The sequence below is a fragment of the Halorubrum salinarum genome, assembly GCF_013267195.1.
GTDB lineage: Archaea > Halobacteriota > Halobacteria > Halobacteriales > Haloferacaceae > Halorubrum > Halorubrum salinarum.
The window spans coordinates 2,718,559-2,829,048 of the sequence record NZ_CP053941.1 but is presented as its reverse complement, the minus strand read 5'-3'; the positions used below and the strand labels follow the sequence as shown (position 1 = coordinate 2,829,048).

The following is a 110,490-nucleotide window of genomic DNA, read 5'->3' as shown; positions in this document are numbered from 1 at the left end:
CCACGGCCGGGACCGACACGAGGAGGCCCAAGTCGAGCGTCGCGGCCGCGACGAGCGTCCCGTAGCCGACGACGCCCGCGCCCATCGTCACCATCGCCGTGGCGTCGCGTCCGATCCGGTCGGACACCGAGCCGGTCACCGGCTGGGTGCCGCCGTGGACGAGGAAGTACACGGAGAACAGAAGCGCCGACAGCGCGCTCGACAGGCCGGTCCCCACTTCGAGGAACGTCGGGAGGAAGGAAGCGGTCGCCTGCCACGTGAACGCCCCCATCGTCGCGAGCGCGGTCGTGTAGAGGATTCGCGGCCGCGAGAGCAGTTCGGCGAGCGGGCCGACGGCGAACCGCTCACCCATCGGCTGGTCCGGCCGCAGGGGTTCGGTCGGCCGGACCCGCCACGCGAACAGGACGAAGACGGGCACCGCGACCGCGGCGCCGAGGAGCACGCCGGCGCGCCAGCCGTACCGCGAGCCGACGAGCGCGGCGGCGGGCGGCGCGGCGAGCCCCGCGAGCGGGCCGCCGGCGACGTGGACGCCGATGGCGCGGCCGGTGTCGTCGAACTGCCGCGTGAGGAACGTCGTCGCGACCGAGTAGTGGAGCCCCGCGCCGACGCCGAGCGCGGCCGCGAACAGGCCGAAGGCGAGCATCGAGGGCGACGCGGCGAGGAGGACGGAGGCGACCGCGGTGGCGCCGACCGCGGCGAGGATGACGCGGCGCTCGCCGTAGCGGTCGCCGAGGACGCCGGAGGGGAACTGCGCCAGCGCGTAGGTGAGCCACATCCCGCTCAAGGCGAGCCCGACGGTGCCGTTCGTCACGCCGAACCGGGCCGTGATCTCCGGGACGAGCGGGCTGACGACCAGCCGCGCCACCATCGTCCCGGTGAACGCGAGCGTACAGAGCGCGAGCGCCGTGTGTTCGTACCGCCAGTTCACGGTCGCCGTACCGGGTACGGGTCAAAGCGGCTTCCGATCGCGGTCAGACGGGCCGGGTGTCGCGCGGCACCGCGCCGCCGACGGCGGTCCCGGGCGCCCCCCGGCGCCCCGCAGCGGTTCACTCGGCGACGAACTCGATCGGGTAGTCGGTGAGGTTCTCGTACCCGTCCTCGGTGACGACGACGAGGTCCTCGATCCGGACGCCGCCGACCGCGGGGTCGTAGAGCCCGGGCTCGACGGTGATCACGTGGCCCGGCTCCAGCTCCTCGCCGCCGCTCGCGAGCCGCGGCGACTCGTGGACGTCGAGGCCGATCCCGTGCCCGGTCGAGTGGATGAATCCGGTCTCCGTCTCGGGGTCCGTGCGGAACGTCGGCTCGCCCGCCTCTTCGTACACCTCGCAGGCGGCGGCATGGACCTCCTCGCCCGTGGCGCCCGGCTCGACCGCGTCCAGCGCGGCCTCCAGCGCGCGCTCGGTGAGGTCGTACCACTCGCGGAGCGCGTCGCTCGGCTCGCCGACGCAGAACGTCCGCGTCATGTCGGCGTTGTACTTCGTCGCCTTCGAGCGCGGGAAGATGTCGACGATGATCGCCTCATTCGCGCGGAGGGGCCCGGAGCCGCGGTCGTGGGGGTCGGCGGCCTGCGCGCCCCCGGCCACGATCGTCTCGTCGAGCGCGCAGCCGTGGCGCAGCAGCGTCACCTCTATCTCCTCGGTCACGCGCTCGCTGGTGAGCGGCTCGCCGTCGCGGAGCAGGACGCCCGCCTCCGCGTCGTCGTCCTCGCCCGCCACGTCGGCGCCGGCGATCAGCTCCTCGGCGGCCCGCATCGCGGCCTCGTTCGCCTCCTGCGCGTCGCGGATCGCGTCTATCTCCTCGTCGGTCTTCACCGCGCGGACCGCCTGGAGCCGGTCGTCCGCGTCGACCGCGACCTCGATCCCGCGCTCGCGGAGGGCGTCCGCGGTGCCGACCGGGCCGCGCGGCGGCATCGAGACGGACTCGACGCCCTTGTCGCGGACGAACTCCGCGTACATGTCGTTGCGCTCCTCGCGGCCGCCGTACTCGTAGTCGTAGTCCGCGTGGCGTTCGACGGTGTCGGCCGCCGCCTCCGTCGTCGCGCGGCCGTACTCCAGCCCGCTGACGAGGACGTGGACCTCGCCGTCGGCGTACAGGGTGAGGAACGGGTCGGGGCCGGTGAACCCGGAGAGGTACAGCTGGTTGGCGTCCTCCTGCGAGGCGTCGAGGAGGTAGCCGTCGGTGTCGAGGTCCGCGAGGCGGTCGTCGAGCCGCGTTCGGTTCATACGCGTGCTGCTCGCGCGACGCCCAAAGCGGTTGTCCTCGCGGAACCGATCGCCGTCCCGCACGCGGCCCGTGAGAAAGCATATCCCGCTCGCTCGGGAAGGCCGGGGCGAGATGGCGACCGACGGCCGAACGACGGTCGGATCGCTGGCCTCGCTCCCGCCGGGGTGGCTCCGCGTCGCCGTCGCCTCCGGGGCCGGCGCGGCGCTGCTCGGACTGGGGCTCACGCGGGTCGGACTCGCGCTCGCCGGCGTGCCTCCGGGGGACTCGGCAGTCGCTCGGTGGATGGTCGGCGGACCGATCTCGGCGGTCGAGGGGTCGATCTGGTTCCTCTTCGACGCCCATTGGATCCGGATGCGAACGGGACCGGGGCTGTCGAACCTCGTCGTCTTCGGGCACCCGCTGATACAGTCGGACGCGGCGCTGTGGCCGCTCCGTTTCGTCCCCCTCTGCTTCGGTCTCGGCGCCGCGACCGCCGTCCGGTACCTCGGTATCGACGATCCGCTCGCCGGCGCCGTGACCGGCGTGAGCGCGACGCTGGGGTACCTCCCGGCGATGCTCGCGCTGTGGTGGGTCTCTCGCGTGCCGCTCACTCGGCACGCGACCGACGGGACGGCACCGATCTCCGACGGCGACGGCGTACCGGTGTCGGAGGCGGCCGGCGTCACCGCGGGCCCCGACCTCGCTCTGACCCTCGCGCTGGTGACCGGACTGGGCGTGACCCTCGGCTACCTCGCCGGCGCGGCCGCGACAGTCGCGACCGGGGAGTGACCGGCGGGCCGGCCGCCTCGATGAGCGCCCTCGGCTCGCGAAACGCCTATATACTAACTTCCGTTCTCGCGCCGTCGAGATCCCTCTCTGCGTGGGTCGGTCTCCTCCGTCGAGAATTCCGAATTGTACAGGGTTCTACACGCTGTTTTCGGCCGTGTCTCCGCGACGCCAGACACGCGAACATTTAAGTGCGTCGGTCACTTACCCGAAGGTGAGGAAAACACCGAGACCCGTCTCTCGGTTTCGTTGTTCCCTCCACGCACCAAACCAATGAGCGAGAACCTTCGAACGTACACGACCGAGACCGTCGACGACGAGAGCCAGACCGAGTCGGCAACCGAGGACGAGGAGCTGCGGTGCCCCGAGTGCGGCGGGCAGTTAGCGACCGACACGGAACACGGCGAGACCGTCTGCGTCGACTGCGGGCTCGTCGTCGAGGAGGACGAGATCGACCGCGGGCCGGAGTGGCGCGCGTTCGACTCCAAAGAGAAGGACAACAAGTCGCGCGTCGGCGCCCCGACGACGAACATGATGCACGACAAGGGGCTCTCGACGAACATCGGCTGGCAGGACAAAGACGCCTACGGCAAGTCGCTGTCCAGCCGCCAGCGCGAGAAGATGCAGCGGCTGCGGACGTGGAACGAGCGCTTCCGCACCCGCGACTCCAAGGAGCGCAACCTCAAGCAGGCGCTCGGCGAGATCGACCGGATGGCGAGCGCGCTCGGGCTCCCGGACAACGTCCGCGAGACCGCGTCGGTCATCTACCGCCGCGCGCTCGACGAGGACCTGCTGCCCGGCCGCTCCATCGAGGGCGTCTCCACCGCCTCGCTGTACGCCGCCGCCCGGCAGGCGGGGACGCCGCGCAGCCTCGACGAGATCGCGGGCGTCTCCCGGGTCGAGAAGGACGAGATCGCCCGGACGTACCGCTACGTCGTCCGCGAGCTGAAGCTGGAGATCCAGCCGGCCGACCCCGAGAGCTACGTCCCGCGGTTCGCCTCGGACCTCGGCCTCTCCGACGAGGCCGAGCGCCGGGCCCGCAGCCTGCTCGACACGGCGAAGGAACAGGGGATCCACTCCGGGAAGTCGCCGGTCGGGCTCGCCGCGGCCGCCGTCTACGCCGCCTCGCTGCTCGTCAACGAGAAGGTGACCCAGAGCGAGGTCAGCGAGGTCGCGAACATCAGCGAGGTCACCATCCGGAACCGCTACCACGAGCTCCTCGAAGCCGAGGACTCCGTCGCGCTGAACTGACGCGCCGCGGCCGGTCGCCGCCGCGTTCGAAGGTCGCTCGCGGGGTCAACCGCTTTCTTCGCCGTCCCAGTACTCCACGTCGTCGGCGATCCGGTAGTACCCCGACAGCGACCGCTCGGCGTCGCAGCCGGGCGGCGCGCCGACGTACACGCCGAACTTCTCCGAGTCCGGGTACACGGTCACGTCGGGCTCGCGCATCGTCGAGACGACGAGGTAGCGGAGGACCTCGTCCCCGTCGTTGACGACCCGGTGCGCGCCCGGCTCGTCGGCGGGGAACGCGGCGTACTCGCCCGGGCGGAGCGGGTACGACTCGCCGTCGAGCCGCAGCGTCCCCTCGCCCCCGAGGACGTACAGCGCCTCCTCGTTGGCCGCGTGGTAGTGATACGGCCACGAGCGCTCCCCGGGCGGCAGCTCGTAGAGGCTACAGCCGAGGTCCGCGCCGCCCGCGGCCGCGCCCAGTTGCTTCCGTCGCCACGCGGCGTCGTCCGCGTCGGGCGTCGTCCACGACAGCTCGTCCGCGTTGATCGGTGGCATACCTCGCGGTCACGCCGGACTCCCAAAGGCGTTCGCGTCGCCGGAACGGGCGTCGGTCCCCGCCGGGAGCCGAAACCGCGAAGGCGACGCGCCGTCACCCGGGACCATGGAGACGACTCGCCACTTCACGGCGACGACCTACATCGTCAACGACGGGGCGACCGCCCTTCACGAGCACGAGCGACTGGGGATCACGCTGCCGCCCGGGGGGCACGTCGACCGCGACGAGCTGCCCCACGAGGCCGCGCGGCGCGAGGTCCGCGAGGAGACGGGGCTGACCCCCGAGCTGGTCGCGACGGAGTCCGCGATCACGGGCCCGAACACCCGGGGGCTCCCGGAGCCGGCCCACCTCATGCTCCACGACATCAACGTCCACGAGGACGGGTCCGTGGGGCACCAGCACGTCGACCACCTCTACTACGCCCGCGTCGACTCGCGGGAGATCGCCCCCGACGGCGACGACGAGGTCGACCCGGCGCGCTGGCGCTGGTACACCCCCGCGGAGCTGGCGGCGAGCGATCTCCCGGACGACGTGGTCGACCTCGGCCGCGAGGCGATCGCCGCCGTCGGCGCCGACTGATCAGGCCCGGCGTCGCGCCGGGTGGTCTCGCCCGCCGTCGAGCGGTTCGGACCGCCGCGCGCGGCGTCAGACGGCCGTCTCACGCTCCGGAAGGTATTTGAGTCGGTGCTGGCGACGTAAACGCAAGGATGGACGCACAGCGACGGGAAGCGATCGCCGAGTGGGACGACCGCTCGTTCTCCGACGGGTTCGCAGGGCTCCGGCGGATCGTCGACGACGGGTTCTCGGGGGCGGCGACCGACGGGGTCGGGTGGCTGTTCCTCGTCGACGGGCGCGTCGTCGGCGTCGTCGACGCGACGCTCGACGCCTTTGCCGACGCCTCCGGGACCGTCTACCGGGCCCCGGACGACGCGCTCCCCGTGCTCTTCGCCATGCAGGAGCTCGGCGGCGAGCCGCGGGCGAAGTACTACACCAAGGACACGCCGTTGGACGAGGCCGACCGCAAGCTCTCGCAGGGGGGATTCACCGGGTACATCGAGCTCTCGGAGAACGTCCTCTCCGGCGACTACTACGTCGCCTACACCGGCGGCGAGTCGATGGCGGCGGCGTACGTCGGCAACGCCCGGCGGCTGGAGACGGGCGACGACGCGTTCGACCTCGCCGCCGACGAGGTCGGGATCTACACGGTCTACGAGGTCGACCTCGACGTCCGGCCGCTCCCGGACGGCGACGACGCGGGCGATTCCGGCGCGGCCGCCGAGTCGACCGCGGCCGCCGGATCCGACCCGGCGAGCGACGCAGCGAGCGACGAGGCCGACGCAGCGAGCGACGAGCGGGCGGCCCCCGGGGCCGCTCCCGATGTCGAGACCGACGAGCCCGCCGACGGGCCCGAAACCCCGGGCGAGCCCGGCGACGGCGCCGGGCGGGAAGACGGGCCGTCCCCGGCGGACCGCTCGGACGAACCGGCCGGCGTCGACGTACGGGCCGCGGAGAGCGACCGCGACGACGCGGACCCGAGCGACGGGACCGACGAGACGGACGGGCCGGCGTCCGACGCCGTCCGGATCGGCGACGCTGACTCGGACGGTCGCGACGCCGACGGCGCGGCGGGCGCCGACCGGACGCGACGGACGCAGGCCGATTCCGACGGCGCGGCCGCGTCGGACGCGGGCGCCGCGGACGGCGACGCCCCGGACTCCGAGGACGTGTTCTCGGAGGAGGCCGAGTGGCGGGAACAGAAGTCGATCCCGGCGCTCGACCCCTCCGAGGCGGGCGGCGAGCCGCGAGCGGGTGGAGAGCGGCGCGGGGCGTCGGCGCAGCGCTCCCGCTCTGCTGACGACCGCGCCCGGACCGGGCGGAGCGGGTCGGACGCGAACGGCGGCTCGCCCTCGCCGCGCGCCACCGAGACGCCGTCGTCGACGCCGTCGGCGGTGTCGAAGCGCGAGGCGGCGACCGACGCCGACCCCGATCGGGTGCGGAAGCTCGAGGCGGCCTTAGAAGAGACCGAGGAGGAGCGGCAGTCGCTCGCCGACGAGCGCAACCGGCTGGCGGCCGAGCGCGACGAGATACAGTCGGAGCGCGACGAGTTGGCCGAGGCGGTCGACCGGCTCGAATCCGAGGTCGAAGACCTCCGGGAGGAGCGCGACCGGCTCCGCGACGAGCTGTCGAACGCCAGGGAGCGGCTCCCGGACGCGGAGCGGACGCTCACGCCGGGCGAGGCGCGCAACGGGACCAACCTGTTCATCAGGTACGACTCGAAGGAGGGCGCGACGCTCGCCGACGCCCACGAGGGCGCCGCCGACCGGGACGCGCTCCGCGAGAACCTCCGGGTCGAACACCACACGAGCTTCGAGACCGACGGCCTCGCGGTCGACGGCCGACCGTTCGAGGAGTTCCTCGAAGACACCATCGAGTACGGGTTCACCCGCTGGCTCGTCGAGGACCTCCCGTTCGAGGTCCGCGGAACCGGCAACGAGGGGACGCTCCGCGACCTCTACGACGCGCTCCCCGAGATCGACCGCGCCGAGATCGGCGGAACGGTGTCGATCGCGATCCGGGAGGGCGGCGAGGAGACCCGCGAGCAGCGGGCGTTCGACCTCGTGTTGCGCGACCGGATGGGCCACCCGCTGTTCGTCGCGGACCTGAACGACAGCCGGGACCCCACCGCGGAGGGGACGCTGGAGTCGCTCGTCGAGAACGGGCGCGACATCGCGGCGTCGAACGAGACGTTCGCGGGGGCGTTCGCGGTGACGGAGAGCTTCTTCGAGCCGGGGGCCTTAGAGACCGCGAGCGACGCGGTCGGCGGGGGCCTGTTCAGCCGGTCGAAGCGCGCGAGCTTCGTGAAGCTCTCGCGCAAGCAGGGGTACCACCTGTGTCTCGTGGAGGCGCGCGACGGCGGGTTCCACATGACGGTCCCCGACCTGTAGTCGCGGGGACCCTGTCTGGCTAGTTCGCGGAGAACGGAAACGCGGCAGGTGCGTCGGCGGGCGAAATCGAAGTTCCGATCAGTTCTCGAGTTCGGCGGCGTCGTCGATCCGCATGGAGCCGAGCTTGTCGACCGTCTCGTCGAGCTCGTCGACGAACTCGTGGGTGCGCTCCGTGGTGATGGCGCCCTGACTGGACGGCTCGATGAGGTTCTCCTCCTCGAGGACGCGAAGCGAGTACCGGACCTTGTGGTGCGGGTAGCCGGTCTCGTTCGACATCTTCACGATGCCGATCGGCTCGTTCTCGATGACCATCCGCAGGACCTGGAGGTGACGTTCCAGCATGTCTACCTCCTTCTCTAGTCGATCTATCATGGCACATGTTAACTCGTCATGCCCCCGTTTAAAAGTTGCTGTCGGCGGCCGGGGACGCCCGCTCAGATCGCACGCTTTCACGTGGGAGTAGTTAACGTGTTCGATCGCGGCGCGGCTGCGGAGGACACGCACGGTCCGGGCGCGAACGGCGACCCCGATCGCGGACGGAGCGAGAAGTGAATACACGAACGAGCGCATTCGATCTGACGAAGGGATTTTTCGATCCACGACCGTGGTGGTCTCGCGGTCGCAGACCGTAATCTGTTTTACCCCCCGAGGGGAATCGGCAGGTCGTATGACACTCACCATCGTCGGCTCCCAACTCGGCGACGAGGGCAAGGGCGCCCTCGTCGACCGGTGGGGAGGGGACGCGGACGTCGTAGTCCGTTATCAGGGCGGCGACAACGCCGGCCACACCGTCGTCGAAGGCGGCGCGGAGTACAAGCTCTCCTTGGTTCCCAGCGGCGCGGTCCGGGGAACGGTCGGAGTCTTGGGCAACGGCTGCGTCGTCAACCCGCGCACGCTGTTCACCGAGATCGACGACCTGCGCGAGCGGGGGCTCGACCCGGACGTGCGCGTGGCTCGCCGGGCGCACGTCATCATGCCGTACCACCGCGTGCTCGACGGCATCGAGGAGGAGGTGAAGGCCGACGACGACGCCGGCGACGAGGTCGGCACGACCGGGCGCGGCATCGGCCCGACCTACGAGGACAAGGCCGGCCGGCGCGGGATCCGGGTCGCGGACCTGCTCGACCCCGACGCGCTCCGACAGAAGCTCGACTACGTCGTGCCGCAGAAGCGCGCGCTCGTCGAGGACGTGTACGGGCTCGACCTCGACGACGACAACCGCGCCGAGGCCTTCGACGTCGACGCGCTCCACGAGGAGTTCGCCGCGATCGGCGAGCGCCTCGCCGACGAGGGGATGACCGTCAACTGCTCCGACTACCTCCACCGCCGCCGCGAGGCGGGTGACGCGATCGTCTTCGAGGGCGCGCAGGGGACCCACATCGACGTGGACCACGGGAACTACCCCTTCGTCACCTCCTCGAACCCGACCGCCGGCGCCGCCGCGGTCGGCTCCGGCGTGGGCGTCACGACGGTGGGCGACGGCGAGGTCGTCGGCATCGTCAAGGCGTACCTCTCGCGCGTCGGCGAGGGACCGCTGCCGACGGAGCTCGACGGCGACGCCGACGAGGAGGCCCTCGCCGACGAGATCAGGGAGAAGGGCGGCGAGTTCGGCACCGTCACCGGGCGCCCGCGCCGGATCGGCTGGCTCGACCTCCCGATGCTCCGCCACTCGGCGCGCGTCTCCGGGTTCACCGGCGTCGCCGTCAACCACGTCGACGTGCTCGCCGGGCTCGACGAGCTGAAGGTCTGTACGGGCTACGAGATCGACGGCGAGGAGACCGACACCGTGCCGACCACCACCGACCGGTGGGAGCGGTGCGAGCCGATCTACGAGACGCTCGACACGTGGGAGGAGTTCGACTCGGCCGCGGTCGCAGAGGCGGGCTACGACGCCCTCCCCGAGGCCGCCCGCGAGTACCTGGAGTTCGTCGCGGACGAGATCGACACCCCGGTCTACGCCGTCGGCGTCGGGCCGGACCGCGAGGAGACGGTCGAGCTGACGAACCCGTTCGACGAGTAGCCCGGCCGCCGTCTCCGTCGGCCCGCGCCGAAGCCGTTTTCAGTTCCCCGACGCCCAGTCGTCGGTATGTCGCAGCCCTCCAGCGGTCCCGCCGCCCCCGACCCGCCGGACACGCTCGTCGAGCGCGTCGCCTCGCGGCTCCCCCGGCTGCTCCCGCTCGCGCTGGTTCCGCTCGCGACGGCGCTGTTGCGCGCTTGGGACATCGTCGCGACGGGTCGGTCGACCGGATTCTCCCTGCGCGCGTCGTTCCCGGTGTACCGGTACGACCTCTGGAGCTTCGTCGACGCGCCCCGCGGCGGCGGGGTGACGGTGTCGCTCCCGTTCGGGTCGCTCGACCCGCTGCCGCTCCTCGTCCCCGTGCTCGGCGCGTACGTCGTCGTCTCCGGCGCGCTCAGCGCGGGCTACTTCGGGAGCGTCGCGGCCGCGATCACGACCGGCCGGTACGACTTCGCCGCGGCCGTCCGCCGGTTCGGCGTCCGGTTCGTCCTCCTCGAAGCGTTCGTCGTCGCCGCGCTCGGCGCCCTCTTCCTGCCGCTCCTCCTCTTCCCGCCGCTGTTCGTGGCCGCCGTCCTCGCCGCGCTCGTCGTCTCGTACCTGTACTTCCCGACCGTCTACGTCCTCGCGCTGGAGGACCGAGGCATCGCATCGGCGGCGCGGCGAGCCCGGGCGCTCGTCGACGACCACCGACCGCTCGGGTTCTTCCTCGCCGTCGCGGTCGTCACGGCCGTCTGTTCGGTCCCCGTGAGCCTCCTCGCGCACGCCGGTCCGGGCGGGGCGGTCGCGGCCGCGGTCGTCGCCGCGCCGCTCGGGCTCGCGTTCAACGTCGCGACCGCGCTGAAGGTCGCCGAAATGGCCGGGATCGAGACGGTCGAGTGAGCGACGGGGAGGGGGGTCGGCGCTTACTGCGGGTCGACGGCGTTCAGCGCCGCGCGGTCCTCGTCGGTCAGCGACAGGTCGGCGGCTCCGAGGTTCGATTCGAGGTGTTCGACGCTCGACGTGCCCGGGATCGGCAGCGTAACGTCGGAGTGGTCGAGCAGCCACGCGAGCGACACCTGCTGCGGGGTCGCGTCCCGCCGCTCGGCGACCTCGGCGAGCACGTCGCCGGCCTCGTCGTCGTCGACCGCGTACATCGGGCCCCACGGGATGAACCCGACGCCGTGGTCCTCGCAGGCGGCCAGCACGTCCTCGTCGTCGCGGTGCCCGACGTTGTAGCGGTTCTGGACGGTGGCGACGTCGACGATGTCCAGCGCCGTCTCGAGCTGCTCGACGGTGACGTTCGAGAGGCCGACGTGCGCGACCTGCCCCGCGTCCTTCATCTCGGCGAACGCGTGGACCGACTCCTCGAAGTCGGTGTCCGGGTCCGGCCGGTGGTACTGGTAGAGGTCGATCGTGTCGGTGCCCAGGCGGTCGAGGCTACACAGCACCTGGTTCTTCAGGAAGTCCGGGTCGCCGTGGGGGAGCCACTCGCCCTCGCGGTTGCGGAGCAGGCCGGCCTTCGAGGCGACCACCACGTCGTCGGGGTCGCCGAGCGCCTCGCCGATCAGCCGCTCGGAGACGCCCGGCCCGTAGGAGTCGGCGGTGTCGACGAAGTCGACGCCGCGGTCGACCGCCCGCCGGAGCACGTCCTTCGCCGCCTCCTCGTCGTCGGGGCGCCCGATGATGTCCTCGCCGGTGATCCGCATCGCGCCGAAGCCGAGCCGGTTGACCGTGAGCTCGCCGCCGATGTCGAACGTCTCGCTCCTGCCGGTGGTGTCTGAAGCCATGGACGGCGGTTCGCGTGCCACGCGGAAATCGGTGAGGGTGCCGGAAGCGGACGCGCCGTGACGGCGCCCGGAGCCGCCCCGGGGGCTCGCCCGTGTTGCGTCCGTCGCTACTCATAAACCGCCCCCGCGCGATCGTCGGGTATGGACGCCGAGCGCGAGGTACTCGACGTGTTGGCGCGGAACGCCCGCGAGGACATCGACGACATCGCGGCCCAGACGGGCCTCGACGCGGCGGCGGTAGCGGACGCGATCGACGCGCTGGAGGCGGACAACGTCGTCCACGGCTATCAGGCCGTGGTCGACTGGGACCGCGTCGAGGAGGGGAAGATCCGCGCCGTCGTCGAGATCAACGTCGAGCTCGACCGCGAGACGGGGTACGAGCAGGTGGCCGACCGGATCGCGAAGTTCCCCGCGGTCGACGCCTTACACCTCGTCTCCGGCGACTACGACTTCGCCGTCGAGGTGCTCGGCGAGACGATGCAAGACGTCTCCGAGTTCATCTCCGAGCAGGTCGCGCCGATGCCGGAGGTCACCCAGACGGTGACCCACTACATCATGGAGACGTACAAGGACGGCGGGATCCGGTTCGAGGACGGCGACGACGACGACCGCCTCTCCGTGTCGCCATGAGGCTGTCGGACCGCGCGCGCACCCTCCCGGAGTCGGGGATCCGGAAGTTCTTCGAGCTCGCGGAGGCGCGCGACGACGTCATCTCGCTGGGGGTCGGCGAGCCCGACTTCTCGGCGCCGTGGGCCGCCCGCACCGCCGCGATCGACTCGCTGGAGCGGGGGAAGACCTCCTACACCGCGAACCGCGGGATGGCCGCGCTCCGCGAGCGGATCGCCGCGCACCACGAGCGCTACGACCAGTCGTACGAGCCCGAGTCGGAGGTGCTCGTCACGACCGGCGCGAGCGAGGCGGTCGACCTCGCCTTCCGGGCGCTGGTCGACCCCGGCGACACCGTCGCGGTCCACGAGCCGACGTACATCTCCTACGGCCCGGGGATCGAGCTGGCGGGCGGCGAGCAGCTGACGGTCCCGACGCGCGCCGCGGACGACTTCGCGCTCACCCGGGAGTCGCTAGAGGCGGCGGGCGCCGCCGACGCCGACCTGCTCGTGCTCTGTTACCCGAACAACCCGACCGGCGCGACGATGACCGACGAACAGCTCGCCGAGGTGGCGGCGTTCTGTCGGGACAACGACCTCCGCGTCGTCGCCGACGAGATATACGCCGCGCTCACCTACGGGACCGACCACGCCTCGATCGCCACCCAGCCGGGGATGCGCGAGCGCACCGTCGTCGTCAACGGCTTCTCGAAGGCGTACGCGATGACGGGGCTCCGTCTCGGGTACGCGCTCGGTCCCGCGGAGGCGATCGACGCGATGAACCGGATCCACCAGTACACGATGCTCTCGGCGCCGACGACGCCGCAGTACGCCGCGATCGAGGCCTTGGACCGCTGCGACGACGAGGTGACGGAGATGGTCGAGGAGTACAACCGCCGGCGGCGGCTGGTCGTCTCGCGGTTCAACGAGATGGGCCTGGACACGTTCGAACCGGGCGGCGCCTTCTACGCGTTCCCCGAGTGCGGCGGCGACGACGAGGCCTTCGCCGAGGAGCTGCTCGACGCCCAGGGCGTCGCCGTCGTCCCGGGGTCCGTCTTCGGCGAGGGCGGAGAGGGGCACCTGCGCGTCTCGTACGCGACCTCGATGCGCGAGCTGAAGGAGGCGACGGACCGGATCGCCGCGTTCGTCGAGAGTCGATGACGGGGCTCCTCCGAGGGCGATGATCGACCGGATCTGGCACGGCTGGACGGCGCGGGCGGACGCGGACGAGTACGAGCGGCTGCTCCGCGAGGAGATCCTACCCGGCTTCGCCGACGCGGACAACGACGGCTACCGCGGCGCGCGCGTGCTCCGCCGCGAGGGCGACGGCGACGAGGTCGACGGCGACGAGGTCGAGTTCGTCACGGTTCTCCGATTCGACTCGATCGAGTCGGTGAAGCGGTTCGCCGGCGAGGAGTTCCGGGAGGCGCACGTCCCGCCGGCGGCCCGCGAGGTCCTCGCGCGCTGGGACGACCGCGCGCGCCACTACGAGGTGCGCGAGGAGCGCGAGTACTGAGCCGTCCCCCGCCGCCGCACCGCGAGCCGCGTAAACGAACAACTCCTCGCGGATTGTTCCACGTTCGCCAACGATTATCACGCTCGATCCTGATGGACCGCGTATGGAGTTCCAGCTAACCGACGAGCAGAAGCAGCTGCGCGAGGAGGTCCGGAAGTTCGCCGACGAGGAGATCCGACCGGTCGCGACCGAGTACGACGTCGAGGAGTCGTACCCGCACGAGATCATGGACAAGGCGGCCGACATGGGGCTGCTCGCGCCGCACGTCCCGGTCGAGTACGGCGGGATCGGCTACTCGTCGCTGGAGAACGCCATCCTCACCGAGGAGCTGTTCGCGGCCGACCCCGGCATCGGGCTCTGTATCTCCAGCGCCGGCTTCGGGGCGGAGGCGCTCATGGAGTTCGGCACGGAGGAACAGAAGGAACGTGTCCTCCCCGAGGTGACCGCGGGCGACGCGGTGATGGGCTCGGCCATCTCGGAGCCGCAGGCGGGCTCGGACGTGACCAGCGTCGCCACCCGTGCGGAGAAGGACGGCGACGAGTGGGTGATCAACGGCTCGAAGATGTGGATCACGAACGGCACCGTCGCGGACTACTTCGTCGTCGTCTGCGAGACGGACCCGGACATCGACGACCGCTACTCGGGCTACTCGCAGATCCTCGTCGAGGGCGACCGCGACGGGCTCACCCGCGACAAGATCACCGGCAAGCTCGGGATCCGCGCGAGCGACACCGCCGAGCTGCGCTTCGACGACGTGCGCGTCCCCGAGGAGAACCTCATCGGCCAGCGCGGGATGGGCTTTTTACAGCTCATGCAGTTCTTCGACGAGACCCGCACCGCGGTCGCCGCGCAGGGCGTCGGCATCGCCCGCGGCGCCGCCGAGCGGGCGCTGGAGTACGCCGAGGAGCGCGAGCAGTTCGGGCGCTCCATCTCCGACTTCCAGGCGATCAAACACAAGCTCGCGGAGATGCACACCAACACCGAGGCCGCGCGCTGGCTCACCTACCGCTCGGCGTGGGCGGTCGACAACGAGGCCGGCGACCTCACCGCGCTCGCGTCGATGGCCAAGGAGTTCGCCTCGCGGACCGCGGTCGAGGTCGCCGACGAGGCGGTCCAGGTCCACGGCGGCGCCGGCTTCGTCAACGACCACGACGTCGAGCGGCTCTACCGCGACGCGAAGATCACCCAGATCTACGAGGGCACCACGGAGATCCAGAAGAACATCGTCGCCCGCGAGCTACTCGACGAGGGGATGTAACCCATCGTCGGAGCGTACCCCTCCGGATCGGTATGTAAAAGCGACGAGGGTCCGTAGCGTCCGGTATGAGCGAGGAGGCGAACGCCGACGTGGACGGCGACGGGGCGGTCGAGGCCCCCCGCGATCAGGACCCGGAAGAGCGGCTCAAGCGCCAGCGCGACGACTTACAGCTGCTGAACCAGGTGATGCGCCACGACATCCGCAACGACCTCCAGCTCGTCGGGGCCTACGCCGAACTGCTCGACGACCACGTCGACGAGGAGGGCGAGAAGTACCTGGACGTGATCAAGCGGAACACCCAGAGCGCCGTCTCGCTCACGACGACGGTCCGGGACCTCGCGGAGGTGATGCTCCGCGAGGACGTCGAGCCGAGTCGCATCGCCCTCGACCGCGTCCTCTCACAGCAGGTCGAGGAGGTCCGCTCGGGGTACTCGGAGGCCGTCTTCACCGTCGAGGGGTCGTTCCCCGAGGTCGCGGTCGTCGGCGACGAGATGCTGAGCTCCGTGTTCCGCAACCTCCTGCGGAACGCGGTCCAACACAACGACAAGACGCCGCCGAAGGTGACGGTGTCCGCGTCCGTCGATGAGGCCGCGGGCGTCGCCGAGGTCCGAGTCGCCGACAACGGGCCGGGCGTCCCCGAGGACCAGCGCGACGAGATATTCGGCAAGGGGGAGAAGGGGCTCGACAGCCCGGGCGCGGGGATCGGGCTGTACCTCGTGCGCTCGCTCGTCGAGATCTACGACGGCGACGTGTGGGTCGAGGACAACGACCCGGAAGGCGCCGTCTTCGTCGTCAGGCTCCCGCTGTGTGAGTCCTGACGGCGACGCTGACGGCCGCGCCGGTCTCGCCTCCTCCCGCCCCGGCTACTCCTCGTCGTACTCCATCGCGACCGAGTTGATACAGAAGCGCTTCCCGGTCGGCTCCGGGCCGTCGTCGAACACGTGCCCGAGGTGGGAGTCGCAGTTCGCGCACCGGACTTCGGTGCGGCGCATCCCGTGGCTCGTGTCTATCGTCGTCGTCACTGAGTCCTCCTCGGCGGCGTAGAAGGCCGGCCACCCGCAGCCGGACTCGTACTTCGTCTCGGCGTCGAAGAGGACGGTGCCGCAGGCGCGACAGCGGTACTCCCCGTCGTCGGGGTGGTGGTCGACGTACTCGCCGGAGAACTTCGCCTCCGTGCCGCTCTCGCGGAGCACGCGGTACTCCTCGTCGGAGAGCCGCTCGCGCCACTCCTCGTCCGTCAGATCGCTCGGATCCCGCTCGTCGGTCTCGCTCATACCACCGATACGGACCCCACGGGCAAGGGGGTTGCGGCGGTCACAAGCCGTATTCGAGTGGGAGCCGAATCGCGACCATGGCGCGCGAAGTCACGCACGAGGAGCGGGGTCCGGAGATTCTCGACGACGACGACAAGGGCGACGACGGCCTCATCTACGTCTGTCGGTGCGGCCTGTCGGACTCGAAGTCGCTCTGTGACGGGTCCCACATGGCGACGGCGGACGAGGAAGACGGGGTCGTCTACAAGTACGCGAACGACGATTCGGACGGCGAGCGGCGCGCGATCGACGAGATCGGGTACGAGGACGAGTAGCGGGAGTCGCCGTCCGCGGTCGGGCCGGCGGTCGCGCCTACAGCACGCCCATCTCGCCGAGCCGCTCGGGGAGGTAGGTGTCCGTGACGAAGTCGAGCCCGCGGCTCGCGAGCGACTGCTGTTCGGACTTCTTGCCGATGTCGAGCTGGAGCTCGATCTGCTCCTCCCAGTAGTCCGTCTGGAAGCGCGGGTCCTCCAGCTCCGATTCGAGGGCGTTAACGTCCGAGTCCGAGAGCGGGTCCGAGGGGAGGTCGTACTCGACGATGTCCTCGGGCTGGATCCCGATGAACCGCGCCTCCGGCGTCGCGAGGTACTTCGAGAGGTGCGCGGACTTGATCGAGCCGTACGCGACGGAGCCGTAGATCCGGTACGACCACGGGTCGCCGTCGGTGAACACCACCACAGGGAGGTCGAGCTCGTCGTGGAAGCGCTTCGTCAGCCGCCGGGTCGCGCGCGCCGGCTGCCCGCCGAGGTGGACGACGAGGGCGTCGTGTTCCTCGTCGAACCCGTTCTCGACGAGCCGGTCGCGCATGCCGCCGGTCTCCACGCAGAGGACGAACTCGGCGTCGTTGTCAAGGAACTCGATGGTGTCCGGGTTGTTGGGGATCTGGTAGCCGCCCTGGCCCACGTCGAGCTGGCAGTGGATCTCGCGGTCGCCGCGGTTGGTCTGTTCGCGGATCTCCAGCGGCCCCATCACCTTCGCGCCCGACTCCTCCGGGCGCATGTGGAAGTCCTCGCGGGTGACGCCCGTGACAATCTCTAAGTCCTCCACGAGGTCGTTCGACTCGTCCTGCGAGGAGAACTGCGCCTCGTCGTTGTCCCATGACTCGGAGAGGTAGTACAGCTCACGCAGCGTCGACGAGCGGTCGTCGTCGAGCTGGTTCGCGAGGAACTCGATGGTGTAGGCGGCCTTCAACAGCTTGCGCGCCCCCCGCACCGAGTTGGCGCTGCGCGTCGAGGTGCGGTCGCCGTAGGTCCAGACGCCGCTCTCCTCGTCGTACTCGATGTTGCTCTTCGTCCGCGTGGGGAGCGTCATCTCCGGGATCGACCCCGACGCGAACTGGTCGTAGAAGTCCGCCGCCAGGTCGATCAGCTCGTCTCGTGCGTCGCTTTCTGTCGTCATTTAGGCGTTCACCGTCAGTTTCTCCGTCTCCACGCCGCCGACGCTGACCTCGAACTCCGCGTCGCCGTCGACCGCGTACGTCAGTTCCCGCTCGTCGCCCGAGGGCACCTCGGGCTTCCACTGGACGAACCACTCGCCGTCCATATCCACCACCGTCCCGTCCGAGAGGTCGGTCGGCTCGGTCGAGACGATGTCCGTGATCTCCAGCTGCTCGTTCACGTCGGAGTGGTTCTCGACGACGAGCGTCACCGTCTCGCCGTTCACCTCGCGCTCGACGCTCACGTTGTTCATGATCCGCGCCAGGGCCCCGTCGATGTCGGGGCGCGGTCGGCCCGTGACCTCCGAGACCTTGTCGGCCATCTCGGGGAGGATCCGACCCAGCACGTCCTGCTTCTCCCGGCGCTGTTGCATCGAGCGCCGCTTGCTGAGGTACGACTTCAGCTCGCGGGCGGCCTCCCGCACCGCGAGCTCTATCTCGTCTTCGATCTCCGGAACGTTCGCGAGCGCGTCCTTCGACTCGCTCGTGAACGGGACGTTGGTGGAGGCGACGTGAATGCTGATGACGGCCGGCCCGTTCGGCATCCCGGAGCCGCCGGGCTGGTCGAGCCCGTAGTTCCGCCACCCGATCCCCTTTATCACGTCCGTCGTCGCGCAGGCGCCGCGCTGGTAGACGAGCGGGACGCGGTTCGCGAACCGGAGCAGGTCGACCGACCCCTCGGACGGGATCGACCCGCCGTAGGCGATGCCGGCCTCGACGATGAACGGGTCGCCGCCGTGGACGTCGGCGTCGCGGGTCGCGGCCGCGTAGAAGTCGGCGTCGTACTCCTTGCGGAGCCCGGCCTCGACCAGCTCCGCCGTGATCGGCGCGAGGCAGTCGGTCGGGGGCGCGAGGATGTCCGTGGTCCGCATCGCTTCGAGCAGGTCGGCGGCGGCGTCGCGGTCGCCCGCGATCGCCTTCACCTTCGGCGGGTCGTCCGGCACCGTCCGCGCCCGCGACCAGAACGCCTCGACGACGTTCTCGCGCGCGGTCTCGCCGAACGTCGCGTCGCGCTGCTCGGCGACGAACGACGCCGCGTCCGCGACGAGCCGTTCGAGGTCGTCGCGGGTGATCCGGAACGCGTCGCCGTCGACGTTCTCGAACCGGCGCGCGAGCGCCTCCGCCATCGCCTGGACCGCCGCGTCGTCCTTCCGCGTCGACGTCGCCTCGTCGACGAGCGCGTACACGTCGGGGACGAGCGGCGACTCAGCGTCGCCGTCGTCGCCGTCCGACCCGCCCTCGTCCGCGTCGCCGCCGAGTCCGGTGACCGCTCGCCACGCGGCGTCGACCGCGTTCTCGCGGACGGTTCCGCCGAACGTCTTGCCCGTGTCGTCGGCGACTGTCTCGGCGGTGTTGTCGACGATCTCGGCGACCTCGGACCGGGCGATCCGGTCTTTGTTCCCCACCGTCTCGGCGACGCCCTCGGCGAAGGCGGTCGTCGCCGCCTCGCCCTTGTTCGCGACGGCCTCCGAGACCGCGGCCGCCACGTCCCGGTCGTCGTGGGCGCGCGGCGGTGACCAGGCGAGCTCGCGGCCGTAGTACACGTCGCGGAAGTTGCCGATCACGCTGTCGGCGGTCTTCTTGCCGACGCGCGTGAACTCCTCCTGGAGGAACCCGGAGACGGAGTACGACTCGGTCGCCTCCAGCATCTTGATCAGCGTCCCGAGCTCGACGCCGTGCGGATGGGGACGGATCTCGTTCGTCTCCGCCGGCAGCTCGTCGGTCGCGCGCTCGAACTTCATCGGCTCGTCGAGCCCCGGCTCGCGGAGTTCGAGCCGCGCGTGCGGGTTGACGACCGCGGTGTGTTTCACGTAGTCGTGGAGCTGCTGGCGGGCGCGCATGTTCGCCTCCATCTCCAGCTCGATCCGGGTGCCGTGCGGGCGGTCCCACGTCGTCTCCTCGTCGGCCTGGATCTCCGGCTCGTTCGTGTCGGTGTCGATGATGAGCTCGAAGTACTGCGCCCGCGACTGCCCCTTCGGGCGCGAAGTGATCTTCGCCGGCTGGCCGGAGGTGAGCTGCGAATAGAGCACGGCCGCCGAGATGCCGATCCCCTGCTGCCCGCGGGACTGCTCGCGCGCGTGGAACCGGCTGCCGTACAGGAGCTTCCCGAACACCTTCGGGAGCTGTTCCTTCGTGATCCCCGGCCCGTTGTCCTCTATGACGAGCCGGTAGTAGTCGCCCACCTCCTCTATCTCGATGTAGATGTCGGGGAGGACGCCGGCCTCCTCGGTCGCGTCGAGGGCGTTGTCGACCGCCTCCTTGACGGCGGTGACGAGCCCGCGGGCGCCCGAGTCGAACCCGAGCATGTGTTTGTTCTTCTCGAAGAACTCGGCGATGGAGATCTCGCGCTGGCCCTCGGCCAGCTCCTCCGCGATCCCCTCCTCGTCGCCGATCGTCGACTGGAAGGACGTCATTCGGTATCCCTCCCTTCCCCCGAGGCACCTAAAAACGCACCGGCGGCGCAGTGAAAGTGGAGTCCGGCGTCAGACGCCGTCTCGTCCGGCGTGTGGGTCGCTCTATCAGGGCGTCTCACCGCGCTACGGGACGGCTTCGTGGAGCCGGTTCGCCCGCCGACAGGTTTCTCACTGCGACGCCCCATTTCCGATCCATGACGGACTGGACGGCCGACGAGATGCCGCGACTGGACGGGAAGACGGTGGTCGTCACCGGCGCGAACAGCGGGCTCGGCTACGCGGGCACCCGGGAGTTCGCCGCGAAGGGCGCGACCGTCGTGATGGCGTGTCGGAGCGTCGAGCGCGCCGAGGACGCCGCCGACGAGATCCGGTCCGAGGTCCGGGGAAGCCTCGACGGCGACCTCGACGTCCGGGAGTGCGACCTCGCCTCGCTCGACTCGGTGAAGGCGTTCGCCGAGGGGCTGGCGGACGACTACGACGCCGTCGACGTCCTCTGTAACAACGCGGGCGTGATGGCCATCCCGCGGAGCGAGACCGAGGACGGGTTCGAGACGCAGTTCGGCGTCAACCACCTCGGCCACTTCGCGCTCACGGGGCGGCTGTTCGACCTCCTCGCCGCCGCCGAGGGGATCGGCGGCGACGCGCGCGTCGTCACCCAGTCGTCCGGCGCCCACGAGCAGGGAGAGATGGACTTCTCCGACCTCAACTGGGAGCGCTCCTACGGGAAGTGGCAGGCATATGGGCGCAGCAAGCTCGCGAACCTGCTGTTCGCCTACGAGCTCCAGCGCCGCCTCGACGCGGCGGACGGCGAGGGGGACGGTCCGGGGATCCGCAGCGTCGCCTGCCACCCGGGTTACACGGACACGAACCTCCAGATGCGCACCGCCGAGGAGAGCGGGAACCCCCTGATGAAGGTCGGGATGAAGGCCGCGAACGCGGTGCTGGGCCAGGACGCCGATATCGGCGTCGAGCCGATGCTGTACGCGGCGACGACCGACGTCGACGGCGGCGCCTACGTCGAGCCCGGCGGGCTGATGAACATGCGCGGGCACCCGACCGTGGGGCGCTCGAACGACGCCTCTTACGACCGCGACGACGCCCGGGAGCTCTGGGCGTACTCGACCGAGGCGACCGGCGTCGAGTACCCGGTGTAGGCAGTCGCCGCGCCTCGTGTCGCCGGCGGCCGTCCCCGCGCGCCGCTCAGTGGAGCGTCCCCTCCCGGACGTGCGCGTCGTGCGCGAACAGCGCGTACCCCACGTCGACCGCGCGGTGCCCGGTCTCGGCGGCGATGTCGCGGATGGGCTCGATCATCGTCACGTAATCGGCGGCGTCAAACGACTCCTTCCGCCCGTCGAGGTAGCCGAGCCGCTCCAAGGACGCCCAGACGCGCGTGTCCACGACGGCGTGCCGGTCGCCGTCGAGCGCGGCCAGCACGTACGAGGCGGTCGGCGCCTTGAACCCGGCGAGGCCGGTGATCAGGTGGATCGTCGAGAAGTCCCCGTCCGCGGCGCGGGCGTTCCGCGTCACCTCGCGGCACCGGGACTCGGGGTTCTTCTCGACGTGATAGGCGCTCCGGGTCGACGACTCGTAGGCGATCTCGTACAGCTGCTCGCGCGTGAGGTGTCCCTGCGACCGGTACGCCTTCCCGAACTCCGCTAAGCGTTCCGGGAGGACGCCCTGCGTCTCGGCGTAGCGGTCGAGGTTCTCGGCGACGAACGCGTCGAGCTCGGCGGGCTCCATGGCCGGGGGTTCAGGCCCGGCGACCAAAACGGCGGCGGCACGGCTCGCGGTGGTAATATACGGAGAACGCGTTTCGAGAGCTGTCCGAGTTCGTCGGTAGCGGATGCCGCGACCGAGCTACAGCCGAGTGAGGTTCGTCGCGCGCGGACCCTTGTCCGCCTCCTCGATCTCGAACTCTACCTCCTGTCCCTCCTCGAGGTCCGGGCCGCCGACGTCTTCCATGTGGAAGAACACGTCCTCGTCAGCGTCGTCAGTCTCGATGAATCCGTAGCCGCCGGTGTCGTTGAAGAAGTCGACCTTGCCTGTCGCCATCGCGTCCTAACTGTCTCCCGACGTGGTGATAAGTGTTGTGTGCCCCGCCGGATCGGCGCCACACGCGCTGTGTCAGGCGTATTCGGCCCATACGAAAGTCTCCGCCGCTCGATCGGCGGCGTTCGAGCGGCGAGGCCCCCGCGCTCTCACTCGCGGACCGCGACCTCGTCGCCGACGCCGATCGTCTCTCCCCGGTCGCGTTCCGGGATCCGCGCGATGGTCATCAGCGAGTAGTAGTGGTCGAACGCGTCCGCGTCGGCCCACTCGGGGAACGTCGCCTCGCGGCGCCGCACGAACCGCTCGCGGAACTCGGGGGTCGGCTCGCCGGTGTCGGGGTCGCGTTCGGGGACGACGCACCGCCCGCACGGCGTCACGCCCTCGACGCGGACGCCGGCTACCTCGAACGCCGGGGCGTCCTCGCCGACAAATCGGTCTTCCCAGAACGCCGGGACGCCCGAGACCTCCACGTTCGCCCGGAGCCGGCGCCGCGCGCTCTCGACGGTCATCCCGTCGAACCACGACGCGACCGCCTCCAGCGTCGCGGTGCTGACGACCGACGGGCCCATGTCCCGTCGATCGACGTACCCGAGCGACTCGTCCCGCCGGAGTCGGAGGTCCGCGTCGAAGAAGTCGCCGAACCACGCAGCCGCGCGGGCCGGCTCTGCCTCCAGGTCGAACCGCCGAACGGTCCCGTCGGGCGTTTCGACCCGCAGCGCGCCCAACTCGGGGTCGAAGTCGGTCGCGAGGTCGTGGACGCGGTCGGTCCGCTTCCCGTTGACGACGTCGCCGTCGGCGTCGAACAGCGCGAACTCGCGGTCGCGTTCCAGCGTCCCGCCGTCGAGGACCCGTGCCGCCTCGACGTCGACCCCGTCTAACCCCTTCACCGGAAACACCGTGAGTCGCTCCACGCGAGCCATACCTCGGGGAGGGGGCGCCGCGTCCAATAGCCTTCGGTCGACCGCGGTTTCGAAGTCTCGCTCTCCCGCGGAGGCAGAGCCGTCCCGCCCTCTTTCGGGGTCAGTAGATTCCGGTCGGGCCTCCCGGACTGGTCTCGCTTTCGATTCGAAGAAATCGGCCTCTCGAACCTTTGGTTTCGAAGTGGAAAACGCACTAAGGGTGTAGCCCGTAGTATTACCCAAGATGAGCACCAGGACCACCCACCTCGACATCACGGGGATGAGCTGCGCCAACTGCTCGGCGAGCGTGTCCGACGCCGTGGAGTCGCTCGACGGCGTCTCGCGGGCGGACGCGAACTACGCCACCGACGAGGCAACCGTCGAGTACGACCCCGAGGCGACCTCGCTCGGAGCGATCTACGACGCGATCGAGTCGGCGGGGTACGGCGCGGTCGCCGAGACGGCGACCGTGGCGATCACCGACATGACGTGCGCGAACTGCGCGGACGCCAACCGCGACGCCTTGGAGTCCGTGCCCGGCGTCGTCGAGGCCGACGTGAACTACGCGACCGACGAGGCGCAGGTGTGGTACAACCCCGCCGAGACCTCGCTGTCGGCGCTGTACGACGCCGTCGAGGATGCCGGCTACTCACCGGTCCGAGAGGGCGAGGGGGCCGACGGCGAGGGCGAGGGATCCGGCGAGAGCGCGCGGGACGCCGCGCGGAACGCCGAGATCCGCAAACAGCTCCGGCTGACGCTGTTCGGCGCCGCGCTGTCGGCGCCGCTGCTGTTCTTCCTCGTCGACAACCTGCTGCTCGGGGGCGCGATCGTGCCGGACCGGCTCTTCGGCGTCGGGATCCACTGGGTCGCGTTCGCGCTCGCGACGCCGGTCCAGGTCGTGCTCGGCCGGCCCTTCTACGTGAACTCCTACAAGGCGCTCGTCACGAACGGCCGCGCCAACATGGACGTGCTGATCGCCCTCGGGTCGACGACGGCGTACGTCTACTCCGTCGCCGTCCTCCTCGACCTGGTCGCCGGGGGCGTCTACTTCGACACGGCGGCGCTCATCCTCGTCTTCATCACCCTCGGCAACTACCTCGAAGCCCGCTCGAAGGGACAGGCCGGCGAGGCGCTCCGGAAGCTGCTGGAGATGGAGGCCGACACCGCCACCCTCGTCGACGAGGACGGGACCGAACGCGAGGTGCCGATCGAGGAGGTCGAAGTCGGCGACCGGATGAAGGTCCGCCCCGGCGAGCAGATCCCGACCGACGGCGTCGTGGTCGAGGGGCAGTCCGCGGTCGACGAGTCGATGGTGACCGGAGAGTCCGTCCCCGTCGAGAAGTCGGAGGGCGACGAGGTCGTCGGCTCCACCATCAACGAGAACGGGCTCCTCGTCGTCGAGGCGACGAAGGTCGGCGCGGACACCGCCCTCCAGCAGATCGTCCAGACCGTCAAGGAGGCGCAGTCCCGCCAGCCCGACATCCAGAACCTCGCGGACCGCATCTCCGCGTACTTCGTGCCCGCGGTGATCGCGAACGCACTGTTCTGGGGCGTCGTCTGGTTCCTCTTCCCCGAGGCGCTCGCCGGCTTCGTCGACCGGCTCCCGCTGTGGGGTCAGGTCGCGGGCGGGCCCGCACCGGCCGGCGGGACCGTCTCGGTGTTCGAGTTCGCTATCGTCGTCTTCGCCTCGTCGGTGCTGATCGCGTGCCCGTGCGCCCTGGGACTCGCGACGCCGGCCGCGACGATGGTCGGGACCACCATCGGCGCGCAACACGGCGTCCTGTTCAAGGGCGGCGACGTGCTCGAACGCGCGAAGGACGTCGACACCGTCGTGTTCGACAAGACGGGGACGCTCACGGAAGGCGAGATGGAGCTCACCGACGTGGTCGCCTTCGGTGACGACGGCGGGACGCTCCCCGACGGCGGGACGGTCGCCGAGCGCGGCGACTCGGCGGCGGACGAGGGCTCGGCGGTCGGCGACGGCGCCGAGGCCCGCGGGGACGAGGTCCTCCGGCTCGCCGCGAGCGCGGAGCGCGGCAGCGAACACCCGCTCGCCCGCGCCATCGTCGAGGGCGCCGAGTCGCGCGGTCTCGACCTCTCCGACCCCGAGGAGTTCGAGAACGTGCCCGGACACGGCGTGCGAGCGACCGTGGACGGGGACGAGGTCCTCGTCGGCAACCGGAAGCTGCTGCGCGACGCCGGCGTCGACGCCGCGGCCGCCGCGGAGACGATGGAGCGGCTCGAACGCGAGGGCAAGACGGCGATGCTCGTCGCCCGCGTGCCCGCCGGCGCCGACGAGGGGGAGCTCCTCGGCGTCGTCGCCGACGCGGACACGGTGAAGCCGAGCGCGGAGCGCGCGGTCGGCCAGCTCCGCGAGCGCGGCGTCGACGTGATGATGATCACCGGTGACAACGAGCGGACGGCTCGGGCGGTCGCGGAGCAGGTCGGGATCGACCCCGACAACGTCCGCGCCGGCGTCCTCCCCGAGGACAAGTCCGACGCCGTCGAGGCGATCCAGGCGGACGGCCGCCGGGCGATGATGGTCGGCGACGGCGTCAACGACGCGCCCGCGCTGGCGGTCGCGTACGTCGGCACCGCCATCGGCTCCGGGACCGACGTGGCCATCGAGGCCGCGGACGTGACGCTGATGCGCGACGACCCGCTCGACGTGGTGAAGGCGATCCGCGTCTCGGACGCGACGCTCCAGAAGATCAAACAGAACCTCGTGTGGGCGCTCGGCTACAACACCGCGATGATCCCGCTCGCGTCGCTCGGGCTGCTCCAGCCGGTCCTCGCGGCCGGGGCGATGGCGGTCTCGTCGGTGTCCGTCCTCACGAACAGCCTCCTGTTCCGCCGGTACGACCCCGAGGGCGACTACCGGCTCCTCGGATTCCTCCGGCGCTGACCGGCGCCGAACCGCGTTTTCCTCCCCCGCGCGGCGTCCCGAAGCCCCAAGGCGGGGCGGCGCGTACGCCGCGACATGGCCACCCTCCTCGTCGTCGGCGGCAGCGGCTTCATCGGGCGCGACGTCTGCCGGTTCGCGGTCCGCGACGGCCACGAGGTCCGCAGCGTCTCGCGGAGCGGCCGTCCCGACGTCGACGCCGAGTGGGCGGACGCCGTCTCGTGGACGAGCGCCGACCTGTTCCGCCCGAACGCCTGGCGCGACCGCCTCGACGGCGTCGACGCCGTGGTCCACTCGGTCGGCGCGCTCACGGAGTCGCCGAGCGACGGGGTCACCTTCGAACGGGTCAACGGCGACGCGGCCGTCCTGACGGCGCTGGAGGCGGAACGCGCCGGCGTCGACGCCTTCGTCTTCCTCTCCGCGGCGGCGAAGCCCCCCGGCGTGCGGAACGCCTACCTGACGGCCAAGCGCCGCGCCGAGTCGTCCATCGCGGACCTCGACCTGGACGTGGTGACGCTCCGCCCGGGCCCGGTGTACGGCGAGGGACAGCCGCACCTCCCGGGCGTCGCCGACCGCGTCCTCCGGTTCCTCGCGAGCGCGCGACCGATCGCCTCGCGGCTGGGCGAGGCGCGGCCGCTGGCCGTCGGCACGGTCGCCCGGGCGTCGTACCGCGCCGCGCTCGACCCGGGCGAGCGGCTGCTCGACGTGTCGGATATCCGCGAACTCGCCGGGTGACGCGACCCGAGCGTCGCCGAGCACCCCCGCTACCGGGCGCTGCGCTCCTTGGCTACCTCCAGCGAGATGAAGAAGCCGAAGTACGCCGGGATCCCCGCGAGCATGAACATGTACAGCACCCACCGCGGGGCCGTCGGGAAGGCGAAGTCGTACAGCAGCGACGCGAGTCCCACCCACGCGAGCGCGAACAGCAGGTCCTGCGCCATGCCGGTGCCCTTCTCGCTGAGCACCGTCCGGGCGCGGTCGGCGACGCTCGGGTCTGTCTCGTCGTCCGGCGTCTCCGCGGCGTCCGAGTCGGGCATGGATAGAGTGTGGGTGAAGGGGGTACGTCGATGTTGCGGAATCGCGCGGCGTCGTCCGCGCGACGAAGCGGTTCCCGGTCCGGGAGAGGCGGTCCCGGCGCGGCGACCTCAGTCCTCTTCGAGGTAGTCGACGACGAGGACGGGGACGTGCGTCGAGCGTAGGGTGCGCTCGGTGACGCTGCCGAGCAGCGCGCGGCGCACGCCGGCCCGGCCGTGACTCCCCATCACGATGAGGTCGATCCCGTGGTCCTCGGCGTAGTCGCCGATCACCTTGTGCGGGCGGCCGCCGGAGACGTGCTCGACGACGTCGACGCCGCGCTCGTCGGCGCGGTCGGCGACTGCGCCGGTCGCCTCGTCGGCCCGTTCCTTCAGTTCGCCCATCTCGTCGAACCGCCCCTGCTTGAGCCGGTCGACCTGCTCGGTGCCGAGGCTGAAGTTGACGGAGTCGATGTCGACCACGTACAGCGCGTGGACCTCCGCGTCGTACTTCTCCGCCAGGTCGAGCGCGTGGTCGACCGCGGCCTCCGCGACGTCGCTGCCGTCCGTGGGCACGAGGATGCGTTCGTACATCACCGCTCCCCCTCCGTGGTGTCGTCAGGGTCAGCGTCGTCCACTGCGCGGTCACCCTCGGCGGCCGCGTCGTCCACTGCGCGACCACCGTCGGCGGCCGCGTCGTCCACTGCGCGGCCGCCATCGGTCGCCACGTCCTCGCCGCCGTCCGCGGCGACGACGTCCTCCGCGGTCTCCTGTTGCCCCATCGGCTCGGGGCTGTGACACTGCCGGACGATCCGCTTCGTCTCGAGCGACGGCTCGTCGGTGGCCATCGAGACGACGATGGTGACGACGAACACGACCGGGAGCGTGATGAGCGCCGAGCCGATGGCGGGCATCCACGTCGCGAGCCCGGCCGACAGCGGCGCCTCCAGCGAGCCGATGTACGTCGGCACGATCTGGTTGATCATCGGGATCGCCCATAGCGTCAGCCCGGTCGTCATCCCGGCGAGCGCGCCCTGCCGGTTGGCGTTCTCCCACCACATGCCGAGGAAGAACATCGGGAACAGCACGGAGCCGGCGAGCGAGAACGCGTAGCCCACGAGCGCCGCGATCGACGAGGCGGGGTTGAGCGCCGCCAGCGTCGTCAGCGCGCCTAGGGCGACGATCGAGAGGCGGCCGACGAGGATCTGCTGGCGCTGCGTCGCGTCCTCGTTGATGATGTTCGTGTAGATATCGTGGCTGATCGCCGACGAGCCGGCGATGAACAGCCCCGCGACCGTCGCGATGGCCGCGGCGATACCGCCCGCCGCGACGATGCCGACGAACCACTCCGGCAGCCCGGACAGCTGCGCCGCCAGCACGACGATGACCTCGCTGGCCGCGCTCGTCATGCCGGGGTCGCCGTACGTGGCGCCGACGTTCTGCGAGTAGAGGTCGGTGCCGAACGCCGCGAACGCGGGCGCGCTCCAGTAGAGGATACAGATGAAGAACAGCCCCCAGACCGTCGACCAGCGGGCCGTCCGCTCGCTCTCGACCGTGTAGAACCGGACGAGCACGTGCGGGAGCCCGCACGTGCCGACGATGAGAGAGAACGTCGTCGCGACCCAGAGGTAGTAGCTCGACCCGGCGAACGGCTCTGAGAACTCGCTGCCGAGCTGGCTGATCAGCGCGCCGTACTCAAGCTGCGGCAGCACCGTGGAGTAGCCGTTCGTGTAGCCGACGACGAACAGCCCGACCACGAACGCGAGGATGAGGATGACGTACTGGACCGCCTGGTTCTTCGTGGCGCCCAGCATGCCGGACAGCGTCAGGTAGCCGACGGTGACGACCATCATCGCGACGACCATCACCTGGTACCCGTCGAGGCCCGGGATGAGCCCGCCGTAGTTACCGAAGATGTACAGGCCGACCAGCGCCATCCCCTTCGCCTGCCCGATGGCGTAGACGAAGCCGATGAGGAACGTCGTCACCGCCGCGATGGCGCGCGCGGTGTCGGAGTTGAACCGATCGCCGACGAAGTCCGGCGCCGTGTACTTCCCGAACCGGCGCAGCTGCGCCGCGAGGAAGATGAGGAGGATGAAGTAGCCCGTCGTCCAGCCGACGACGAACACCAGCCCGTAGAAGCCGGCCAGCGCGATCGACGCCGCCATCCCGAGGTACGACGCCGCGGACATCCAGTTCGCGCCGATCGCCATCCCGTTCTCGACGTTCCCGATGGACCGGCCGGCGACCCACATGTCGTCGGTGTCGGCCACGCGGAAGACGAACCCGATGGTGAGGAACAGCCCCAGCATCCCGATCACGAGCAGCGCCGGCCCGATCTTGAACGAGATGTCGAGCGCCTCGGGGAGTAGTTCGCTCTGAAGGAGCAGCGAGCCCGCCGTCATTCGTCGATCCCTCCGTCGGTCGCCGCGACGTCATCGTGCTCGATGCCGTACTTCTCGTCGAGCGCGTCCCGCTTTCGCGAGTACCAGAACGCCAGGACGAGGGCGCTGGTCGGCGCGCCGAACGCGACGAGGAAGTAGTGGAGCGGGAACTGCAAGATCGGCATCGTCTGCGTCATCACGCCGGGCGCGAGGTTCGTCAGGGTCACCGGCCCCCACACCGCGAGGACCCAGATCGCGAACCCCGTCCAGACGATGCGGAGGTGGTCTCGCATGTACGGCGTGCTCGGGTTCAGGATGTTCACTTCCGCCCCGAGGTAGTCGGTGTTGCTGTGCGCCTGTGCGGCACCCGACGTCGCGACGCCGCCGTCGGTGGCGGCGTCGCCGGTCGCGCCGCCGCCGTCGATGGCCGCGTCGTCTCCGTCGCGTGAGGTATTATCTGTCATGTTTTGGTCCGTTGTGAGCTTGTCTGTGTGGTTTTTTCGTGATGGTTTCCGTCGTGCGGTCCGCCGTGGTCGCGGACGGACCGAACGGAAAACGGTTCGCCGAGCGCTACTCGGCGTCGGCCTTCTTCTGGATCTCCTCGACGATCTCGGGGTTCCGAAGCGTGCTGGTGTTGCCGAGCTCCTCGCCGTCGGCGATGTTCTCCAGCAGGCGCCGCATGATCTTGCCGGACCGGGTCTTCGGCAGGTCCGGCGTGAACACGACCTGCTCGGGGCGGGCGATCGGCCCGATGGCGTCCTCCACGCCGGCGACGATCGCCTCGCGGAGCTCGTCGGTGCCCTCGTACCCGTCCTCCGTGGTCACGTAGGCGTACACCGCCTCGCCTTTGATGTCGTGGTCGCCGCCGACCACCGCGGCCTCGGCGACCCCCTCGACGCCGACGATCGCCGACTCGATCTCCATCGTCCCCAGCCGGTGGCCGGAGACGTTGAGCACGTCGTCGACGCGGCCGAGGACGGTGATGTAGCCGTCGTCGTCGATCTTCGCCCCGTCCTCCGGGAAGTACACCCAGTCGTCGGGGTCGTCGCTGTCGGTGTCGGAGTACTCCGCCCAGTACTCCTCGATGTAGCGCTCGTCGTTGTTGTACAGCGTCCGGAGCATACCGGGCCACGGCTTCTGTACCGTGAGGTAGCCGGCCTTCCCGGGCTCTACCTCGTCGCCGAGCGTGTCGAGGATCTGGACGTCGAGCCCCGGCAGCGGCGGCCCCGCGGCGCCGGGCTTCATGTCCTTGACGCCGGGCAGCGTCGTCACCATCATCCCGCCGGTCTCGGTCTGCCACCACGTGTCGACGACGGGGCACTCCTCGTCGCCGATGTGCTGGTAGTACCACTTCCACGCGCGCGGGTTAATCGGCTCGCCGACCGTGCCGAGCAGGCGCAGCGAGGAGAGGTCGTGGCGGTCCGGGTACTCAGCGCCCCACTTCATGAACGCGCGGATCGCGGTGGGCGCGGTGTACAGCTGGGTCGCCTCGTACTCTTCGACGATCTCCCAGAGCCGGTCGCGCTCCGGATGGTCGGGCGTGCCCTCGTACATCATCGTCGTCGTCCCGAGCGCTAACGGTCCGTAGACGATGTACGAGTGGCCGGTGATCCAGCCGATGTCGGCCGAACAGAAGTACGTGTCATCCGGCTTGATGTCGAGGACGGACTGCGAGGTCCACGACACCCACGAGAGGTAGCCGCCGGTCGTGTGTTTCACGCCCTTCGGCTTCCCCGTCGTGCCCGAGGTGTACATCAGGAACAGCATGTCCTCGGCGTCGCGGGTGACCGGCTCGACCTCGGCGCCCTCGTGGTCGGCCACGAGGTCGTCGTAGTCGACCTGGTCGTCGCCGAGGTCGTGGCCGAAGCCGTCGCCGTTCGGCCCCAGTCGGTCGACGACGACCGTGGTCGTGTCGTGCTCGACGGCCGCGAGCCCCTCGTTCGCCTTGTCGAGGTGGTCGAGCGGGTCGCCGCGGCGGTAGTAGCCGTCGCAGGTGACGAGGTACTCCGAGTCGGCGGCGTTCATCCGCGTCGCGAGCGCGTCGGCCGAGAACCCGGCGAACACGACGCTGTGGGGCGCGCCGATGCGCGCGCACGCCAGCATCGCGATCGGCAGCTCCGGGATCATCGGCATGTACATCGTGACCACGTCGTCCTCCTCGACGCCCTGCTCCCGAAGGGCGGCCGCGAACTCGTTGACCTCGCGGTGGAGTTCCTCGTACGTGTACGTGCGGTCGTCCTCGTCGACGGGCTCGCCGACCCACTCGATGGCGGCCTCGTCGCCGCGCTCGTCGAGGTGTCGGTCGAGGCAGTTCGCCGACGCGTTCAGCTCGCCGCCCGTGAACCACTCGTAGAAGGGCGGGTTGCTGTCGTCGAGCACCTGGTCGTAGTCGGTTTCCCATTCCAGCAGGTCGGCGGCCGTCTCCCAGCACTCGGGCCAGTTCTCCTCGAACTCCTCGTATATCTCCGGGTCGGACACGTTCGCCTGCTCGACGAACGACTCCGACGGCTCGAACACCTCTTGCTCCGCTAATCTCGCTTCCAGTTGGCCGTCTCCCTCTGTCATGGTACGGTCGTATCCAACCAATATCGGCATATAAACGCTGACGCTAAATACGAAAAATCGTGAGGGATTCCGCCCCGGAAGCGCGGGGCTCGCACCGTCGAACCCGCTCGCGACCCGGTCGCCGACCGCTCACTCGCCGGACGGGGTCGCCCGCCCGTCGTCCCTCCGGGTCGGCCGGTCGGCCTCGTCCTCGAAGACGCCGTCGAGGAGCGCCCGCTGGGCCTTCCGGAGGTGGTTGTGGAACGTCGGCGACGAGACGCCCATCGCGTCAGCCACCTCCTCGGCCGTGCTCCCGCGCGGCCAGTCGAAGTAGCCGCCGTGGTACGCCGCCGACAGCGCCGCCCACTGGCGGTCGGTGAAGCGGTCGGCGACCCCGTCCCGCAGCGCCGACTCCGTGCGCGGCGAGCGCGCGACCGACTCCTTGCTCGCGAGCCTGACGTCCGCGAACCGGTCGCGGAGCCCGTCCGCGACCGGGCGGACGTTCGTCCCCTCTGGGAAGTCCGCGACGACACGGACCCGCCCCTCGGCGGCGGACGCGTCGCGCACGGTCGCGCCGTGGTCGACGAGCGCCCTGACCAGCGACCCGTCCGCGAGCCGGAGCGACGCCGAACAGCCGTCCTCTCGGGTCTCGATCACCCGGAAGTCGGAGACGCCCGGCGACGCCTCGACCACCGTCGCGACGTCCTGCGGGCGGGCCCCCTCGACGGAGAGGTACGCGCGGGACACGTCCTCGTCGACGTCGACCGTCGAGGCCAGCTCGATCCGGCAGCCGAGGCGGTCGCTCGCCCGGGCGAGGAACGCCCCGTCGTCGCCGGTGTGGAACTCGACCTCGGTGACCGCGTCGGAGTGGAGCAGCTCCCGCCACCGCTCCGCGGTGATGGCGCGGCCGAGGCAGCCGCCGAGGGCGGCGAGCGCGCGGCGCTCCGACTCGTCGACCGCGTCGCCGTCGGCCGCGACGGCGCAGAGCGCGCCGTGAACCGCGCCCTCGAAGGCCGCCGGCACCGCGACCGCGGGCCGCCCGTCGGTCTCCTGGCGGCCGTCGGTCGTCGCCGGCGCCCCATCTGTGACGGCATCCAGCCACGGGCCGGCGGCCGCGACGCCGCGGTCCGCGAGCGCCTCGCGGTCGACGCCGGCCGCGTCGGTCACGTCCGCCCGCCCGCCGCCGACCGCGCGGCGGACGACCCACGCCTCGGCCCAGCGGTCGGCGTCGGCCAGCCCCTCGACGACGGCCGCGGCGGGGGCTGCCGACCCCGGATCTGCGAGCGCCTCGAACCCCGGGAGCGCGGTCGTTCCGCCCCGCTCCGCGGCCGCGTCGTCGGAACCCCCCTCGCCGGCCATGGCGGCCGCGAGCGCCTCCCCGTCGAGCGGGTCGAGGTACGGGTCGAGGGTGCCGAGCGACTCCCAGCCGCCGGCGTCGCGGACGGCCCGCGGGTCGACGCCGCGGTCGACGAGCTGGCGCCGGGCGAACGTCTTCCGGAGGGCGCTCGGGGTGACCCGCTCGTCGACCGCGCCGTCGGTTAGGCCGGCCGCCCGCGCCGCTGTCTCGCTCACGATCATCTGGACGCGCCGCGGCGAGACGTCGACGTACGGCTCGTCGTCGGCGAGCCCCTCGCTCGTCGCGTAGCGGTCGAGGTCGGCGGCCAGCGAGGCCGGGACCACGGTCTCGCGGTCGATCGGTTCGCCGTCGGACGCGGTCGACCCCCCGCTCGCGCCCTCGTCGCCGTCGGCCGCGGGCACCGCGAGGAGGCGCGCGCCGGCGACCGAGTCCGGCTCGCGCAGGTGTCGCGGGGCGACGCGGGTGATCTCTTCGGTCCGGAGGCCGGCCTCGCCCGCCAGCCTGACGACGAGCGCCGCGCGATACGTCTCCGCGGCGGTGACGAGCGCGTCGTAGGCGTCCGCGTCGAGACCGTCGACCATTCGTTTCGGAACTCAACAAGCAGCCGAAACAAAACTGTTCCGGATACCGAGCTCCAGAAGGTCGTTCGGTCCACTCAGTCGCGAGATCCGCTCTAGTCGCGTCGGGAACCCGACCGACCGTTTCGGCTCGCGCTCGATGACCGAAACGCCGCTCGCCGGTCAGCCCGACGGACCCACGCCCCACGCGATGTGGTCCCACAGGCGCTCGTAGCCGTAGTACGTGAGCGTCTTCACCGCGTTCGTCACGAAGCCGATGCTCGCCGCCTGACCGACGTCGCCGACGACGAGCCACGCGACCGCGACGGTGATCGTCACCATCAGCGCCCGGTAGCACAGCGTCTTGACCACCGCGCGGCGACGGGCGTGGATCGCGTCCGCCGCGAAGACGTTCGTTCCCATACCCTCGATACGGGACCCACCGCCAAGTAACCATGACACGCTTCACAGCGAGAAAAGAGAAATTGATATCAGTTTCTCGTTTCTCGGACGGTCGACTCGATCTCGCCGACGACCTCGGGATTGCGGAGCGCGCTCACGTCGCCGAACTCCTCGCCGCGGGCGATGTCCTCCAGCAGCCGCCGCATGATCTTCCCGGAGCGCGTCTTGGGAAGCTCCGGGGTGAACACGATCCGGTCGGGGCGGGCCACGTCGCCGACGGCGCTCGCCAGCCGGTCCGCGATGGCGTCGCGCAGGCGCTCGCCGGGCTCGACGCCGCTCTTCGTCGTCACGTACGCGACGATCCGGCCGTCGTCGTCGCCGACGACCGCCGCCTCGGTCACGCCCTCGGCGTCGACGATGGCGGCCTCGAGCTCGCCCGTGTTGAACCGCTGCGCCCGGACGTTGATCACGTCGTCGACGCGCCCGAGGATCGTGACGTAGCCGTCCTCGTCGACGGTCGCGCCGTCGCCGGTGCGGTAGCGCCAGCCGTCCTCGCCGTTCAGCCAGTACTCGCGCAGGTAGCGCTCGTCGCCCTCGCGGAGCCCGCGCAGCATGCCGGGCCACGGCGAGGCGATGGTGAGGTAGCCCGACTCGCCGGGGTCGACCGGGTCGCCGTCCTCGTCGACGACGCGGGCGTCGATCCCGGGCAGCGGCGGCCCGACCTTCCCCGGCTTCATGGGCGTGACCCCGGGCAGCGTGGCGAGCGCGATGGCGCCGGTCTCGGTCTGCCACCACGTGTCGACGACCGGCGCGTCCCCGCCGCCGACGTGCTCGCGGTACCAGCGCCACGCCTTCGGCGTGATCGACTCGCCGACCGTGCCGAGCAGGCGGATCGACGAGAGGTCGTGGGACTCGGGGTACTCCGCGCCCCACTTCATGAACGACCGGATCGCGGTCGGCGAGGTGTAGAAGACGCTCACCGCGTTGCGCTCGATCAGGTCCCAGACGCGGTCCCGGTCCGGGTAGTCGGGCGACCCCTCGTACAGCACGGTGGTCGTCCCGGTCGCGAGGGGGCCGTACACCCCGTAGGAGTGGCCCGTGATCCAGCCGATGTCGGCCGCGCACCAGTAGGTGTCGTCGGGCCGCACGTCCAGGACCGTCCGCGTCGTCCACGCGACGTGCGCGAGGTACCCGCCCGTCGCGTGCTCGACCCCCTTCGGCCGCCCGGTCGTGCCCGAGGTGTACATCACGAACAGCAGGTCGGTCGCGTCGCGGGCGACGGGCTCGACCGTCTCGCCGTCGTGAGCCGCCACCAGCGCGTCGTACTCGTGCTCGTCGTCGCCCAGCGAGACGGCGAGTTCGTCGCCGAGGCGGTCGACCACGACCGCGGCCGACAGCTCGCTCTCGGCGCGGATCCGGGCGTTGTCCGCCTTCGACTTCTGGTTGAAGGCGTCCTCGCGGCGGTAGTAGCCGTCGCAGGTGATCAGGTACTCGGAGTCGGCGGCGTCGATCCGCGTCCCGAGCGCCTCCGCGGACAGCCCCGCGAAGACGACGTTGTGCGGCGCGCCGATGCGCGCGCACGCCAGCATCGCGATCGGGAGCTCCGGGATCATCGGCAGGTACAGCGTGACCACGTCGTCCTCCTCGACGCCGAGGTCGCGGAGGCCGGCCGCGAGCGCGTTCACCTCGCGGTGGAGGTCGAGGTAGGTGTACGACCGCCGCTCGCCCCGCTTCCCGAACCAGCGGATCGCGAGCTGGTTCCGGCGGTCGTCGAGGTGGCGGTCGACGCAGTTCGCCGACGCGTTCAGCTTCCCGCCGGTGAACCACTCGTAGAAGGGCGGCTCGGAGTCGTCGAGGACGGCGTCGTACTCCCGGTCCCACGTCAGGAGGTCGGCCGCCTCGCGCCACGCCTCGGGGCCCTCTCGCTCGAACCGCTCGTACACCGAGGGGTCGCTCGCCGCGGCCCGATCGCGAAATTCCGCCGGCGGCTCGACGGCGTCGTCGTCAGCACCCCCGAACGCCCGCCACCCGTCGACTCCGACGTCGTCCATGCCAGTATTTCGCAATCCAAGGAATGTATACTTTGTCCGAATCCCCGCAGGCTGAGGGGGACCGAACCCCTGTCGGGCGAGGGGTATCGGACCCTTCTCGGATGGGGGCGACCGGACCCCCGCCGGGTGGAACGGTGGGGCACCGAGACGGATCGGTGGGCGGCGGGGTCTCGTTCGGCCCGCGGCTCCGAGAGATCGTCAACGATTGCCGTCTCCGTGGAGCAACGCCATGACTCGCCACTACGCGGTCGCTTACCTGTGGACCGGTCATTTGGGGCGTATGGACACCGAGTTTGCCTACTGGGTACCGAACGTCAGCGGCGGACTGGTCGTCTCCGACTGGGAGATGGACACCGACTGGACGTACGAGTACAACCTCGACCTGGCGCGGACGGCGGAGGACGTCGGCTTCGAGTACGCGCTCGCGCAGGCCCGTTTCTTCGGGAGCTACGGGGCCGACCGTCAGTTGGAGGCGCTGTCGACCGCGAACGCGCTGGCGGCCCAGACCGAAACCCTCCACGTCATCGGCGCCGTCCACCCCGGCCTCTGGGAGCCCGGCCCGCTGGCGAACTTCATCGCGACCGCCGACCGCATCAGCGACGGCCGCTTCTCGATCAACGTCGTGTCCGGCTGGTTCAAAGGCGAGTTCACCGGGTTCGGCCAGTCGTGGCTCGCTCACGACGAGCGGTACGCCCGCTCCGAGGAGTTCATCGAGGCGATGAAGGCGCTGTGGACGGAGGAGCGTGCCACGTACGACGGTCGGTTCTACACGATCGGCCGCGACATCGACGGCTTCGAGGGGGCGCCGCTCGAGCCGAAGCCGGTCCAGGAGCCCTACCCGCAGGTGTTCCAGGGCGGCAACTCGCAGGCGGCCCGGAAGATGGCCGCGCGCAACGCCGACGTGCTGTTCATCAACGGCGGGAGCCTTCAGGAGATCCGCGCCGTGATCGAGGACGTCGAGGAGTACGCCGCGGAGTTCGGCACGGAGCCGCCGCGGTTCGCGGCGAACGCCTTCGTCATCCAGCGCGACACCGAGGCCGCGGCGAAGGAGACGCTGGAGGGGATCATCGAGAACGCGACCGACGAGGCGGTCGAGGCGTTCAAAGAACAGGTGAAACAGGCCGGGCAGTCGTCCGCCGAGGGCGAGGGGATGTGGGCCGACTCCGACGTGGAGGACCTGGTCCAGTACAACGACGGATTCAAGACCGGGCTCATCGGGACCGACGACCAGATCGTCGAGCGGATCCGGAAGCTCGACGCGATCGGGATCGACATCGTGCTCGCCGGGTTCCTCCACTACGACGAGGAACTGGAGCGGTTCGGCGAGACGATCATCCCGCGGGTCGAGGAGGCCGAGCCGCTCGACGTCGACGATATCGACGGGGGCGACGAGGTCGAAGAGATCGCCGGGGCGCAGGTGGCGCGGTGACCGACGCGACCACCGTCCTCGGGATCGCGGGCAGCGTCTCGTCCGAGTCGAAGACCCGCAGCGCGGTGGAGACCGCGCTCGAAGCGGCCGAAGCGGCGGGCGACGCGGTCGAGACCGAGGTGCTCCACCTCGCGGAGTACGACCTCGTCACCGCGGACGGACGCGGGCTCGACGAGTACGGAGGGGACACCGCGGCCGCGCTCGAACGGATCGTCGCGGCCGACGCGTACGTCGTCGGCACGCCGGTCTACCGCGGTTCCTACTCCGGAGCGCTGAAGAACCTGCTCGACATGGTCCCGCGCGGCATGTGGCAGGCCGATGTCGCGCCGTTCGAAGACGCCGCGGTCGGGCTCGTCGCCACCGGCGCGACGGATCACCACTACCTCGCGGTCGATCAGGAGCTCCGACCCGTCTTCGCCTTCTTCGGCGCGCACGTCGTCGGCGGTGCGTACGCGAGCGACGACGACTTCGAGTCCCGCGAGGTGACGGACGAGGCCGTCCGCGCGCGGCTGGAGACCCTCGGGGCCGCGACCGTCGACCTCACGCGGGCGATAACTGAGAGCGACGCGCTCGGGTCGCTCGGCCCGCAGTTCTGAGCCGGAGCCGTCGCACCGCCTCGCCGCGAACCGCCCCCGGTCGCGTCTCCGAGGCGACCCCTTACGCCGATTCGGCGGGCGCGAGCTCGGCCGCCTTCGCCCGGGCGCGGGCGACGATCGACGGCTTCGCCTCGAATTCGACCGTCACCTGGTCGCCCGCGTACGTCTCCTCGGCGACGTACCCGTGGTCGTGGACCCACGAGACGAGGCTCATCGCGTCGTCGGAGACGGGGAGCACGAGCCGCTCGCGCTCCCAGTCCGGCAGTTCGTCCTCGACGCGGTCCCGCAGCTCGGCGACGCCGGCGCCCGTCTTCGCCGAGACGGCGATCGGGTCCGGCGCCACGCCCGAGAGCGCGGCGCGCTTCTCCGCCAGCTCGCCGGGCGCCAGCCGGTCGACCTTGTTGAACACGGTGACGACCGGCGCCTCGTTGCGCTCGTAGAGGGTGTCGTGGCTCGTGACGAGCTTCTCGCGCATCTCCGCGACCGGCTCGCTCGCGTCCACGACGAGCAGCACGAGGTCGGCCCGGTAGACGGAGTCGAGCGTCGACTCGAACGACTCGACCAGCCAGTGGGGGAGGTCCGAGATGAACCCGACCGTGTCGGTGAGGAGCACGTCGCGCTTCTCCATCTCGGCCCGGCGGGTCGTGGTGCCGAGCGTCGTGAACAGCATGTCCTGCGACTCGGCGGTGGTGTCGAGGTCGCGGTGTCGGTCGTCGTTCTCGTCGACCGCCAGCTCGTCGGCGAGCCGGCGCATCAGCGTCGACTTGCCCGCGTTGGTGTACCCGGCGAGCGCGACCAGCTCGAAGCCGGAGTCGCGGCGCTGCTCGCGGCGCGCCTCCTCCTTCTCCGCGATCGATTCGAGCTCGTCGCGGATCTCCGATATCTGCCGTTTAATATCGCGCTCGACGCTCTCGTCGTACTCGCCGAGCCCCATGAACCCGGGCCGCTCGTCGCGCTTCGCGAGGCTCGCCTTCGCCTCCGCGCGCGGCAGCTCGTAGCGGAGCTCCGCGAGCTCGACCTGGAGCTGCGCCTTCCGGGTGTTGGCGCGCTGGCCGAATATCTCCAGGATGAGCGTGAACCGGTCGACGACCTCGACGCCCTCGGGGAGCACTCCGCCGATGTTGAACGTCTGGTACGGCCCCACGTCGTTGTCGACGATGACCGCCTCGGCGTCGGTCCGGCGGACCAGGTCGCGAAGCTCGGCGACCTTCCCCTCGCCGAACATGAACGCGGCGTCCTCGGTGCGCGTCTGAGTGAGCTCGCCCGCCACCTCGTACCCCGCGGCGGCCGCGAGCTGCGATATCTCCGCGAGGTCGGCCTCGCCCGAGTCGACGCGCTTCGCGACGACCGCGCGGCGGCTGCCGGTCGGCGCCTCGGCCTCGCCGTCCGCGTTCCCGGCGCCCCCGCTCATCGGAGGAGGTCGCGCGCGGCGTACGCGGCGTGGTGTGCTGCCTGCACTGTCTCGCGTTCGCCTATGCTCTCGACGTATTTAAACTCGGGCTGGAAGCTCAGCCCGACGCGGTCCGCCGGCTCCTCGTAGAACTCGCCGCCTTCCGCGACGACCGGCCCCTCCGGCGGCGTCGGGAGGTCGCCGACCGCCTCCGCGGCGAGCGCGACGGTCGCCTCCAGCGTCGGCCCCTCGCGCGCCGCGGCGAAGCCCATCCCCTCGACCGACCGGATCCGCGAGGAGTCGATCCGCGCGTGGACCGCGGCCGCGACCATCAGGTACTCGCCGTCCTCCTCGTGGCGGCCGCTGATGTCCACGCCGACGACCTCAGGGGCGGGCGCCGTTCACCACGGTTCGACCGGCTCGGGTTCGCGGGGCGGCCCCTCGTGCGTCCATGATCCGCCGTAGGTCGCCCGCCGAATTGAACGTTTCCGTGCGGGCTCCGAACGGAGCCGGCGACCCGCGTCGGCGGAGGCGGCGGCCCGTTACGCCCGCAGCTCGTCGACGACGGCCGCGATCCGGTCGATCGCCTCGTCCACGTCCGCCTCGTCGACGTCGAGGTGGGTGGTGAACCGCGTCGCGTAGTCGTCGAACTCGACGCAGCCGACGCCCGCCTCCTTACAGGCCGCGTAGAGCGACTCGGCCGGGATCCCGGCCGCCTCCGTGTTCGCGACGACGATGTTGGTGTCGGGCGCGGGCGCGTCGACGCCGTCGAGCGCGTCCAGCCCGGCCGCGAGCCGCTCCGCGTTGGCGTGGTCCTCGGCGAGGCGGTCGACGTTCTCCAGCGCGCGGAGCGCGGGCGCGGCGATCATGCCCGCCTGGCGCATCCCGCCGCCGAACAGCTTGCGGACGCGGCGGGCGTCCTCGACGAACGCCTCGTCGCCGGCGAGGATCGACCCGACCGGCGCGCCGAGCCCCTTCGAGAGACAGAAGGTGACGCTGTCGACGGGGGCGACGACCTCGCTCGCGTCGACGCCGAGCGCGACCGCGGCGTTGAACACGCGCGCGCCGTCGAGGTGGACCGGCACGTCGACCTCGCGGGCGACCTCGGCCGCGTCTTCGATCCGCTCGACCGGGACCGCGACCCCGCCGCGGTAGTTGTGGGTGTTCTCCAGGGAGAGCAGGCCCGTTCCGGGGCGGTGGAGGTCCTCGTCGACGAGCCCCTCGCGGACCGCGTCCGGGGTCGGGACGCAGCGCTCGCCGGCGTCGATCGTCCGCGTCTGGACGCCGGAGAGCTTGGCGGCGCCGGCCAGCTCCCAGCGGTAGATGTGCGACTCGCGCTCCAAGAGGAGCTCCTGGCCCGGCTCCGTGTGGGCGTGGACCGCGATCTGGTTCGCCATCGTCCCGGAGGGGACGTACAGCGCGGCCTCGGTGCCGACCGCCTCGGCCGCGCGCCGTTCGAGCTCGTTGACCGTCGGGTCGTCGCGGTACACGTCGTCGCCGACCTCGGCGGTCGCGGCCGCCTCGCGCATCTCGGCCGAGGGCTTCGTGACGGTGTCGGACCGCAGGTCGATGAAGTCGTCGTCGGGCATCCGTTACCCGTCCTACCGCGGCGGCGGGCATATATCCCGCGCTCGGCGAACGCGCTCGACGAGAGGGAATTCCGGCGGCTCCGCGCGGCGAGCGAGGGGTTCCGAGTTCGGTCCCTTCTTAACGTGTGCGGCCGATCCGTGACGTATGGCAACGGAAGCCGCGCCAGACGACGCAGCGAACGCACCGGACGCCTACGACGCCCTCCTCGACCGCGTCGAGCGGTGGAACGCGGTCGGCAGCGCCTCCGGCGTCCTCGGCTGGGACCAGCAGGTGATGATGCCCGAGGGCGGCACGCCAGCGCGCTCGAAGCAGCTGTCGGCGCTCTCCTCCGTCCACCACGACATGGTCACCGACGACGAGACGGGCGAGCTGCTCGACGAGCTCGACGACGCCGACCTCACCGACGAGCAGGCGGCGGTCGTCCGCGAGGTCCGCCGCGAGTACGAGCGCGCCGACGCCGTCCCGGTCGAACTGGTCGAGGAGATATCCGAGACCGGCTCCGAGGCGCTCCAGGCGTGGGAGGAGGCGAAGGCCGAGGACGACTTCGATGAGTTCGCGCCGTACCTGGAGAAGCACGTCGAGCTGAAACGCGAGTACGCCGAGCACATCGACCCCGACCGCGACCCCTACGAGGTCCTCTTCGAGGAGTTCGAGCCGTGCCTCTCGATGGAGCGCGCCGAGTCGATCCTCACGGAGCTCCGCGAGGCGCTCGTCCCGATGATCGAGGACATCCGCGAGTCCGACGTGGAGCTCGCGGTCGACACCTTCGAGGGCATCTTCTCGGAGGACGAGCAGGAGGCGCTCTCCCGCGCCGCGCTCGAACTCGTCGGCTACGACTTCGACCGCGGCCGCCTCGACGTCTCCTCGCACCCGTTCACGTCGGGCAACCAGTTCGACTGCCGCGTGACGACCCGGTTCGACGAGGAGGACCCGCTCGGCGCGGTCGGCTCGACCATCCACGAGTTCGGCCACGCGCAGTACAACCTCGGGCTCCCGCAGGAGCACTTCGGCACGCCGCTGGGCGAGTCGCGCGACCTCTCGGTCCACGAGTCGCAGTCGCGCCTCTGGGAGAACCACGTCGGGCGCAGCGAGGCGTTCTGGGAGGAGTTCCTCCCGGTCTTCCAGGAGCACTTCCCGCAGACCGAGGAGGCCAGCGTTCGGGACGCGTACGAGGCGTTCAACCAAGTGTACGAGGACAACCTCATCCGCGTCGAGGCCGACGAGCTCACCTACCACCTCCACATCGTGATCCGGTTCGAGATCGAGCGCGACCTGATCCGCGGCGACCTCGACGTCGAGGACGTGCCCGAGGTCTGGAACGACAAGTATGAGGAGTACCTCGGCATCCGCCCCGACACCGACAGCGAGGGCTGCCTCCAGGACATCCACTGGAGCCACGGCAACTTCGGCTACTTCCCCACCTACTCGCTCGGCTCCGTGATGGCCGCCCAGCTCTTCGAGGCCGCCGAGGACGACATCGACGACCTCGACGCCAAGATCGCCGACGGCGAGTTCGGCGATCTCCACGACTGGCTCGGCGAGAACGTCCACCGACACGGCTCCCGCTACGAGACGAACGAGCTCGTGAAGCGCGCGACCGGCGACGACTTCTCGGCCGACGCCTTCCTCGACTACGTCGACGAGAAGTACGGCGAGCTGTACGGGATCTGAACCGGGAAGCAGGCCGCCCGCCCCGTTTTTACGAGAGCACCTGAACCAGCGACAGCGCCACGAGCGGCACGTGGAACGCCGCGTGCGCGACCATCGCCGCCTCGAGGCTGCGCCGCCAGTAGAGCCACCCGAACGCGACCCCGGCGACCGCGTTCAACAGCACCGTTCGCGCGACGAGCGCCGGCGTCAGCCCCACCGCCTGCGCCAGCGCCGGGAGGTGACCGACGCCGAACAGCACCGCCGAGACCCCGATCGCGGCCCACATGACTCTCGGTCCGGGCGCGTCGCCGCGGCGGCCGGCGAGGACCCACCCGCCGAGCGCGAGCGCGGACATGAGCCCGAACCGGAGCAGCAGTTCCTCCGTGACCCCGCCGTAGAGGAACCGGACCGGCGCGTACGCGAGCACGTCGACGACCGTCGGCTGCCCCGCGCCGATCGCCGACCTCGGCAGGTCGCGCGCGACGAGCGGCGCCAGCGCGACGTCGAGCGCGATCACGAGCAGGCTCCCGACGACGCCGACCGCGACGGCGAGCCCGGCCTCGCCGCGGACCCATCCGAGCGCCCGAGCGTCGCCGCCCGCGCGGTCGAGGAGGTGCGAGCGCAGGCCGACCCGCGGGGCCGCGTAGGCGCCGATCAGACACGCGACGACGAGCAGCAGGAGCGGGTTGACCGCGGTGAGGAGGGCGAGGAGCGGGCGGGACAGCCCCGGCGGGACGGCGGTCGGCGGGGTCGTGCGGTAGACGTACCACACGAGCGCGGCGACGCCGGGGAGGCCGGCCAGGAGCGCGACGCCGAACCGAGCGCGGAGGGAGAAGCGGGGTGTCGAGGCCATGCTCGGCTCGACGCCCGACGACGAGATAACGGTTCGGCCGCGTGTCAGCGCGTGCGACTGCGGGCGCGTCGGCCGCGCGGCGCTCCCGCTATCCGAGCCGGAAGCCGGTCATCAAGACGATCAGCGCGAGCATCACCGCGCCCTCGAAGAGCCCGACGACGAGGTTCTTCCTCTCGATCGATTCCAGTCGGTCGGCGTCCGGGTCGGGCGAGACCGTCTCGTAGTACGCGCTGAGGTGGAGCCGGTGGGGGACCGCGAGCCCGAACGCGAACAGCCCCCAGCCCAGCCCGAGCGCGAGCCCCGACCACGTCCCGCCGAAGCCGTACCCGAGCCCGACCTCGGGCGTCAACAGGACCGTCCCCGACAGCACCGTCGTCAGCGAGAAGCCGACGAGGAAGAACACCGCCTTCGGGATCAGCGTCCTGTTCACCGCGGCCGCGGCCGCCTCGTCGAGGCCGCCGAGCGTCGGGCCGATTATCGCGGGGAAGATCAGCGCGAACCCGAACCACACCGCGCCGGCCGCGACGTGCGTGTAGAAGAGCAGTTCGGTGCTTCCCAGCGCGAGGCTCGCGGCGAAGAAGGCCAGCGGCACGAGGAGGCTTCCGGCCGCGAACGCCGGGTTCGCGGCGTCCGCGAGGTGTTGAACCCGATCGATGAACCCCTGTTCGGCGACGCGACGGTTTCCTTCGTTAGCAACTGCCATGAGGTAAGATCACATGTCGACGGAAAATGATTTGTGGTCGATACGATCGCGGCCGCGGGACTCGACGGCTACTTCTCGATGATGCTCTCTTCGACAGCCTCGCCGAAGTGGCGCGCCACGTCCTCGTAGAAGACGAGCGCCTCGTCGCCAGGCTCCACCTCAGTGACCGCCTTCCGCCCCTCGCTCGTGGCGATCTTCACGGTCTCGGCGTTCTGGATGAGCGTCTCGATGCGGTCGGTGCCGTCGTCGGTCTCGACCTCCGCCTGGATCCGGAACATCGGGCGCTTCTCGATCTTCACCCGACCGACCACCGCCTCGCGGGTGTGCCCGTCGGTGTCGACGACCTGGACCTCGTCGCCGCTCGACAGCTCCGCGAGGTAGTTGGTGCCGCCCTCGGGGTTGCGGACGTACGCGTGGACCGCGCCCGCGTTCACGCGGAACGGGCGCGACTCGACGTACGGCGACTCCGCGGTCTCCGCGTGGACGAAGAAGAGCCCGCGCGACATCGAGCCGACGAGCATCCCCTCGCTGTCGTCCATCAGCGATCCGGTGTCGATGCAGACGCGGTCCGCCATCCCGGTCTGCTCGACCTCGGTCACCTCGGCGTGCCGGAGGTCGAGCGTCTCGCGGTCGGCCGCGTCGCGGGCCTCGATCGCGCCGCGGATCTCGTCGGGGGAGTCGGAATCCAGGAGGACGCCGTCGGCGCCGATCTCCAGCGTCTCGAAGGCGGTCCGGGCCTCCGCGGCGGTCGTCGCGCCCGCGACGAGGTGGGTCTCCTCGCCGACGCGGGCGATGAGGTTCTCCAGGGGGATGATCGACCAGTCCTCGCCGACGACCACGGTGAACTCGGCGTCGTCGGCCGCGGCCTCGGCGAACGCCTCGTACTCCGTGCCGAGGACGCGGACGTACGCGCCCTGCGCGCGGTCGTCGCGGCGGCGGAGCGTGGTCAGGTCGGCCGACCCGGAGAGGTCGTCGGGCATGTCGATCGTCCCGTCGCCCTCGCCGCCCTTCCCGACGAAGTACGCGTCCGCCTCCGCGTCGCTCTCGGCGTCGTCGATCACGTCGGCGTCCGACCGGAACGCCGCCACGTTCACGTCGCCGAGCTCCCGGACGCGCCCCACGTCGCCCTCGTCGACGAGGACCCAGTCCGCCCCGGCCTCGATGGCGGCCGTGACCCGTCGCTTGCGCGCCTCCCAGTCGCCGACCGCGCCGTCGGCTTTGACCCAGACCGTGCGTGTCATTACCGACACCTCACGGCGCGCCGGCTTGAAAACTGCGAAAGGAACAGTCGCGTGCGCCCGACCGCGGCCCCGCGATCGCGGGGGCGGACCTCAGGCCTCGACGAACCCGCCCGCCCGCAGCGCCTCCTCGACGGCGGCGTCGTCGTGGACCACCGCGGAGACCGCGCGGGCGATCCCCTCGGGGTCGTCGTGCTGGAAGATCGACCGCCCCATCGAGACGCCCGCTGCCTCGCCGTCCATCGCGCCGCGGACCATCTCGACCGTCTCGCGGTCGGTACCCTTCGAGCCGCCGGCGATGACCACCGGCAAGCGGGTCGACTCCGTGACGCGCTCGAAGGAATCGCCGTCGCCGGAGTAGCCGGTCTTCACCACGTCGGCGCCGAGTTCCTCGGCGAGCCGGACGGCGTGGCCGAGCGCCTCCGGATCGCTCTCGTCGACGCCGGGGCCGCGCGCGTACGCCATCGCGAGGACGGGGAGCCCGAGCCGCTCGGCGTCGGCGGTCAGCTCCGCGAGCTCCTCGATCTGGTCCGGCTCGTGGTCGGAGCCGACGTTGATGTGGAAGGAGACGGCGTCGGCGCCCGCGCGGACCGCGTCCTCCGCGGTACCGGTGACGCGCTTGTCGCTCTCGTCCGGCCCGATCGTCGTCGACCCGTTGAGGTGGACGATGTAGCCGGCGTCGTTCTTGTTCTCGTGGACGCGGGGCGCGATGCCGCGCTGCGTGAGCACGGCGTCCGCGCCGCCGCTCGTGACGCCGTCGATCGTCGACTCGATGTCGACGAGGCCCTGGACGGCGCCCATCGTGATCCCGTGGTCCATCGGGACGATGAGGTATCGGTCGTTCGTGGAGATGCGGTCGAGTCGTGCCGAGAGTCCTGCTGTCATTGTGAGGCGAGTGTTGTGTGAGGGTGTGGCAATCGGAGGTAAGTCGGTTTCGTTCGGGGAGGTATTAGTCCGTTTCTGGTCAGGCGGACTCGGCCGGCGTCGTCCACGAGCGGTAGCCGCGCTCGGCGCCCTCCGTCAGTTCGCGGGAGAGCGCCTCCAGCCGGTCGGCGACCTCGTCGGTCGACAGGTCCTCGGCGACGCCCTCGGCGACCACGTCGACGAGCGCCGAGCCGACGATGATCCCGTCGGCGCCGCCCGCGACGATGCGCTCCGCGTGCTCGCCCGTCGAGATGCCGAACCCGACCGCCTTCGGCACGTCGTACTCGCGGAGCCGGTCGAGGCTCTCGGTCGTCTGGTCGGAGACGTCGTCGCGGGCGCCGGTCGTCCCCAGCCGCGCCTGGACGTAGACGTACCCGGAGACGTTCTCCATCATGCGGTCGAGCCGGTCGCCGCGCGTCGTCGGCGCGACGATGAAGACGAGGTCGAGCCCGAACTCGTCGCACGCCTCGCGCAGCGGGTCCGCCTCCTCGGCCGGGAGGTCCGGGACGACGAGCCCCTCGATCCCCGCGGCCGCCGCCCGCTCGACGAACGGCCGGGGGCCGGTCTCGTCGCCGTACTGGTAGATGAGGTTGTAGTACGTCATACACACCAGGGCGGCGTCGACGTCGAGCTCCTCCGCGAACGCGAAGAAGCGCTCGGGCGTCATCCCCGCGTCGAGCGCGCGGACGAGCGCCTCCTGGATCGTCGACCCCTCGGCGATCGGCTCGGAGAACGGGAGGCCGAGCTCGATCACGTCGGCGCCCCCGCGGTCGAGCGCCTCGACGTACGCCTTCGAGGACTCGTAGTCGGGGTCGCCGACGACGAGGTACGGGACGTAGGCGGGGCCGTCCGCGAACGCGGCGGCGATGGCCTCGGAGTTGCCCATCTACATCCCCCCCGTGAACATCGACATGTCCGGCGCGTTCGGCACGTCGCGCTGGTCGGTCTCCTCGATGGCGGCGTCGAGGTCCTTGTCGCCGCGCCCGGAGACGTTGACGACGACCCGCTCGCCGAGGTCCTCGTGGTGCTCCTCCAGGTAGCCGAACGCGTGGGCGGTCTCCAAGGCGGGGATGATCCCCTCCGTGTTCGAGAGCCGGTGGAACCCCTCCAGCGCGGCGTCGTCGTCGACGGCGACCGGGTCCACGCGCCCCTCGTCGACGAGGTACGCGAGCTCCGGGCCGACGCCGGCGTAGTCGAGCCCGGAGGACACCGAGTGGCTCTCCATGATCTGCCCGTCGGAGTCCTGGAGCAGCTTCGTCCGCGCGCCGTGGAGGACGCCCTCCTCGCCGGCGAACAGCGACGCCGAGTTGGGCGCGACGCCCGCCTCCTCGTCGACTTCGAGCGTGGACCCCCCGGCCTCGACCGCGTGGAGCGCGACCGACTCGTCGTCGACGAAGTCGGCGAACGCCCCCATCGTGTTCGAGCCGCCGCCCGCGCAGGCGACCACGTCGGTCGGGAGTCCACCGGTCTTTTCGACGGTCTGCTCGCGGGCCTCCTCGGAGATGACCGCCTGGAAGTCGCGGACCATCACCGGGAAGGGGTGGGGGCCGACGATGGACCCGATCACGTAGTGGGTGTCCTCGACGGTGGCCGCCCAGTCGCGCATCGTCTCGGAGATGGCCTCCTTCAGCGTGCCGCGCCCGGTGGTGACGGGCTTGACCTCCGACCCGTTGAGCTTCATCCGGAACACGTTGGGGCGCTGGCGGTTGATGTCGCGCTCGCCCATGTAGATCGTACAGGGCATGTCGAGGTGCGCCGCCGCCATCGCGGTCGCGGTGCCGTGCTGGCCGGCGCCGGTCTCCGCGATGATGCGCTCCTTGCCCATGTACTTCGCGAGCAGCACCTGCCCGAGCGCGTTGTTCAGCTTGTGGGCGCCGCCGTGGAGCAGGTCCTCGCGCTTGAGGTACACCTCCGTGTCGTAGCGCTCCGAGAGCCGGTCGGCCCGCTGGAGCGGCGTCGGGCGCCCGCCGAAGTCCGCGAGGCGCTCGCGGAACTCGTCCATGAACCCGTCCTCGTTGTTCAGCACGTAGCGCTCGTAGGCGTCGGCCAGCTCCTCTATCGCCGGCATCAGCGCCTCGGGAACGTACTGGCCGCCGTAGCGGCCGAACTTCCCGTCCTCGCGGCCGCGCTCGCGGCCGGGGCGTCGCGAAAGCTCTCCAACCTCGCTCGTCGATGATTCGGTTTCGCTCATGTGGGTGTCTCCGTGGTGTCGGTCGCGTCGTGGGGTGTCGGGTCCGCGTCGTCGTCCGCCTCCGCCCGCGTCAGTTCGCGCGTGTTCGCTTCCACGTCGCCGTCCATGATCGCGCTGCCGACGAGCAGGGCGTCGGCGCCCGCCGCCCGCATCCGGCGGACATCCGCGGGCGAGCCGATCCCGCTTTCGGCGATCAGCGTCACGTCGTCCGGGACGTGGGGCGCCACGGACTCGAAGGTTCCGAGGTCGACGACCAGCTCCGCGAGGTCGCGGTTGTTGACGCCGACCGTCGTCGCGCCCGCGTCGAGCGCGCGCTCCAGCTCGTCGCGGTCGTGGACTTCCACGAGCACCTGAAAGCCGCGGTCGCGGGCGGCGGCGAGCAGGTCCGGCAGATCGTCCCCGACGAAGCGGGCGATCAGGAGGACCACGTCGCTCTCGACGGCGTCCAACTGCGCCTCCTCGACGACGAAGTCCTTGCGCAGCACCGGCACGTCGACGGCCTCGCGGACCCGCCGGAGCGTGTCGACGCTCCCGCCGAAGTGCTCCGGCTCGGTGAGCACGCTCAGCGCGGCCGCCCCGCCGGCGACCATCCCCTCGGCGAGCGCGACGGGGTCGTCCTCGCGGCTGCCCTCGGTCGTCGGGCTCGTCGGCTTCACCTCGGCGATCACCGGGACGCGTCCGTCGGCCTCGGCCCGCTCGAACGCGGCCGCGAGGTCGCGGGGCGTGACCGAGGCGGTGTCGCCCGCCCTCGCCGCCGCGTCAGCGCGCTCCCGTGCGGCGGACAGGATCGACCTGACCGCCGGCGCCAGCTCGTCTGGATCGTCCATTACTATACACTAATGTACGTATCTGTTCATAAGGCTTGCGGGGGCCGGGCCGACTCGCTCAGCCTCCGGGCGAGGGTACGACTCGGTCAGACGGGGGATGTTTTAAGTGATCGACCCGACCAATGAAGGGTATGAGTATGGCGGGCACCTCGGGCGTCTTCGCCCGGGAGTTCGACCGGATCGGCCGGACCGTTCAGGTCGGGTTCGCCGGCGGTCGCGTCATCTCGGTGTCGTTCCCCGCCGAACCGCCGGGAGACGCCGACGGCGACCACGACCTCCTCGACCGGATCGGCGCGTACCTCGGCGGCGAGCGCGACGAGTTCACCGAGGTGGCGCTCGGCCTCACAGTCCCGACCGACCAGCGCGAGGCGCTGGAGGCGCTGCGCAACGTCCCGTACGGCGAGGAGGTGTCGGTGAGCCGCCTCGCCCGGCTCGCCGGGTTCGACCCCGACGACGCCGACGACGTGGCGACCGTGCGGGGCGCGCTGAACGACAACCCCGTCCCCGTGTTCCTCCCGGACCACCGGGTGAGCGGCGGGCCGTACGCGACGCCCGGCGAGGTCCGGCGCGCGCTCCGCCGCGTCGAAGGCTTGTAGCCCGGACGACGACGCCGCGGACGGCCGATCAGATCTCGAAGTCGGGCGTGTCGAACGCGCCCTCGTCGGCGTCGACGTCGTAGCGTTCGATCCCGGTGAGCGCTACGTCCAGCGTGGCCTCGGCGTCCCACCGCCCCGTGTTGATCACTAGGTCGTAGATGGAGCGGTCGTTCAGGTCGATGTCGTAGTAGGACTTGTAGCGCTGCTCCTCGATGACCTCGCGAACCTGCATCTCGGAGGTCATCTCCTCGCGGTCGGCCGTGCGGTCCGCGCGGACCTCGTCGGGCGCGTCGAGCCAGATCCGGATGTCGGCCCGGTTGCCGGCGATCCAGCCCGCGAGCCGCGACTCCAGCACGAACGCCTTGTTCGCGGTCCCCCACTTCTCGGCGATCCGGCGGAGCCGGCGGTCGAGCGCACGGTCGATCTCCTCGGACTCGCCGGTCTCGGCGATGAGCTGGGAGAGGCTCATCTCCCGTTCGGCGGCGATCTCGCGGAACAGCTCGCCGCCGGAGACGTAGCCGCAGTCGAGCGACTCGGCGATGCCCTCGACGAGGGTCGTGGCCCCGCAGCCCGGCGGGCCGGAGACGGTGACGAACAGGTTCCGGTCGATCCGTCGGTCGGGCTCCGGCGAGGTGCCGCTCATACGTGTGGCGCCACGGAAGGCGGGCGGATAAACGGGTCGGTTCCGCGAATTTCCGCGGGCCCGACGGAGATAGGCTCGGGTCCGCGAATTTCCGCGGCGGCGACGGAGATAGGGTTCATTCCAGGAATTTTCACGGGCCCGACGCAACCGATTTCCCCCTCCGAGCCCTCGTAATCGCCGTGAGCGAGACCACGGACCGCGGCGACGAGGCGGCCGCGCGCGCCCTCCTCCGCGACGCGGTCGAGCGCGGTGCGATCGCGGACCCCGACTTCGACCCGGACGCGGTCCCGATCGCCGACGCCGACGTGCTCGCGCGGCTCTCACCGCTGGTCCGGCGCTGGTGGGTCGAGCGGTTCGGCGCGTACGTCGGCGAGAACGGCGGGTTCTTCACGCCGCCGCAGCGCGAGGCGATCCCCCGCGTTGACGACGGGGAGAATTGCCTCGTCGCGGCGCCGACGGGCAGCGGGAAGACGCTGGCCTCCTTTCTCGCGGTCCTCGACGACCTCTTCGCTCGGGACCGCGCCGACGACCTCGACAACGCCGTCTACTGCCTGTACGTCTCGCCGCTGAAGTCGCTCGCGAACGACATCGAGCGCAACCTGGAGACTCCCTTGGAGGGAATCGGGGAGGCGGTCGCCGCGGCCGAGGAGGACGACGGGACGGGCGACGACGAGGCGTACGATCCGGGCGTCAGGCAGGCGATCCGCCACGGCGACACCTCGAAGGCGGACCGGCAGGCGATGCTCTCCGAGACGCCCCACGTCCTCAACACCACGCCGGAGACGCTCGCGATCCTGCTCAACTCGCCGAAGTTCAAGGAGAAGCTCCGCACCGTCGAGTACGTGATCGTCGACGAGATCCACTCGCTTGCCGCGAACAAGCGCGGCACGCACCTCGCGGTGTCCTTAGAGCGGCTGACCGAGTTGACGCGGAACGGAGATAGAGGGAGCGAGGCCGAAATCACGCGGATCGGCTGTTCGGCGACCGTCGAACCGCTCGACGGGATCGCCTCGTTCCTCGTCGGGCGCGAGCGCGTCGCCGGCGAGGTCGGCGATCCCGACGGGTTCGAGACGCGGCCCTGTGAGGTGGTCGACGCCCGGTTCGCCCGCGAGTTCGACCTCGAACTCCGGACGCCGGCCGCCGACCTGATCCACACGCCGCGGTCGGCGGTGACCGACCGCTTCTACGAGTCGCTTCGCGAGCTGATCGAGTCCCACGAGAACACGCTGGTGTTCACGAACTCCCGATCTGGCGCCGAGCGCACCCTCCAAGAGCTCCGTCGTCGCTTCGACTACGACGAATCGGACTCCGGCTGCCACCACGGGAGCCTCGGCGAGGCCCAGCGCACTCGCGTCGAGGAGGGGCTGAAGTCGGGCGAACTGGACGTGGTCACGACCTCGACGAGCCTGGAGTTGGGCATCGACATGCCGCACCTCGATCTCGTCGTCCAGGTCGGGTCGCCGAAGTCCGTCGCCGCGCTGCTCCAGCGCGTCGGCCGCGCGGGCCACAGCCCGGGCGAGACCGTCGAGGGCCGGGTGTTCGCGCTGGACCGCGACGAGCTGATCGAGTGCGCCGCGCTGCTCGCGCGCGCCGAGGAGGGGTTCGTCGACCGCGTGTTCCCGCCCGAGGGCGCGTACGACGTGGCCGCACAGCACGTCTACGGGATGGCGATAAACCGGATCCGCCCCGACCGCGAGGTCCGCGAGGTACTGCGCCGGGCGCACCCGTACCGCGGCTTCGACGACGCCGCGTACGAGCGGCTGTTCCGGTACCTCACCGGCGACTACGACGGGCTGAAGGACAAGAACGTCTACCCGAAGGTGTGGCGCGACGCCAACGACCCGCCCGACGGGGAGCACCACTACCCCGAATATCCGGTGGGCGAGACGCTCGTCGGGAAGCGCGGGCGGCTCGCGCGGGTCATCTACATGACGAACGTCGGAACGATCCCCGACTCGTTCACCTGCGACGTGTTCACGCGCGACGACGAGTGGGTCGGCACCCTCGACGAATCGTACCTCGACACGCTGGAGTCCGGCGACGTGTTCGCGCTGGGCGGCGAGCGGTTCGCGTTCCGCTACCGGCGCGGCTCGAAGGTGTACGTCGACCGAACGAGCGAGCGCCCGACCGTGCCGTCGTGGTTCGCCGAGCGCCTGCCCCTCTCGGCGGACCTCGCCCGCGAGGTCCTCGACTTCCAGGCGGAGCTCCTCGACCGCCTGACGGGGGACGGCCCGAACGCCGGTCCGGCGGCGGTCCGGGCGTGGCTCCGGCAGTTCCCCCTCGACGGGAACGCGGTCCGCGCGCTCGCCCGCATGTACGACGAGCAGGTGCGGTACGCGGGCGCGGACTCGGTCTCGACGCCCGACCGCCTCGTCGTCGAGGAGGAGCTCGACCGGAACGAGTACAAGCGGCGCTTCTACGTCCACTCGACCTACGGCCGCCGGTTCAACGACGGGCTCTCGCGGCTCGTCGCGGCCGCGGTCGCGAACCGGACAGACGCCAACGTCGCGGTGGCGGTCGCCGACCGCGGCTTCTCGCTGGCGCTCCCGCTGAACCGGAAGGTCGACGTGGCGGGGATACTGGCCGACCTCGACCCGGAGACGGTCCGCGAGGACCTGCGCGAGGCGGTCCAGGGGACGGACCTGCTCCAGCGCTACTTCCGGATCAACGCCGGGCGCGCGCTCCTGATCCTGAAGCGGTACAAGGGGTACGAGAAGTCGGCCGCGGAACAGCAGGTCTCCGCCGAGATGCTGCTGTCGTTCGCGGCCGACTTAGAGGAGTTCGCCGTGTTAGAGGAGACGTACCGAGAGCTGCTGGAGGACCGGCTCGACGTCGACGGCATCCGCGAGGCGGTCGACCGAATCGCCGCCGGCGACCTCGCGGTCGAACACCGCGTCGTCGACTCGCCCAGCCCGCTCGCGTTCGGGCTCGCGACGCTGGTCGACTCCGACACCGTCATCGCCGACGACGAGTCCGCGGTCCTCCGCGAGTTCCACGCCCGCGTGATGGAGGAGATCGGGGAGACCCCGCGGAGCGCCGAGGCGGAAGCGGACGGCGAAGGCGACCCCGACGCCGGACCGCCCGCGGACGGGAGACCGGACTGAGATGCCGGCCCCCGATCCCTCCGCGGCCACGCCCGCTCGGCTCCGACGGCGGTTCGCCGGCTCCGTGGCGCTCGGCGCGCTCGGGCTGGCCGCGCTGTGGCGCCCGCTCGGGACGGCCTGGGTCCTCGCCGCGGTCGTTCCCGGCGCGTACCTCGCCGCGTACGCGCGGGCCAACCTCGCGGCGAACCGCGCGCCCGACGGAGAGGCCCCCGACCCGCGGCTCGGCCCGGCGAACGCGATCACGCTGTTCCGGGGCTGGCTCGCCGTCGTCCTCGCGGGCGCGGCGGTCGCGCCGGCGCCGGACCCGCGGCTCCCCGCGGCCCTCTTCGTCGGCGCGGTGGGCCTCGACGCGGTCGACGGCGCCGTCGCCCGCCGCACCCGCGAGACGGTCCTCGGCGCGCGCCTCGACGGGGCCACCGACGCGCTGGCCGTCCTCGTCGGCGCCGCGGTCGCCGTCGCGCTGGGCGCGCTCCCCCCGTGGTACCTCCTCGCCGGCGGGGTCTGGTACGCCTACGCCGGGTCGCTGTGGCGGCGACGACGCGCCGGGGCGCCGGTGTACGAGCTCCCGCCGAGCCGAGTCCGGCCGTTCGTGGGCACCGCGCAGTTCGCCGTCGTCGCGCTCGCGCTACTCCCGAACGTCGGCCGCGGGGGCGAGACGGTCCTCCTGACCGCGTTCGCGGCGGTCGCTCTGGCGGCACTGCTGGCGAGCTTCGCCCGCGACTGGGCGGCCGCGACGGGGCGACTCGGGCGCGACGATCCGCCGATCGCGGCCGGCCGAGGCGGCGAGTGAGGCGGTGAGCGAACGGTCCGAACCGGGCGGTGGCGGGACCGGTTCGCGGCGTCGAGGAGGGAACGGCGAGCCGCGGCCGGGCTTACGACTCTCTGGAGAGCAGGACCGCGAGGACGGCGATCAACGCGATCTGCGCGACCTTGTCGACGGCGCCGTACACCCCGATATCGCCCGGGAACGAGTACGTCCCGGTGACGAAGTTGATCACGTACCACAGGACGATCTGACCGCCGGTGAACGGGATCCCGACGGCGTAGATCAGCCGTCGACGGTAGCCGGCGACTATCGCCGTCACGCCCGCTCCGAAGCCAAGTGTCGCGACGAAGAAGGAGATCCCCAGCGCGCCCCCGACCTGAACCCCGAGGACGGCGTGGACGATCCCGGACACGGTCGCGGCGAGGATCCCGATCCAGTGGAGCGGGGTCAGCGATTCGACGTCGGCGCCCGCGTCGGAGTGTGCCATGGATACGCTACGCACGGCCTCCGCTGGCTTATGTTTACTCCCGACGGCAGCGACCGCGACCGCCGACGCCGCTCGGTCGGGTGGTCGCCGGCGGGGCTTTATGTTGGATCGGCCCGTGCGATCGGTAATGTCGACTCCTCTCGGTCGTCGGTCGCGGACGGGTGAGTCCGCGTGAGCGACGGCGCCGCCCACCGCGCGGTGGAGTTCACCGGGCCGGAACGCGTCGAGGTCGTCCCGGTCGACGACCCCGCCCCGGCCCCCGACGAGGTGGTCGTCTCCGCGTCCGTCTCGGCGGTGAGCGCGGGGTCCGAGCTGCTCGCGTACCGCGGGGAGCTCGACCCCGAGACCGTCGCGGACGAGGAGCTCTCCTCGCTCGACGGCGACCTCTCGTACCCGCTCCGCTACGGCTACGCGGTCGTCGGGCGGGTGACCGCGGTCGGCGAGGCGGTCGACCCGTCGTGGCGAGACCGGACCGTCTTCGCGTTTAACCCCCACGAGAGCCGGTTCGCCGTCTCCCCGGACGCGCTCATCCCGGTCCCGGACGGGATCGACCCGGAGACCGCGACGCTGTTCGCGAACGCGGAGACGGCGGTGACGCTGACGCTCGACGCGGCCCCCCGGCTCGGCGAGCGCGTCGCGGTGTTCGGGCAGGGCGTCGTGGGGCTGCTCACGACCGCGCTGCTGGCGCGGAGCGGCGCAGAGACCGTGGTCGCGGTCGAACCGAGGGACCGGCGGCGCGAGCTCGCGGCCGAGTTCGGCGCCGACGCCGTCGTCGACCCGACCCGATACGACGGGCGCGCCGGCGTCGTCGACGCCGTCCGCGACCGCACCGGGGGCGTCGACCTCGCGGTCGAGGTCTCGGGGCGCCCGGAGACGCTGGAGACGGCCGTCGAGACGACGCGGTTCGACGGCCGCGTCCTCGTGGGGTCGTGGTACGGCACCAAGCGCGCCGACCTCGGCTTCGGCGACCACTTCCACCGCGGGCGGGTCACCGTCCGGAGCAGCCAAGTCACGACCATCGCGCCGGAGCTGCGGGGTCGCTGGGACCGGGAGCGGCGCCGGGAGACCGCCTGGCGCCAGCTCCGGCGTCTCCACGGCGAACTGGATGTCACCGAGCGGCTCGTCACGGACCGCGTCCCGGTCGACCGCGCGCCGAGCGCGTACCGGCGCCTTGCCGACGAGGGCGAACCGACCCTTCAGCTCCTCTTCACCTACCCATGTACGAACTGACCGTCTCCGAGACGTTCGTCGCACAGCACTACCTCACCGTCCCGAACCCGCCGGCCGGCGAGGCGGAGCTCCACTCGCACACCTTCACCGCGGAGGCGACGTTCCGTGGCCCGGAGCTCGGCGAGTACGGCTACCTGCTCGACATCGACCTCGCGCTCGACGCCCTGGCCGACGCGGCCGACCGCTACCGGGACGAGACGCTCAACGAGCACTTGGAGGGCAACCCCAGCGCCGAGCGGCTGGCCCGGGCGCTGTTCGACGACCTCGCGGCGGTGGACGCCCCGGCCGCGACCCGGCTGACCGTGACCGTCCGCGAGGACGACGCCGCGAGCGTCTCCTACGCCGGCGAACTGCGGTGACGCCCCGATGCGCGTCGCCCTCGTGCTGGCCGGCGACATCGAGTCCGAGTCCGGCGGCTTCTACTACGACCGGCGGCTCCGCGACCGGCTCCGCGAGCGCGGCCACGGCGTCGAGGTGGTCTCGCTGCCCCGGGGATCCTACCGGGAACGCCTCGCGCCGAACCTCCGGGCGGGCCGGCTCGCCGCCCGCCTCGCCGAGTTCGACGTGGTCGTCGAGGACGGGTTGGCGCACCCGTCGGTGCTGTGCGCCAACCGCCGGCTCGACGCGCCGACCGTCGCGCTCGTCCACATGATCGCGTGGCGTGCGCGGGCGGCGCAGGGGACGCCGGACGGCGAACGGGGAGCCCTCGACCGCGCGCGCTCGGCGCTCGGGCGCCGCGGAGTGGCGGCCGTCGAGCGCCGGTTCCTCCGCGGCGTCGACGCCGCGGTGTACAACGCCGAGACGACCCGCCGGAACGCGGCCGTGCTCGGCGGCCCGGCCAGGAGCGCGGTCGCCCCGCCGGCCGGCGACCGGTTCGACCCGGTGACCTCCGCGTCAGCGATCCGAGAGCGCGCCCGGTCCGGCCCGCTGGAGGTGACCTTCCTCGGGAACGTCGTCCCGCGGAAGGGGCTCGACGCGCTCGTCGACGGCCTCGCCCGGCTGGACGGCCGCGACGTGGACTGGCGGCTGACGGTCGTCGGGGACCGGACGGTCGCGCCGGCCCACGCCGAGGCCGTCGCGGAGTCGGTCGCCGCGGCCGGGATCGGCGACCGCGTCCGCTTCGCCGGGCGCCTCGACGACGAGGCGGTCGCGGCGCGGCTCCGCGAGAGCCACGTCCTGGCGGTGCCGTCGCGGTACGAGCCGTTCGGCATGGTGTACCTGGAGGGGATGGGGTTCGGCTGCGTGCCGCTGGCGACGACCGCGGGCGGCGCGAGCGAGTTCGTCCGGGACGGCGAGTCGGGCGTCCTCGTGCCCCCGGGCGACCCGCGCGCCGTCGCCGCGGCACTCCGCGACCTCGACGACCGCGACCGGCTGGCGGCCATGGGGACCGCCGCGCGCCGCGACTACGAGGCGCGGCCGGGGTGGCCCGAGACGCTCGACCGCGTCGTCGACTTCCTGGAGGCCGAGGCCGGACGGCGGACGAGGGTCCCGGGCGCGGGAGGTGACGCCGCGTGACCGACCACGCGACGTACCTCGACGCGAAGCGCGCGCTCGACGACCGCTCGCTGAACCGGGCGGTCCTCGACCGCTTCGCCGCCGAGCTCCCGCCCGAGCCCGAGGTGCTCGAAGTCGGCGCGGGCACGGCGACGATGGTCGAGCGCCTCGTCGACTGGGGCGTGATCGACGCCGGCCGGTGGGTCGCGGTCGACGCCCACGAGGCGGCCCTGTCCGCGGGCGAAGCGCGGATCGGCGACGCGGTCGGGGACGTGGCCGTCGAGTTCCGCGTCGCGGACGCCTTCGACTTCGCGAGCGAGGCGGCGGCCGCCGGCGAGCGGTTCGACGCGGTCGTCGGCTGCGCGTTCTTCGACGTGGTCGACGCCGCCCCGGCGGTCGACGCCCTCGCCGAGGTCGCCCCCGTCGCGTACGCGCCGATAACCTACGACGGCGAGACGCGGTTCGCGCCCCCGGACCCGGACGACGAGGCAGTTCTCGACCGCTATCACCGCCACATGCGGGAGTTCCGCCCCGGCGGCCCCGACGGGGCGGCGGCGCTGGCCCGGGAGGCGACCGCGATCGCCGAGGGCCCCTCGCCGTGGGAGATCGAACCCCCCTACGAGCCGGGCGAGCGGACGGTCCTCGCGCACCTGCTTGACACGGTCGAGACGGCCGTCGGCGAGACCGGCTACGACGCGAGCGACTGGGCGGCTAGGCGCCGCCGGGCGCTCGACGACGGGCGCCTGCGCTACGAGGCCGCGAACCGCGACCTGCTGGTGCGGTTGGAGTGAGCGGCTCGGCGGTCCCGGTTCACGGCCCGAACGGCTCCCCCGGAACCGGGTCCGGGAGCCCCTCCAAGACCAGGGTCGTGTAGTGGAGGAACACCGCCAGCGCGGCGAGAGAGGGAGGAGCAGTAGGAACAGCAGGATCAGCCGCTCGTCGCTGCGGACGACCGCGGCGGTGTCCGCGAGGAACGTCCGGGCGCGACGACCGGTCATCGTCCGTCGTTGCGCTCGCGCGCGGTTAAAAGTAGCCGCCGGAGTTCGAGGTCGGCCGGCGCGTGCGGTCCTATCGCTCCGTCAGTCGTCCGACGGCGACGGGCGGGTGCGGCCGAGCGGCTCGCCGTCGACGGGCTCGTCCGGGTTCGCGTCCACGGCGGCCTCCGAGAGGCCGAGTTGCGCGTCGACGTCCACGTCCTCGCGCACGTGGACTGTCCCGCGGTGGACCGCGATGGCGTCCGCGAGGTGGAGCCGGACCGCGTCGAGCAGGACCTCGGCCTCGAGGGGCTGTCCGCGGCGCTTGATCTCGTCGACGTCGGCGCCCGGGGGCACGTCGAAGGCGCGCTGGGCGATGACCGGCCCCTGGTCGAGGTCGGTCGTGACGTAGTGGGCGGTGACGCCCGCGACCCGGACGCCGGCGTCCTTGGCCTGCCGGTACGCCTCCGCGCCGGGGAACGCCGGCAGCAGCGAGGGGTGGACGTTGACGATCCGCCCCTCGTACCGGAAGACGACCTCGGGCGAGAGGATGCGCATGTACCGCGCTAAGGCGATGAGGTCCACGTCGTACTCGGCCAGCAGGTCGAGAAGGCGCTCCTCGTCGGTGTTGCCGTTGCCGTCGCCCACGTCGTAGAACGGCTTGTCGTAGCGCTCCGCGAGCGACCGGAGGTCGCCGCGGTTGCCGATGACGACCGGGATCTCGGCCTCGCTGTCCTCGGCCAGCTCGCCGCGCGCCTCCGCCTCCAACAGCGCCTCGGGCGCGTGGGTCTCCTTGGTGACGAGCAGCGCGACGCGCCGCGCGTCGCGGTCGCTCGGGAACCGGACCTGGATGTCGACGTCGAGTTCGCGGCCGAGCTCGGCGAGCGCCCGGCGGAGCTCGCCGCGCGAGGTCTCCATCTCCGAGGTGTCGACGCGGGTCGTCATCCGGAAGACGCCCTCGCGGACCGCCTGATCGAGGTCCTCGATGTTGATCCCGCGCTCGAACAGCAGGGAGGTGACCCGCGCGATGAGTCCGGTCTTGTCTCCTCCGACGACCGTAATTTCGGTCAGTTCGCGGGTCATGCGACGATCACCTCCGCGGGTTCGAGCGGCTGCATACACCCTCCCCAACAGCCGGAGGGGTTTGCCCCTTTCGTTCCGCGCGGTCCCTGCCTCCCGCACGAACGACCGATATATATCCACGAACATGTGTATAAACGTCGTTCCAAAACGGTTTTTACACACGACTCCGCACCAACGGGTATGACCGCGTACACGGCGACGGTGACGGTCCGGCTGAAGCGGGGCGTCCTCGACCCGGAGGCCGAGACGACCCAGCAGGCCCTCGAACGGCTCGGGTTCGAGTTGTCCGACCTCCGCTCGGCGGACCGCTTCGAGGTCGACCTCGACGCCGCCGACGCCGACGAGGCGGCCGACCGCGCCGGCGAGATGGCCGAGCGGCTGCTCGCGAACCCCACGATCCACGACTACGACGTGGCGGTCGCGGAGCGATGACGGTCGCCGCCTCCGAGACGACGCCGACCGTCACCGGCGCGGCCGCCGGCGATGCGAGCGCCGCGGCCGCCCACGCGGGGTGGGCGGCGTGACGGTCGCCGTCGTCCAGTTCGGCGGCTCGAACTGCGACCGCGACGCCGTCCGCGCGCTCGACCACCTCGGCGTCGACGCCGAGCGCGTCTGGTACGACGACGGCCTCCCCGCCGACCCCGACGGGGTAGTCCTCCCCGGCGGGTTCTCCTACGGCGATTACCTCCGCGCCGGCGCGATGGCCGCCCGCGATCCGATCATGGAGGAGGTCCGCGACGCCGCCGACGCCGGCGTCCCCGTGATCGGCATCTGTAACGGTGCGCAGATCGGCTCGGAGTCGGGGCTGACGCCCGGCGCGTTCACCACGAACGCCTCCGCGCGGTTCCAGTGCGAGCCAGTCCACCTGCGCGTCGAGCGCGCCGATACCCCCTGGACCGCCGCCTACGAGGAGGGACAGGTCATCGAGGTCCCCATCGCGCACGGCGAGGGGCGCTTCGAGATAAGCGAGGCGACCCACGCCGACCTCGTCGCCGAGGACCGCGTCCTCTTCCGCTACTGCGACGCCGACGGGAACGTCACGGACGCCGCCAATCCGAACGGCTCGACCGACAACGTCGCCGGCGTCCTCGGCGAGCGCGAGACGGTCGCGGTGCTGATGCCCCACCCCGAGCGCGCCACGCTCCCGGACCTCGGCCGCAGCACCGACGGCGCCGGAATCCTGCGCGCGTTCGCCTGACCGGCCGCGACGACCGACCTTCTTCCCTCGACTTACCGCGCCCGCGCCGCCTCCCCGCTCGATTCGGTCTCGTGCGTCGGGCTCGACCCGGTCCCACCGGTCTCCTCCCACTCCAGTTCGCGCTCCAGCGCCCGCTCGAATTCCGCTTCCGTGAGATCGCCCTCCGCGTACCGTCGCTGAAGGCGCTCGACCGGATCCTCGTCGGGCTCGTTCTGCGTCGAGCCGTCGTCGGTCTCGTTCGCGAGCGCCCTGATTCCGACGACGCCCACGGCGAGCAGCGCCGCGACGGTGAGCAACGCGAGAAGCGGGAAGAGTAACATCCAGCCGCCCATCCCGCCCGCCATCCCGCCCATCAGCGGCGTGACGGCGACGACGTTCAAGCCAATCATGTGTGATACTTACATTTCTGTGGGTAAATACTCCGCGGCGGTTCGCGGGTCGCGGGACCGCGCTTCACCGTCGCATTCGCCGCGCTGCTGGCGTTCGAAGGCGAGCGTCGTGCCGCCCCCGCACGACTTTTGCGCCCGGCCGCCGAACCGGCCGTTGTGAACGCTCGACACATCGACCACGTCAACCTTCGGATTCCCGAAGACGGCGCCGACGAGGCCCGCGAGTTCTACGGCGAGCAGCTCGGGTTCGGCATCGAGGACGCGCTGTACGCGGCCGACGAGAAGCCGTTCTTCGACGTGCGGCTCTCGGCGACCGCCGTGATCCACCTCTGGCCCACCGAGGAGTTCGAGGCGCCGGCGAAGACGAACTACGACCACGTCGCGGTCGTCGTGGAGGAGTCGGCCGCGGAGATCGAAGCCGAGCTGGCGGACGCCGGCGTCGAGGTCGAGAAGAGCCTCGACTCGCCGCTCGGGGCGACCGGTGAAGCGGGCGCGGTGTACGTCAGGGACCCGTTCGGCTACCGGGTGGAACTGAAGTCGCGGGTGTGATAGCCCGGCGACGACGACCGATCGACCCCCGCCCCGAACCCGTTCGCCCCGCCGAGCAACCCTCGCCCCGACGCGGTCGTTTAAGACCCCCGAGCGACAGGGTCGCGTATGAGCGAACAGCAGCCGAGGTCAGACGACGACGAGCGCCGTCGTCGCCGGGCGGACGCGGACCGATTCGCCGGGAAGAAGGACGGAGACCTGCGGAGCCGCGAGGTGACCGAGGGGCCGGACAAGGCGCCGCACCGCGCGATGTTCCGCGCGATGGGATTCGACGACGAGGACCTCTCGTCGCCCATCGTCGGCGTGCCGAACCCCGCGGCCGACATCACGCCGTGTAACGTCCACCTCGACGACGTGGCCGACGCCGCGCTCGACGGCATCGACGCCGCGGGCGGGATGCCGATCGAGTTCGGAACGATCACCATTAGCGACGCCATCTCGATGGGGACGGAAGGGATGAAGGCGAGCCTGATATCGCGGGAGGTCATCGCCGACTCCGTCGAGCTGGTCTCCTTCGGCGAGCGCATGGACGCGCTCGTGACCGTCGCGGGCTGCGACAAGAACCTCCCCGGGATGATGATGGCCGCGATCCGGACGGACCTGCCGAGCGTCTTCCTCTACGGCGGCTCGATCATGCCCGGCCAGCACGACGGCCGCGACGTGACGATCGTCCAGGTGTTCGAGGGCGTCGGCACGTACGCGCAGGGCGACATGGACGCCGACGAGCTCGACGACCTGGAACGCCACGCCTGCCCCGGCGCGGGCTCGTGCGGCGGGATGTTCACCGCGAACACGATGGCGTCGCTCTCGGAGGCGCTGGGGCTGGCGCCGCTCGGGTCGGCCTCGCCGCCCGCCGAGGACGAGGCGCGCTACGCGGTCGCCGAGCGCGCCGGCGAGCTGGCGATGGACTGTATCGAGAACGACCGCCGCCCCTCCGACATCCTCTCGCGGGAGTCGTTCGAGAACGCGATCGCGGCCCAGACCGCGATGGGCGGCTCCACGAACGCCGTCCTCCACCTGCTCGCCTTGGCCGGCGAGGCCGACGTCGACCTCTCGATTGAGGACTTCGACGAAATCTCGCGGCGCACCCCGAAGATCGCGAACCTCCAGCCTGGGGGGAGCCGCGTGATGAACGACCTCCACGAGATCGGCGGCGTGCCGGTCGTGCTCCGCCGCCTGCTGGAGGCGGACCTGCTCCACGGCGACGCCATGACGGTGACGGGCAACACGCTCGCCGAGGAGATCGCGGCGCTGGAGGAGCGCGGCGAGCTCCCGGACGAGTCGGACATCGAGGCCGACTTCCTCTACCCCGTCGACGACCCGAAGGAGGAGGAGGGCGCGATCAAGATCCTCGACGGCAACCTCGCGCCGGACGGCTCGGTGCTGAAGGTGACCGGCGACGACGAGTTCTACCACGAGGGGCCGGCCCGCGTGTTCGAGAACGAGGAGGACGCGATGGAGTACGTCCAGTCCGGCGGGATCGAGTCCGGCGACGTGATCGTCATCCGCAACGAGGGCCCCCGCGGCGGCCCCGGGATGCGCGAGATGCTCGGCGTCACCGCCGCGGTCGTCGGCGCGGGCCACGAGGACGACGTGGCGCTGCTCACCGACGGCCGCTTCTCGGGCGGCACCCGCGGCCCGATGATCGGCCACGTCGCGCCCGAGGCCGCCGTCGGCGGCCCGATCGGCCTGATCGAGGACGGCGACCACGTCACCGTCGACATCCCCGAGCGGGACCTCACCGTCGACCTCTCCGACGAGGAGCTGGAGGCGCGCCGCGAGGAGTGGGAGGCGCCCGAGCCGCCATACGAGGGCGGCATCCTCGCGAAGTACGGCCGGGACTTCGCCTCCGCCGCGGACGGCGCGGTGACGAACCCGCGGCTCACGCGGGACTGATCGCGCCGCCGCCCACCGACCGCGCCGGGCCGTCCGTCAGCGGACGAGCACCACGGACACCGGAGCGCGCTTCGAGACGGTTTCGGCGACGTTACCGACGAGGAACCGGCGCGTCGCGCGCCCGCGGTCCGCGCCGTGGGCCCCGATTACGACCGTGTCGTACCCCTCCGACCGGTCGATGATGTTCCGCGCCGGGTGGCCGACGCCGACGACCGTGTCGACCTCGCGGCCGCGGTCGGTCGCCAGTGCGCGGGCGCGCTCAAAGACGCCCTCCGCGCGCTCCGCGGCCGCCGCCTCGAAGTCGTCCGCGAGCGCGAGCGACGCGGCCTCGCCCATCATCATCGACGGCGCGCCGACGACGTGAACCACGGTGACGTCCGCGTCCGGGAAGTTCTCCAAGGCGTATTCGAGGGCCCGCTCGGCGTGGTCCGAGTCGTCCATCGGCACGAGGATGCGGTCTATCATACCCGATCTACGCCGCGCATCCTCCTAACTGCTCCCGTCACCCCGGCGCCGTCAGGCGACTCCCGGCAGGAGGACGAAGAACCCGTACGCCAGCGCGGTCGACACCGACGGACCGATGATCCACATCGAGACGTACTTCAGGACCGCTCGGGGGTTGAAAAGGTCGCCCGCGTTCAACACCGCCGCCGGCTCCGCCTCCCCGATCGGCGACGACTGCCGCCCCTCGGTGTCGCTCACGGTGATCGCGCCGGTGACGATCTCGTTGTCGCCGGTGTTGCGCGTGACCGCCTGCCGGACCGTGACCGGGCGCGTCGCCCGCCCCCAGCCGATGCCGACGATCGTCATCACCGTGCCCATGACGAGGCTGATCGGGATGCCGATCCACGAGAGGACCGTCGTGATCGTTGAGGCCGTGGTCATCACGAACAGCGCGGCGAGGAGCGGGATGTCGCTGAGCTCGCCGCCGACCGACTCCATCGTGCGGCGGGCGATCGTGAACCCGCCGAGCCCGATTGCGAGCGTCGCGAGCAGGATCGCGGTGTCGTCGGGGAGGCCGCCGACGCCGCTGACGAGCGGCGCGGCGGCGTTCGGGACGTTGCTCGCACCGGCGCTGAACGCCATGTAACAGCCGATGACCAGGACGACGACCGTGCTGATCAGCTCCGAGTACGTCGTGTTGGGTCCGAGCGCGACCGTCGGCACGGCTCCGTCGCGGTCGAGTCTGAGCAGCGGCCCGGGCGACTTCTCGACGCGGACGCGCCGGTTCACGGCCGGGTAGACGTACCGACCGATGACGACGCCGATCCAGAAGCCGATGATCGGCGTCACGATCCACCAGGAGACGATCCGGGTGATCGTGGCGTAGTTGAGCGTGTCAGTCGCCAGCCCGAGCCCGGCGATGGCGCCCACGGTCGTCATCGAGGTCGGCACCGGGACGCCGAAGACGTTCGCGATGAGGATCCCGAACCCGATGAAAAACAGGACGGCGACGCCGGCCGACAGCGAGAGCTCGGTCGTGATGATCCCGCCGCTGAGCGTGTCCATCACGTTCCGTCCCACCGTCCACCCGCCGAGGAACACGAACACCGTCATCAGCGCGGCCGCGGTCGTCTTCTTCAGGATGCCGGCGCCCACCGGCGGCCCCCACGCGATGCCGGTCGAGGAGCCGCCGATGTTGAAGCCGACGAACACCGAGGCGACGATACCGACAGCGAGCAGCGTCTCGACCATCTCCTGCCCCTACCGGCATCGGTGGCAAATACCTGTCGTCATCGGGAAAGCGGACGGCCGTGAGGCGGACGGCGAACCGCGAAAGAGAGGGACGAAGCGGACCCGCGGGAACCGGACTACGGAGTCGACCGGCGCGCTCCCGACCGGTGACGGAGCGCGGAGGTTCGGCGTCGCTTACCGGCGCTCTCCCCCGTCGGTCCGGGCCGTCGTAACCGACTCGGCGCACCAGACGTTGCTCCGGCGACCCGCGCGGGACAGCTCCATCCGCACGACCGAGCCGACGGGCAGGTCCGCGACCCGCTCGCGGGCGTCCTCGTCGGCGTAGTCGACGATGTGGAACGTCTCGTTGCGGGGATGGGCACGTACCGTGGTACATTCGTGATCGTTCTGTGCGGAAATGACGGTGTACGCGTTCGATTGTGACATCTTATCCCGTTATTGCTGGACGCCTTACTTCAAGCCTCCGTATATTCACTACGGACGTGAGGGAAGTCGTAATATCCATATAAGGTCTTGAATTTCGACGGCGTTCGACGAAGGGTGTCGATGATTCGCGGACGATAGTTTCGATCACTTGATCACGATCGACTCGGGCGACGACGGACCGTCGCAGAGGACGACCGGCGAGTGACGGGGGCGGACCGCGAGCGCGCGGATCACCATACCTATCTCCGGCGACGGCGAAGGCCACCCATGGACCGAGGCGAGGGCCCGGAAGCCGAGACGACCGCCGAGGGCGTCGCGAGCGCGGCCGCCGAGACGGATCCGGACGCCGGCAGCGTGGCGCTGTTCGTCGACGGCCCGAACGTGCTGCGCGAGGAGTTTGACGTGGACTTAGACGACGTGCGGCGGGCGGGCGAGGCGGAGGGCCCGCTGGTGACGACCCGGCTGTACCTCGACGAGCACGCGACGCCGGGGCTGATACAGGCCGCGGAGGCGCGCGGCTTCGAGGTCATCGTCACGAGCGGCGACGTGGACGTGAAGCTCGCGGTCGACGCCGCGCGGTTCGCCGCGGAGGGCCGGATGGAGACGCTCGCGATCGCCTCCCGCGACACGGACTTCAAGCCGGTCGTCGAGACCGCGAACGGCTACGGGATCCGCACGCTCGCCATCGCGCCCGGGGAGTTCGGCCGGTCGGACGCCCTCCGCAACGCCGCGAACGGATCGGTGACTCTAGACGGCGACGAGGTCGACGCGACCGAGGCCGCGGACGATACGGGAAGCGAACCGACCTGGCACCGGTAGCGCCCGGGACTGATCGACGCCCGACTCACCGCCGCCGTTCCCACCGGATCCGACCGAGCAACAGCGCCCCGACGCCCCCCGCGATCCCCGCGATACCGACGAGGACGACGCCGGTCGCGACGCCGCCGTAGCGCGCGGCCGCCGCGTCGATCCCCACCCGAATCCAGCCAAGGTTCGGCACCGCGAACAGCGCCTTCCCGGCGATCCACTCGTCGGGGACGACGGGCGCGATGCCCGCGCTCTGGTCGTACAGCTCGTTCGCGTCGCCGTAGGTGACGTAGCCGTCGTACGGCGCCGGGCACGTCGCCAGCTCCGCGCAGTCAGCGGCGAGGAGCGCCGGGTCGGCCCGCTCCGTCCAGTCCTCGCCGGCGTCGACCGCGAACGCCAACCGGTGGAACACCGGTCTCCCGTCCGCCCCCGGGACGGTGTAGACGACGACATCGCCCGTCCCGCCGAGCCGCGCCGGCGCGTTCGGGTCGGCGGCGGTCGAGAGGTCGCCCCACGGCGCCCGGTCGGCCGCCGTCACGACGACGAGGTCCCCGCGCTCGACCCCGGGCGCCATGCTGCCGCTCTCGACCGCGACGAACGGCGGCCAGGTCCCGACGAGCGCGAACAGGAGGACCGCGGCGACGACCACGGCGACCGCGGGGGCGAGCGGACCGGGCCGGTCGGGGCGACGGCTGCTCACGCCGGAGTGAGGGGCCGGCGACCGCTTGAGGCTGTCGGCCGAGTCGACGACGGGCGCGACCGCGACGGGGGCCGCCGCCGACGCGGACCGCCGATGTCACAAAGCCTTAGGTTCGTCCCGGAGAGGTGCGGGTATGACCGATCGCCTCCCTCCGCTCCACGACGCCCACGACGAGCGCGGCGCCAAGTTCACCGACTTCGGCGGCTGGCAGATGCCCGTCGAGTTCGACTCGATCCGGACCGAACACGCCGCGGTCCGCGAGTCGGTCGGCGTCTTCGACGTGTCGCACATGGGCGAGATCGAGGTGTCCGGCCCGGACGCGACCGAGCTGCTGAACCGACTCACGACGAACGACGTGCGCGCGCTCGACCCCGGCGACTCGCAGTACGCCGCGATCACGGACGACGAGGGCGTGATGCTCGACGACACGGTCGTCTACCGGCTCCCCGACGGGACCGCCGCCGGCGAGGCGGCCGCGTCGCTCGCGGACCTCGACGCGGCCCACGACGGCGACCTCGACGCCCCGAGCGGCGACCCCGCGTACCTCTTCGTGCCGAACGCCGGCCACGACGGGCAGATGTACGACCGCTGGACCGCGCACCGCGACGAGTGGGGCCTCGACGCGACCGTCGCGAACGCCACCGACGACTGGGCGATGCTCGCCGTTCAGGGCCCCGACGCGGTCGACGCGCTCGACGAGGCGACGCCGCGGGACCGGGTCGTCGACCTCTCGAAGTTCGAGGCGACGGCCGCGGCGGTGGCCGGCACGGAGAGCTGGGTCGCGCGCACCGGCTACACCGGCGAGGACGGCTTCGAAGTGATGTGTCCGGCCGACGTCGCCGAGTCCGTCTGGGCGGCGTTCGTCGACGGCCCGCGGGAGGCGCAGCCCTGCGGGCTCGGCGCCCGCGACACGCTCCGCACCGAGATGGGCTACCTGCTGTCCGGACAGGACTTCGATCCGGAGAGCGAGCCCCGGACGCCGTACGAGGCCCGGATCGGCTTCGTCGTCAAGCTCGACACGGAGTTCGTCGGGCGCGACGCCTTGGAGGCGCAGAACGAGGAGGGCGTCGACGAGAAGTTCGTCGGGGTCCGCCTCCGCGAGCGCGGCGTCCCCCGGAACGGGTACGCGGTCACCGACGGCGACCTCACCCGCGTCGGGAAGCTCACCTCCGGGACGATGAGCCCGACGCTCGACGAGCCCATCGGCTTGGGCTACCTCCACGAGTCGTACGCCGACGCCGGCACCGAGGTGAGCGTCGTCGTGCGCGGCGACGAGAAGCGCGCCGAGGTCGTGATCCCGCCGTTCCTCGACCGCTGAGGGTTGTCACCAAGGCCCGAGCAACGCTCATACGAGCGGCCCGAGAAGCGCCGGTATGGCGCCCACCGATCCCGCGAGCGACGCGACTGGGGTACCGGAGTCGGACCTCGCCGTCGCGCGAGCGACCGATCCCCGGCCGATCGAGGAGGTCGCGGCCGACCTCGGGCTCTCCGCCGACGACGTCGAGCGGCGCGGCGACGGCGTCGCGAAGCTCACGCACGCGGCGGTCCGCGACGCCGTCAGCGACGGGCCGGACGCTTCCGGGGCAGCAGCGGACTCGGCCGGGACGACCGTCCTGGTGACGGGCATGTCGCCGACGCCGAAGGGCGAGGGGAAGACCGTCACCACCGTGGGGATCGGGCAGGGGCTCGCCGCGCTGGGCGAGCGGGCCGCGGTCGCGATCCGGGAGCCGTCGCTCGGCCCGGTCTTCGGGGTCAAGGGCGGCGCGGCCGGCGGGGGCCGGTCGCAGGTGCTCCCGATGGAGGCGATCAATCTCCACTTCACCGGCGACATCCACGCGCTGACCGCGGCGCACAACCTCCTCGCGGCCGCGCTCGACAACCACCTCCACCAGGGCAACGACGCGGAGATAGACGCGCGACGGGTCGACTGGCCGCGCGCGCTCGACGTCAACGACCGCGCGCTCCGCGAGACGGTCGTCGGCCTCGGCGGGACCGCGAGCGGGGTCCCCCGGGAAGAGGGGTTCGTGATCACCGCCGCCTCGGAGCTGACGGCCGTCCTCGGGCTCGCGACCGACCTGGAGGACCTGAAGGCGCGGATCGGTCGGATCGTGCTCGCGGCCGACGCCGACGGCGAGCCCGTCACGCCGGACGACCTCGGGGTGACCGGCGCCGCGGCCGCGCTGCTCCGGGACGCCTTCCGGCCGAACCTTGTCCAGACGGTTGAGGGCGTCCCAGCGTTTGTCCACGGCGGACCCTTCGCGAACATCGCGCACGGGACGAACACACTGGTCGCTGACCGGGTCGGCGCCGCGCTCGCCGACTACCTCGTCACGGAGGCCGGGTTCGGCGCCGACCTCGGCGCGGAGAAGTTCGGGAACATCGTCGCGCGGCAGGGCGTGGTCCCCGACGTAGCCGTCGTGGTCGCCACCGTCCGCGGCGCGAAGCGCCACGGCCTGGAGATGTGGCCGACCGACTTCGACGCCCTCGCGGAGCCGGCCCCCGAGGCGGTCCGGGCCGGCGTCGCCAACGTCGCGAAGCACGTCTCGATCGCCGAGTCGTTCGGGGTCCCGACGGTCGCCGCGATCAACGTGTTCGCGGACGACACCGAGGTCGAACTCGCCGCGCTGGAGGCCGGACTCGAAGAGCGCGGGATCCCGGTCGCGCGCTCGACGGCCCACCGCGACGGCGGCGCGGGCGCGACCGACCTGGCCGAACTGGTGCGCGAGCGCGCCGGGACGGGGTCGTTCGAACCCCTGTACGACGCCGACGCGCCGATCCGCGAGAAGATAGCCACGGTCGCGCGCGAGGTGTACGGCGTCGCGGGCGTCGAGTACGTCGACGGCGCGGCCGACGACGTCGAGCGCGTCGAGCGCTGGGGGTACGGCGACCTCCCGGTCTGCCTCTCGAAGACCCCGTACTCGCTGTCCGACGACCCCGCCCGGACCGGCGTGCCCGAGGGGTGGACGCTCACCGTCCGCGAGGTGACCCCCTCGGCGGGGGCCGGCTTCGTCGTGGCGAAGACCGCCGACGTGATGACGATGCCGGGGCTGCCCGCGGAGCCGGCCGCCGAGGACATCGACGTGGACGCCGACGGCGACGTGAGCGGGCTGTTCTGACCGGCGGCCGGGCTTCGGTGTGACGCCGCTCGCCGCCCACTCGCGGCTCACCCGCGACTCACCCGCGACTCACTCGCCGACCTGCTCCTTCCGCTTCTCGACGACCTCGACGTCCGAGATCCGCGTGTCGGGATACCCCCCGTCCGCGTCCTTCTCGGCGGCCTTCACCATGTCCCAGACGGTGTTGAGCCCTGTCGTGACGCCCTCCAACGCCTCCATCTCGCAGCCCGTCTTCCCGGTGGTCTCGACCGCGACGGTGAGTTCGATCCGGTCGTCGCCCACCGCGAACTCGGTGTCGACGTTCGTGATCGGGATCTGGTGGCACATCGGGATCGTCTCCCAGGTGTGTTTCACGGCTTGGACGGCGCCGATCCGCGCGGTCGCGAGCACGTCGCCCTTCTCGACCGCGTCGGCCTCGACCGCGTGGATCGTCTCCGGGGTCAGCCGGATCTCGCCGCGCGCGACCGCGCGTCGGCTGCTGTCGGGCTTCGCGCCCACGTCGACCATCTGGACGTCGCCCGCGTCGTCGGTGTGGGTCAGCGCGTCCGCGCCGGCGGGGTCCGCGCTCGCTCCGTCGCCCGCCGCGCCGTCGCCGGGTCCGTCGTCACTCATTACGCATCGCCTCCGGCAGCCGGTCGGGTAAGTCCGTCGCCACCAGGCCGGCCCCGTTCGCGTCGGCCGCTGCGTCCCCGGCGCGCCCGACGACGTACGCGCCGACCGCGGCCGCGCGGAACGGGTCCGTGACGGCCGCGAGCGCGCCGACCGTCCCCGCCAGCACGTCGCCGGTCCCGCCGACGGTCATGCCCGGGTTGCCGGTGCGGTTCAGCCGCACGCCGTCGGCGTCGGCGATCACGTCGACCGCGCCCTTCACGAGCAGGACGTGGCCGAGGTCGGCGGCGAACTCCCGGACCAGTTCTGCTCGCTCGTCCGGGTCCGCCGCCGTCTCGCCGCCCATGTCGACCAGTTCGCCCTGATGCGGGGTACAGATCAGGTCGGCGTCCGTGTCGACCTCGGGGACGACCCGGAGCGCGTCGGCGTCGACGACCGCCTGCCCGTCGTAGGCCGTCAGGAACTCGCGGACGAACTCGCGGGTCCCGTCGCCGTCTCCCAGTCCGGGACCGAGGACGACGACGTCGTTCTCGGCCGCGAGCGACGCGACTCGGGCCGCGTGCGACGAGCCGACCCGGTCGCCGGGGAGCGGCCGGACGATGAGGTTCGGTGAGAAGCCCTGGACCGCGTCCGCGACCGATTCCGGACACGCCACCCGGACGAGGTCCGCGCCCGCGCGGAGGGCGGCGAGCGCGGACAGCGTCGGCGCGCCGGTGTACGGGCCGCCGCCGACCACCAGCACCTCGCCGTTGTCGCCCTTGTGGGAGTCGGGGTCGCGGTCGAGGCCGAGGAGGTCCCCCGGGCCCGTGTACCGCTCCGCGGCGGCCGGGATCCCGATGTCGGCGACCGCGACCGCGGCGTCGAGCGCGGCCAGCCCGGGCTTCTCGTCGTGGAACGTCACCACGCGGTCGGCGTCGACGGCGACCGCGTCCGGGCCTCCCGTCGGATCGCCCGTGTCGGCGTCGATCCCGGAGGGCACGTCGACCGCGATCACCGTCGCGTCGCTCGCGTTGATCGCTGCGGCCGCGGTCCGCTCCGGTTCGCGGAGCCCGCCGGAGATTCCGGACCCGAGCATCGCGTCGACGATCACGTCGGGGTCGTCGCCGTCGGGGGCGGCGAGGTCGAGGTCGCGCGAGTCGGTGACGGTCTCGCGGGGAATCTCCGCCTTTCCGAGCGCCGCCCAGTTCTCCCGCGCGATGTCGGTCCGGACCGTCTCGGGGCGGCCGAGCAGGTGGACCCGGACGGCGTACTCGGTCAGGAACCGGGCCGCGACGAGGGCGTCGCCGCCGTTGTTCCCGCGGCCGCAGACGAGTGCGACGGTCGCGCCCGGGTCCGCGACGGCCCGCACCTCGCGGGCGACCGCGTTGCCGGACGACTCCATCAGCTGCTTGCGCGGCACGCCGAGCGCCGCCGCGTTGGCGTCGACGGCCGCCATGCGATCGGTCGGTATCATGGTCGGCGGTTCGGGCGCCCGGGGATTAAGCGGGCGGGGTCCGGCGGGCGGGCGCGGGGTGTTCGCCCGCGTCGCCCGCCCAGCCGAGTCGGCTCGGGAAATGAAAATGTTGAAGCGGTCCGGTAGTGAAGTCGGCGAATGACCGTGGTACTCGCAGTAGCCGTCGGCGCGGACGACGAGCCGAGCCCCGCCCCGACCGGCGCGTCCCCCGCCCGCCGACCCCTCCGCGGCGGTTCCGGCCGCCGGCAACCCCCCAACCGTCAGACGCGACCATGAACATCGGCTTCTTCACCGACAGCTACTTCCCCGGTATCGACGGCGTCACTTACACCATCCAGTCGTGGCGCGACCGGCTCGAATCCCGGGGGCACGACGTCTACGTGGTGTATCCGGAGAGCAGCCACGACCCGGACGACCACGAGATTCCGGTCCCCTCGCTGCCGAACCCCTTCTACCGTCAGTACCGCCTCCCCACGTTCCGCCGCCTGTCGACGCTCCCCGACCTGGACGTGGTCCACTGCCACGGCCCGGCGTCGACCGGGCTGATGGGCCTCCGGTACGCGAAGCGGTACGGCGCGACCTCCGTGTACACGCACCACACCCCCGTCGAGGACTACTTCGTCCAGGGGCTCAAGTCGGAGCGGCTCGCCTCCGTCGTCGGGCGGGCGTACGTCGCCTACGAGAACCGCTTCCTCAACGCGTTCGACTGCGTCACGGCCTCTACCTCGCGTATCCGGCGGGACGTGGAGCCGTACCGGCTCCCCGTCGGGATCGAGATGGACCGGTTCCGGCCGCAAGAGAACGCCCGCGTGACCGCGACGGCGACCGACGGCGGGCCGACGGCCGTCGACGCGCCGGTCGTCGGGTACAGCGGCCGGATGACCCGCAAGAAGAACGTCGACGAGATCCTCCGGCTCGCGGACCGGCTGCCCGAGGTGCGGTTCGAACTCGTCGGCGAGGGGCCGGTCCGCGGGGATCTGGAGGCCGACGCGCCGGGGAACGTCCGGTTCCACGACTTCCTGCCGCGCGAGGAGCTCCCCGACTTCTACGCCGCCCTTGACGTGTTCGTCACGGCGTCGACCTGCGACACCCTCGGGCTCTCGACGCTGGAGGCGAACGCCTGCGGCACGCCGGTCGCCGCCGCGGACGTGGCGCCGTTCGACGAGACGATCGGCCCCGAGAACGGGGCGCGCTTCGCGTTCGGCGACCTCGACGAGATGGAGCGCGCGGTCCGCGACTGCCTCGACGGCGACCGGGACACCCGCGGCGCGGTCGAGCGGTTCTCCGTGGAACAGACCGTCGACGAGCTCGAATCGATATACGGGGTGACGGCGTAGATGGGGGCGGACAACGTCGACGCCTTCCAGCGGTTCGTCTTCTCGGTGCCGCCCCTCCGGATTCAGGCGGCCGCGCTCGTCGCGCTCAGCGCCGTCTACGGGGTGGGCACGTTCGGCGGCATCTGGCTCTTCACGCCGTTCGCGCCGGACCCGTCTCGGATCGTCCCCGTCGCCGCCCTCATCTTCCTGATCCCGTTCGTCGTCGCGGCCGAGCTGTTCCCCCGCGTGCTCGACGGCTACCCGCGGTCGTGGAGCTACTTCCTCGCGCTCACCTCGCAGTTCGTCCTGTTCGTCTACGCCCTGGTGCTCTCCGGCGCGGACAACGTCGGGAACGCCTGGAGCATCATCTGGCTCAGCTTCATCACGCTGTACCTGATCAACATCCTGGTGCTCGTCGTCTCGACGGGCATCGACCGCTCCGACCGGATCCTGCTCGTCTCGCTCGCCGAGCCGGCGGCGCTCATCGCCGCATTCTACGCGCTGGGCGGGAGCGAGCTCGGCTTCTCGACGTACCGGCACGTGTTCGCGTTCGCCTCGCTGCTCATCGCGGCTGGCTTCCTCGTGCTGGTCCTCGTCGTCGTCGACTACCTGATCAAGAGCAACACCGACGTCTCCGCGTTCGCGCTCACCTCCGGCCTCCTCCGGAACGACCGCGAGTCGCTCGACCTGGGGGTCGAGGCACGCCCGGCCGTCGAGACGTTCGCCGTCGACAACGGGAGCCGGCTCACGGTGGCGGCCCCGTGGGTCCACCCCGGTCCGCTCGGCGGGTTCGGCGGCGGCCAGCTGAGCGGAAACCTGATCGAGGCGCTGAACGAGGGCCGCGGGGTCGACGGGACGGAGCGCGCCGCGGCCCCGGCCGCGACCGACGGCGGCGCCGCGTCCGAGGACGCGGCCGGCTTCTTCTTCCACGTCCCGTGTACGCACAAGGAGGACCTCTCGAACCCCGCGGACGCGGAGCGGATCCTCGACGCGGTCGCGGACCCGGACCGGACCGAGCGCGTCTCGCGGCTCGTGACCGAGTCGTACGGGGAGCGCGAGGGCTACGCGGACGTGCGGTTCCACGGCCGCCGGATCGGGGACAAGGAGGTGGTCGTCCTCCACGGCGAGGGGATCGACGACTACGACACGGGCGTGTTCATGCGCGACGTCGACCACGACGAGGTGCTGTTGATCGACCAGCACCGACACGACATCCAGAACGGCCCCGACGTCGAGATCCAGTACGGCTCCGCGACGGCCGACCGCCTGAAGCGCGCGTTCGACGACTTCCGCGACCGGCTCGCGGACGCCGACCTCGTCGAGGACTACGCCGCCGGGTTCTCCGTGACGCGGACCGGCCAGGACGCGCTGGCGATGGTCGAGCGCGTCGACGGACAGGAGGTCCTCTGGATCGGCGTCGACACCAACGGGCTCACCCCGGACGTGCGGGCGACCGCCGACGAGTACCGCGCGGAGTTCGACGCGGTGATCCCCTTCTCGACGGACACCCACGCGTCGATCCACGAGCTGGCGAACATGCGCGAGTCCGACATTGACGCCATCGAGGGCGCGGTCGACCGCGCCGTCGACGACGTCGCGCCCGCGACGGTCGGGTTCGAGAGCAACCGGACCGAGCCGGTGAAGCTCCTGAAGAACGACTACAACGGGCTCGTGTTCAGCGTCAACATCCTCATCCGCCTCACGCTCATCTCGCTGGTGATCCTGTACGCGCTGCTCGTGCTGTGGCTGTTCTTCTGAGCGGCACGGCTTTTCGGGGGTCGGCGTGACTCGCCGCGCCGGCGCAGCGCTCGCCGCCGCCTTCAGTTCACCTGCCCGGAGAGCTCGGCGCCGGCCTTGAACTTGACCTCGTTCTTCGCCGCGCTCTCGGTCCGCTTGCCGGTCTGCGGGTTCCGCCCCGTCCTGGCGCTCCGCTTCGAGATGCCGAACGAGCCGAACGCCTCGCTCACCACGACCGTTCCCCCGCCCTGAAGGCCGTTGGCCGTCACGGTGACGAGCGCGTCCAGCAGCCGCGCCGCCTCGCGCGCCGCGAGCCCCTGGTCGGAGCTGCGCCCGGTGTCGCTCGCGACGGACTCGGCGTCGATCCACACGTCGGCGTCGCGACACTTGGCGCTCGCCACGTCGCCGCGGCCGGGGTTGAGATCGAGCGCGGCCGCGAACGCCGGACACGGGTCGAACGTCACCGGCGAGTCGTCGCCGCCTCGGTCCGACCGCGGGTTTCGCCCGGTCCGAGCGCTACGCTTCGAGATACTGAACCGCCCGAAGTCCTCGACCTGGGCGCTGTCTCCCCGCCGTAACGCGGCGGTGACCGCGCCGGTGATCGCGTCGAGCCCGCGGGCCGCGTCCCGCGGCGAGAGGCCGCTCTCGACCGCGATCGCTTCGACCAACTCTGGTCGCTTCGACGCCGCCGCCCCGCCGCCGCCCGCCGCGACGCCGAGTCCGAGCGCGGCCGAGACGAGCGCCCCGCGCCGCAGGACGGTGCGCCGAGCGATCCCGTTTTCCGTCGCTTTGCCTCCGTTCATGCCCCTTATACGCGCTTTCAGGACATAATCGTATCTGAGGGATCGGCCGGATCGTATCTCCGACCCTACGTACGGCCGTAGCAACGTCTCTGCGAGCGAACGGCGGCGCGATACCCTCGGCAGCGCGGCGTACGCGCTCGGCTCGGAGTTGCGACGGAATGCGGACCGCTCCCGACGCGGCGCGCTACTCGAACGCCTTCACGCCCAGCGCTGACGCGGAGGCGCCGCCGATGACCATCGGCACCCAGTAGACGGCGCCGCGAAAGACGAGGACCGCGGCGGTGATCGCGGAGGCGGCGACGCCGGTCGTCGGGACGAGCAGGCCGACGAGCGCGGCCTCGATGCCGCCCAGCCCGCCGGGGAGCGGGGTCGCGCCCGCGACGTACGACAGCGGGACGACGAAGACCGGGATGACCGGCGAAATCGGGTGGCCGACCGCGGCGAACGCGGCGGTGAGCGCGGCCGCCTGGAAGATCCAGCCGGTCAGCGAGAGCGCGACGATCCCGAGGAGGCGCGTCCGGTCGGTGCCGACGCGCTCGATGTCGGCGAAGAAGTTGCCGAGGCGGTCGGCGAGGCCGGCCTCGATCGTCTCGGCGTCGAAGCGGTCGAAACGTCCGAGGAACGGGCCGACGGCGCCCGGGACGCGGTCGACGACCGCGACGCGGTAGCGCCAGACGAACGCGATGGCCGAGACGATGGCGGCGATCAGCGCGACCGCGCTCGCGACGGCGAAGCCGACGCGGTCGCCGACTGCCGTGGTGGCCGCGTACGACCCGACGCCGAGGAACACGAGCGAGACGGAGGGGACGACGTTGAGCACGTCGACGCTCGCGATACCGACGAGCCCCGTCTCGTACCGCGCCTCGCCCACCTTCGAGATGAGCGCCGCGGCGACCGGCTCGCCGCCCGCCTGGCCGAACGGGGTGACGTTGTTCGCGAAGGCGGCGCCGCTGTACACGAGGAACGCGGTCCGGACGGACATCTCGACATCGAGCGCGCCCAGCACGGCGCGGAGCATGAGGCTCCACGCCGCGAGCCAGCAGAGGCCGAGGCCGAGCGTCACGGCGACGAGGCCCGGGTCGGCGGCCGCGAGCGCGTCGACGATGCGGTCGACGCCGACGACGACGAAAAGCACCGCGAGGAGGAGGACGGCGCCGCCCGCACCGAGGATGAGCGCGCGCCGTTGTGGGCCGTCCATAGACTGGGTGGGGCGGTAGCGAACTTGAAACGTCTGCTTCGCGCCCGCCGGCGCGTGGCGTCTCTGAGCCCCGGCCACACTCGCGGACCGCCGGTCCGGGGGCGAGAATGAGAATACATACGTACCGGCGGGCCGACGGCCCACCTAATGGAAGATCAGCGGTTCCTCGAGTCGGAGTGGGATTACTGTCTGGTGCTCGACGCGTGCCGATACGACGTGTTCGCGGACGTGTACGACGAGTACCTCGACGGCACGCTCGAGAAGCGGCGCAGCGTCGGCTCGTCGACGCCCGAGTGGGCCTACCGCACGTTCACCGACGACCACGACATCGCGTACTTCTCCGGGAACCCCTTTATCAACGACCTGGGGATCCCGCTGAACGAGCTGAAGTGGGGCGCCAGCTGCGACTACGAGTGGACCGCCTCCGAGCACATCAGCGACATCCACGACGTGTGGAAGACCGACTGGGACGACGACCTCGGCACCGTCCCGCCGGAGGGGCTCGCGGACGCGTTCCACCGCAACCAAGACGCCGTCGAGCGCGCCGACCGCACCGTGCTCCACTACATGCAGCCGCACGCGCCCTACCTCTCGCGCGGGAAGGGACAGAAGCTCAAGCAGATCCAGAAGGGGATCAGAGAGCAGGGGGAAGCGGAGGAAAACGACGGGAGCGACGACGACGGCGGGCTGCTCTCCTCGCTCAGCGACTCCGTCCGGCCGAAGATCGAGAGCCGGCTCGACGACAGCGAGTTCGCCCAGAAGGCGGGCCTGTGGCTCGAACTCGACCCGAAGGACCTCGTCAAGGACGGCACGCGGGTGACCGCGCTGTCGATGTACGAGGAGAACCTCCGGATCGCCTTAGAGAGCGTCTCGGAGCTCGCCGACGAGCTCGACGGCGACGTGGTCGTCACCGCCGACCACGGCGAGGCGTTCGGCGAGGAGGGCGTCTGGGAGCACCACATCGAGACGTACATCCCCGCGCTGATGGAGGTCCCGTGGCTGGAAGTCGAGTGAGCGACCGCGGCGGGGCCCGAGACGCGACCGCCGCGCGGCCGCGACCGCCGATCCGCCGATGAAGGTCAGCCACTACTTCGAGTTCGCGGAGCACGTCACCGGCGGCGTGGCGGCCTCGGTCGACCACCAGCGCAAGATGTTCGACCGGGTCGGCATCGACTACACGACGGAGCCGACGCTCGACGCCGACGTGCTCCACCTCAACCTGATGGGCCCGCGCTCGGTCTGGTACGCGCGCCGCGCCCGGAAGGCGGGCGTCCCCGTCGTCGCGCACACCCACGTCACCGCGGAGGACTTCGGCGACAGCTTCCGGTTCACGAACGCGCTCGCGCGGCCGCTCAGGCCGTACCTCCGCCGCGCGTACGGGCTCGCCGACCGGCTGATCTGCCCCTCCGAGTACAACCGAGCGGTGATCGAGGAGTACACCGACGCGCCGACGACCGTCGTCTCCAACGGCGTCGACCGCGGGAAGCTCGACGGGTTCGAGTCGCTGGAGGCCGAGTACCGCGACCGCTACGACCTCGACCCGCCGACGGTGTTCATGGTCGGCCACGTGATCAAGCGGAAGGGGTTAGAGACGTTCGTCGAGACGGCCCACCGGATGCCGGACGTCGACTTCGTCTGGTTCGGCCCCATCGACCGGTCGCTGAAGGGCCGCCAGACGAAGCGGCTCGTCGACGAGGCGCCCAGGAACTGTACGTTCACGGGGTTCGTCGACGACATCCGCGGCGCGTACGCCGCGGGCGACGTGTTCTGTTTCCCGACCCACGAGGAGAACGAGGGGATCGCGCTGCTGGAGGCGATGGCCGCCGGCAAGCCGCTCGTCGTGCGCGACATCGAGACGTTCTCGTGGCTGGACGACGGCGAGGAGTGCCTGAAGGTCGGCGACGCGGGCGACGGGGCGCACGCCGCGGCCGACGCCGACGCTCGCGGGGACAACGTCGAGGGGTTCGTCGAGGCCATCGACGCGCTCCGCGACGCCGACCGCCAGGCGGAACTCGGCGCGCGGGCCGCCGAGCGGAGCGAGGCCTTCTCGCTCGACGCGATCGCCGACCGCTACCGATCGCTGTACGCGGATCTGGTGTAAGCGGCCGCGAGGGGAATGGAATCGACCGTTCCCGGAAAATTGCGAAAACCGCAGTTGGTATGTCCGCCCGACGATTCCGTAGGGCCAAATGACTCGAGTGAGCGTTATCGGCTGCGGGAACATGGGGGGTGCCCTGCTCAGGGGGCTCGCCCGCGTTGATGGGTACCACCTGACGGCGATCGACCTCGATCCCGAGGCGCTCGCCGCGATCGAGGACGCCGTCGACGAGACGACCGAGGACGTGGCGGCGGCGCGCGACGCAGACATCGTCGTCCTCGCGGTGAAGCCGGACGTGGCGCCCGCGGTCCTCGACGACCTCGACCTCCGCGGGGACCAGCAGCTGGTGACGCTGGCGGCGGGGCTCCCCCGCGAGTTCGTCGCGGCGCGCACCGACGCCTCCGTCGTCCGGATCATGCCCAACCTCGCGGCGGAGACGGGGAACATGGCCGCGGCCGCGACGCACGAGGGGCTCACCGACGAGGTCCGCGCGATGCTCGACGCGGTCGGCGAGTTCGTCGAGGTCGACGAGTCGCTGATGCACGTCTCGACGGCGGTCAACGGCAGCGGCCCCGCGTTTGCGTTCTACCTGATCGACGCGATGAAGCAGGGCGGGATCGACAGCGGGCTCGACCCCGAACAGGCGGAGACGCTGGCCGCTCAGACATTCAAGGGCGCGGCCGAGACGGTGCTGCGCGACGACCGCAGCGTCGACGAACTCATCGACGCGGTCTGCTCGCCGAACGGCACGACGATAGAGGGCATGGATGTGCTGTGGGACAGCGAGGCCGACGCGGCGGTCGAGGATGCGGTCGCGGCCGCCGAGCGCCGGTCCCGGGAGCTCGCCGAGGCGTTCGACGATGGCTGAGGACGCGAGCGTGGAGCGGGTCGGCGCGACCGACGCCGACCGCGTCGCGGCCGCGCGACGGGAGGCCGCCGCGGCCGACCGCGTGATCGTCAAGGCGGGGACGAACTCCCTGACCGACGACGACTCGCGGCTGGACCGGGTGAAGCTGGACAAGCTGGTCGCGGACGTGATGGACCTCCGCGAGCGCGGCACGGAGGTCGTGCTGGTCTCCTCCGGGGCGGTCGGCGCCGGGACGGGGCGGCTCGACACGGGGCCCGAGTCGCGGGACGGCGTCGAGTCCATCGCGGAGAGCCAGGCGCTCTCGACCGTGGGCCAGGGCCTGCTGATGCGTCACTACACGCAGAGCTTCGAGCGCTTCGACCAGGACGTGGCGCAGATCCTCGTGACCGGGACCGACCTCGACGCCCCGGAGCGGTTCGACAACTTCACGAACACCGTCGAGACGCTGCTGTCGTGGGGCGTCGTCCCCGTCGTCAACGAGAACGACGCGGTCGCGACCGACGAGCTCCGGATCGGCGACAACGACATGCTGTCGGCGTCGATCGCGATCGGGCTCGACGCCGACCTCCTCGTGACGCTCACCGACGTGGACGGCGTCTACACCGGGAACCCGAAGCGCGACGGCGACGCGGAGCTGATCGAGGCCGTCGACGACGGCTACGAGCGGCTGCGGGAGATCGTCGGCGACGGCACGGAGACCGACTTCGGCGGCATCCGCACGAAGGTGGAGGGCGCCCACGACGTGAGCCGCCACGGGATCCCCGCCATCATCGCCGGGTCGGCCGAGCGCGACGTGTTAGCGCGGATCGCAGCGGGTAAGCCGACGGGCACGCTATTCGTGCCGGAGACGGGTGACGACGATGAGTGAGAGCCACACCACCGACGTGGAAGCGGACACCGACGAACTGGCCCGGCGGGCCGAGCGCGCCGCGCTGCGGCTCGCGAACGCCGACGAGGCGACCCGCGACGAGGCGCTCCGGTCGATAGCCGACGCGATCCGCGAGCGCGAATCGGAGATACTGGAGGCGAACGCGGTCGACGTGGAGGCGGCCGAGGCGATGCTTGCGGACGGCGAGTACACGCAGGCGCTGGTCGACCGCCTGAAGCTCGACGCGACGAAGGTCGAGGAGATCGCGTCGATGGTCGAGTCGGTCGCCGAACAGGACGACCCGCTCGGCGAGACGCTCGCGGCGCGCGAGCTCGACGAGGACCTCGAACTGTACCGGGTCGCGGTGCCGATCGGAGTCGTCGCGACGGTGTTCGAGTCGCGGCCCGACGCTCTGGTTCAGATCGCCGCGCTCGCGTTGAAGTCCGGGAACGCGGTCGTCCTCAAGGGCGGCAGCGAGGCCAGCGAGTCGAACCGAATCCTCCACGAGACGATCGTCGAGGCCACCCCTGACCTCCCCGACGGGTGGGCGGCCCACGTCGAGGCCCACGAGGAGGTCGACCGCCTCCTCGAACTCGACGACCGCGTCGACCTCGTGATGCCGCGCGGCTCCTCGGAGTTCGTCTCGTACATCCAGGAGAACACGCAGATCCCCGTGCTCGGTCACACCGAGGGGGTCTGTCACGTCTACGTCGACGCCGACGCTGACCTGGAGATGGCGGAGGACGTTGCCTTCGACGCGAAGGTCCAGTACCCCGCCGTGTGTAACGCCGTCGAGACGCTGCTCGTACACGAGTCCGTCGCCGACGCGTTCCTGCCCGACCTCGTCGCGCGCTACGAGGACGCCGGCGTGGAACTGCGCGGCGACGAGCGGACCCGCGAGGTCGTCGACGTCGACCCCGTGACCGCCGACGACTGGGACACGGAGTACGGCGACCTCGAACTGTCGATCAAGGTCGTCGACGACGCCTACGACGCGATCGACCACGTCAACGACCACGGCTCGAAACACACCGAGTCGATCCTGACCGAGGACGCCGAGACGGCCGAGACGTTCATGACCGGCGTCGACGCCGCGAGCGTCTTCCACAACGCCTCGACCCGGTTCGCGGACGGCTACCGCTACGGCCTCGGCGCCGAGGTCGGGATCTCCACGGGGAAGATCCACGCCCGCGGCCCGGTCGGCCTCGAGGGGCTCACGACGTACAAGTACTACCTCGAAGGCGACGGACACCTCGTCGCGAGCTATAGCGGCGAGGACGCGGTCCCGTTCACGCACCGCGAACTCGACGGCGCCGAGTGGACCCCCGGTCGCCTGTCGACCGAGTGACTCGCGAGTCGCGCTGACTCGCCTTCTCGTTTCGACTCACCCCCGGTAGACCGCGTCTCGCTTCTATTTTCCCGGGTTTCGCGGATCGAACTCGCTCGCGCGGTGCGCGGCAATTTTGTATAGCGGTATGCGATTTATTTGTGGCGTCCGCGACAGAAATCCGTCGTTGCTGTTCCGACACAACTGTCCGCGATCCGGCGAACTCCGGAATCATTACCCCCGCCGCTTCCGCATCGCCGTCCATGGTCGACTCCGACTGGGGCGACTGGCTGCCGCGCGCGGTCGCGGACGCCGACCCCGACACGGTGGCGCTGTGGTACCTGGGCTGTAACGGCTTCGCGATCAAGGGGAGCGAGGGGACGGTCCTCTGGATCGACCCCTACGTCGGCACGGGCGACCCGCCGCGGACGATTCGGATGATTCCGGTCCCGTTCGACCCCGCCGACGTCGAGGTCGCTGACGCGGTGCTTGCGACCCACGAGCACACGGACCACGTTCACGGGCCCTCGCAGGCGCCGATCCTGGAGAACACCGACGCGGACCTCGTGGCGCCCGACGACTCGCTCGCGGTCGCGCGCGAGGAGGAGCGGTGGACCGAGGAGTACGACGTGAGCGAGGCGGCGTTCACCGAGGTCACCGAGGGCGACGAACTGCGCGTCGGCGAGTTCACCGTTCACGTCGTCGAAACGCACGACGCGGACGCCACGCACCCGGTCGGCTACGTGATCGAACACGACGCGGGGACGGTGTTCCACGCCGGCGACAGCAAGCCCTCGCCGTCGTTCACGGGGCTCGCGGAGCGGTTCGACATCGACCTCGGAATCCTGGCGTTCGGTTCCGAGGGCACGATACCCGACAAGGAGACGGGGGAGCCGGTTCGGACGAAGTGGTACAGCGACGAGAACGAGGTCGCGACGGCGGCGAACGACCTCGGCCTCGACCGCCTGGTGCCGACCCACTGGGACATGTGGAAGGGGCTGACCGCCGACCCGACCGCGCTCCACGACCACGTGCGGAGCTACGAGTCGCCGGACCGGCTGGAGATAGTCGAGATCGGCGACCGGATCGACCTGTAAACGGGAGTCGAGCGGCCGTTTTCTCGACGTTTCGGTTATCAACCACGAAACGCGGCCCGTGGAATTTAAGCCCTTGCTCCGGGACGTGCGGGTATGAGCGAACGGACGGCGGAGGCGGCCACGACCGTCGACGAGGACGGCATCCGCGTCGAGAAATCCTTCACTGACGACGCGTTCCCCGTGCCCGCGGTGATGTACACCCTCTCTTCGCACCGCGAGGACCCCGTACGGGTGCGCATCGTCGACCGGATCCCGGAGTCGTTCCCGATGGACCGAGTCGGGTTCCACCCGGAGTACGAAAGCGAGAACTGGACGGCGTACAAGGACCACCGCGTGGAGTTCGAACGGGTGATAGACCCGGACGAGACCGTCGAGACGGTGTTCGGGATCCGCGACGAGGACCCCGACCTCGACGGGTTCCTCGGCACGCCGGTGATCGAACACGTCCCCGTCGGCGAGGAGATAGAGGACGTTCTCGGCGCCGGCGACACGGACGCGGTCCGCGAGGTGCTCTCCGGCGACCGCGCGACGCTCCCGGGAATGGCGGAGGACGACGAGCTGCTCCCGGACGACCCGGCCGAACCCGCAGACGAGCCCGAATCCGAGGCCGAGGAGGACGACGCGGAGCCGACCGAGCCGCCGGAGGCAGACGCCGAACCGGAAGCCGACGCCGAGCCGGAAGCTGACGCGGCCGACGAAGCCCACGACGAGCCGGAGTCCGCGGCCCCCGAACCGCGGGCCATCGAAGCGGGGACGGCCGCCGTGACGGCGCACGAGGGAGAGCCCGTCGGCGCAGCGGTGGCAGAGAGCGAGTCTGCCCCGGACGAGGAAGCCGAGCCGGCGGCCGACGACGCGCCCGAGGAAGCGCCCGAGGCGGACGACACGGACGCTGAAGAGCCTCACGAGGACGAGACGGACGAGGAGGGAGCGGTCGAGGACGATGGCGAGGCGGCGAGGCTGCCGGGCGAGGGCGGCCTCGCGGCGGCGCTCGCGGCCGAGATCCGCACCGGCGCGGCAGACGAGGAGGACATCGCGACCATCGAGGAGGCGTTCGAGGCCGACGTGCCGCGCAGCGTCGACGTGCGGATCGCCCGCCTCCAGTCGAGCGTGGCCGACATCGAGGCGTACGCCGACGCGCTCGCGGAGTTCATCGACGGTGAGGGTACGGCGCGCGAGATCCTCGACGGGATCGACGACCGCGTCGACGCCGTCGAGGCGGAGGTCGACGCCCTCGACGACCGCCTGGACGATGCCGACGACGAGCGCGAAACGCTCGCCTCCGACGTCTCGCGCGTCGACGCCGAAGTCGACGCCGCCACGGACGCGGTCGACGAGGTGGAGGACCGCGTGGACGCGGTGGCGGACGACGTCGAGACGGTCGAGAGCGACGTTCGGGCGGTCGAGGACGACGTCGCGGCCGTCGACGACAGCGTCGAATCGGTCCGGGGCGTCGTCTCGGCCGTCGAGAGCGACGTCGACGACCTCGCCGCCGACGTGGACCGGGTCGAGGGAGAGGCCGACGCCGTCGCGGAGTCGGTCGACGACCTGGGAGACGACGTGGAAACCCTCTACGAGGAGGTCGACAGGGCGGCCGAGCGCGCCGAGAACGCCGAGGAGACGGCCGAGAGCGCGGAGGACCTCGCCACCGACGCGACGGAGCGCGTGGACGAGGTCGAGTCCGGGCTCGACCGCTTCGACGAGGAGTTCGACGACCTGTGGGACGACCTCGCGGAGGTCGACTCGCGGCTCACCGACATCGAGGACCGCCTCGGCGAGGACCTCGACGACGTGGCGGCCGAGATCGAGGAGATCAACGATCACCTCGACGAGCTCGACGAGTTCCGGACCAGGCTCAACGAGGCCTTCGGTCCGTAAGTCGGTCGCTGCCGACGCCGCGCCGGCTTTTTCGAAGGGCACGGCAGCGAGCCGTGGTCCCGGTTCAAAAACGCAACCCGTTTTACGCGCCCGACCGCAGATCGCTCAATGACAGATCCGGTTCCGGTCGCGGTCCCGCGCAAGGGACGCCCGCTCGAAGCGGTGTTAGAGCGGATCGCGGCCGTCGCGGACGGCGACCGCCTCGACCGGCTCGCGGACGGCGTGAGCAACACGCTCCGGTACGAGAAGGCGGTCACGAAGGGCTCCGTCGACGCCGACGCGGGCCCGTACGAGCGGCTCGCCGAGTACTCGGACCCGGCGGCCGCCGCCGAACCCGAGTTCACGCTGCTTCGCGACGACCGAAACGGGAAGCCGCGTCGGATCGTGTTCGACGCCGCGACGGTCGACCTGGGCGACGTGACGGTCAAACTCGTCGGCCGCGAGGAGCCGTTCCGCGCGCTCCGAACCCACGAGTTCGCGCTCGGATTCGACTCCGCGGACCTCGTCTTGGAGGAGGTGGTCGGCATCCGAGAGGGCGGCCTCGGCGACATCGCGGACATCAACGACCGCATCGACCCGGTCGACACCGACGTGCGCGTCGTGTCCGGCCTCGGAGACACCGTGTATCACACGCTGATGGGACGCGAGGACCGACGCGCGCCGAACACGACGTTCGACCGCGCGTACCTCGCCGACTACGAGGGCCTGCTGTGTATCTCGCCGCGGTACGAGCGCCTGGTCACCGCGGTGTTGGGCACCGACGCGCTCGACGGCGTGGAGTTCGTCTATCCCGACGCCGACGAGGAGGAGGAGGCGGCCATCGCTCGGGTGGGCCTCGGCGTCTACCTCACCGTCACCGGCTCGACGGCCCGCGAACACGGCCTCTCCGTCGGCGAGCACCTCTTCCCGAGCGAGACGGTCCTGATGCGTAACGCCGCCGAGACGGACGAATCGGTCTCTCGCGTGCTCGGGGCGTTCGAACGCGAACCGACCGACTCGGAGATACGGGTCTGAGTCCGGGTATCGTATAGCGGCATGAAATATACTCGTCGCGTCTGAACGGGGTCCGGCCACGTCGCGCTGGCCCCGGTCCGTGTTTTCGTACCGGCAGTGGCAGGAAATCCAGTCGATACGTCTCGGCGGTAACCCCTTGTCGACGAAGTCCGACCAGTTCGTGTCGTGTTCTCAAACACTCCGACGGAATCGGTTAGCCGACTCCCTGGGATGGCGTGTCCTAGGGCTCCCCGCATGGAAGCGATCATGGAAATTGTATATCCAGGAAAGTAGTACCACACACCTCAGATAGCAGCACTACAAAACAAGATACATTCTCAGAACTGGCGGATATAGGGGTCTACACACCGAGATAAAGTCACTTATCCGGAAATCTGGGATAGATTGAAGTTGAGAGCGCGAGAACGCTCGTTCCACAGATGGGAGGCGATCGACAGTCGGTGAAGACGTACGTGCCGACAGAACAAAAAGAGATCTGGCGCGAGCACGCCGACGAGTTGGACATGTCGCTGAGCGAGTTCGTCAGGACGATGGTACAGGCCGGACGCAGGGGCTTCGCGCCAAGCGAGTCGGCGACCGACGAGGAACCCGCTTCCGAGGGCTCCGACCCCAGGGGTCACGACCTCGAAAGGCGTGTTCGCGCGGCTCTCGAATCCGGACCCCGATCGTGGGACGAACTGGTCCAGGCCGTGGTCGGTGACGTGGAGGACGAACTAGAGGCGACGCTCGACGATCTCCAAGATCGAAACCGGGTTCGATACAGCGGGCGTGACGGGGGGTACGTGTTGACCGATGAGTAGCGCGCGCGGGGCCCCCGAGCCCGACGACCCGGTCGGATACTTCCTCGAAGACCTCACTTACCACGGCAAGACGGACCGGACCAGGGCGGCGTACGAGCGCGTCCTCCGCCGGTTCGAGGCGTTCCTCGACGGGACCGAACCGGCGTCGGCGACCCACCGCGACTGTATGGCGTTCGTCCACTCGCTGCGAGGCGACGTGGCCGACAGCACGGTCGCGACGTACGCCGCCTACCTCCACCGGTTTTACGGGTACATGACGGAGGTGGGCGCCTTCGACGGCAATCCGATGACGCTGGTGATGGAGGAGATGGACGAGACCGTCGACAAGGACCCTGCTCGGCGCGACGTCTCTATCCCGGCCATGCGGTCGTTCCTCGCCGGGATCCGCCACCCGCTCCATCGGGCGCTCGTGGTGACGCTTTTGAAGACCGGGATGCGGGTCGGCGAGCTCTGTAACCTCGACTTACGTGACTTCTCGGTCACGGATCCGGACTTGGAGGCCGCCTACGCGCTCGGCGACCGACCGGCGCTGTCGGGGCGCCCCGACTCGATATTCGTGACGGCCGACGCGACCGTCGGCGAGGAGTTGAACGGTGAGGTGCGCACGGCCGCGAACAAGCGGAAGCGGGGGACCGTGATCCCCGTCGACGACGAGCTACACCGTGCGCTGAAGGCGTGGCTCGCGGTTCGACCGGACTCGCCGTCGCCCGCGGAGCCGCTGTTCGTCGGCACCGCGGAGGGCTGGGGCGAGCGGCTGCGACCGCAGGCGGTCAGACACGTCGTCGAGCGGTACGCCCGCGAGGAAGGGTGGTATCGGACCGGCGGCGGCGCCGACGAGAACGTCACGCCCCACTACTTCAGACACTTCTTCACGACGCACCTCCGCGACAGGACCGGGGACCGCGGCGTGGTGAAGTACCTGCGCGGCGACGTCGCCGACGACGTGATCGATACCTACACTCACAACTGGGGCGATCAGGTGCGCGAGGTCTACGAGGCGAACGTCTACCGACTGCTCCCGTGACCGACTCGAATTCCGTCGGGTAAGAAGCGACACATTTTGTTCGAGAGCGAGTGAGTAAATCGTATGTCGCTATACCGAAATACCCCGGTCGATCTCGCTCAGGTCCAATGGACAAATCACCACTGTCGCGGCGGGTGATCACCAACGGAGCGGGAGGGGTAGCGGCGCTGGCGGCCGTTCCCTTTTCCTGCCGTACCGGCCTGCTCGGATATCGTGTCACTCATGTATCGTGAAGGCGGTGGGGAAACGACGATGGCGCTCCTCAGAGTGACCGCCCTCACCGGCCTCTCGGTTGCCGTCGGGTCGGCGGTCACAGCCCTCCTCTGTGTCGGGCCTCGACAGCTGTCTCGCACGACGAACGACCTCGGCCGCCGCGCTCGCGACATCGCGCCGTACCTCGCGGCGGCGCTGGGGTTACTCGCGGTCAAACAGCTCACCCAGGGGTACCGGATTCGGATCTCCCGCGCGCTCGACTGGCATATCACGGACAAGCTGTACGCTATCGAGGGAGAGTTCGTGGCCGCGCTCCAGCGCGCGACGCCGGACGCGACGCTCGAACTCTTCTCGGCGGCGTACATGCTCGGGTTCGCGGTCCTCCTCGTCGCCGGGCCGGCGGTGTACTTCCTCGCCGGGGACGGCGGACAGCGACACCTGAAGGAACTGCTCGTCGCCTACATGCTGAACTACGCGGTCGGGACGCTCTGTTACACGCTGTTCGTCGGCTACGGGCCGCGAAAGTACCTCGACTCGGTCGACGGGCTGCTGTACCAGTTCTACCCCGAGACCCAGGAGCTCACGGCCGCGGTCGCGTCGAACACGAACGTCTTCCCCTCGCTCCACGCCTCGCTCTCCGTGGCGGTGGCCGCCGTCGCGTGGCGCTCTCGGCGTCGGTTCCCGCGGTGGGCCTGGATCGCCGGCGCCCTCACCGCGACCGTCGTCTACTCGACGATGTACCTCGGGATCCACTGGGCGACCGACGTAATCGCCGGCGCCGTCCTCGGCGCGGGGTCGGCGGCCGTCGGGGCGCGGATCGTGACTCGCGTCGAACGGCGGGCAGCCGGCGAAGCGCCCGATCCGGTCGACGGGGCGGCGTCAGAGCCGGAGCCGAAGCCGGGCGACGACTGATCGAGTCGCGAGATCGAGCTTCGTCGACCCGGCGGAGCGACGGGCGCGTCCCCTGAGCCGCGGCTCGTGAGACGTAACGAGCCGGAAGGAACCGGCGGGGTCGGGTCGGCTGCCCGTTACTCCTCGTCGAGGAGGCTCTCGACGAGGTCCTCGGGGTCGAACAGCGTGATGTCGTCGTACCCCTGTCCGGTACCGAGGAAGAGGATGGGCTTGCCCGTGACGTACGCGACCGAGATGGCGGCGCCGCCCGAGGAGTCGGCGTCGGCCTTCGTCAGGATCGCGCCGTCGATCGCCGCGGCGTCGTCGAACTCCTTCGCGCGGTTCACCGCGTCCTGGCCCGCGACCGCCTCGTCGACGAACAGCGTCATGTCCGGGTCGACGACGCGGTCGATCTTCTCCAGTTGGGCCATCAGGTCGTCGCTCGTGTGGAGCCGGCCCGCCGTGTCGCCGAGCACGACGTCGACGCCGTTCGCCTCGGCGTACTCGACGCCGTCGTAGATGACGGCCGCCGGGTCGCCGCCCTGGTCGTGGCTGATCAGGTCGCGGTCGAGCCGGTCGGCGTGTTCGCGGATCTGCTCGTTCGCGCCCGCGCGGTAGGTGTCGCCGTTCGCGAGGACCGAGGAGTAGCCGCGGTCGGCGAGCCACTCGGAGAGCTTCGCGATGCTCGTCGTCTTGCCCACGCCGTTGACGCCGGTGAAGACGATGGTGACCGGCTTGTCGGCCTCGGCGATGCGCTGCTCGAAGTCGAACTGGCCGACGGCGATCACGTCGAGCAGGGCGTCGTGGAGCGCCTCCTCGACGAGCTCGCCGGTCGTCTCGACCTGCTTGCGCGACTCGCCGAGCATGCTCTCGCGGACGCTGTCGAGGATCTGTTCGGCGACGCTCATCTCCACGTCGCTCTCGAGTAAGGCCATCTCGAGGTTCCACAGCGGCTCCTCTAAGTCCTCCTCCTCGATGATGATCTGGCCCGTCGCGAACGCCTTCGCGCGCTGGAAGGTGCTCGGCTCGTCGTCGGAGGCGTCGGCGTCGTCCGTCTCGCTCGCGTCCGCTTCGGACGCGTCACCGACGGCCGCCGCTCGGGCCTCGTCCGCGTCGGCGTCGCTCTCGGCGGTCGCCGCCTCGTCGTCGGCGGGCGCTTCCTCGGCCTCGGTCGACTCCTCGACGTCCTCGCGGAAGCCGGAGAGCTTGTCTTTCAGTCCGTCGAACACGGTCGGATCCCCGTCTTACTCCCCGTCGTCTTCCTGCGCCTGCTGCATCTGCTGCATCTGCTGTTGCTGCATCTGCTGTTGCATCTGCTGGGCCTGCTGTTCGAGCTCGTCGCTCTCGGACTCCAGCTCAGCGACCTCGTCTTCGGTCTCCTCGATGCGGTCGTCGAGCGCCTCCTGCTTGCTGCGGAGGACGTCGATGGCGTCGTCCTGCTCCTGCTCCGCGGAGTAGTTACCGCCGAGCGAGACGATGACCTCGTCGATATCCTGGACCTCGGCGCGGAGGTAGGCGCCGCCGCCGAGCGGGACCTGGACCGTCGAGCCCGTGTCGAGCGTCTCGATGGCCTCGATCGCGTCGTCGATGTCCGCCTTCTCCTCGCGGTAGTCGGCGATCTCGGCCTCGAGCGCCTCGATCTCCTCGTCGAGCGCCTGGATCTCCTGCGAGAGCTGCTGAAGCTGCTGTTGTCCGCCGCCCATCATGCCTCGGACACCTCCTCGATCTCGATCTGGGTGCGCTTGCGGTTGTGCTGGCTCCCGACCGTGGTGTAGATGCGCTCGCGGGCGAGGTCCTCGTTCTCCGCTTCGACGTCCTTCGTGAACGGCTGGTCGCCGTCTCGGCTCTGGAACCGTCCACTCACCGTGTAGGTACTCATGTTCCTCGATCCGGCAGGGACAGGGAAGTATCTTCCTAAAAGGGGACAGGCGACCACGCCGGCGTTGACGGGCCGGAGCGGCCGCGAAACCCGGGTCTCACCCCGTCAGATCCGCGAGTCGGAACCGAACGGCGGCGAGCGCGACGAGGGCGGTCGTCGCCGCGAGCAGGACCGCGGCGCCCGTCAGGTCGTACTCGCCCAACACGAGGACCGCGGAGGGGTCGTAGTGGGCGGTCGGGCTGAGGTCGCCGACCTCCGCGTAATCGGTGCTCCCGACGACCGACTCGAACATGAACAGCGCGAACAGCGCGCCGAGCGCGACCCGTTGGGCGATCCCCGGCCGCGAGGCGAGCGTCGACACCGCAATGCCGAGCGCGACGCAGGTCAGGTGGTACGGGACCGCGAGCGCGTGGACTGCGACGAGCCGCTCGACCGCGATCGTCTCCCCGACGGCGAGGACGCCGACGTACGCGACCACCGGGATCACGAGGTTCAGGAGCGCGACGAGCGGGACCAGTCCGAGGAACCGCCCGATCACCACGTCGCGGCGCGCGACCGGCGCTGAGAGCGTGAGGTCCATCCGGCCGGAGGCGACGTCGTCGGCGATGGTCCCCCCGGCGAGGTACGCCAGGTAGAGGCCGACGAGGAGCAGCCACGCGAACTGGTAGAACTCCACGGCGAGGAACCCCTCGATGGAGGAGATGGCGATGATCCCGAACGCCTCCTGGAACGCCGGCGGGAACGCCTCGACGTACGCGTCGAGGTCGATGCCGGCGGTGGTCAGCGACGGGAAGAAGGCCAAGAAGAGAAGCATGAACGCGGAGAGGAGGCCGGCCACCACGAGCGATCCGCGGGCGCGGCCGGCGGCGTCGTACCGCGCGATGGCGAGCCACGGCGCGGGGCGACCGCTCATCGGGCGTCACCCCCCGACTCCGCGGCGACGCCGGTCGGCGCGCCGTCGCCCGGCGCTTCGCCCGCTCCGCCGCTCCCGGTCGGTCCCGGCGCTTCGCCGTCGTAGAAGGTCATGAACGCCTCTTCGAGCGGCGCGTCGACCACGTCGAGGTCCCGGACGGTGTACCGCGAGAGCAGGTCGATCAGCGCGTCGTACTCACCGGTCCAGGTGAACGATACCGCCTCGCCGACGCGGAGGTTCATGATCCCGCGGACCTCGAAGTCGCTCCGGTCGACGTCTTCCGCGACGCGGACGCGGACCTGTTTCCCGCCCCGTGAGCGGAGGTCCGAGACGGACTCGACCGCCACGAGGTGACCCTGCCGGAGGACGCCGACGCGGTCGCAGAGCGCGGCCACCTCGCCGAGGACGTGCGAGGAGAGGAGGACGCTCGCCCCGTCGTCGACGCGCTCGCGGACGAGGGCGGCGAACTCCTCCTGGAGGAGCGGGTCGAGCCCGGAGGTCGGCTCGTCGAGCAGCAGCAGGTCCGGGTCGTGCATGAACGCGGCCACCAGCGCCACCTTCTGCCGGTTCCCCCGAGAGAGGTCCCCGATCCGCCGCGACTCGTCGAGGCCGAACCGCTCGACGAGGCCCTCGCGGCTCGACTCCCCGCGGAGCGCCGCCTGGTGGTCGAGGAACGCCGCCGCGGTGCGGTCGCGGTCGAGCCCCGGGTCGCCCGGGAGGAACCCGATGCGCTCGCGGGCGCGGCGCGACTCGACCGGGTCGGTCGCGTCGTGACCGAGCAGCGTGGCGCCGCCGCTCGTCGGCGAGAGGAACCCCAGCATGGTGCGGATCGCGGTCGTCTTCCCGGCCCCGTTCGGGCCGAGGAAACCGAACACCTCGCCGTCCTCGACGGCGAAGGACACGTCTTCGATCCCCCGGACGTCGCCGTAGTACTTGGAGAGGCCGCGGCACTCGATAGCGGGCATACCGACCGCAACACGGCTGCGGCTCTTAAATGTGGGAGTGCGATCGGAACGGAGGAGAACGGAGCGCGGGTCGGCTCAGTCGATGAAGGCGAGGGTCTCCTCGATGCGGCCCAGCTCGGGGCCGGTGGTGTCCTCGCCGACGACGTACCCCTCGTCGGTGGCGACGAGGCCGGAGCCGACGAGCGGCGCGCCGTAGTTGACGGTGCCGAGGTCGGCGCGCACGTCGAGCGCCTCCTCGACCGCCTGAAGCTCCGACTCGGTCGACTGGGGGTGACAGAGCACGCCCGTGTTGTTGGCGACCGCCGCGGTCCCGACAGTTCGCACGTCGCCGAGGTCGCCCCGCGTCACCGGCACGTCGAGGGCGTCGGCGACCGTCCGGACCGCCTCGCGCGAGAGGTCCGGGTGGACGTACGCGCCGGAGTCGTTCGCGAGGACGACGTTCCCGGCGGCGTTGATCTCGCCCGGGAGCTCTCGGACCGGAACGCCGGCGGCGTCGGCGATCCGGTCCTTCTCGCGCTCGGTCGCCCGCGCAGAGACGAGGACGCCGTTCTCGTTGCCCGTCGCGAGCGCGCCGACCGTGTTCGACCCGCCGACTGTCGTCGGCAGCGGCTCGGCGCCGAGCTCTGCCGCGAGGTCCTCGGCGAGCCCCTCGTCGACGTCCGGCCGGACCAGCAGGAGGTCGTCGACGGCGCGGGCGAACACGCCCACGTACGACGAGCCGGTGAAGGTCGCCCGTAACACGTTACTCCGCGTGTTCCGCCTCGACGACCGGCTCGCCGTCCTCGACGAACCGAGCCGCGCGGACCCGCACCGAGCTGGGCGGGTTCTGTCGCCCGTTCGCCCAGACGGCCTCGTTGACGGAGCCGTCGATGATCACGTCGCCCTCGTCGACGGAGAAGTGCTTCGCGAGGTGCTGCCGCGTGATCTTCATGGCGTAGTCGGCGCGCTGCTGGACGGGCTTGTCTTTGGCGTCGCGGAGCGGGACGGTGACGACGCGCTCCTCGAAGTCGTTCGTCGACATTTACTCGTCCAGGTCGTTCCGGCGCCAGTTGCGCCGCTTGGGGTTTCGCGTCACGTTCATGTCAGTCTTCATCATGACCCACGCGGGGACGCGGGTGTTCTGGCGCTCCGCCTTCGCCAGACGCTTCTTTTGAGCCTTCGACTTGTCTCCCATAGTGGCGCACACTTTCCGCGGAGCGCATAAAACCCCTTCCATACGGGGCCGCGCGAGGCGGTCCGAACGCCGCCGCACGTCGTCCCTCGCGGCCGCGCTGGCGGCGGCTACGGCTCCCGCTCGGCGATGCCCGCGTAGATCCGGTAACAGCGGTCGAGGGCGTCGAGGCTCGCGCTCTCGGTGTCGGTGTGGGCCTCGCCGGGCTCGGAGGCGCCGCACACCAAGCACTCGGTGCCCGCCTCCGCGAGCCACCCCGCGTCGGTCGCGTGCGGCTTGGTGACGTGTTCGGGCGCGTCGAGGCCGAGGTCGTCGTGGACCTCGCGGGCGACGTCGAGCGCGGCGTCCGCGAACGCGGCGTCGCCGCAGGCCATCGGCGGGAGGTCCTGGTCGACGACGAGTTCGACGCCTGGCGTCGCGTCCGCCACGCCGGCGAGGTCGGCGCGGCCGCCCGGCACGGTGCGCTCGTCGACCGTCGCCTCGCAGCGCTCCGGGATCACGTTCCACGTCTCGCCGCCGTCGACGATCGTGACCGCGAGCGACCCCGACACGTCGTTGCCGAGGACCGTCGCCCGCGGGGCGTCGAGGTCGCGGACCGCGTCGATCGCGTCGCAGGCGCGGTAGATGGCGTTCTCCCCCGCCTCCGGCTCCGAGGCGTGGGCGGCCTCGCCGCGCGCGACGAGCCGCGAGCCGCGGCGCCCGCGGTGCGCGACGACCACGTCCGTGACGCCGGGCTTCGAGTAGTTCGTCGACCCCTCAGCGACGACCGCCCGGTCCGGCGCGAACCCGGCGTCGATGGCGTGTCTCGCGCCCTCGCCGCCGACCTCCTCCCCGACGAAGGAGGCGAATATCAGCTCTCGGCCCGCGGGCGGCGTCGCGTCCCGGAAAGCGCACATTGCGGCCGCGACCGACCCCTTCATGTCGGCGGTCCCGCGGCCGTAGATCCGGCCGCCGCGGCGCTCGACGACGTAGTCGCCGTCGAGTCCGTCGCCGGTCGTCTGCTCGGGCGCGGGCGGGACCACGTCGTGGTGGCCGACGAGCGCGAGCGAGTCGGCGTCCGGATTGTCGGTCGCGCCCGTGGACGCGAGGACGTTACCGGCGTCGTCGCGCTCGACGGTCGCGTCCGTCTCCGAGCGCAGCCACTCCTCGACGGCGTCGCCGGCGGCGGTCTCGTCCTCGTGCGACGGGATCGAGACGAGCCGCTCGGTCAGGTCCGCGAGTTCGTCCATGCCATCAGTGGCGGCCGTCGCCGCTTAAGCGCGTCCCTCGTGAGCGCTCCGGGCGCCGGGTCGCGGCCTCACGTCGTGAACAGCTCGGTGTCGTCGGGCACCGCGAACAGCCCGAGCCGCACCCCGGCGTCGAGCCAGCCGTAGCCGTACGAGTACGACGCGAGCGCGTTCACCGGGTCGCCGTCGGCGCGGAAGTGGCGCCCGTCGTCGAGGTACGACTCGGCCATCTCGGTCACGTCGGCGGCGGCCTCGCCGAGCGGCGTGTCGGCCGGGGGCCGGGGCTCCGCGACCGCCAGCGCGTCCGCGAGCATCCGCTCGTAGCGGTCGGTCTTCTCCTCTAGGTCGGCGGCCATACGCGAGTGTCCCGGCGGGCGGACAAAAGCGGCCGGGTCGGGCGGGGCGACGGCACGGACGTGTCGGGGTCGCCGGAGCGTTTACCTACCGCTCGTCCGTTGATCGATCCGAATGAACCCCCGCACTCGCCCTCCGGCGGGGAGCCGTTCGGCCCTCGCGCTCGTCGTCGCGACGAACCTGCTCCCGCTCGCCGGCGTGGTCGCCTTCGGCTGGCGCGTCGGCGAACTGCTCGCGGTGTACTGGATCGAGGTGGCCGTCCTCGTCCTCGCGCACGCCGCCGCCGCGATGTTCGCGGAGCGACCGATCGTCTTGGAGGACCGCTCGTTCTACATCACCGGGTACGACGAGGACGCCGAGCGCGACGAGGTGTGGGAGCGCGAGCCGGAGCCGACCCGCCTCGTCTCGTGGCTCCCGCCGATCTACCCGCGGAACTTCCGCGTCGTCCGCCGCTCGCTCGGGGTGTTCGCCTTCCTCCTGTTCCCGCTCGTGCCGGTCGGCTGGGACGCGCTCTCGTATTTCACGCCCACGGTCGCGCTCGCGACGCTCGGCGTCTGCGGCGCGCAGGTCGCGGAGGTCCGCCGGGAGTTCTTCGCCGAGCGCGCCTACGAGGAGCAGTCGCCGTACATGGTCGTCGAGGCCGCCCAGCGCGTCGTCTTCTTCTACGTCGTCATCGGCATGCTGACCGTCGTCCCGGTCACGTTCGGCATCTTCGTCGTCGAGGGCGCCCTCGCCCCCGGACTGCTCGACCGCGTCGGCGACGCGTTCGGCGTCGGGGCCGTCCTCCTCCCGTACCTCCTCCCGATCACGCTCGCCAAGGCGGTCGTCGAGTGGGGGCGGCGACGGGCGTTCAGCGAGGACGACCCCGACGGCGTCGCGACGTGGTTCACCGGGGAAGATCCCAGGCGCGAGTGGAAGAAGGAGGAGGAGTCCACCGGAGAGGGGTGACCGGCCGACGGGGCGGGAGCGCCGAAAAACGCAACGCGGATACGCGCGGCCGCGAAATGAGGGCGCATGTACGAGGCCGTTCACGCCGCCCCCGACGGGGAGGCGACCGCCGCCCGCCAGGCGGCGACCGCCGCGCGACACGGCTACGACGGGATCGTCGTGCGGTCGCGCGACGCGCTGGACCCGGCCGACGACGGCTCCGCCGCGGCCGCCGACGCGAGGGGGTCGGTCGAAACGGGCCGCGCCGAGAGCCCGGTCCGCGACCCGGCCGCCATCGGCGAGGAGTACGGGATCGACGTGGTCGACGCGGTCGAGGTCGACGCCGACGACCCGACGAGCGCCTCCGGGGCGGTCGGGAACTACCGCTCGGACCGCACGGTGGTCTGCGTCGTCGGCGGCGACGACGCGCTGAACCGGTTCGCGGTCGAGCAGCCGCGCGTCGACGTGCTCGTCCGCCCCATGGCGGCCGGCGGCGACTTCAACCACGTCCTCGCGAAGGCGGCGCGCGACAACGGCGTCCACGTCGAGTTCGACTTCGGGCCGGCGCTCCGCGAGACCGGCGGAAAGCGGGTCCGCGCGCTCGCCGACCTCCGGAAGCTCCGCGAGATCGTCGGCCACTACGACGCGCCGTACGTCGTGAGCGCGAACGCCCGGTCGCACCTGGAACTCCGCGCGCCGCGCGAACTCGTCGCGGTCGGCGAGGCGATCGGGTTCGACGCCGAGGCCGTCCGCGAGGGGCTCCGGGCGTGGGGCGACCTGGTCGACCGCAACCGCGAGCGCCGCTCCGAGGGCTTCATAGAGCCGGGGGTCCGACGTGGCAGGTATGAAGAAGACGGTCGCTGAACACGCGGAGCGGTTCTCCGAGAAGGCCGCGGAGTACGACGACTCGAAGAGCGAGGAGTACCACGCCTGCGCGAGCCTCGTGATCGACCACGCGTCGCCGGAGCCGGACGACGTGGTCCTTGACCTGGGCGCCGGCACCGGCGCTATCGCGCTCGCGGTCGCCGAGGATGCCGAGCGCGTCCTGGCCCGCGACATCAGCGAGGGGATGATGGACGAGGGCCGTCGGAAGGCCGACGAGCGCGGGCTCGACAACGTCGAGTTCGCGTACGGCGAGTTCCGCGACCCCGAGGTCGACCCGGAGCAGGGGGTCGACGTCGTCACCTCGAACTTCGCGCTCCACCACCTCGCGGACGACGAGAAGCACGAGGCGATCCGGGTGATGGCCGAGACGGGCGCGCGCCGGATCGTCCTCGGCGACGTGGCCTTCTTCGAGGCGCCCGACCCCGACGAGCCGTTCTACAGCCCCGAGGTCGACGACCCCGCGACCGTCGGCACGCTCGTCGAGGCGTTCACGGCCGAGGGGTTCGCGGTGACCGCGGTCGAGCGCGTCCACGACCAGGTGGCGGTGATCGTCGCCGAGCGGATCCGGGAGCTCCCGGCGTGAGGGGGCCGTCGTGAAGCACCTCCCGAAACACCTGCGGCCGCGGTGGCGGTACGTCGCGGTCGGCATCGAGTCGTGGGCGGGCGCCGAGGTCGGTCGGCGGGCGTTCCAGCGCGCGCTGTGGTACAGCGCCGGCAACCTGCTCGGCGACGCCGGCAGCGCCGACGCCGACCTCACGCTGCTGTCGTTCGACCACGCGGACGGGAGCGGCGAGGCCGTCGTCCGCGTCAGACACGGCCACGTCGACGACGCTCGCGCCGCGATAGCCTGCGTGAGCGAGGTCGACGGCGAGCCGGTCGGGATCCTCGTCAGGGGGATTTCGGGGACGGTGCGTGCCTGTGAAGAAAGATATATGGGTCGCGCGACCGCCAGTTCGACACAGCGAGACGTCGCGTTCGAGGGCGCCGAGCGGACCGCGACCGTGCGCGGAGACGCGTGCGACGTGCGGACCGAGTCGGGTCGCGTCGGCGCGACGACGTTCGACACCGAGTGATATCATGCAGGGCCAATCCCAACAGCAGGCGTACGACCGCGGCATCACAATCTTCTCTCCGGACGGCCGACTCTACCAGGTCGAGTACGCCCGGGAGGCGGTGAAGCGAGGGACGGCGAGCGTCGGCGTCCGCGCCGAGGACGGCGTCGTCCTCGCGGCCGACAAGCGCGCCCGCTCCCCCCTCATGGAGCCGGAGAGCATCGAGAAGCTCCACAAGGCCGATGACCACGTCGGCGTCGCGAGCGCCGGCCACGTCGCCGACGCGCGCCAGCTCATCGACTTCGCGCGGCGGCAGGCGCAGATCAACCAGCTCCGCTACGGCGAGCCCGTCGGCATCGAGACGCTGACGAAGAACATCACCGACCACATTCAGCAGTACACGCAGGTCGGCGGCGCGCGCCCGTTCGGCGTCGCGCTCATCGTCGGCGGCATCGAGGACGGCGAGCCGCGCCTCTTCGAGACCGACCCCTCGGGCACCCCCTACGAGTGGCAGGCGCTGTCGATCGGCTCGGACCGCAACGACCTCCGCGACTACCTCGAAGCGGAGTACGAGGAGGGCATCTCGACGGACGAGGCGGTCGGGCTCGCGCTCGACACCCTCGCGCAGTCGAACGACGGTGAACTGGAGCCCGACGGCGTCGGCGTCGCGACGATCACCGTCGACAACCCGCAGTACGGCGAGCTACCCGCGGACGAGGTCGAGGGGATCCTCGACGAGCGAGACCTCCTCGCGACCGACGAGGACGAGGACGAGGCGGACGACGACGCGGAGAGCGACGAGGAGTAAGTCGTCGTCGCCGCGGGCGCGAGGGCCGGCGCGTCGCCGGCTCGACCGCCATCGGTCGGGAGAGTTATGCCGTCGGAGACTGACCGGAGACGCGTGCAGAAGACGGTACTCATCACCGGCTGTTCCTCGGGCATCGGCCGCGCCGCGGCGCACGCGTTCCTCGACGAGGGATGGACCGTGTACGCCACCGCGCGGAACCCGGCGGACGTCGAGGCGCTCGGCGAGGCGGGCTGTGAGCTCGCCACGCTCGACGTCACCGATCAGGACGACATCGACCGCGTCGTCGAGCGGATCTTAGACGAGGAGGGCGCGATCGACGCCCTGATCAACAACGCCGGCTACGGCCAGTTCGGCCCGGTCGAGGACGTCACCACGGACCGCGTCCACGACCAGTTCGACGTGAACGTGTACGGGCCGCACCGGCTGATCCGCGCGGTCCTCCCCGCGATGCGCCGCGAGCGCGACGGGACCATCGTCAACGTATCCTCCGTGGCGGGCCGGGTGTCGATCCCCGGCGGCGGCGTGTACAGCGGCTCGAAGTTCGCCCTGGAGGCGATGTCGGACGCGCTCCGCAACGAGGTGGCCGACCTCGGCATCGACGTGGTCGTCGTCGAGCCCGGCCCCGTGAAGACGAACTTCTCCGAGCGCGCGGAGCGGGAGGCCGACCCCGAGGAGCGCGAGGGGATAGAGCGCACCGACGCCTACGAGGCGTTCTACGCGATGTTCGAGGACGCGAAGCTGATGGGCGGCGACGGCCCCGGCGCCGTGGAGCCGGAGCTCGTCGCGAACGCCATCTACGACGCCGCGAGCGCGACCCAGCCCCCCGCGCGGGTCCAGCCCGGGACGGTCGCCCGCGTCGGCGTGCTCGCGCGGTTCGTCCCCGACGCGCTGCTCGACCGGGTGTACGGCCTCGTCAGGAACGTCACGTCGTAGACGGTCGCGCGCCGGTCACCCGCTACCCCCCGCGTTGACCGCGAACGGACTCGTTCCCTCCCGCCAGTCCCAGCCCGGCAGCCGCGTCTGGAACCCCGCCGCGAGCGCGGCATCGAGGTCGTCGGCGCCCGCTGTGCCGGCGCCGGGTTCGTCCGGTTCATCCGCGGTCACGTCCCGGTCCACGTAGAGGTCGGCGACGTGAAACGTCGCCTGCGCGAGCAGCGAGAGCGGGCGCCCGCCGGCGATCGTCGCCGCCAGCTCGCGGCCCAGCACCTCGTCGACGACGAAGCCCGGGTAGTCGCCCTCGACGTCGAGGTCGCGTAAGAGCGCGACGCAGCCCGCGACGTTGACCGCGACCTCGCCGTCGGCGAAGACGGCGTCGACCTCGCGGCGGTACGCGTCCGGCGCGACCGCGTCCACCTCCGTCTCGAAGAGGCGACCGAGGCGGTCGCGGGTGTCGTTGAGTATCGGAACGACCACGTCGGCGCGGTCGCGGACCCAGGCGTGTTCGTCGCGGACCGTCTGCGGCGTGACGCGCATAGCTCGACTTGGGCCGGCCAGGGCTTGCCCTTTGCGAAGGCTTTTATAACGGCGGGGCAGTACCGTGATCCAAGCGGGTTTTCGCTGGCTGTTCCCGCGTACGGAACCAGTACGGACAGTACTTCCACTATGCCTACCCCGTCACGGTCGATCGATCGGCGCCGAGTCGCCGCGCGACGCGATTCGACGACGACGGCGGCCCCGACGACCCGCAGTGAGATATGAGTCAAGTCGACAAGCAGCTCGATACGTTGAAATCAGAGATCGAACAGGAGATTCCGAACGACATCACGGTCACCGACGTGAAATACGAGGGGCCGGAGCTGGTCGTGTACACGCGCGACCCGAAGCGGTTCGCCGGCGACGGCGACCTCATCCGGCGGCTCGCCTCGAAGCTCCGCAAGCGGATCACGGTCCGACCGGACCCGAGCGCCCTCTCGCCGCCGGCACGGGCGGAGGACCAGGTCCGCGAGGTGATCCCCGAGGAGGCCGGCGTCACGGACCTCGACTTCCACGAGGACACCGGCGAGGTCGTCATCGAGGCCGAGAAGCCCGGCATGGTGATCGGCCGCCGCGGCTCGACCCTCCGCGAGATCACCCAGGAAGTCGGCTGGACCCCCGAGGTCGTTCGGACGCCGCCGATCGAGTCCTCCACCGTCTCGAACGTCCGCGGCTTCCTGAAGAACGAGCGCGAGGAGCGCCGCGACATCCTCGAACGCGTCGGCCGGCAGATCCACCGCGAGGAGATGTCCGACGACGAGTGGGTCCGGATCACGACGCTCGGCTGCTGTCGCGAGGTCGGCCGCGCCGCCTTCATCCTCTCGACGCCCGAGACCCGGATCCTCATCGACTGCGGCGACAAGCCCGGCGCCGAGGGCGAGGTGCCGTACCTCCAGGTCCCCGAGGCGCTCGGCGCGGGCGCCGCGACCCTCGACGCGGTCGTGCTCACCCACGCCCACCTCGACCACTCGGCGCTGGTCCCGCTCCTGTTCAAGTACGGCTACGACGGCCCCATCTACACGACGGAGCCGACGCGCGACCTGATGGGCCTGCTCACGCTCGACTACCTCGACGTGGCGGCGAAGGACGGCCGGACGCCGCCGTACGAGTCGGCGCAGGTCCGCGACGCGATCAAACACACCATCCCGCTGGAGTACGGCGACGTGACCGACGTGGCGCCTGACGTGAAGCTCACCTTCCACAACGCGGGCCACATCCTCGGCAGCGCCGTCACCCACTTCCACATCGGCGACGGCCTCTACAACGTCGCCTTCTCCGGCGACATCCACTACGAGGACACGCGGCTGTTCAACGGCGCGGTCAACGACTTCCCGCGCGTCGAGACGCTCGTCTTAGAGTCCACCTACGGCGGCCGCAACGACTACCAGACCGACCAGGAGGACTCCGAGGAGGCGCTCAAGCGGGTCATCAACGAGACGTACGAGCAGGGCGGGAAGGTCGTCATCCCCGCCTTCGCCGTCGGGCGCTCGCAGGAGATCATGCTCGTCTTGGAGGAGGCGATGCGCGAGGGCGAGATCCCGGAGATGCCCGTCCACCTCGACGGGATGATCTGGGAGGCGACGGCGATCCACACCACCTACCCCGAGTACCTCCGCGACGACCTCCGCGACCGCATCTTCCACGAGGACGAGAACCCGTTCCTCGCCGACCAGTTCAACCACATCGACGGCGGCGAGGAGGAGCGGCAGGACGTCGCCGACGGCGACGAGTGTATCATCATCTCCACGTCGGGGATGATCGAGGGCGGGCCGATCATGTCGTGGCTCCGCCACATCGGCCCCGACCCGGACTCGAACCTCGTCTTCGTCGGCTACCAGGCGCAGGGGACGCTCGGCCGCCGGATCCAGAACGGTTGGGACGAGATCCCGGTCGACGGCTGGGGCGGCGGGAGCCGCGGCGACACGCTCACCCTGGAGATGGACACCGAGGTCGTCGACGGCTTCTCCGGCCACGCCGACCGGCAGGGGTTAGAGAACTTCGTGAAGACGATGAACCCGCGCCCGGAGAAGGTGCTGTGCGTCCACGGCGACGAGAGCTCGGTCCAGGACCTCTCGTCGTCGCTGTACCACGACTACAACATGCGGACGTTCGCGCCGAAGAACCTGGAGACGTTCCGGTTCAAGTAAGCGCGGTGGCGCGGGGCGCCCGTTTTCAGGCCACGATCAGCAGCGCGACGCCGACGAGCGATAGCCCCGCTCCGAGGACGCGGTTGAGCCTCCCCGCCCACTCCTTCGGTTCGCTCTCGGACCCGGACCGTCGGCTGCCGACGGCGTCGATCCGTTCGCGGAGCTTCGCGGCTTCGAACGGCCAGACCGCGTGCGGGACCCCGACGACCACGAGGAGCAGCGCCGCGAGCGACTCCATGGGCCGATCAGCGAGACCCGCGTAATAGGTTTTCCGCGCGACGGGAGGCGACCGGACCACTCCGGGACGGCCTCGTCCCAGTCTCGGTCGCCGCGGCTCAGTCGTCTCGCTGCTCCGCGGTGGCGGCCTCGTCAGGCGGCTCCGCGGCGTCGGCGTCACTGTCGAGGAACGTCGCCAGCGCGCCGGTGCGAGCGGTCCGCGAGCGCGCGTACGCCAGGTACCACGCGAGGCTTCCGAGGGTGATGCCGACCGCGCCGAGGATCGAGAGGCGCCCCATCTGAACGATCAGCACGGCGCCGCCGATCACGCCGAGTGCCTGTAGCACCGGGTACCCGGGAGACCGGAAGTCGGGGTCGTAGAAGTCCACGTCGGCCTCCCGGAAGACGATCACGGAGAGGTTCTCCAGCGAGAAGACGAGGATGAGGAAGGCGCTCGCCAGCTTCGCCAGGTCGACCACCGGGACGAACGCGATGAGCGCGAGCAGCAGCGCGCCGGTGACGAGGACGGCGTTCACCGGCGTGAGGAACCGGGGGTTGATCCGGCCGACGCGGGCGGGGATGAGCGAGTCGCGGCTCATCGCGAGCAGGAACCGAGAGGTCCCCAAGACGCCCGCGTTCGCCATGCTGGTGAGCGCGAGGACCGCGGTGACCGCGACGACGGTGACGCCGGCGCCGCCGAACACCCGCGCCGCGCTGTCGGCCATCGGCGTGAGGGAGGTCCCGCCGCCCGGACCGCCGGTGACGAGGGTCTCGCCCGGCACGACGCCGACGACGACGGCCACGACCGCCGTGTAGATGGCCATCATCACCCCGATGGAGACGAGCATCGCGAGCGGGATGTTCCGGTCCGGGTCGGCGATCTCCTCGGCGACGGACGCGACCTCGCCGATCCCCGCGTACGAGACGAACACGAAGGCGGCGGCGGTCGCGACCCCGCCGACGCCGTGGGTCGTGAACGGGACGTACTGCGCCGACTCCGCCGGCCGGATCCCGCCGACGACGTAGGCGCCGAGCACGAGCACGACGAAGGTGACGAGGACACTCTGTACCTGCCCGCTCTTCTCCGTGCCGACGACGTTGAGCAGGATGACGACGACCCCGAGGACGAGCGCGACCGTCTTCACGAGGCCGACGGGGATGTTCACGAGCAACAGCAGGTAGGCGCCGAGGCCGACGAGCGCGAACGCGCTCTTGAACACGAGCGAGAACCAGACGCCGACGCCCGCGATCGTTCCGAACAGCGGACCCATCGCGCGGTCGATGTAGATGTAGGTGCCGCCGTCCTCGGGCATCGCCGTCGCCATCTCGGCCTTCGAGAGCGCGTTCGGGAGGACGATCAGGCCGGCGATCAGGTACGCGAGGATGACCGCCGGGCCGGCCTTCTCGTAGCCGACCGCCGGGAGGACGAAGATGCCGCCGCCGATCATGGCGCCCATGCTCAGCGTCACCGCCGAATAGAGCCCGAGGTCCCGGCTCAGGTCCCCTTCACCCATTACATACCGCTTGGAATACCCACAGTTAATCCTTCGCTATCGGTAATACAGGACTCGCGGATTTCGGGGTCGATAACGCGGCGGACGGCCGCCGCTCACTCCCGCCCGTCGTCGGCTCCGTCGCCGCTCGCGTCGACCTTCCCGTCGCGGCGGTCTCGCTCCCGCGCCTCGGGGTCGCGCTCGGCGGGGTCGCCGTGCCCGCCGCCACCCGGCGTGCGGACCGAGACCGTCGTGCCGGCCGGGACGTCGACGGACGCCTTCGCCGGGACCGGCTCCCCGTCGATCAGGTTCTCGCCGAGCGCGCCGTCGCCGCCGCCGTCGAGCCCGCGCGGCGCGGTCCGGCGTCGCTCCGTCAGCAGCGAGACGGTCGCGTCCGCCTCGACGGTGAGGCGCCGCTCGACGCCGAGGCCGCCCCGGTGTCGGCCGTCGCCGCCGCTCGACGGGCGGAGGGCGTAGCGCTCGACCCGGAGCGGGTACGCCGCCTCCAGCGCCTCGACCGGGGTGTTGAGCGTGTTCGTCATCCCGACCTGGACGCCGTCCATCCCGTCCTTGCCCGGCCGGGCGCCGAAGCCGCCGGCGATGGTCTCGTAGTAGGTGAACTCGCCGGCGCGGTCGCCGATGATCAGGTTGTTCATCGTCCCCTGACCGCCGGCCGGGACGACCTCCGGGACCGCCTCGGCGAGCGCCGCCAGCGTCACGTCGGTGACGCGCTGGCTCGTCTCGACGTTGCCGCCGACGACCGCGGCCGGCGGGCGCGGGTCGAGCAGCGACCCCTCGGGCGCCGATATCGACACCGGCTCGTAACAGCCGTGGTTCGGCGGGATCTCCGGGTCGGTGACCGCGCGGACCACGAAGTACACCGCGCTCTTCGCGACCGAGAACGGGGCGTTCAGGTTGCCGTCGACCTGGTCGGCGGTGCCGGCGAAGTCCACGTCGAGCGACGCGCCGTCGACGGTGACGGTCGCCTCGACTGGGATGTTCCCGTCGGTCACGCCGTCGCCTTCGAGCGCGTCACGGGCGCGATAGGTCCCGTCCGGGAGGTTCCGGATCTCGGCCTCGATCCGGTCGCGCGAGTAGTCGATGACGGCGTCGAACGCGTCGAGGAGCGCGTCGCCGTGCTCGTCGAGCAGCTCGCCGACCCGCTCCTCGGCGCGCGCGTTCGCGGCGCGCTGCGCCCGGAGGTCCGCCGCCCGCTCGTCCGGCGTGCGGACGTTGGCGAGGATCAGGTCGCGGACGGCCTCGTTCGGCTCGCCGCCGTCGACGAGCCGGACCGCCGGGAGCCGGAGCCCCTCCTCGTATATCTCCCGCGCGCCGGGCGGCATGCTGCCCGGCGCGCTCCCGCCCACGTCGGCGTGGTGCGCGCGCGACACCGCGTAGCCGACGACCTCGCCGCGGGGCGCGACCGTCGAGACGAGCGTCACGTCCGGGAGGTGGGTCCCGCCCGCGAACGGGTCGTTGACGACGAACACGTCGCCCGGCTTCGGGTCCTTCCCGAGGACGGCGTCGACGGCGTCCGGCATCGCCCCGAGGTGGACCGGGATGTGCTCGGCCTGCGCGACCATCCGGCCGTCGGCGTCGAACAGCGCCGTCGAGCAGTCCTGGCGCTCCTTGATGTTCGGCGAGTACGCCCCGCGGATCAGCACGTGGCCCATCTCGGCCGCGACGCTCTCAAGCTGGTTCCGGAGGATCTCCAGCGTGACCGGGTCGAGGTCGGCGCCCGTCACGCCTCGCTCACCTCCGCGACCAGCGCGCCGTCGCCGCGGAGCCGCATCGCCCACCCCGGCGGGACGACGACCGTGCTCTCCGGGCCCTCGACGACGACCGGCCCTTCGACGGCCTCGCCGAGCGGGAACCGGTCGCGGTCGTAGACCGGCGTCTCCCGGGCGCCGTCGGGGAACACCGCCTCCCGCGTCGTCCGCGGGCCGGGGTCCTCGGGCGCGTCGACGCCGACCGCCGGGGCCGTCCGCGGGACGGTCGCCGTCGCGCGGCAGTTCACCAGTTCGACCGGCTCGTCGGCGCGGTAGCCGTACGCCGACTCGTGGGCCGCCGCGAACCGCTCGCCGACCGCCGCGGGGTCGAACGGTCGGTCGACGTCGACGGTCAGTTCGAAGCTCTGTCCGGCGTAGCGGCAGTCCGCCGCGTACTCGACGCGCGCGGCCGCCGGGTCGCTGACCTCGTCCGACAGCCCCTCGGTCAGCTCCCCGTAGACGGCCTCGACCGCGTCGGGGTCGACCTCGGCGAGGGGGGCCTGACGGGTCCGCACCGCGTCGCGCGTCTCGTCGGCCGCGAGCAGGCCGTACGCCGACAGGACGCCGGAGGCGCGCGGCACGACGACGCGCCTGACGTCGAGGGCGTCGGCGATCGCGACCGCGTGCATCGGGCCGGCGCCGCCGAACGCGACGAGACCGAACCCGCGCGGGTCGTGGCCGCGTTCGACCGTGACGGAGCGGATCGCGCGGGTCATGTCGGCGTTCGCGACGCGGTGGACGCCGAGCGCGGCCGCGACCGGGCCGTCCATCCCCGCCTCGTCGGCGAGGTCGGCGAGCGCCTCGCGGGCGGCCGCCGCGTCGAGCGACAGGTCGCCGCCGAGGTCGGTGTCCGCGCCGACGTACCCCAACACGAGGTCCGCGTCGGTGACGGTCGGCTCCGTGCCCCCCTTGCCGTAGCAGGCCGGGCCGGGGTCCGCGCCCGCGGAGCGCGGGCCGATGCGGAGCGCGCCCCCGGCGTCGACCCACGCGATCGACCCGCCGCCGGCGCCCACGGTCTCGACGTCGACCATCGGGGTGCCGATCGGCCGGTCGGCGATCGTCGACTCCGTCGTCCGCTCCACCTCCCCGTCCCGGACGAGGCTCACGTCGCTGGAAGTGCCGCCCATGTCGAAGGTGATCAGCCCGTCGCGCTCGGCTTCGGTCGCGGCCGTCGCGCTCGCGCCCACGACCCCGGCGGCGGGCCCGGAGAGCACGGTCGTCACGGCGTTCCGCCTGACCGTCTCGGCGTCGGTGACGCCGCCGTTGGCCTGCATGATCCGCGGCTGCGGCAGCCCGAGGTCCCGCGCCCGCTCGGTGAGGCGCCCGACGTAGCCGTCGATCGCCGGGCGGACGTAGGCGTCGACGACCGTGGTGGAGGTGCGCTCGTACTCGCGGAACTCCGGCAGCACCTCGTTGGAGGCCGAGACGGGCGCGTCGAGCGCGTCGCGCAGCGCCTCGGCGAGGCGGTCCTCGTTCTCGGGGTGGGCGTAGGCGTGGAGCAGGCACACCGCGACGGACTCGACGTCGGCGTCGCGGAGGTCGGCGACGAGCGACTCGATCGCCGCGTCGTCGACCGGCCGCTCGATCCCGTCGACGGTCGCGCGCTCGGAGACCTCGAACCGGCGGCGCCGGGGAACGAGGGGCGCCGGCTTCTCGGCGTCGAGGTCGTACAGCGACGGCCGGGTCTGCCGGCCGATCTCCAGCACGTCGCGGAAGCCCTCGGTCGTCACGAGCGCGGTCCGCGCGCCGTCGCCCTCCAGGAGCGCGTTGACGGAGACGGTCATCGCGTGGGAGAACTCGGTCACGCTCTCGGGGTCGATCCCGGCCGCCTCGCAGGCCTTCTCGATGCCGGCCGCGACGCCCTCGCTCTGGTCGTCGGTGCTCGGCACCTTCGCGGTGACGAGGCGGTCGTCGAGCGCGAGCGCGACGTCGGTGAACGTCCCGCCGACGTCGACGCCGACGGCTCGCGCGTCCGTCGCCCGGCCGTCCGCCGTATCGCCGCCCATCTACGACACCTCCGCGGCGTCGCGGAGCGTCCGGACGCCGAGCGGCGAGGTATCTCGGTCGCGTGGCATGGAGCCCCTTCGTTACCGGACGGACTTAAGACCGCCCCGTCCGGCCGCCCGACGCCCTCGACCCGTTCCCCGCGCGGCGCTCGGGAATCGGGTTCCCGCGAGGCGACGAGCGCGCGAACATCTTCGGGACCAGGCGGAGGGCGGCGGGGGTTCGTGATCCGTGTATGGGAGCAGTTCCGGGCGGTATCGACGCGGAGCGCGGCCCGCCGATGACGGTGCCGCTTCGGCACTTCCTGGTCGGGCTACCCTTCCTCGGCGCCGCCCTGCTCGTCGGGATCGGCCACCTCATCGGCGCGATGCCGGGGCTCGGCGGCCTCGTCCACGTCCACCTGTTGTTAGTCGGGTGGGTGTGCGTGACGATCATGGGCGCGATGACGCAGTTCGTGCCGGTATGGTCCGGGACGACGCTCCACTCCCGGCGGCTGGCGAGCGCCCAGCTCGGCTTGGTCGCCGTCGGACTCGTCGGCTTCGCGGCCGCGCTCGCGCTGGGACGGCTCTCGTGGCTGGCCGGATTCGGGGCCGTCATGCTCGCCGGCTTCTGGGCGTTCGTCTACAACGTCGGGCGGACGCTCGCGACGGTCGAGGACCTCGACGTGACCGAGCGCCACTTCGCCGTCGCGCTCGCCTGCTTCGTCGCCCTGACCGGCCTCGGCGTCCTGCTGGCGGCCGACCTCGGCTCCGGCCTCCTCGCCGGGGTCGGGGTCTCGCACGCCGGGGTCCGCGGCGCGCACGTCACCCTCGCCGTCTTCGGCGCGGTGCTCACGACCGTCTACGGCGCCCTCTACCAGCTCGCCACGATGTTCACGCAGACGGAGCTCCGCGGGGTCGACCACCGGCTCCGCGCGGTCGAGGAGGTCGGCCACCCGGTCGGCGTCGCCGCGCTCGCGGGCGGGCGACTGCTCGGCGCGGCCGCGCTCGCCCGCGTCGGCGCCGCCTTCGTGCTGCTCGCCGCGCTGGCGTTCGCCGCCGTCCTCGCCCGCCGGCTCTTAGAGATGCGCGTCGAGCGGACCCCGATGCACACGCGGTACGCCGTCGTCGCGCTCGCGCTCGTCGGGTGGGTCGCGACGGCCGCGCCGGCGTGGCTCCGGTCGCCGCTCGCCGCCGAGACCGTCCTCGGCGGACCGGGAAGCGCGCCGCTGCTGCTCCTCGGCGCGGTCGCGTTCGTCGTCCTCGGCACGCTGTACCACGTCGTTCCCTTCGT

Annotated in this window: 109 protein-coding genes and 1 pseudogene (2 of these 110 cut by a window edge); 53 read left to right on the top strand and 57 right to left on the bottom strand. The window is 71.2% G+C overall.

Going from position 1 to position 110,490, the window contains the following annotated elements:
* A protein-coding gene (locus tag HPS36_RS14405; protein ID WP_137715777.1) for an MFS transporter crosses the window boundary here: on the bottom strand, window positions 1-928 show its 5' portion. The gene continues 257 nt to the left of window position 1, outside the view; the window shows 928 of its 1,185 coding nt (coding positions 1-928); it begins with the start codon at window positions 926-928; its stop codon lies off the left edge, out of view.
* 118 nt (window positions 929-1,046) lie between these two features.
* A complete protein-coding gene (locus tag HPS36_RS14400) occupies window positions 1,047-2,222 on the bottom strand; it encodes a M24 family metallopeptidase (protein ID WP_173230685.1) in 1,176 nt (391 codons plus the stop codon).
* Window positions 2,223-2,334: 112 nt separating this feature from the next.
* Between HPS36_RS14400 and HPS36_RS14395 the strand changes: the two genes are divergently transcribed.
* Both HPS36_RS14395 and HPS36_RS14390 read left to right on the top strand, forming a co-directional pair.
* The gene (locus tag HPS36_RS14395; RefSeq protein WP_173230684.1) at window positions 2,335-2,991 is read left to right on the top strand and encodes a hypothetical protein; all 657 of its coding nucleotides are present in this window, start codon (window positions 2,335-2,337) and stop codon (window positions 2,989-2,991) included.
* A gap of 270 nt (window positions 2,992-3,261) precedes the next feature.
* The gene (locus tag HPS36_RS14390) at window positions 3,262-4,239 is read left to right on the top strand and encodes a transcription initiation factor IIB (protein WP_121599379.1); all 978 of its coding nucleotides are present in this window, start codon (window positions 3,262-3,264) and stop codon (window positions 4,237-4,239) included.
* 45 nt (window positions 4,240-4,284) lie between these two features.
* On the opposite strand, the gene HPS36_RS14385 is transcribed toward HPS36_RS14390, so the two are convergent.
* Entirely contained in the window at window positions 4,285-4,773 is a 489-nt protein-coding gene (locus HPS36_RS14385; protein ID WP_173230683.1) for a cupin domain-containing protein, read from the bottom strand.
* A gap of 106 nt (window positions 4,774-4,879) precedes the next feature.
* Between HPS36_RS14385 and HPS36_RS14380 the strand changes: the two genes are divergently transcribed.
* Together HPS36_RS14380 and HPS36_RS14375 are read left to right on the top strand one after the other, a co-directional pair.
* Window positions 4,880-5,353, top strand: a complete 474-nt coding sequence (locus HPS36_RS14380; RefSeq protein WP_173230682.1) for an NUDIX hydrolase — start codon at window positions 4,880-4,882, stop codon at window positions 5,351-5,353.
* A 128-nt stretch (window positions 5,354-5,481) separates the two neighbouring features.
* On the top strand, window positions 5,482-7,719 hold the full coding sequence (locus tag HPS36_RS14375) for a DUF7527 domain-containing protein (RefSeq protein ID WP_173230681.1): 2,238 nt from the start codon (window positions 5,482-5,484) through the stop codon (window positions 7,717-7,719).
* Between the two features lie 78 nt (window positions 7,720-7,797).
* Here the strand turns inward: HPS36_RS14375 and HPS36_RS14370 are convergent, their stop codons facing one another.
* Window positions 7,798-8,091: a hypothetical protein gene (locus tag HPS36_RS14370; protein ID WP_173230680.1), complete on the bottom strand. Its 294-nt coding sequence runs from the start codon at window positions 8,089-8,091 to the stop codon at window positions 7,798-7,800.
* A 295-nt stretch (window positions 8,092-8,386) separates the two neighbouring features.
* On the opposite strand from HPS36_RS14370, the gene HPS36_RS14365 reads away from it, so the two are divergent.
* Entirely contained in the window at window positions 8,387-9,739 is a 1,353-nt protein-coding gene (locus HPS36_RS14365; protein WP_173230679.1) for an adenylosuccinate synthase, read from the top strand.
* Between the two features lie 66 nt (window positions 9,740-9,805).
* Window positions 9,806-10,615 (top strand): hypothetical protein, encoded by an 810-nt coding sequence (locus HPS36_RS14360; RefSeq protein ID WP_173230678.1) that lies wholly within the window; start codon window positions 9,806-9,808, stop codon window positions 10,613-10,615.
* 23 nt (window positions 10,616-10,638) lie between these two features.
* Here the strand turns inward: HPS36_RS14360 and HPS36_RS14355 are convergent, their stop codons facing one another.
* The gene (locus tag HPS36_RS14355; RefSeq protein WP_173230677.1) at window positions 10,639-11,502 is read right to left on the bottom strand and encodes an aldo/keto reductase; all 864 of its coding nucleotides are present in this window, start codon (window positions 11,500-11,502) and stop codon (window positions 10,639-10,641) included.
* 141 nt (window positions 11,503-11,643) lie between these two features.
* Between HPS36_RS14355 and HPS36_RS14350 the strand changes: the two genes are divergently transcribed.
* From HPS36_RS14350 to HPS36_RS14330, 5 genes are all read left to right on the top strand, one after another.
* A complete protein-coding gene (locus HPS36_RS14350) occupies window positions 11,644-12,132 on the top strand; it encodes an Lrp/AsnC family transcriptional regulator (protein ID WP_053771215.1) in 489 nt (162 codons plus the stop codon).
* Window positions 12,129-13,268: a pyridoxal phosphate-dependent aminotransferase gene (locus HPS36_RS14345; RefSeq protein ID WP_173230676.1), complete on the top strand. Its 1,140-nt coding sequence runs from the start codon at window positions 12,129-12,131 to the stop codon at window positions 13,266-13,268. The genes HPS36_RS14350 and HPS36_RS14345 overlap by 4 nt, the downstream gene beginning before the upstream one ends.
* 19 nt (window positions 13,269-13,287) lie before the next feature.
* Window positions 13,288-13,623: an antibiotic biosynthesis monooxygenase gene (locus HPS36_RS14340; protein WP_173230675.1), complete on the top strand. Its 336-nt coding sequence runs from the start codon at window positions 13,288-13,290 to the stop codon at window positions 13,621-13,623.
* A 103-nt stretch (window positions 13,624-13,726) separates the two neighbouring features.
* Window positions 13,727-14,881 (top strand): acyl-CoA dehydrogenase family protein, encoded by a 1,155-nt coding sequence (locus HPS36_RS14335; RefSeq protein WP_173230674.1) that lies wholly within the window; start codon window positions 13,727-13,729, stop codon window positions 14,879-14,881.
* 65 nt (window positions 14,882-14,946) lie between these two features.
* On the top strand, window positions 14,947-15,699 hold the full coding sequence (locus tag HPS36_RS14330; protein ID WP_173230673.1) for a sensor histidine kinase: 753 nt from the start codon (window positions 14,947-14,949) through the stop codon (window positions 15,697-15,699).
* A 45-nt stretch (window positions 15,700-15,744) separates the two neighbouring features.
* On the opposite strand, the gene msrB is transcribed toward HPS36_RS14330, so the two are convergent.
* Window positions 15,745-16,155, bottom strand: a complete 411-nt coding sequence (gene msrB / locus HPS36_RS14325; RefSeq protein WP_173230672.1) for a peptide-methionine (R)-S-oxide reductase MsrB — start codon at window positions 16,153-16,155, stop codon at window positions 15,745-15,747.
* Between the two features lie 77 nt (window positions 16,156-16,232).
* Between msrB and HPS36_RS14320 the strand changes: the two genes are divergently transcribed.
* Window positions 16,233-16,469, top strand: a complete 237-nt coding sequence (locus HPS36_RS14320; RefSeq protein WP_173230671.1) for a CDGSH iron-sulfur domain-containing protein — start codon at window positions 16,233-16,235, stop codon at window positions 16,467-16,469.
* A gap of 37 nt (window positions 16,470-16,506) precedes the next feature.
* Here HPS36_RS14320 and HPS36_RS14315 read toward each other — a convergent pair whose 3' ends face one another.
* Window positions 16,507-17,592, bottom strand: coding sequence for a DNA topoisomerase IV subunit A (locus tag HPS36_RS14315; RefSeq protein ID WP_173230670.1), 1,086 nt, complete (start codon window positions 17,590-17,592; stop codon window positions 16,507-16,509).
* Window positions 17,593-20,043: a DNA topoisomerase VI subunit B gene (locus HPS36_RS14310; RefSeq protein ID WP_173230669.1), complete on the bottom strand. Its 2,451-nt coding sequence runs from the start codon at window positions 20,041-20,043 to the stop codon at window positions 17,593-17,595.
* A 194-nt stretch (window positions 20,044-20,237) separates the two neighbouring features.
* Here HPS36_RS14310 and HPS36_RS14305 point away from each other — a divergent pair, with 194 nt between their 5' ends.
* A complete protein-coding gene (locus tag HPS36_RS14305) occupies window positions 20,238-21,197 on the top strand; it encodes an oxidoreductase (protein WP_173230668.1) in 960 nt (319 codons plus the stop codon).
* Window positions 21,198-21,243: 46 nt separating this feature from the next.
* Here the strand turns inward: HPS36_RS14305 and HPS36_RS14300 are convergent, their stop codons facing one another.
* The 3 genes from HPS36_RS14300 to HPS36_RS14290 form a co-directional block, all read right to left on the bottom strand.
* The gene (locus HPS36_RS14300) at window positions 21,244-21,783 is read right to left on the bottom strand and encodes a hypothetical protein (RefSeq protein ID WP_173230667.1); all 540 of its coding nucleotides are present in this window, start codon (window positions 21,781-21,783) and stop codon (window positions 21,244-21,246) included.
* Between the two features lie 117 nt (window positions 21,784-21,900).
* Window positions 21,901-22,095, bottom strand: a complete 195-nt coding sequence (locus tag HPS36_RS14295; protein ID WP_004045866.1) for a cold-shock protein — start codon at window positions 22,093-22,095, stop codon at window positions 21,901-21,903.
* A 146-nt stretch (window positions 22,096-22,241) separates the two neighbouring features.
* Complete coding sequence (locus HPS36_RS14290) at window positions 22,242-23,012, bottom strand: MOSC domain-containing protein (RefSeq protein ID WP_173230666.1); 771 nt, start codon at window positions 23,010-23,012, stop codon at window positions 22,242-22,244.
* Between the two features lie 223 nt (window positions 23,013-23,235).
* Here HPS36_RS14290 and HPS36_RS14285 point away from each other — a divergent pair, with 223 nt between their 5' ends.
* Together HPS36_RS14285 and HPS36_RS14280 are read left to right on the top strand one after the other, a co-directional pair.
* On the top strand, window positions 23,236-25,896 hold the full coding sequence (locus tag HPS36_RS14285) for a heavy metal translocating P-type ATPase (RefSeq protein WP_173230665.1): 2,661 nt from the start codon (window positions 23,236-23,238) through the stop codon (window positions 25,894-25,896).
* Window positions 25,897-25,971: 75 nt separating this feature from the next.
* Window positions 25,972-26,628 carry an NAD-dependent epimerase/dehydratase family protein gene (locus HPS36_RS14280; RefSeq protein ID WP_121562363.1) on the top strand — a complete coding sequence of 219 codons (657 nt, stop codon included), beginning with the start codon at window positions 25,972-25,974 and terminating at the stop codon, window positions 26,626-26,628.
* 29 nt (window positions 26,629-26,657) lie between these two features.
* Here the strand turns inward: HPS36_RS14280 and HPS36_RS14275 are convergent, their stop codons facing one another.
* From HPS36_RS14275 to acs (HPS36_RS14240), 8 genes are all read right to left on the bottom strand, one after another.
* Window positions 26,658-26,930 carry a hypothetical protein gene (locus HPS36_RS14275; RefSeq protein WP_173230664.1) on the bottom strand — a complete coding sequence of 91 codons (273 nt, stop codon included), beginning with the start codon at window positions 26,928-26,930 and terminating at the stop codon, window positions 26,658-26,660.
* Between the two features lie 108 nt (window positions 26,931-27,038).
* Window positions 27,039-27,500: a universal stress protein gene (locus tag HPS36_RS14270; protein ID WP_137715801.1), complete on the bottom strand. Its 462-nt coding sequence runs from the start codon at window positions 27,498-27,500 to the stop codon at window positions 27,039-27,041.
* Window positions 27,500-29,311 carry a VC_2705 family sodium/solute symporter gene (locus tag HPS36_RS14265; protein WP_173230663.1) on the bottom strand — a complete coding sequence of 604 codons (1,812 nt, stop codon included), beginning with the start codon at window positions 29,309-29,311 and terminating at the stop codon, window positions 27,500-27,502. Before HPS36_RS14265 ends, HPS36_RS14270 begins: the two co-directional genes overlap by 1 nt.
* Entirely contained in the window at window positions 29,308-29,754 is a 447-nt protein-coding gene (locus HPS36_RS14260) for a DUF4212 domain-containing protein (protein WP_173230662.1), read from the bottom strand. Before HPS36_RS14260 ends, HPS36_RS14265 begins: the two co-directional genes overlap by 4 nt.
* A 106-nt stretch (window positions 29,755-29,860) precedes the next feature.
* Window positions 29,861-31,855: an acetate--CoA ligase gene (acs, locus tag HPS36_RS14255; protein WP_173230661.1), complete on the bottom strand. Its 1,995-nt coding sequence runs from the start codon at window positions 31,853-31,855 to the stop codon at window positions 29,861-29,863.
* Window positions 31,856-31,984: 129 nt separating this feature from the next.
* Window positions 31,985-33,772, bottom strand: coding sequence for a bacterio-opsin activator domain-containing protein (locus HPS36_RS14250; RefSeq protein WP_173230660.1), 1,788 nt, complete (start codon window positions 33,770-33,772; stop codon window positions 31,985-31,987).
* A gap of 159 nt (window positions 33,773-33,931) precedes the next feature.
* Window positions 33,932-34,171, bottom strand: coding sequence for a DUF2061 domain-containing protein (locus tag HPS36_RS14245; protein ID WP_173230659.1), 240 nt, complete (start codon window positions 34,169-34,171; stop codon window positions 33,932-33,934).
* A gap of 68 nt (window positions 34,172-34,239) precedes the next feature.
* On the bottom strand, window positions 34,240-36,201 hold the full coding sequence (gene acs / locus HPS36_RS14240) for an acetate--CoA ligase (protein ID WP_173230658.1): 1,962 nt from the start codon (window positions 36,199-36,201) through the stop codon (window positions 34,240-34,242).
* Between the two features lie 280 nt (window positions 36,202-36,481).
* Here acs (HPS36_RS14240) and sfnG point away from each other — a divergent pair, with 280 nt between their 5' ends.
* Both sfnG and HPS36_RS14230 read left to right on the top strand, forming a co-directional pair.
* Entirely contained in the window at window positions 36,482-37,630 is a 1,149-nt protein-coding gene (gene sfnG / locus HPS36_RS14235) for a dimethylsulfone monooxygenase SfnG (protein ID WP_173230657.1), read from the top strand.
* Window positions 37,627-38,226: an NADPH-dependent FMN reductase gene (locus HPS36_RS14230; RefSeq protein WP_173230656.1), complete on the top strand. Its 600-nt coding sequence runs from the start codon at window positions 37,627-37,629 to the stop codon at window positions 38,224-38,226. Before sfnG ends, HPS36_RS14230 begins: the two co-directional genes overlap by 4 nt.
* 61 nt (window positions 38,227-38,287) lie before the next feature.
* Here the strand turns inward: HPS36_RS14230 and hflX are convergent, their stop codons facing one another.
* The 3 genes from hflX to HPS36_RS14215 all read right to left on the bottom strand — a co-directional run bounded on the left by hflX (window position 38,288) and on the right by HPS36_RS14215 (window position 41,205).
* Window positions 38,288-39,637 (bottom strand): GTPase HflX, encoded by a 1,350-nt coding sequence (gene hflX, locus HPS36_RS14225; RefSeq protein WP_173230655.1) that lies wholly within the window; start codon window positions 39,635-39,637, stop codon window positions 38,288-38,290.
* Window positions 39,634-39,990 carry a DUF2209 family protein gene (locus HPS36_RS14220; RefSeq protein ID WP_121562375.1) on the bottom strand — a complete coding sequence of 119 codons (357 nt, stop codon included), beginning with the start codon at window positions 39,988-39,990 and terminating at the stop codon, window positions 39,634-39,636. Before HPS36_RS14220 ends, hflX begins: the two co-directional genes overlap by 4 nt.
* A gap of 168 nt (window positions 39,991-40,158) precedes the next feature.
* Window positions 40,159-41,205 (bottom strand): threonine aldolase family protein, encoded by a 1,047-nt coding sequence (locus HPS36_RS14215; RefSeq protein ID WP_173230654.1) that lies wholly within the window; start codon window positions 41,203-41,205, stop codon window positions 40,159-40,161.
* A 145-nt stretch (window positions 41,206-41,350) separates the two neighbouring features.
* Here HPS36_RS14215 and HPS36_RS14210 point away from each other — a divergent pair, with 145 nt between their 5' ends.
* Complete coding sequence (locus HPS36_RS14210) at window positions 41,351-42,877, top strand: carboxypeptidase M32 (protein WP_173230653.1); 1,527 nt, start codon at window positions 41,351-41,353, stop codon at window positions 42,875-42,877.
* A gap of 28 nt (window positions 42,878-42,905) precedes the next feature.
* On the opposite strand, the gene HPS36_RS14205 is transcribed toward HPS36_RS14210, so the two are convergent.
* From HPS36_RS14205 to trpC, 7 genes are all read right to left on the bottom strand, one after another.
* The gene (locus HPS36_RS14205) at window positions 42,906-43,709 is read right to left on the bottom strand and encodes a CPBP family intramembrane glutamic endopeptidase (protein ID WP_173230652.1); all 804 of its coding nucleotides are present in this window, start codon (window positions 43,707-43,709) and stop codon (window positions 42,906-42,908) included.
* 88 nt (window positions 43,710-43,797) lie between these two features.
* Window positions 43,798-44,412, bottom strand: a complete 615-nt coding sequence (locus HPS36_RS14200; RefSeq protein WP_173230651.1) for a hypothetical protein — start codon at window positions 44,410-44,412, stop codon at window positions 43,798-43,800.
* A gap of 68 nt (window positions 44,413-44,480) precedes the next feature.
* The gene (locus HPS36_RS14195; RefSeq protein WP_173230650.1) at window positions 44,481-45,653 is read right to left on the bottom strand and encodes a 3-dehydroquinate synthase II; all 1,173 of its coding nucleotides are present in this window, start codon (window positions 45,651-45,653) and stop codon (window positions 44,481-44,483) included.
* A 90-nt stretch (window positions 45,654-45,743) separates the two neighbouring features.
* Window positions 45,744-46,535, bottom strand: a complete 792-nt coding sequence (locus HPS36_RS14190; protein WP_121562381.1) for a 2-amino-3,7-dideoxy-D-threo-hept-6-ulosonate synthase — start codon at window positions 46,533-46,535, stop codon at window positions 45,744-45,746.
* A 79-nt stretch (window positions 46,536-46,614) separates the two neighbouring features.
* A complete protein-coding gene (trpA, locus tag HPS36_RS14185; RefSeq protein ID WP_173230649.1) occupies window positions 46,615-47,460 on the bottom strand; it encodes a tryptophan synthase subunit alpha in 846 nt (281 codons plus the stop codon).
* Window positions 47,461-48,765 (bottom strand): tryptophan synthase subunit beta, encoded by a 1,305-nt coding sequence (gene trpB / locus HPS36_RS14180; RefSeq protein ID WP_173230648.1) that lies wholly within the window; start codon window positions 48,763-48,765, stop codon window positions 47,461-47,463.
* Window positions 48,762-49,592 (bottom strand): indole-3-glycerol phosphate synthase, encoded by an 831-nt coding sequence (gene trpC, locus HPS36_RS14175; protein ID WP_173230647.1) that lies wholly within the window; start codon window positions 49,590-49,592, stop codon window positions 48,762-48,764. The genes trpB and trpC overlap by 4 nt, the downstream gene beginning before the upstream one ends.
* Window positions 49,593-49,723: 131 nt before the next feature.
* Here trpC and HPS36_RS14170 point away from each other — a divergent pair, with 131 nt between their 5' ends.
* A complete protein-coding gene (locus tag HPS36_RS14170) occupies window positions 49,724-50,188 on the top strand; it encodes an MGMT family protein (RefSeq protein WP_121562385.1) in 465 nt (154 codons plus the stop codon).
* Window positions 50,189-50,216: 28 nt separating this feature from the next.
* Here HPS36_RS14170 and cmk read toward each other — a convergent pair whose 3' ends face one another.
* Window positions 50,217-50,831 (bottom strand): (d)CMP kinase, encoded by a 615-nt coding sequence (cmk, locus tag HPS36_RS14165; protein ID WP_173230646.1) that lies wholly within the window; start codon window positions 50,829-50,831, stop codon window positions 50,217-50,219.
* Between the two features lie 179 nt (window positions 50,832-51,010).
* On the opposite strand from cmk, the gene HPS36_RS14160 reads away from it, so the two are divergent.
* Window positions 51,011-53,935 (top strand): ATP-dependent helicase, encoded by a 2,925-nt coding sequence (locus HPS36_RS14160; protein WP_173230645.1) that lies wholly within the window; start codon window positions 51,011-51,013, stop codon window positions 53,933-53,935.
* A 1-nt stretch (window position 53,936) separates the two neighbouring features.
* Window positions 53,937-54,725: a CDP-alcohol phosphatidyltransferase family protein gene (locus HPS36_RS14155; RefSeq protein WP_173230644.1), complete on the top strand. Its 789-nt coding sequence runs from the start codon at window positions 53,937-53,939 to the stop codon at window positions 54,723-54,725.
* A gap of 82 nt (window positions 54,726-54,807) precedes the next feature.
* On the opposite strand, the gene HPS36_RS14150 is transcribed toward HPS36_RS14155, so the two are convergent.
* Complete coding sequence (locus HPS36_RS14150) at window positions 54,808-55,188, bottom strand: DUF7475 family protein (RefSeq protein WP_173230643.1); 381 nt, start codon at window positions 55,186-55,188, stop codon at window positions 54,808-54,810.
* A gap of 171 nt (window positions 55,189-55,359) precedes the next feature.
* On the opposite strand from HPS36_RS14150, the gene HPS36_RS14145 reads away from it, so the two are divergent.
* From HPS36_RS14145 to HPS36_RS14130, 4 genes are read left to right on the top strand one after another with little or no spacing between them, the layout of a single operon-like run.
* Window positions 55,360-56,418 (top strand): zinc-dependent alcohol dehydrogenase, encoded by a 1,059-nt coding sequence (locus HPS36_RS14145; protein ID WP_173230642.1) that lies wholly within the window; start codon window positions 55,360-55,362, stop codon window positions 56,416-56,418.
* Window positions 56,406-56,777, top strand: a complete 372-nt coding sequence (locus HPS36_RS14140) for a 6-pyruvoyl trahydropterin synthase family protein (protein WP_053771251.1) — start codon at window positions 56,406-56,408, stop codon at window positions 56,775-56,777. Before HPS36_RS14145 ends, HPS36_RS14140 begins: the two co-directional genes overlap by 13 nt.
* A 7-nt stretch (window positions 56,778-56,784) precedes the next feature.
* Window positions 56,785-57,933 (top strand): glycosyltransferase family 4 protein, encoded by a 1,149-nt coding sequence (locus HPS36_RS14135; RefSeq protein ID WP_173230641.1) that lies wholly within the window; start codon window positions 56,785-56,787, stop codon window positions 57,931-57,933.
* On the top strand, window positions 57,930-58,703 hold the full coding sequence (locus tag HPS36_RS14130; RefSeq protein WP_173230640.1) for a class I SAM-dependent methyltransferase: 774 nt from the start codon (window positions 57,930-57,932) through the stop codon (window positions 58,701-58,703). Before HPS36_RS14135 ends, HPS36_RS14130 begins: the two co-directional genes overlap by 4 nt.
* 19 nt (window positions 58,704-58,722) lie before the next feature.
* Here HPS36_RS14130 and HPS36_RS16885 read toward each other — a convergent pair.
* Window positions 58,723-58,910 (bottom strand): annotated as a pseudogene (locus tag HPS36_RS16885) (hypothetical protein).
* A gap of 81 nt (window positions 58,911-58,991) precedes the next feature.
* Window positions 58,992-59,969 carry a formyltetrahydrofolate deformylase gene (locus tag HPS36_RS14125; RefSeq protein ID WP_121562395.1) on the bottom strand — a complete coding sequence of 326 codons (978 nt, stop codon included), beginning with the start codon at window positions 59,967-59,969 and terminating at the stop codon, window positions 58,992-58,994.
* 180 nt (window positions 59,970-60,149) lie between these two features.
* On the opposite strand from HPS36_RS14125, the gene purS reads away from it, so the two are divergent.
* Window positions 60,150-60,401, top strand: coding sequence for a phosphoribosylformylglycinamidine synthase subunit PurS (gene purS, locus HPS36_RS14120; protein WP_121562396.1), 252 nt, complete (start codon window positions 60,150-60,152; stop codon window positions 60,399-60,401).
* An 88-nt stretch (window positions 60,402-60,489) separates the two neighbouring features.
* Window positions 60,490-61,167: a phosphoribosylformylglycinamidine synthase I gene (gene purQ / locus HPS36_RS14115; RefSeq protein ID WP_173230639.1), complete on the top strand. Its 678-nt coding sequence runs from the start codon at window positions 60,490-60,492 to the stop codon at window positions 61,165-61,167.
* Window positions 61,168-61,199: 32 nt separating this feature from the next.
* Here the strand turns inward: purQ and HPS36_RS14110 are convergent, their stop codons facing one another.
* Window positions 61,200-61,556, bottom strand: a complete 357-nt coding sequence (locus tag HPS36_RS14110) for an SHOCT domain-containing protein (protein WP_173230638.1) — start codon at window positions 61,554-61,556, stop codon at window positions 61,200-61,202.
* Window positions 61,557-61,712: 156 nt separating this feature from the next.
* Between HPS36_RS14110 and HPS36_RS14105 the strand changes: the two genes are divergently transcribed.
* Window positions 61,713-62,105, top strand: coding sequence for a VOC family protein (locus HPS36_RS14105; protein WP_173230637.1), 393 nt, complete (start codon window positions 61,713-61,715; stop codon window positions 62,103-62,105).
* A gap of 108 nt (window positions 62,106-62,213) precedes the next feature.
* Window positions 62,214-64,001 (top strand): dihydroxy-acid dehydratase, encoded by a 1,788-nt coding sequence (gene ilvD / locus HPS36_RS14100; protein WP_173230636.1) that lies wholly within the window; start codon window positions 62,214-62,216, stop codon window positions 63,999-64,001.
* A gap of 36 nt (window positions 64,002-64,037) precedes the next feature.
* Here ilvD and HPS36_RS14095 read toward each other — a convergent pair whose 3' ends face one another.
* From HPS36_RS14095 to HPS36_RS14085, 3 genes are all read right to left on the bottom strand, one after another.
* On the bottom strand, window positions 64,038-64,466 hold the full coding sequence (locus HPS36_RS14095; RefSeq protein WP_173230635.1) for a universal stress protein: 429 nt from the start codon (window positions 64,464-64,466) through the stop codon (window positions 64,038-64,040).
* A gap of 51 nt (window positions 64,467-64,517) precedes the next feature.
* Window positions 64,518-65,696 carry an inorganic phosphate transporter gene (locus HPS36_RS14090; protein ID WP_173230634.1) on the bottom strand — a complete coding sequence of 393 codons (1,179 nt, stop codon included), beginning with the start codon at window positions 65,694-65,696 and terminating at the stop codon, window positions 64,518-64,520.
* A 174-nt stretch (window positions 65,697-65,870) separates the two neighbouring features.
* Complete coding sequence (locus tag HPS36_RS14085) at window positions 65,871-66,122, bottom strand: hypothetical protein (protein ID WP_053771262.1); 252 nt, start codon at window positions 66,120-66,122, stop codon at window positions 65,871-65,873.
* Between the two features lie 267 nt (window positions 66,123-66,389).
* Here HPS36_RS14085 and HPS36_RS14080 point away from each other — a divergent pair, with 267 nt between their 5' ends.
* Window positions 66,390-66,941: an NYN domain-containing protein gene (locus HPS36_RS14080; protein WP_173230633.1), complete on the top strand. Its 552-nt coding sequence runs from the start codon at window positions 66,390-66,392 to the stop codon at window positions 66,939-66,941.
* A 25-nt stretch (window positions 66,942-66,966) separates the two neighbouring features.
* Here HPS36_RS14080 and HPS36_RS14075 read toward each other — a convergent pair whose 3' ends face one another.
* Window positions 66,967-67,629 carry a S26 family signal peptidase gene (locus HPS36_RS14075; protein ID WP_173230632.1) on the bottom strand — a complete coding sequence of 221 codons (663 nt, stop codon included), beginning with the start codon at window positions 67,627-67,629 and terminating at the stop codon, window positions 66,967-66,969.
* Window positions 67,630-67,762: 133 nt separating this feature from the next.
* Here HPS36_RS14075 and HPS36_RS14070 point away from each other — a divergent pair, with 133 nt between their 5' ends.
* Together HPS36_RS14070 and HPS36_RS14065 are read left to right on the top strand one after the other, a co-directional pair.
* Window positions 67,763-68,947: a glycine cleavage system aminomethyltransferase GcvT gene (locus HPS36_RS14070; protein WP_173230631.1), complete on the top strand. Its 1,185-nt coding sequence runs from the start codon at window positions 67,763-67,765 to the stop codon at window positions 68,945-68,947.
* A 55-nt stretch (window positions 68,948-69,002) separates the two neighbouring features.
* Window positions 69,003-70,745, top strand: coding sequence for a formate--tetrahydrofolate ligase (locus HPS36_RS14065; protein WP_173230630.1), 1,743 nt, complete (start codon window positions 69,003-69,005; stop codon window positions 70,743-70,745).
* Window positions 70,746-70,814: 69 nt separating this feature from the next.
* Here HPS36_RS14065 and moaC read toward each other — a convergent pair whose 3' ends face one another.
* Window positions 70,815-71,357: a cyclic pyranopterin monophosphate synthase MoaC gene (gene moaC, locus HPS36_RS14060; protein WP_173230629.1), complete on the bottom strand. Its 543-nt coding sequence runs from the start codon at window positions 71,355-71,357 to the stop codon at window positions 70,815-70,817.
* Window positions 71,350-72,807: an NAD(P)H-hydrate dehydratase gene (locus HPS36_RS14055; RefSeq protein ID WP_173230628.1), complete on the bottom strand. Its 1,458-nt coding sequence runs from the start codon at window positions 72,805-72,807 to the stop codon at window positions 71,350-71,352. Before HPS36_RS14055 ends, moaC begins: the two co-directional genes overlap by 8 nt.
* 272 nt (window positions 72,808-73,079) lie before the next feature.
* On the opposite strand from HPS36_RS14055, the gene HPS36_RS14050 reads away from it, so the two are divergent.
* Window positions 73,080-74,144, top strand: a complete 1,065-nt coding sequence (locus tag HPS36_RS14050; protein WP_173230627.1) for a glycosyltransferase — start codon at window positions 73,080-73,082, stop codon at window positions 74,142-74,144.
* Window positions 74,145-75,881, top strand: a complete 1,737-nt coding sequence (locus HPS36_RS14045; RefSeq protein WP_173230626.1) for a DUF2070 family protein — start codon at window positions 74,145-74,147, stop codon at window positions 75,879-75,881.
* 62 nt (window positions 75,882-75,943) lie between these two features.
* On the opposite strand, the gene HPS36_RS14040 is transcribed toward HPS36_RS14045, so the two are convergent.
* Window positions 75,944-76,663, bottom strand: coding sequence for an HU family DNA-binding protein (locus tag HPS36_RS14040; RefSeq protein WP_173230625.1), 720 nt, complete (start codon window positions 76,661-76,663; stop codon window positions 75,944-75,946).
* Between the two features lie 184 nt (window positions 76,664-76,847).
* Window positions 76,848-77,861 carry a lysylphosphatidylglycerol synthase transmembrane domain-containing protein gene (locus HPS36_RS14035; RefSeq protein ID WP_173230624.1) on the bottom strand — a complete coding sequence of 338 codons (1,014 nt, stop codon included), beginning with the start codon at window positions 77,859-77,861 and terminating at the stop codon, window positions 76,848-76,850.
* A 147-nt stretch (window positions 77,862-78,008) separates the two neighbouring features.
* On the opposite strand from HPS36_RS14035, the gene HPS36_RS14030 reads away from it, so the two are divergent.
* The 11 genes from HPS36_RS14030 to HPS36_RS13980 all read left to right on the top strand — a co-directional run bounded on the left by HPS36_RS14030 (window position 78,009) and on the right by HPS36_RS13980 (window position 89,957).
* A complete protein-coding gene (locus HPS36_RS14030; RefSeq protein WP_173230623.1) occupies window positions 78,009-78,875 on the top strand; it encodes a hypothetical protein in 867 nt (288 codons plus the stop codon).
* 58 nt (window positions 78,876-78,933) lie between these two features.
* Window positions 78,934-79,962, top strand: coding sequence for a glycosyltransferase family 4 protein (locus tag HPS36_RS14025; RefSeq protein ID WP_173230622.1), 1,029 nt, complete (start codon window positions 78,934-78,936; stop codon window positions 79,960-79,962).
* 88 nt (window positions 79,963-80,050) lie between these two features.
* Window positions 80,051-80,827 carry a pyrroline-5-carboxylate reductase gene (gene proC, locus HPS36_RS14020; RefSeq protein WP_173230621.1) on the top strand — a complete coding sequence of 259 codons (777 nt, stop codon included), beginning with the start codon at window positions 80,051-80,053 and terminating at the stop codon, window positions 80,825-80,827.
* Window positions 80,820-81,695, top strand: a complete 876-nt coding sequence (gene proB, locus HPS36_RS14015) for a glutamate 5-kinase (RefSeq protein WP_137716360.1) — start codon at window positions 80,820-80,822, stop codon at window positions 81,693-81,695. The genes proC and proB overlap by 8 nt, the downstream gene beginning before the upstream one ends.
* The gene (locus HPS36_RS14010; protein ID WP_173230620.1) at window positions 81,688-83,043 is read left to right on the top strand and encodes a glutamate-5-semialdehyde dehydrogenase; all 1,356 of its coding nucleotides are present in this window, start codon (window positions 81,688-81,690) and stop codon (window positions 83,041-83,043) included. The genes proB and HPS36_RS14010 overlap by 8 nt, the downstream gene beginning before the upstream one ends.
* A gap of 242 nt (window positions 83,044-83,285) precedes the next feature.
* A complete protein-coding gene (locus tag HPS36_RS14005) occupies window positions 83,286-84,119 on the top strand; it encodes an MBL fold metallo-hydrolase (RefSeq protein WP_137716358.1) in 834 nt (277 codons plus the stop codon).
* A 93-nt stretch (window positions 84,120-84,212) separates the two neighbouring features.
* Window positions 84,213-85,994, top strand: a complete 1,782-nt coding sequence (locus HPS36_RS14000; protein ID WP_173230619.1) for an alanine-zipper protein — start codon at window positions 84,213-84,215, stop codon at window positions 85,992-85,994.
* Between the two features lie 108 nt (window positions 85,995-86,102).
* On the top strand, window positions 86,103-87,008 hold the full coding sequence (locus tag HPS36_RS13995) for a hypothetical protein (RefSeq protein ID WP_173230618.1): 906 nt from the start codon (window positions 86,103-86,105) through the stop codon (window positions 87,006-87,008).
* Between the two features lie 419 nt (window positions 87,009-87,427).
* Window positions 87,428-87,808 carry a DUF5805 domain-containing protein gene (locus HPS36_RS13990; protein WP_173230617.1) on the top strand — a complete coding sequence of 127 codons (381 nt, stop codon included), beginning with the start codon at window positions 87,428-87,430 and terminating at the stop codon, window positions 87,806-87,808.
* Window positions 87,801-88,832 carry a tyrosine-type recombinase/integrase gene (locus HPS36_RS13985; RefSeq protein ID WP_173230616.1) on the top strand — a complete coding sequence of 344 codons (1,032 nt, stop codon included), beginning with the start codon at window positions 87,801-87,803 and terminating at the stop codon, window positions 88,830-88,832. The genes HPS36_RS13990 and HPS36_RS13985 overlap by 8 nt, the downstream gene beginning before the upstream one ends.
* 252 nt (window positions 88,833-89,084) lie before the next feature.
* Window positions 89,085-89,957, top strand: coding sequence for a phosphatase PAP2 family protein (locus tag HPS36_RS13980; RefSeq protein WP_173230615.1), 873 nt, complete (start codon window positions 89,085-89,087; stop codon window positions 89,955-89,957).
* Between the two features lie 116 nt (window positions 89,958-90,073).
* On the opposite strand, the gene ftsY is transcribed toward HPS36_RS13980, so the two are convergent.
* From ftsY to HPS36_RS13930, 10 genes are all read right to left on the bottom strand, one after another.
* The gene (gene ftsY / locus HPS36_RS13975) at window positions 90,074-91,165 is read right to left on the bottom strand and encodes a signal recognition particle-docking protein FtsY (RefSeq protein WP_173230614.1); all 1,092 of its coding nucleotides are present in this window, start codon (window positions 91,163-91,165) and stop codon (window positions 90,074-90,076) included.
* 15 nt (window positions 91,166-91,180) lie between these two features.
* Window positions 91,181-91,639 (bottom strand): prefoldin subunit alpha, encoded by a 459-nt coding sequence (gene pfdA / locus HPS36_RS13970; protein ID WP_121564697.1) that lies wholly within the window; start codon window positions 91,637-91,639, stop codon window positions 91,181-91,183.
* The gene (gene rpl18a / locus HPS36_RS13965; protein WP_053771299.1) at window positions 91,639-91,815 is read right to left on the bottom strand and encodes a 50S ribosomal protein L18Ae; all 177 of its coding nucleotides are present in this window, start codon (window positions 91,813-91,815) and stop codon (window positions 91,639-91,641) included. Before rpl18a ends, pfdA begins: the two co-directional genes overlap by 1 nt.
* 97 nt (window positions 91,816-91,912) lie before the next feature.
* On the bottom strand, window positions 91,913-92,728 hold the full coding sequence (locus tag HPS36_RS13960) for an ABC transporter permease (protein WP_173230613.1): 816 nt from the start codon (window positions 92,726-92,728) through the stop codon (window positions 91,913-91,915).
* Window positions 92,725-93,693 (bottom strand): ABC transporter ATP-binding protein, encoded by a 969-nt coding sequence (locus tag HPS36_RS13955; RefSeq protein WP_173230612.1) that lies wholly within the window; start codon window positions 93,691-93,693, stop codon window positions 92,725-92,727. Before HPS36_RS13955 ends, HPS36_RS13960 begins: the two co-directional genes overlap by 4 nt.
* A gap of 75 nt (window positions 93,694-93,768) precedes the next feature.
* Window positions 93,769-94,434: a translation initiation factor IF-6 gene (locus HPS36_RS13950; RefSeq protein WP_053771302.1), complete on the bottom strand. Its 666-nt coding sequence runs from the start codon at window positions 94,432-94,434 to the stop codon at window positions 93,769-93,771.
* A 1-nt stretch (window position 94,435) separates the two neighbouring features.
* Window positions 94,436-94,714, bottom strand: coding sequence for a 50S ribosomal protein L31e (locus HPS36_RS13945; protein WP_053771303.1), 279 nt, complete (start codon window positions 94,712-94,714; stop codon window positions 94,436-94,438).
* Window positions 94,715-94,867 (bottom strand): 50S ribosomal protein L39e, encoded by a 153-nt coding sequence (locus tag HPS36_RS13940; RefSeq protein ID WP_004050128.1) that lies wholly within the window; start codon window positions 94,865-94,867, stop codon window positions 94,715-94,717.
* A gap of 107 nt (window positions 94,868-94,974) precedes the next feature.
* Window positions 94,975-96,093, bottom strand: coding sequence for a M20 family metallopeptidase (locus tag HPS36_RS13935; RefSeq protein ID WP_173230611.1), 1,119 nt, complete (start codon window positions 96,091-96,093; stop codon window positions 94,975-94,977).
* Between the two features lie 68 nt (window positions 96,094-96,161).
* A complete protein-coding gene (locus HPS36_RS13930) occupies window positions 96,162-96,446 on the bottom strand; it encodes a DUF357 domain-containing protein (RefSeq protein WP_121564685.1) in 285 nt (94 codons plus the stop codon).
* A gap of 112 nt (window positions 96,447-96,558) precedes the next feature.
* On the opposite strand from HPS36_RS13930, the gene HPS36_RS13925 reads away from it, so the two are divergent.
* The 6 genes from HPS36_RS13925 (at window position 96,559) to HPS36_RS13900 (ending at window position 101,049) form a co-directional block, all read left to right on the top strand.
* Window positions 96,559-97,392, top strand: a complete 834-nt coding sequence (locus HPS36_RS13925) for a DUF6498-containing protein (RefSeq protein WP_173230610.1) — start codon at window positions 96,559-96,561, stop codon at window positions 97,390-97,392.
* A 66-nt stretch (window positions 97,393-97,458) separates the two neighbouring features.
* Complete coding sequence (locus tag HPS36_RS13920; RefSeq protein WP_173230609.1) at window positions 97,459-98,235, top strand: RNase P subunit p30 family protein; 777 nt, start codon at window positions 97,459-97,461, stop codon at window positions 98,233-98,235.
* Window positions 98,216-98,839 carry a class I SAM-dependent methyltransferase gene (locus tag HPS36_RS13915; protein ID WP_173230608.1) on the top strand — a complete coding sequence of 208 codons (624 nt, stop codon included), beginning with the start codon at window positions 98,216-98,218 and terminating at the stop codon, window positions 98,837-98,839. Before HPS36_RS13920 ends, HPS36_RS13915 begins: the two co-directional genes overlap by 20 nt.
* A 10-nt stretch (window positions 98,840-98,849) precedes the next feature.
* A complete protein-coding gene (locus tag HPS36_RS13910) occupies window positions 98,850-99,329 on the top strand; it encodes an Rpp14/Pop5 family protein (protein WP_137716344.1) in 480 nt (159 codons plus the stop codon).
* A 4-nt stretch (window positions 99,330-99,333) separates the two neighbouring features.
* Entirely contained in the window at window positions 99,334-100,116 is a 783-nt protein-coding gene (gene psmA, locus HPS36_RS13905; RefSeq protein WP_173230607.1) for an archaeal proteasome endopeptidase complex subunit alpha, read from the top strand.
* Window positions 100,117-100,182: 66 nt separating this feature from the next.
* Entirely contained in the window at window positions 100,183-101,049 is an 867-nt protein-coding gene (locus HPS36_RS13900; protein ID WP_173230606.1) for an SDR family oxidoreductase, read from the top strand.
* Window positions 101,050-101,064: 15 nt separating this feature from the next.
* On the opposite strand, the gene HPS36_RS13895 is transcribed toward HPS36_RS13900, so the two are convergent.
* Window positions 101,065-101,589 carry a hypothetical protein gene (locus tag HPS36_RS13895; protein ID WP_173230605.1) on the bottom strand — a complete coding sequence of 175 codons (525 nt, stop codon included), beginning with the start codon at window positions 101,587-101,589 and terminating at the stop codon, window positions 101,065-101,067.
* A gap of 221 nt (window positions 101,590-101,810) precedes the next feature.
* Between HPS36_RS13895 and HPS36_RS13890 the strand changes: the two genes are divergently transcribed.
* Window positions 101,811-103,736, top strand: a complete 1,926-nt coding sequence (locus HPS36_RS13890) for a beta-CASP ribonuclease aCPSF1 (RefSeq protein WP_053771313.1) — start codon at window positions 101,811-101,813, stop codon at window positions 103,734-103,736.
* Window positions 103,737-103,761: 25 nt separating this feature from the next.
* Here the strand turns inward: HPS36_RS13890 and HPS36_RS13885 are convergent, their stop codons facing one another.
* From HPS36_RS13885 to HPS36_RS13870, 4 genes are all read right to left on the bottom strand, one after another.
* A complete protein-coding gene (locus HPS36_RS13885) occupies window positions 103,762-103,974 on the bottom strand; it encodes a hypothetical protein (RefSeq protein ID WP_173230604.1) in 213 nt (70 codons plus the stop codon).
* 97 nt (window positions 103,975-104,071) lie between these two features.
* Window positions 104,072-105,466 carry an APC family permease gene (locus HPS36_RS13880; RefSeq protein WP_173230603.1) on the bottom strand — a complete coding sequence of 465 codons (1,395 nt, stop codon included), beginning with the start codon at window positions 105,464-105,466 and terminating at the stop codon, window positions 104,072-104,074.
* Between the two features lie 95 nt (window positions 105,467-105,561).
* Window positions 105,562-107,190 (bottom strand): hydantoinase B/oxoprolinase family protein, encoded by a 1,629-nt coding sequence (locus HPS36_RS13875; protein WP_173230602.1) that lies wholly within the window; start codon window positions 107,188-107,190, stop codon window positions 105,562-105,564.
* Window positions 107,187-109,220: a hydantoinase/oxoprolinase family protein gene (locus HPS36_RS13870; RefSeq protein ID WP_173230601.1), complete on the bottom strand. Its 2,034-nt coding sequence runs from the start codon at window positions 109,218-109,220 to the stop codon at window positions 107,187-107,189. Before HPS36_RS13870 ends, HPS36_RS13875 begins: the two co-directional genes overlap by 4 nt.
* A gap of 278 nt (window positions 109,221-109,498) precedes the next feature.
* Between HPS36_RS13870 and HPS36_RS13865 the strand changes: the two genes are divergently transcribed.
* On the top strand, window positions 109,499-110,490 hold the 5' portion of the coding sequence (locus HPS36_RS13865) for a hypothetical protein (protein ID WP_173230837.1). The gene runs 388 nt beyond the window's last position; the window shows 992 of its 1,380 coding nt (coding positions 1-992); its start codon is at window positions 109,499-109,501; the stop codon falls past the right edge of the window.

Coding starts and splice junctions, on each gene's coding strand:
- HPS36_RS14065 (WP_173230630.1), top strand. CDS start 69,003: ATGGCGCCCACCGATCCCGCGAGCGACGCGACTGGGGTACCGGAGTCG.
- rpl18a (WP_053771299.1), bottom strand. CDS start 91,815: ATGAGTACCTACACGGTGAGTGGACGGTTCCAGAGCCGAGACGGCGAC.
- HPS36_RS14150 (WP_173230643.1), bottom strand. CDS start 55,188: ATGGCACACTCCGACGCGGGCGCCGACGTCGAATCGCTGACCCCGCTC.
- HPS36_RS14290 (WP_173230666.1), bottom strand. CDS start 23,012: ATGGCTCGCGTGGAGCGACTCACGGTGTTTCCGGTGAAGGGGTTAGAC.
- HPS36_RS13900 (WP_173230606.1), top strand. CDS start 100,183: ATGCCGTCGGAGACTGACCGGAGACGCGTGCAGAAGACGGTACTCATC.
- HPS36_RS14025 (WP_173230622.1), top strand. CDS start 78,934: ATGAAGGTCAGCCACTACTTCGAGTTCGCGGAGCACGTCACCGGCGGC.
- proB (WP_137716360.1), top strand. CDS start 80,820: ATGGCTGAGGACGCGAGCGTGGAGCGGGTCGGCGCGACCGACGCCGAC.
- HPS36_RS14300 (WP_173230667.1), bottom strand. CDS start 21,783: ATGGAGCCCGCCGAGCTCGACGCGTTCGTCGCCGAGAACCTCGACCGC.
- HPS36_RS14315 (WP_173230670.1), bottom strand. CDS start 17,592: ATGACGACAGAAAGCGACGCACGAGACGAGCTGATCGACCTGGCGGCG.
- pfdA (WP_121564697.1), bottom strand. CDS start 91,639: ATGGGCGGCGGACAACAGCAGCTTCAGCAGCTCTCGCAGGAGATCCAG.
- HPS36_RS14000 (WP_173230619.1), top strand. CDS start 84,213: ATGAGCGAACGGACGGCGGAGGCGGCCACGACCGTCGACGAGGACGGC.
- HPS36_RS14365 (WP_173230679.1), top strand. CDS start 8,387: ATGACACTCACCATCGTCGGCTCCCAACTCGGCGACGAGGGCAAGGGC.
- HPS36_RS14310 (WP_173230669.1), bottom strand. CDS start 20,043: ATGACGTCCTTCCAGTCGACGATCGGCGACGAGGAGGGGATCGCGGAG.
- HPS36_RS13955 (WP_173230612.1), bottom strand. CDS start 93,693: ATGCCCGCTATCGAGTGCCGCGGCCTCTCCAAGTACTACGGCGACGTC.
- HPS36_RS13885 (WP_173230604.1), bottom strand. CDS start 103,974: ATGGAGTCGCTCGCGGCGCTGCTCCTCGTGGTCGTCGGGGTCCCGCAC.
- HPS36_RS13990 (WP_173230617.1), top strand. CDS start 87,428: ATGGGAGGCGATCGACAGTCGGTGAAGACGTACGTGCCGACAGAACAA.
- HPS36_RS14135 (WP_173230641.1), top strand. CDS start 56,785: ATGCGCGTCGCCCTCGTGCTGGCCGGCGACATCGAGTCCGAGTCCGGC.
- HPS36_RS14375 (WP_173230681.1), top strand. CDS start 5,482: ATGGACGCACAGCGACGGGAAGCGATCGCCGAGTGGGACGACCGCTCG.
- moaC (WP_173230629.1), bottom strand. CDS start 71,357: ATGAGTGACGACGGACCCGGCGACGGCGCGGCGGGCGACGGAGCGAGC.
- HPS36_RS14285 (WP_173230665.1), top strand. CDS start 23,236: ATGAGCACCAGGACCACCCACCTCGACATCACGGGGATGAGCTGCGCC.
- HPS36_RS13930 (WP_121564685.1), bottom strand. CDS start 96,446: ATGGCCGCCGACCTAGAGGAGAAGACCGACCGCTACGAGCGGATGCTC.
- HPS36_RS14045 (WP_173230626.1), top strand. CDS start 74,145: ATGGGGGCGGACAACGTCGACGCCTTCCAGCGGTTCGTCTTCTCGGTG.
- HPS36_RS13960 (WP_173230613.1), bottom strand. CDS start 92,728: ATGAGCGGTCGCCCCGCGCCGTGGCTCGCCATCGCGCGGTACGACGCC.
- HPS36_RS14340 (WP_173230675.1), top strand. CDS start 13,288: ATGATCGACCGGATCTGGCACGGCTGGACGGCGCGGGCGGACGCGGAC.
- HPS36_RS14280 (WP_121562363.1), top strand. CDS start 25,972: ATGGCCACCCTCCTCGTCGTCGGCGGCAGCGGCTTCATCGGGCGCGAC.
- HPS36_RS14345 (WP_173230676.1), top strand. CDS start 12,129: ATGAGGCTGTCGGACCGCGCGCGCACCCTCCCGGAGTCGGGGATCCGG.
- cmk (WP_173230646.1), bottom strand. CDS start 50,831: ATGAGCGGCACCTCGCCGGAGCCCGACCGACGGATCGACCGGAACCTG.
- psmA (WP_173230607.1), top strand. CDS start 99,334: ATGCAGGGCCAATCCCAACAGCAGGCGTACGACCGCGGCATCACAATC.
- msrB (WP_173230672.1), bottom strand. CDS start 16,155: ATGAGCGAGACCGACGAGCGGGATCCGAGCGATCTGACGGACGAGGAG.
- HPS36_RS14295 (WP_004045866.1), bottom strand. CDS start 22,095: ATGGCGACAGGCAAGGTCGACTTCTTCAACGACACCGGCGGCTACGGA.
- HPS36_RS14385 (WP_173230683.1), bottom strand. CDS start 4,773: ATGCCACCGATCAACGCGGACGAGCTGTCGTGGACGACGCCCGACGCG.
- HPS36_RS13995 (WP_173230618.1), top strand. CDS start 86,103: ATGACAGATCCGGTTCCGGTCGCGGTCCCGCGCAAGGGACGCCCGCTC.
- HPS36_RS13890 (WP_053771313.1), top strand. CDS start 101,811: ATGAGTCAAGTCGACAAGCAGCTCGATACGTTGAAATCAGAGATCGAA.
- HPS36_RS14155 (WP_173230644.1), top strand. CDS start 53,937: ATGCCGGCCCCCGATCCCTCCGCGGCCACGCCCGCTCGGCTCCGACGG.
- HPS36_RS14370 (WP_173230680.1), bottom strand. CDS start 8,091: ATGATAGATCGACTAGAGAAGGAGGTAGACATGCTGGAACGTCACCTC.
- HPS36_RS14035 (WP_173230624.1), bottom strand. CDS start 77,861: ATGGACGGCCCACAACGGCGCGCGCTCATCCTCGGTGCGGGCGGCGCC.
- HPS36_RS14395 (WP_173230684.1), top strand. CDS start 2,335: ATGGCGACCGACGGCCGAACGACGGTCGGATCGCTGGCCTCGCTCCCG.
- HPS36_RS14110 (WP_173230638.1), bottom strand. CDS start 61,556: ATGATTGGCTTGAACGTCGTCGCCGTCACGCCGCTGATGGGCGGGATG.
- HPS36_RS14085 (WP_053771262.1), bottom strand. CDS start 66,122: ATGTCACAATCGAACGCGTACACCGTCATTTCCGCACAGAACGATCAC.
- HPS36_RS14335 (WP_173230674.1), top strand. CDS start 13,727: ATGGAGTTCCAGCTAACCGACGAGCAGAAGCAGCTGCGCGAGGAGGTC.
- HPS36_RS14210 (WP_173230653.1), top strand. CDS start 41,351: ATGGCAACGGAAGCCGCGCCAGACGACGCAGCGAACGCACCGGACGCC.
- HPS36_RS14125 (WP_121562395.1), bottom strand. CDS start 59,969: ATGACCCGCGAACTGACCGAAATTACGGTCGTCGGAGGAGACAAGACC.
- trpA (WP_173230649.1), bottom strand. CDS start 47,460: ATGGGCAACTCCGAGGCCATCGCCGCCGCGTTCGCGGACGGCCCCGCC.
- HPS36_RS14080 (WP_173230633.1), top strand. CDS start 66,390: ATGGACCGAGGCGAGGGCCCGGAAGCCGAGACGACCGCCGAGGGCGTC.
- HPS36_RS14090 (WP_173230634.1), bottom strand. CDS start 65,696: ATGGTCGAGACGCTGCTCGCTGTCGGTATCGTCGCCTCGGTGTTCGTC.
- HPS36_RS13940 (WP_004050128.1), bottom strand. CDS start 94,867: ATGGGAGACAAGTCGAAGGCTCAAAAGAAGCGTCTGGCGAAGGCGGAG.
- HPS36_RS14055 (WP_173230628.1), bottom strand. CDS start 72,807: ATGATACCGACCGATCGCATGGCGGCCGTCGACGCCAACGCGGCGGCG.
- HPS36_RS14360 (WP_173230678.1), top strand. CDS start 9,806: ATGTCGCAGCCCTCCAGCGGTCCCGCCGCCCCCGACCCGCCGGACACG.
- purS (WP_121562396.1), top strand. CDS start 60,150: ATGACCGCGTACACGGCGACGGTGACGGTCCGGCTGAAGCGGGGCGTC.
- HPS36_RS14170 (WP_121562385.1), top strand. CDS start 49,724: ATGAGTATGGCGGGCACCTCGGGCGTCTTCGCCCGGGAGTTCGACCGG.
- HPS36_RS13925 (WP_173230610.1), top strand. CDS start 96,559: ATGAACCCCCGCACTCGCCCTCCGGCGGGGAGCCGTTCGGCCCTCGCG.
- HPS36_RS14200 (WP_173230651.1), bottom strand. CDS start 44,412: ATGGCAGTTGCTAACGAAGGAAACCGTCGCGTCGCCGAACAGGGGTTC.
- HPS36_RS14195 (WP_173230650.1), bottom strand. CDS start 45,653: ATGACACGCACGGTCTGGGTCAAAGCCGACGGCGCGGTCGGCGACTGG.
- HPS36_RS14190 (WP_121562381.1), bottom strand. CDS start 46,535: ATGACAGCAGGACTCTCGGCACGACTCGACCGCATCTCCACGAACGAC.
- HPS36_RS14275 (WP_173230664.1), bottom strand. CDS start 26,930: ATGCCCGACTCGGACGCCGCGGAGACGCCGGACGACGAGACAGACCCG.
- HPS36_RS14380 (WP_173230682.1), top strand. CDS start 4,880: ATGGAGACGACTCGCCACTTCACGGCGACGACCTACATCGTCAACGAC.
- HPS36_RS14010 (WP_173230620.1), top strand. CDS start 81,688: ATGAGTGAGAGCCACACCACCGACGTGGAAGCGGACACCGACGAACTG.
- HPS36_RS14390 (WP_121599379.1), top strand. CDS start 3,262: ATGAGCGAGAACCTTCGAACGTACACGACCGAGACCGTCGACGACGAG.
- HPS36_RS14245 (WP_173230659.1), bottom strand. CDS start 34,171: ATGGGAACGAACGTCTTCGCGGCGGACGCGATCCACGCCCGTCGCCGC.
- hflX (WP_173230655.1), bottom strand. CDS start 39,637: ATGAGCGGGGGCGCCGGGAACGCGGACGGCGAGGCCGAGGCGCCGACC.
- HPS36_RS13880 (WP_173230603.1), bottom strand. CDS start 105,466: ATGGGTGAAGGGGACCTGAGCCGGGACCTCGGGCTCTATTCGGCGGTG.
- sfnG (WP_173230657.1), top strand. CDS start 36,482: ATGGACACCGAGTTTGCCTACTGGGTACCGAACGTCAGCGGCGGACTG.
- trpB (WP_173230648.1), bottom strand. CDS start 48,765: ATGAGCGAAACCGAATCATCGACGAGCGAGGTTGGAGAGCTTTCGCGA.
- HPS36_RS13870 (WP_173230601.1), bottom strand. CDS start 109,220: ATGGGCGGCGATACGGCGGACGGCCGGGCGACGGACGCGCGAGCCGTC.
- HPS36_RS14265 (WP_173230663.1), bottom strand. CDS start 29,311: ATGACGGCGGGCTCGCTGCTCCTTCAGAGCGAACTACTCCCCGAGGCG.
- HPS36_RS13895 (WP_173230605.1), bottom strand. CDS start 101,589: ATGCGCGTCACGCCGCAGACGGTCCGCGACGAACACGCCTGGGTCCGC.
- HPS36_RS14095 (WP_173230635.1), bottom strand. CDS start 64,466: ATGATAGACCGCATCCTCGTGCCGATGGACGACTCGGACCACGCCGAG.
- HPS36_RS14330 (WP_173230673.1), top strand. CDS start 14,947: ATGAGCGAGGAGGCGAACGCCGACGTGGACGGCGACGGGGCGGTCGAG.
- HPS36_RS14215 (WP_173230654.1), bottom strand. CDS start 41,205: ATGCCCGACGACGACTTCATCGACCTGCGGTCCGACACCGTCACGAAG.
- HPS36_RS13915 (WP_173230608.1), top strand. CDS start 98,216: ATGAAGAAGACGGTCGCTGAACACGCGGAGCGGTTCTCCGAGAAGGCC.
- HPS36_RS14270 (WP_137715801.1), bottom strand. CDS start 27,500: ATGTACGAACGCATCCTCGTGCCCACGGACGGCAGCGACGTCGCGGAG.
- HPS36_RS13935 (WP_173230611.1), bottom strand. CDS start 96,093: ATGGACGAACTCGCGGACCTGACCGAGCGGCTCGTCTCGATCCCGTCG.
- HPS36_RS14355 (WP_173230677.1), bottom strand. CDS start 11,502: ATGGCTTCAGACACCACCGGCAGGAGCGAGACGTTCGACATCGGCGGC.
- HPS36_RS14350 (WP_053771215.1), top strand. CDS start 11,644: ATGGACGCCGAGCGCGAGGTACTCGACGTGTTGGCGCGGAACGCCCGC.
- trpC (WP_173230647.1), bottom strand. CDS start 49,592: ATGGACGATCCAGACGAGCTGGCGCCGGCGGTCAGGTCGATCCTGTCC.
- HPS36_RS14260 (WP_173230662.1), bottom strand. CDS start 29,754: ATGACAGATAATACCTCACGCGACGGAGACGACGCGGCCATCGACGGC.
- HPS36_RS13980 (WP_173230615.1), top strand. CDS start 89,085: ATGGCGCTCCTCAGAGTGACCGCCCTCACCGGCCTCTCGGTTGCCGTC.
- HPS36_RS14250 (WP_173230660.1), bottom strand. CDS start 33,772: ATGGTCGACGGTCTCGACGCGGACGCCTACGACGCGCTCGTCACCGCC.
- HPS36_RS14005 (WP_137716358.1), top strand. CDS start 83,286: ATGGTCGACTCCGACTGGGGCGACTGGCTGCCGCGCGCGGTCGCGGAC.
- HPS36_RS14140 (WP_053771251.1), top strand. CDS start 56,406: ATGTACGAACTGACCGTCTCCGAGACGTTCGTCGCACAGCACTACCTC.
- HPS36_RS14070 (WP_173230631.1), top strand. CDS start 67,763: ATGACCGATCGCCTCCCTCCGCTCCACGACGCCCACGACGAGCGCGGC.
- HPS36_RS13985 (WP_173230616.1), top strand. CDS start 87,801: ATGAGTAGCGCGCGCGGGGCCCCCGAGCCCGACGACCCGGTCGGATAC.
- ilvD (WP_173230636.1), top strand. CDS start 62,214: ATGAGCGAACAGCAGCCGAGGTCAGACGACGACGAGCGCCGTCGTCGC.
- HPS36_RS14050 (WP_173230627.1), top strand. CDS start 73,080: ATGAACATCGGCTTCTTCACCGACAGCTACTTCCCCGGTATCGACGGC.
- HPS36_RS14030 (WP_173230623.1), top strand. CDS start 78,009: ATGGAAGATCAGCGGTTCCTCGAGTCGGAGTGGGATTACTGTCTGGTG.
- proC (WP_173230621.1), top strand. CDS start 80,051: ATGACTCGAGTGAGCGTTATCGGCTGCGGGAACATGGGGGGTGCCCTG.
- HPS36_RS13920 (WP_173230609.1), top strand. CDS start 97,459: ATGTACGAGGCCGTTCACGCCGCCCCCGACGGGGAGGCGACCGCCGCC.
- acs (WP_173230661.1), bottom strand. CDS start 31,855: ATGACAGAGGGAGACGGCCAACTGGAAGCGAGATTAGCGGAGCAAGAG.
- HPS36_RS14320 (WP_173230671.1), top strand. CDS start 16,233: ATGGCGCGCGAAGTCACGCACGAGGAGCGGGGTCCGGAGATTCTCGAC.
- HPS36_RS14400 (WP_173230685.1), bottom strand. CDS start 2,222: ATGAACCGAACGCGGCTCGACGACCGCCTCGCGGACCTCGACACCGAC.
- acs (WP_173230658.1), bottom strand. CDS start 36,201: ATGGACGACGTCGGAGTCGACGGGTGGCGGGCGTTCGGGGGTGCTGAC.
- HPS36_RS13945 (WP_053771303.1), bottom strand. CDS start 94,714: ATGTCGACGAACGACTTCGAGGAGCGCGTCGTCACCGTCCCGCTCCGC.
- HPS36_RS14305 (WP_173230668.1), top strand. CDS start 20,238: ATGACGGACTGGACGGCCGACGAGATGCCGCGACTGGACGGGAAGACG.
- HPS36_RS14205 (WP_173230652.1), bottom strand. CDS start 43,709: ATGGCCTCGACACCCCGCTTCTCCCTCCGCGCTCGGTTCGGCGTCGCG.
- HPS36_RS14040 (WP_173230625.1), bottom strand. CDS start 76,663: ATGAACGGAGGCAAAGCGACGGAAAACGGGATCGCTCGGCGCACCGTC.